Source organism: Pseudomonas hefeiensis (assembly GCF_030687835.1).
GTDB classification, from domain to species: Bacteria; Pseudomonadota; Gammaproteobacteria; order Pseudomonadales; family Pseudomonadaceae; genus Aquipseudomonas; species Aquipseudomonas hefeiensis.
In genome coordinates, this window is record NZ_CP117449.1 from 6,040,735 (window position 1) to 6,153,227 (window position 112,493).

108 protein-coding genes, 1 other RNA gene and 3 pseudogenes (2 of these 112 only partly in view) are annotated in these 112,493 nt (G+C 61.2%); 57 read left to right on the forward strand and 55 right to left on the reverse strand.

Features of this window, described 5'->3' with window-relative positions; all coding sequences use genetic code 11:
• On the forward strand, positions 1–477 hold the 3' portion of the coding sequence (locus PSH57_RS27300; RefSeq protein ID WP_305390488.1) for a DUF2868 domain-containing protein. 891 nt of this gene lie to the left of the window's left edge; the window shows 477 of its 1,368 coding nt (coding positions 892–1,368); its start codon lies off the left edge, out of view; the stop codon is at positions 475–477.
• The gene (locus PSH57_RS27305; protein WP_305386656.1) at positions 470–1,843 is read left to right on the forward strand and encodes a GTPase/DUF3482 domain-containing protein; all 1,374 of its coding nucleotides are present in this window, start codon (positions 470–472) and stop codon (positions 1,841–1,843) included. The genes PSH57_RS27300 and PSH57_RS27305 overlap by 8 nt, the downstream gene beginning before the upstream one ends.
• A 150-nt stretch (positions 1,844–1,993) precedes the next feature.
• Here PSH57_RS27305 and PSH57_RS27310 read toward each other — a convergent pair whose 3' ends face one another.
• Both PSH57_RS27310 and PSH57_RS27315 read right to left on the reverse strand, forming a co-directional pair.
• Complete coding sequence (locus PSH57_RS27310) at positions 1,994–2,485, reverse strand: 2-thiouracil desulfurase family protein (RefSeq protein WP_305386658.1); 492 nt, start codon at positions 2,483–2,485, stop codon at positions 1,994–1,996.
• A 2-nt stretch (positions 2,486–2,487) separates the two neighbouring features.
• Complete coding sequence (locus PSH57_RS27315) at positions 2,488–3,120, reverse strand: 2OG-Fe(II) oxygenase (protein ID WP_305386660.1); 633 nt, start codon at positions 3,118–3,120, stop codon at positions 2,488–2,490.
• Positions 3,121–3,260: 140 nt separating this feature from the next.
• On the opposite strand from PSH57_RS27315, the gene PSH57_RS27320 reads away from it, so the two are divergent.
• Positions 3,261–4,010, forward strand: coding sequence for a DUF2059 domain-containing protein (locus tag PSH57_RS27320; protein ID WP_305386662.1), 750 nt, complete (start codon positions 3,261–3,263; stop codon positions 4,008–4,010).
• A 129-nt stretch (positions 4,011–4,139) separates the two neighbouring features.
• Here the strand turns inward: PSH57_RS27320 and bipL are convergent, their stop codons facing one another.
• A complete protein-coding gene (gene bipL / locus PSH57_RS27325; RefSeq protein ID WP_305386663.1) occupies positions 4,140–5,087 on the reverse strand; it encodes a phospholipase BipL in 948 nt (315 codons plus the stop codon).
• Positions 5,088–5,194: 107 nt separating this feature from the next.
• Here bipL and PSH57_RS27330 point away from each other — a divergent pair, with 107 nt between their 5' ends.
• From PSH57_RS27330 to PSH57_RS27395, 14 genes are all read left to right on the forward strand, one after another.
• Positions 5,195–5,770, forward strand: coding sequence for a DUF6436 domain-containing protein (locus tag PSH57_RS27330; RefSeq protein ID WP_305386664.1), 576 nt, complete (start codon positions 5,195–5,197; stop codon positions 5,768–5,770).
• A gap of 405 nt (positions 5,771–6,175) precedes the next feature.
• The gene (locus PSH57_RS27335; RefSeq protein WP_305386665.1) at positions 6,176–7,099 is read left to right on the forward strand and encodes a sigma 54-interacting transcriptional regulator; all 924 of its coding nucleotides are present in this window, start codon (positions 6,176–6,178) and stop codon (positions 7,097–7,099) included.
• Between the two features lie 93 nt (positions 7,100–7,192).
• On the forward strand, positions 7,193–7,402 hold the full coding sequence (locus PSH57_RS27340; protein ID WP_256229940.1) for a type III secretion system major pilin HrpA: 210 nt from the start codon (positions 7,193–7,195) through the stop codon (positions 7,400–7,402).
• A gap of 59 nt (positions 7,403–7,461) precedes the next feature.
• A complete protein-coding gene (locus PSH57_RS27345; protein ID WP_305386667.1) occupies positions 7,462–8,391 on the forward strand; it encodes a type III secretion protein in 930 nt (309 codons plus the stop codon).
• Positions 8,392–8,444: 53 nt separating this feature from the next.
• Positions 8,445–8,819: a type III secretion system inner rod subunit SctI gene (gene sctI, locus PSH57_RS27350; protein ID WP_305386668.1), complete on the forward strand. Its 375-nt coding sequence runs from the start codon at positions 8,445–8,447 to the stop codon at positions 8,817–8,819.
• Between the two features lie 14 nt (positions 8,820–8,833).
• A complete protein-coding gene (sctJ, locus tag PSH57_RS27355) occupies positions 8,834–9,721 on the forward strand; it encodes a type III secretion system inner membrane ring lipoprotein SctJ (RefSeq protein ID WP_305386670.1) in 888 nt (295 codons plus the stop codon).
• The gene (locus tag PSH57_RS27360) at positions 9,718–10,308 is read left to right on the forward strand and encodes a hypothetical protein (RefSeq protein WP_305386671.1); all 591 of its coding nucleotides are present in this window, start codon (positions 9,718–9,720) and stop codon (positions 10,306–10,308) included. Before sctJ ends, PSH57_RS27360 begins: the two co-directional genes overlap by 4 nt.
• On the forward strand, positions 10,286–10,879 hold the full coding sequence (sctL, locus tag PSH57_RS27365) for a type III secretion system stator protein SctL (RefSeq protein WP_305386673.1): 594 nt from the start codon (positions 10,286–10,288) through the stop codon (positions 10,877–10,879). The genes PSH57_RS27360 and sctL overlap by 23 nt, the downstream gene beginning before the upstream one ends.
• 1,018 nt (positions 10,880–11,897) lie before the next feature.
• Positions 11,898–12,122 carry a type III secretion protein HrpF gene (locus PSH57_RS27370; protein WP_256229932.1) on the forward strand — a complete coding sequence of 75 codons (225 nt, stop codon included), beginning with the start codon at positions 11,898–11,900 and terminating at the stop codon, positions 12,120–12,122.
• A complete protein-coding gene (locus tag PSH57_RS27375; protein ID WP_305386675.1) occupies positions 12,109–12,546 on the forward strand; it encodes a type III secretion system chaperone in 438 nt (145 codons plus the stop codon). The genes PSH57_RS27370 and PSH57_RS27375 overlap by 14 nt, the downstream gene beginning before the upstream one ends.
• A complete protein-coding gene (gene sctC / locus PSH57_RS27380; protein WP_305386676.1) occupies positions 12,539–14,689 on the forward strand; it encodes a type III secretion system outer membrane ring subunit SctC in 2,151 nt (716 codons plus the stop codon). Before PSH57_RS27375 ends, sctC begins: the two co-directional genes overlap by 8 nt.
• Positions 14,686–14,895 carry an HrpT family type III secretion system protein gene (gene hrpT, locus PSH57_RS27385; RefSeq protein WP_305386677.1) on the forward strand — a complete coding sequence of 70 codons (210 nt, stop codon included), beginning with the start codon at positions 14,686–14,688 and terminating at the stop codon, positions 14,893–14,895. Before sctC ends, hrpT begins: the two co-directional genes overlap by 4 nt.
• Before the next feature lie 6 nt (positions 14,896–14,901).
• Entirely contained in the window at positions 14,902–15,279 is a 378-nt protein-coding gene (locus tag PSH57_RS27390; RefSeq protein WP_305386678.1) for a hypothetical protein, read from the forward strand.
• A gap of 101 nt (positions 15,280–15,380) precedes the next feature.
• A complete protein-coding gene (locus PSH57_RS27395; protein WP_305386680.1) occupies positions 15,381–15,830 on the forward strand; it encodes a type III secretion system chaperone in 450 nt (149 codons plus the stop codon).
• Between the two features lie 436 nt (positions 15,831–16,266).
• Here PSH57_RS27395 and PSH57_RS27400 read toward each other — a convergent pair whose 3' ends face one another.
• The 12 genes from PSH57_RS27400 to PSH57_RS27455 form a co-directional block, all read right to left on the reverse strand.
• Complete coding sequence (locus PSH57_RS27400; RefSeq protein ID WP_305386681.1) at positions 16,267–16,785, reverse strand: type III effector; 519 nt, start codon at positions 16,783–16,785, stop codon at positions 16,267–16,269.
• A gap of 117 nt (positions 16,786–16,902) precedes the next feature.
• Positions 16,903–18,003, reverse strand: a complete 1,101-nt coding sequence (gene sctU, locus PSH57_RS27405) for a type III secretion system export apparatus subunit SctU (protein WP_305386683.1) — start codon at positions 18,001–18,003, stop codon at positions 16,903–16,905.
• A gap of 15 nt (positions 18,004–18,018) precedes the next feature.
• Entirely contained in the window at positions 18,019–18,816 is a 798-nt protein-coding gene (gene sctT / locus PSH57_RS27410; protein ID WP_305386684.1) for a type III secretion system export apparatus subunit SctT, read from the reverse strand.
• Entirely contained in the window at positions 18,816–19,070 is a 255-nt protein-coding gene (sctS, locus tag PSH57_RS27415; protein WP_256229923.1) for a type III secretion system export apparatus subunit SctS, read from the reverse strand. Before sctS ends, sctT begins: the two co-directional genes overlap by 1 nt.
• A 9-nt stretch (positions 19,071–19,079) precedes the next feature.
• The gene (gene sctR / locus PSH57_RS27420) at positions 19,080–19,733 is read right to left on the reverse strand and encodes a type III secretion system export apparatus subunit SctR (protein ID WP_305386685.1); all 654 of its coding nucleotides are present in this window, start codon (positions 19,731–19,733) and stop codon (positions 19,080–19,082) included.
• Entirely contained in the window at positions 19,730–20,833 is a 1,104-nt protein-coding gene (gene sctQ / locus PSH57_RS27425; RefSeq protein WP_305386687.1) for a type III secretion system cytoplasmic ring protein SctQ, read from the reverse strand. Before sctQ ends, sctR begins: the two co-directional genes overlap by 4 nt.
• The gene (locus PSH57_RS27430; protein ID WP_305444796.1) at positions 20,830–21,318 is read right to left on the reverse strand and encodes a type III secretion protein; all 489 of its coding nucleotides are present in this window, start codon (positions 21,316–21,318) and stop codon (positions 20,830–20,832) included. The genes sctQ and PSH57_RS27430 overlap by 4 nt, the downstream gene beginning before the upstream one ends.
• Before the next feature lie 74 nt (positions 21,319–21,392).
• The gene (locus tag PSH57_RS27435) at positions 21,393–21,812 is read right to left on the reverse strand and encodes a hypothetical protein (RefSeq protein ID WP_305386691.1); all 420 of its coding nucleotides are present in this window, start codon (positions 21,810–21,812) and stop codon (positions 21,393–21,395) included.
• Complete coding sequence (locus tag PSH57_RS27440; protein WP_305390490.1) at positions 21,799–23,157, reverse strand: FliI/YscN family ATPase; 1,359 nt, start codon at positions 23,155–23,157, stop codon at positions 21,799–21,801. The genes PSH57_RS27435 and PSH57_RS27440 overlap by 14 nt, the downstream gene beginning before the upstream one ends.
• The gene (locus PSH57_RS27445; protein ID WP_305386693.1) at positions 23,157–24,050 is read right to left on the reverse strand and encodes an FHA domain-containing protein; all 894 of its coding nucleotides are present in this window, start codon (positions 24,048–24,050) and stop codon (positions 23,157–23,159) included. The genes PSH57_RS27440 and PSH57_RS27445 overlap by 1 nt, the downstream gene beginning before the upstream one ends.
• A 157-nt stretch (positions 24,051–24,207) precedes the next feature.
• The gene (gene sctV / locus PSH57_RS27450; protein WP_305386695.1) at positions 24,208–26,292 is read right to left on the reverse strand and encodes a type III secretion system export apparatus subunit SctV; all 2,085 of its coding nucleotides are present in this window, start codon (positions 26,290–26,292) and stop codon (positions 24,208–24,210) included.
• Entirely contained in the window at positions 26,289–27,425 is a 1,137-nt protein-coding gene (locus tag PSH57_RS27455; protein ID WP_305386697.1) for a TyeA family type III secretion system gatekeeper subunit, read from the reverse strand. Before PSH57_RS27455 ends, sctV begins: the two co-directional genes overlap by 4 nt.
• Positions 27,426–27,736: 311 nt before the next feature.
• Here PSH57_RS27455 and PSH57_RS27460 point away from each other — a divergent pair, with 311 nt between their 5' ends.
• Both PSH57_RS27460 and PSH57_RS27465 read left to right on the forward strand, forming a co-directional pair.
• Positions 27,737–28,288, forward strand: coding sequence for an RNA polymerase sigma factor (locus tag PSH57_RS27460; RefSeq protein WP_305386699.1), 552 nt, complete (start codon positions 27,737–27,739; stop codon positions 28,286–28,288).
• The gene (locus PSH57_RS27465) at positions 28,285–28,881 is read left to right on the forward strand and encodes a GNAT family N-acetyltransferase (RefSeq protein ID WP_305386700.1); all 597 of its coding nucleotides are present in this window, start codon (positions 28,285–28,287) and stop codon (positions 28,879–28,881) included. The genes PSH57_RS27460 and PSH57_RS27465 overlap by 4 nt, the downstream gene beginning before the upstream one ends.
• A gap of 317 nt (positions 28,882–29,198) precedes the next feature.
• Here PSH57_RS27465 and PSH57_RS27470 read toward each other — a convergent pair whose 3' ends face one another.
• Positions 29,199–30,413: a cytochrome P450 family protein gene (locus PSH57_RS27470; protein WP_305386702.1), complete on the reverse strand. Its 1,215-nt coding sequence runs from the start codon at positions 30,411–30,413 to the stop codon at positions 29,199–29,201.
• A 230-nt stretch (positions 30,414–30,643) separates the two neighbouring features.
• On the opposite strand from PSH57_RS27470, the gene PSH57_RS27475 reads away from it, so the two are divergent.
• Positions 30,644–31,801 carry a serine hydrolase domain-containing protein gene (locus tag PSH57_RS27475; RefSeq protein ID WP_305386704.1) on the forward strand — a complete coding sequence of 386 codons (1,158 nt, stop codon included), beginning with the start codon at positions 30,644–30,646 and terminating at the stop codon, positions 31,799–31,801.
• Positions 31,802–31,817: 16 nt separating this feature from the next.
• Here the strand turns inward: PSH57_RS27475 and PSH57_RS27480 are convergent, their stop codons facing one another.
• Positions 31,818–32,942: a transglycosylase SLT domain-containing protein gene (locus PSH57_RS27480; protein WP_305386705.1), complete on the reverse strand. Its 1,125-nt coding sequence runs from the start codon at positions 32,940–32,942 to the stop codon at positions 31,818–31,820.
• 180 nt (positions 32,943–33,122) lie between these two features.
• On the opposite strand from PSH57_RS27480, the gene PSH57_RS27485 reads away from it, so the two are divergent.
• The 4 genes from PSH57_RS27485 to PSH57_RS27500 all read left to right on the forward strand — a co-directional run bounded on the left by PSH57_RS27485 (position 33,123) and on the right by PSH57_RS27500 (position 38,964).
• Entirely contained in the window at positions 33,123–33,611 is a 489-nt protein-coding gene (locus PSH57_RS27485; protein ID WP_305386706.1) for a type III secretion system chaperone family protein, read from the forward strand.
• 11 nt (positions 33,612–33,622) lie between these two features.
• Complete coding sequence (locus tag PSH57_RS27490; RefSeq protein ID WP_305386707.1) at positions 33,623–35,746, forward strand: type III effector; 2,124 nt, start codon at positions 33,623–33,625, stop codon at positions 35,744–35,746.
• A 356-nt stretch (positions 35,747–36,102) separates the two neighbouring features.
• Complete coding sequence (locus PSH57_RS27495) at positions 36,103–38,511, forward strand: penicillin acylase family protein (RefSeq protein ID WP_305386708.1); 2,409 nt, start codon at positions 36,103–36,105, stop codon at positions 38,509–38,511.
• A 111-nt stretch (positions 38,512–38,622) separates the two neighbouring features.
• Positions 38,623–38,964, forward strand: a complete 342-nt coding sequence (locus tag PSH57_RS27500; RefSeq protein WP_305386710.1) for a carboxymuconolactone decarboxylase family protein — start codon at positions 38,623–38,625, stop codon at positions 38,962–38,964.
• Positions 38,965–39,178: 214 nt separating this feature from the next.
• Here the strand turns inward: PSH57_RS27500 and PSH57_RS27505 are convergent, their stop codons facing one another.
• The 8 genes and pseudogenes from PSH57_RS27505 to PSH57_RS27540 all read right to left on the reverse strand — a co-directional run bounded on the left by PSH57_RS27505 (position 39,179) and on the right by PSH57_RS27540 (position 48,381).
• Positions 39,179–40,063, reverse strand: coding sequence for an ABC transporter permease subunit (locus PSH57_RS27505; protein ID WP_256229901.1), 885 nt, complete (start codon positions 40,061–40,063; stop codon positions 39,179–39,181).
• Positions 40,060–40,980: an ABC transporter permease subunit gene (locus PSH57_RS27510; RefSeq protein ID WP_305386712.1), complete on the reverse strand. Its 921-nt coding sequence runs from the start codon at positions 40,978–40,980 to the stop codon at positions 40,060–40,062. The genes PSH57_RS27505 and PSH57_RS27510 overlap by 4 nt, the downstream gene beginning before the upstream one ends.
• A pseudogene (locus tag PSH57_RS27515) lies at positions 40,977–42,120 on the reverse strand (ABC transporter ATP-binding protein). The gene PSH57_RS27510 and the pseudogene PSH57_RS27515 overlap by 4 nt, the downstream one beginning before the upstream one ends.
• A gap of 71 nt (positions 42,121–42,191) precedes the next feature.
• A complete protein-coding gene (locus PSH57_RS27520; protein WP_256230018.1) occupies positions 42,192–43,259 on the reverse strand; it encodes a polyamine ABC transporter substrate-binding protein in 1,068 nt (355 codons plus the stop codon).
• Positions 43,260–43,474: 215 nt separating this feature from the next.
• On the reverse strand, positions 43,475–44,587 hold the full coding sequence (locus PSH57_RS27525; protein ID WP_305386715.1) for a polyamine ABC transporter substrate-binding protein: 1,113 nt from the start codon (positions 44,585–44,587) through the stop codon (positions 43,475–43,477).
• A gap of 181 nt (positions 44,588–44,768) precedes the next feature.
• Positions 44,769–46,133, reverse strand: coding sequence for an aspartate aminotransferase family protein (locus PSH57_RS27530; protein WP_305386717.1), 1,365 nt, complete (start codon positions 46,131–46,133; stop codon positions 44,769–44,771).
• Positions 46,134–46,193: 60 nt separating this feature from the next.
• On the reverse strand, positions 46,194–47,552 hold the full coding sequence (locus PSH57_RS27535) for a glutamine synthetase family protein (RefSeq protein WP_305386718.1): 1,359 nt from the start codon (positions 47,550–47,552) through the stop codon (positions 46,194–46,196).
• A 40-nt stretch (positions 47,553–47,592) separates the two neighbouring features.
• Entirely contained in the window at positions 47,593–48,381 is a 789-nt protein-coding gene (locus PSH57_RS27540; RefSeq protein ID WP_305386719.1) for a gamma-glutamyl-gamma-aminobutyrate hydrolase family protein, read from the reverse strand.
• 278 nt (positions 48,382–48,659) lie between these two features.
• Here PSH57_RS27540 and PSH57_RS27545 point away from each other — a divergent pair, with 278 nt between their 5' ends.
• Positions 48,660–50,036, forward strand: a complete 1,377-nt coding sequence (locus PSH57_RS27545; RefSeq protein ID WP_047226058.1) for a glutamine synthetase family protein — start codon at positions 48,660–48,662, stop codon at positions 50,034–50,036.
• A gap of 380 nt (positions 50,037–50,416) precedes the next feature.
• Complete coding sequence (locus tag PSH57_RS27550) at positions 50,417–51,052, forward strand: TetR/AcrR family transcriptional regulator (protein ID WP_305386721.1); 636 nt, start codon at positions 50,417–50,419, stop codon at positions 51,050–51,052.
• A 248-nt stretch (positions 51,053–51,300) separates the two neighbouring features.
• Here the strand turns inward: PSH57_RS27550 and PSH57_RS27555 are convergent, their stop codons facing one another.
• Positions 51,301–51,939, reverse strand: a complete 639-nt coding sequence (locus PSH57_RS27555; RefSeq protein WP_305386722.1) for a peroxiredoxin — start codon at positions 51,937–51,939, stop codon at positions 51,301–51,303.
• A gap of 333 nt (positions 51,940–52,272) precedes the next feature.
• Between PSH57_RS27555 and mntA the strand changes: the two genes are divergently transcribed.
• Both mntA and hepT read left to right on the forward strand, forming a co-directional pair.
• Entirely contained in the window at positions 52,273–52,668 is a 396-nt protein-coding gene (gene mntA, locus PSH57_RS27560; protein ID WP_305386724.1) for a type VII toxin-antitoxin system MntA family adenylyltransferase antitoxin, read from the forward strand.
• Positions 52,658–53,086 carry a type VII toxin-antitoxin system HepT family RNase toxin gene (hepT, locus tag PSH57_RS27565; RefSeq protein WP_305386726.1) on the forward strand — a complete coding sequence of 143 codons (429 nt, stop codon included), beginning with the start codon at positions 52,658–52,660 and terminating at the stop codon, positions 53,084–53,086. The genes mntA and hepT overlap by 11 nt, the downstream gene beginning before the upstream one ends.
• Before the next feature lie 97 nt (positions 53,087–53,183).
• Here the strand turns inward: hepT and PSH57_RS27570 are convergent, their stop codons facing one another.
• The 3 genes and pseudogenes from PSH57_RS27570 to argE all read right to left on the reverse strand — a co-directional run bounded on the left by PSH57_RS27570 (position 53,184) and on the right by argE (position 57,571).
• A complete protein-coding gene (locus tag PSH57_RS27570; RefSeq protein ID WP_305386727.1) occupies positions 53,184–54,494 on the reverse strand; it encodes an OprD family porin in 1,311 nt (436 codons plus the stop codon).
• Positions 54,495–54,980: 486 nt separating this feature from the next.
• A pseudogene (gene argA, locus PSH57_RS27575) lies at positions 54,981–56,280 on the reverse strand (amino-acid N-acetyltransferase).
• Between the two features lie 103 nt (positions 56,281–56,383).
• The gene (argE, locus tag PSH57_RS27580; protein ID WP_305444798.1) at positions 56,384–57,571 is read right to left on the reverse strand and encodes an acetylornithine deacetylase; all 1,188 of its coding nucleotides are present in this window, start codon (positions 57,569–57,571) and stop codon (positions 56,384–56,386) included.
• A 315-nt stretch (positions 57,572–57,886) separates the two neighbouring features.
• Between argE and PSH57_RS27585 the strand changes: the two genes are divergently transcribed.
• On the forward strand, positions 57,887–59,254 hold the full coding sequence (locus PSH57_RS27585; protein WP_305386731.1) for a CYTH domain-containing protein: 1,368 nt from the start codon (positions 57,887–57,889) through the stop codon (positions 59,252–59,254).
• Positions 59,255–59,403: 149 nt separating this feature from the next.
• Here PSH57_RS27585 and PSH57_RS27590 read toward each other — a convergent pair whose 3' ends face one another.
• Positions 59,404–59,874 carry an Lrp/AsnC family transcriptional regulator gene (locus PSH57_RS27590; RefSeq protein WP_047226070.1) on the reverse strand — a complete coding sequence of 157 codons (471 nt, stop codon included), beginning with the start codon at positions 59,872–59,874 and terminating at the stop codon, positions 59,404–59,406.
• 125 nt (positions 59,875–59,999) lie between these two features.
• Here PSH57_RS27590 and PSH57_RS27595 point away from each other — a divergent pair, with 125 nt between their 5' ends.
• From PSH57_RS27595 to PSH57_RS27615, 5 genes are all read left to right on the forward strand, one after another.
• A complete protein-coding gene (locus tag PSH57_RS27595) occupies positions 60,000–60,332 on the forward strand; it encodes a hypothetical protein (RefSeq protein ID WP_305386733.1) in 333 nt (110 codons plus the stop codon).
• A gap of 144 nt (positions 60,333–60,476) precedes the next feature.
• The gene (gene tfpB, locus PSH57_RS27600) at positions 60,477–62,261 is read left to right on the forward strand and encodes a type IV pilus assembly ATPase TfpB (protein WP_305386735.1); all 1,785 of its coding nucleotides are present in this window, start codon (positions 60,477–60,479) and stop codon (positions 62,259–62,261) included.
• 174 nt (positions 62,262–62,435) lie between these two features.
• Positions 62,436–63,356 (forward strand): SPFH domain-containing protein, encoded by a 921-nt coding sequence (locus PSH57_RS27605; RefSeq protein WP_014340768.1) that lies wholly within the window; start codon positions 62,436–62,438, stop codon positions 63,354–63,356.
• A 9-nt stretch (positions 63,357–63,365) separates the two neighbouring features.
• Positions 63,366–63,815 (forward strand): NfeD family protein, encoded by a 450-nt coding sequence (locus tag PSH57_RS27610; protein ID WP_305386736.1) that lies wholly within the window; start codon positions 63,366–63,368, stop codon positions 63,813–63,815.
• 65 nt (positions 63,816–63,880) lie between these two features.
• Positions 63,881–64,201: a DUF2388 domain-containing protein gene (locus tag PSH57_RS27615; RefSeq protein WP_171061308.1), complete on the forward strand. Its 321-nt coding sequence runs from the start codon at positions 63,881–63,883 to the stop codon at positions 64,199–64,201.
• A gap of 181 nt (positions 64,202–64,382) precedes the next feature.
• Here the strand turns inward: PSH57_RS27615 and gcvH are convergent, their stop codons facing one another.
• The 8 genes and pseudogenes from gcvH to PSH57_RS27655 all read right to left on the reverse strand — a co-directional run bounded on the left by gcvH (position 64,383) and on the right by PSH57_RS27655 (position 73,425).
• Entirely contained in the window at positions 64,383–64,766 is a 384-nt protein-coding gene (gcvH, locus tag PSH57_RS27620; protein WP_305386738.1) for a glycine cleavage system protein GcvH, read from the reverse strand.
• A gap of 51 nt (positions 64,767–64,817) precedes the next feature.
• On the reverse strand, positions 64,818–65,900 hold the full coding sequence (gcvT, locus tag PSH57_RS27625) for a glycine cleavage system aminomethyltransferase GcvT (protein ID WP_305386739.1): 1,083 nt from the start codon (positions 65,898–65,900) through the stop codon (positions 64,818–64,820).
• A gap of 150 nt (positions 65,901–66,050) precedes the next feature.
• Positions 66,051–67,666: pseudogene (locus PSH57_RS27630) on the reverse strand (ABC transporter permease).
• Positions 67,667–67,795: 129 nt separating this feature from the next.
• Complete coding sequence (locus tag PSH57_RS27635) at positions 67,796–68,800, reverse strand: extracellular solute-binding protein (RefSeq protein ID WP_305386742.1); 1,005 nt, start codon at positions 68,798–68,800, stop codon at positions 67,796–67,798.
• Positions 68,801–69,041: 241 nt separating this feature from the next.
• Positions 69,042–70,259 carry a 2-octaprenyl-3-methyl-6-methoxy-1,4-benzoquinol hydroxylase gene (locus PSH57_RS27640; RefSeq protein ID WP_305390491.1) on the reverse strand — a complete coding sequence of 406 codons (1,218 nt, stop codon included), beginning with the start codon at positions 70,257–70,259 and terminating at the stop codon, positions 69,042–69,044.
• A gap of 67 nt (positions 70,260–70,326) precedes the next feature.
• Entirely contained in the window at positions 70,327–71,514 is a 1,188-nt protein-coding gene (gene ubiH / locus PSH57_RS27645; protein WP_305386744.1) for a 2-octaprenyl-6-methoxyphenyl hydroxylase, read from the reverse strand.
• The gene (gene pepP / locus PSH57_RS27650) at positions 71,511–72,845 is read right to left on the reverse strand and encodes a Xaa-Pro aminopeptidase (RefSeq protein WP_305386746.1); all 1,335 of its coding nucleotides are present in this window, start codon (positions 72,843–72,845) and stop codon (positions 71,511–71,513) included. Before pepP ends, ubiH begins: the two co-directional genes overlap by 4 nt.
• Before the next feature lie 25 nt (positions 72,846–72,870).
• A complete protein-coding gene (locus tag PSH57_RS27655) occupies positions 72,871–73,425 on the reverse strand; it encodes a YecA/YgfB family protein (protein WP_305386747.1) in 555 nt (184 codons plus the stop codon).
• 128 nt (positions 73,426–73,553) lie between these two features.
• On the opposite strand from PSH57_RS27655, the gene PSH57_RS27660 reads away from it, so the two are divergent.
• From PSH57_RS27660 to PSH57_RS27675, 4 genes are all read left to right on the forward strand, one after another.
• A complete protein-coding gene (locus tag PSH57_RS27660) occupies positions 73,554–73,763 on the forward strand; it encodes a TIGR02449 family protein (RefSeq protein ID WP_003177365.1) in 210 nt (69 codons plus the stop codon).
• On the forward strand, positions 73,760–74,077 hold the full coding sequence (locus PSH57_RS27665) for a cell division protein ZapA (protein WP_256229870.1): 318 nt from the start codon (positions 73,760–73,762) through the stop codon (positions 74,075–74,077). Before PSH57_RS27660 ends, PSH57_RS27665 begins: the two co-directional genes overlap by 4 nt.
• Before the next feature lie 30 nt (positions 74,078–74,107).
• Positions 74,108–74,287: non-coding RNA, 6S RNA (ssrS, locus tag PSH57_RS27670), on the forward strand.
• A gap of 116 nt (positions 74,288–74,403) precedes the next feature.
• Positions 74,404–75,009 (forward strand): 5-formyltetrahydrofolate cyclo-ligase, encoded by a 606-nt coding sequence (locus tag PSH57_RS27675; protein WP_305386750.1) that lies wholly within the window; start codon positions 74,404–74,406, stop codon positions 75,007–75,009.
• 36 nt (positions 75,010–75,045) lie between these two features.
• Here PSH57_RS27675 and PSH57_RS27680 read toward each other — a convergent pair whose 3' ends face one another.
• Positions 75,046–75,192, reverse strand: coding sequence for a hypothetical protein (locus tag PSH57_RS27680; protein WP_305386751.1), 147 nt, complete (start codon positions 75,190–75,192; stop codon positions 75,046–75,048).
• A 195-nt stretch (positions 75,193–75,387) separates the two neighbouring features.
• Here PSH57_RS27680 and PSH57_RS27685 point away from each other — a divergent pair, with 195 nt between their 5' ends.
• The 4 genes from PSH57_RS27685 to PSH57_RS27700 all read left to right on the forward strand — a co-directional run bounded on the left by PSH57_RS27685 (position 75,388) and on the right by PSH57_RS27700 (position 80,722).
• Entirely contained in the window at positions 75,388–75,837 is a 450-nt protein-coding gene (locus PSH57_RS27685; RefSeq protein WP_305386752.1) for an EVE domain-containing protein, read from the forward strand.
• Between the two features lie 81 nt (positions 75,838–75,918).
• Positions 75,919–76,884 carry an HlyD family secretion protein gene (locus PSH57_RS27690; RefSeq protein ID WP_305386753.1) on the forward strand — a complete coding sequence of 322 codons (966 nt, stop codon included), beginning with the start codon at positions 75,919–75,921 and terminating at the stop codon, positions 76,882–76,884.
• Entirely contained in the window at positions 76,881–79,604 is a 2,724-nt protein-coding gene (gene rbbA / locus PSH57_RS27695) for a ribosome-associated ATPase/putative transporter RbbA (RefSeq protein ID WP_305386755.1), read from the forward strand. The genes PSH57_RS27690 and rbbA overlap by 4 nt, the downstream gene beginning before the upstream one ends.
• The gene (locus PSH57_RS27700; protein WP_305386756.1) at positions 79,604–80,722 is read left to right on the forward strand and encodes an ABC transporter permease; all 1,119 of its coding nucleotides are present in this window, start codon (positions 79,604–79,606) and stop codon (positions 80,720–80,722) included. Before rbbA ends, PSH57_RS27700 begins: the two co-directional genes overlap by 1 nt.
• Before the next feature lie 66 nt (positions 80,723–80,788).
• Here the strand turns inward: PSH57_RS27700 and PSH57_RS27705 are convergent, their stop codons facing one another.
• Positions 80,789–81,196, reverse strand: a complete 408-nt coding sequence (locus tag PSH57_RS27705; RefSeq protein ID WP_256229862.1) for a flagellar basal body-associated protein FliL — start codon at positions 81,194–81,196, stop codon at positions 80,789–80,791.
• A gap of 150 nt (positions 81,197–81,346) precedes the next feature.
• Here PSH57_RS27705 and PSH57_RS27710 point away from each other — a divergent pair, with 150 nt between their 5' ends.
• Together PSH57_RS27710 and glpT are read left to right on the forward strand one after the other, a co-directional pair.
• Entirely contained in the window at positions 81,347–82,324 is a 978-nt protein-coding gene (locus PSH57_RS27710; RefSeq protein WP_305386758.1) for an NADPH:quinone oxidoreductase family protein, read from the forward strand.
• Between the two features lie 268 nt (positions 82,325–82,592).
• Positions 82,593–83,942, forward strand: coding sequence for a glycerol-3-phosphate transporter (gene glpT, locus PSH57_RS27715; protein ID WP_256229860.1), 1,350 nt, complete (start codon positions 82,593–82,595; stop codon positions 83,940–83,942).
• Here the strand turns inward: glpT and PSH57_RS27720 are convergent.
• The 6 genes from PSH57_RS27720 to PSH57_RS27745 all read right to left on the reverse strand — a co-directional run bounded on the left by PSH57_RS27720 (position 83,918) and on the right by PSH57_RS27745 (position 90,137).
• Complete coding sequence (locus PSH57_RS27720) at positions 83,918–84,586, reverse strand: gamma-glutamylcyclotransferase (protein ID WP_305386759.1); 669 nt, start codon at positions 84,584–84,586, stop codon at positions 83,918–83,920. The two genes, glpT and PSH57_RS27720, sit on opposite strands and share 25 nt — an antisense overlap.
• Before the next feature lie 333 nt (positions 84,587–84,919).
• Positions 84,920–85,888, reverse strand: coding sequence for a CDP-6-deoxy-delta-3,4-glucoseen reductase (locus PSH57_RS27725; RefSeq protein WP_305444800.1), 969 nt, complete (start codon positions 85,886–85,888; stop codon positions 84,920–84,922).
• Entirely contained in the window at positions 85,888–87,354 is a 1,467-nt protein-coding gene (ubiD, locus tag PSH57_RS27730; RefSeq protein ID WP_305386761.1) for a 4-hydroxy-3-polyprenylbenzoate decarboxylase, read from the reverse strand. Before ubiD ends, PSH57_RS27725 begins: the two co-directional genes overlap by 1 nt.
• Positions 87,355–87,476: 122 nt before the next feature.
• Positions 87,477–88,736 carry a transcription termination factor Rho gene (gene rho / locus PSH57_RS27735; protein ID WP_025216061.1) on the reverse strand — a complete coding sequence of 420 codons (1,260 nt, stop codon included), beginning with the start codon at positions 88,734–88,736 and terminating at the stop codon, positions 87,477–87,479.
• 242 nt (positions 88,737–88,978) lie between these two features.
• The gene (trxA, locus tag PSH57_RS27740; protein ID WP_186654618.1) at positions 88,979–89,308 is read right to left on the reverse strand and encodes a thioredoxin TrxA; all 330 of its coding nucleotides are present in this window, start codon (positions 89,306–89,308) and stop codon (positions 88,979–88,981) included.
• Positions 89,309–89,429: 121 nt separating this feature from the next.
• Positions 89,430–90,137, reverse strand: coding sequence for a FadR/GntR family transcriptional regulator (locus tag PSH57_RS27745; RefSeq protein WP_305386766.1), 708 nt, complete (start codon positions 90,135–90,137; stop codon positions 89,430–89,432).
• A gap of 253 nt (positions 90,138–90,390) precedes the next feature.
• On the opposite strand from PSH57_RS27745, the gene PSH57_RS27750 reads away from it, so the two are divergent.
• The 5 genes from PSH57_RS27750 to ppx all read left to right on the forward strand — a co-directional run bounded on the left by PSH57_RS27750 (position 90,391) and on the right by ppx (position 94,918).
• Positions 90,391–91,176 carry a transporter substrate-binding domain-containing protein gene (locus tag PSH57_RS27750; protein WP_305416233.1) on the forward strand — a complete coding sequence of 262 codons (786 nt, stop codon included), beginning with the start codon at positions 90,391–90,393 and terminating at the stop codon, positions 91,174–91,176.
• A gap of 21 nt (positions 91,177–91,197) precedes the next feature.
• Complete coding sequence (locus tag PSH57_RS27755; RefSeq protein ID WP_305386767.1) at positions 91,198–91,866, forward strand: amino acid ABC transporter permease; 669 nt, start codon at positions 91,198–91,200, stop codon at positions 91,864–91,866.
• A complete protein-coding gene (locus PSH57_RS27760) occupies positions 91,863–92,513 on the forward strand; it encodes an amino acid ABC transporter permease (protein ID WP_256229846.1) in 651 nt (216 codons plus the stop codon). Before PSH57_RS27755 ends, PSH57_RS27760 begins: the two co-directional genes overlap by 4 nt.
• On the forward strand, positions 92,500–93,237 hold the full coding sequence (locus PSH57_RS27765; protein WP_305386770.1) for an amino acid ABC transporter ATP-binding protein: 738 nt from the start codon (positions 92,500–92,502) through the stop codon (positions 93,235–93,237). The genes PSH57_RS27760 and PSH57_RS27765 overlap by 14 nt, the downstream gene beginning before the upstream one ends.
• A 178-nt stretch (positions 93,238–93,415) precedes the next feature.
• Positions 93,416–94,918, forward strand: coding sequence for an exopolyphosphatase (gene ppx, locus PSH57_RS27770; RefSeq protein ID WP_305386771.1), 1,503 nt, complete (start codon positions 93,416–93,418; stop codon positions 94,916–94,918).
• A gap of 184 nt (positions 94,919–95,102) precedes the next feature.
• Here the strand turns inward: ppx and ppk1 are convergent, their stop codons facing one another.
• Together ppk1 and hemB are read right to left on the reverse strand one after the other, a co-directional pair.
• Positions 95,103–97,325, reverse strand: coding sequence for a polyphosphate kinase 1 (gene ppk1, locus PSH57_RS27775; protein WP_305386772.1), 2,223 nt, complete (start codon positions 97,323–97,325; stop codon positions 95,103–95,105).
• 17 nt (positions 97,326–97,342) lie between these two features.
• Positions 97,343–98,356 (reverse strand): porphobilinogen synthase, encoded by a 1,014-nt coding sequence (gene hemB, locus PSH57_RS27780; protein ID WP_305386773.1) that lies wholly within the window; start codon positions 98,354–98,356, stop codon positions 97,343–97,345.
• A gap of 205 nt (positions 98,357–98,561) precedes the next feature.
• Between hemB and PSH57_RS27785 the strand changes: the two genes are divergently transcribed.
• Positions 98,562–99,185: a DedA family protein gene (locus PSH57_RS27785; RefSeq protein WP_256229839.1), complete on the forward strand. Its 624-nt coding sequence runs from the start codon at positions 98,562–98,564 to the stop codon at positions 99,183–99,185.
• On the opposite strand, the gene PSH57_RS27790 is transcribed toward PSH57_RS27785, so the two are convergent.
• A complete protein-coding gene (locus tag PSH57_RS27790) occupies positions 99,166–100,401 on the reverse strand; it encodes a sterol desaturase family protein (protein ID WP_305386775.1) in 1,236 nt (411 codons plus the stop codon). The genes PSH57_RS27785 and PSH57_RS27790 overlap by 20 nt on opposite strands.
• 123 nt (positions 100,402–100,524) lie before the next feature.
• Between PSH57_RS27790 and elbB the strand changes: the two genes are divergently transcribed.
• On the forward strand, positions 100,525–101,193 hold the full coding sequence (gene elbB, locus PSH57_RS27795) for an isoprenoid biosynthesis glyoxalase ElbB (RefSeq protein ID WP_305386776.1): 669 nt from the start codon (positions 100,525–100,527) through the stop codon (positions 101,191–101,193).
• Positions 101,194–101,313: 120 nt separating this feature from the next.
• Here elbB and PSH57_RS27800 read toward each other — a convergent pair whose 3' ends face one another.
• On the reverse strand, positions 101,314–101,769 hold the full coding sequence (locus tag PSH57_RS27800; RefSeq protein WP_305386777.1) for a YaiI/YqxD family protein: 456 nt from the start codon (positions 101,767–101,769) through the stop codon (positions 101,314–101,316).
• Positions 101,770–101,896: 127 nt separating this feature from the next.
• Positions 101,897–103,795: an FTR1 family protein gene (locus PSH57_RS27805; protein ID WP_305386779.1), complete on the reverse strand. Its 1,899-nt coding sequence runs from the start codon at positions 103,793–103,795 to the stop codon at positions 101,897–101,899.
• A 312-nt stretch (positions 103,796–104,107) separates the two neighbouring features.
• Between PSH57_RS27805 and PSH57_RS27810 the strand changes: the two genes are divergently transcribed.
• From PSH57_RS27810 to PSH57_RS27825, 4 genes are all read left to right on the forward strand, one after another.
• The gene (locus tag PSH57_RS27810; RefSeq protein ID WP_305386780.1) at positions 104,108–105,505 is read left to right on the forward strand and encodes a COG3014 family protein; all 1,398 of its coding nucleotides are present in this window, start codon (positions 104,108–104,110) and stop codon (positions 105,503–105,505) included.
• Between the two features lie 18 nt (positions 105,506–105,523).
• On the forward strand, positions 105,524–105,895 hold the full coding sequence (locus PSH57_RS27815) for a YcfL family putative periplasmic lipoprotein (RefSeq protein ID WP_256229828.1): 372 nt from the start codon (positions 105,524–105,526) through the stop codon (positions 105,893–105,895).
• 158 nt (positions 105,896–106,053) lie between these two features.
• Positions 106,054–106,641, forward strand: a complete 588-nt coding sequence (lpoB, locus tag PSH57_RS27820; RefSeq protein WP_305386781.1) for a penicillin-binding protein activator LpoB — start codon at positions 106,054–106,056, stop codon at positions 106,639–106,641.
• Positions 106,642–106,644: 3 nt separating this feature from the next.
• The gene (locus PSH57_RS27825; RefSeq protein WP_305386782.1) at positions 106,645–107,388 is read left to right on the forward strand and encodes a penicillin-binding protein activator LpoB; all 744 of its coding nucleotides are present in this window, start codon (positions 106,645–106,647) and stop codon (positions 107,386–107,388) included.
• 58 nt (positions 107,389–107,446) lie between these two features.
• Here the strand turns inward: PSH57_RS27825 and rhtB are convergent, their stop codons facing one another.
• From rhtB to PSH57_RS27840, 3 genes are all read right to left on the reverse strand, one after another.
• On the reverse strand, positions 107,447–108,079 hold the full coding sequence (gene rhtB / locus PSH57_RS27830) for a homoserine/homoserine lactone efflux protein (RefSeq protein ID WP_214913910.1): 633 nt from the start codon (positions 108,077–108,079) through the stop codon (positions 107,447–107,449).
• An 87-nt stretch (positions 108,080–108,166) separates the two neighbouring features.
• Positions 108,167–108,748, reverse strand: coding sequence for a mechanosensitive ion channel family protein (locus PSH57_RS27835; RefSeq protein ID WP_305386785.1), 582 nt, complete (start codon positions 108,746–108,748; stop codon positions 108,167–108,169).
• Positions 108,748–110,658, reverse strand: a complete 1,911-nt coding sequence (locus tag PSH57_RS27840) for an ATP-binding cassette domain-containing protein (RefSeq protein WP_305386787.1) — start codon at positions 110,656–110,658, stop codon at positions 108,748–108,750. The genes PSH57_RS27835 and PSH57_RS27840 overlap by 1 nt, the downstream gene beginning before the upstream one ends.
• 50 nt (positions 110,659–110,708) lie before the next feature.
• Here PSH57_RS27840 and PSH57_RS27845 point away from each other — a divergent pair, with 50 nt between their 5' ends.
• On the forward strand, positions 110,709–111,173 hold the full coding sequence (locus PSH57_RS27845) for a TIGR02444 family protein (RefSeq protein WP_305386789.1): 465 nt from the start codon (positions 110,709–110,711) through the stop codon (positions 111,171–111,173).
• Here PSH57_RS27845 and PSH57_RS27850 read toward each other — a convergent pair.
• Positions 111,170–112,291, reverse strand: a complete 1,122-nt coding sequence (locus PSH57_RS27850; RefSeq protein WP_305386790.1) for an AlgP family protein — start codon at positions 112,289–112,291, stop codon at positions 111,170–111,172. The genes PSH57_RS27845 and PSH57_RS27850 overlap by 4 nt on opposite strands.
• Positions 112,292–112,484: 193 nt before the next feature.
• Between PSH57_RS27850 and PSH57_RS27855 the strand changes: the two genes are divergently transcribed.
• Positions 112,485–112,493, forward strand: the 5' portion of a protein-coding gene (locus PSH57_RS27855) for an FKBP-type peptidyl-prolyl cis-trans isomerase (RefSeq protein ID WP_305386792.1). Its footprint extends 657 nt past the window's final position; the window shows 9 of its 666 coding nt (coding positions 1–9); the start codon lies at positions 112,485–112,487; its stop codon lies beyond the right edge, outside the window.

The window sequence follows — 112,493 nt, forward strand, 5'->3', positions numbered from 1 at the left end:
CTGCGGGAACGGCTGATGCCCAGCAGCGAGCGCCTGGGCATCAACGATGCCGCTCCCGCGCAATTGCATCAAATTGAAAGTAACGTCGGCACGCTGGAAAGCGACGGTGCACTGCTAGTGGCGATCGAACTGGACGACCGGCCTTGGCCACCGAAACTGCCAGGCACGGTGAAAAACGCCGGCGTGCTCGACAGCCGTGAATCCCGCCACAAACTCCTCGAACAACTGTCGCGCTTTCCTCCCGCGCGACTGGCGATTGCCTGCGACCCGCGACGTTCACCGGATCGTGGCAGCCTGGCATTGATCGCCGAGCTGGCCCGCAGCGCCAGCGCGACCCGCATCTGGCTGCTGCAGGCCCCGCCCGGGCAAGCGCTGGACGCCGAACGCCTGGGCGACTGGCATAACGCGCTCCAACAGCTGCAATTGCCCTTCGCTGACTGCGCGCCTTTGAACTGGCTGGAGACCGGCCATGACTGAACCCAATAAGCCGCTGAAACTGGCCGTGGTCGGCCACACCAATGTGGGCAAAACCTCCTTGCTGCGCACACTGACCCGGGACGTCGGCTTCGGCGAAGTTTCCCACCGCCCGAGCACGACCCGACACGTCGAGGGCGCACGCCTGTCGGTGGATGGCGAAGCGCTGCTGGAGCTGTACGACACGCCGGGCCTGGAAGACGCCATCGCCCTGCTCGATTATCTCGAGCGCCTGGAGCGTCCTGGTGAACGCCTGGACGGGCCGGCACGCCTGGCGCGGTTCCTGGACGGTAGCGAGGCACGGCAACGTTTCGAACAGGAGGCCAAAGTGCTGCGGCAATTGCTCGCCAGCGATGCCGGGCTCTATGTGATCGATGCACGGGAGCCAGTGCTGGCCAAGTACCGTGATGAGCTTCAGGTGCTCGCCAGTTGCGGCAAACCGCTGCTGCCAGTGTTGAATTTCGTCAGCAGCGCCAGCCACCGCGAGCCCGACTGGCGCGAAGCCCTGGCACGATTGGGGCTGCACGCCCTGGTGCGCTTCGACAGCGTCGCCCCGCCCGAGGATGGCGAGCGGCGCCTGTATGAAAGCCTTGCGCTGTTGTTGGAAAGCGCCCGTGGACAATTGGAACGACTGGTCGCTGATCAACAGGCCCAACGCCTGGCTCGCCAGCACAGCGCGAAGCGCTTGATCGCCGAACTGCTGATCGATTGCGCCGCTTGCCGACGCAGCGTAGCCAGCGATGCCGAGCTGGAACGCCAGGCCATCAACGAGCTGCGCAACGCGGTACGTCAGCGGGAACAACGCTGCGTCGAAGCCTTGCTCAAGCTCTACGCCTTCCGCCCCCAGGACGCCGCCGCCAGCGATTTGCCTCTACTCGACGGCCGCTGGGGCGACGACCTGTTCAATCCCGACACCCTCAAACAGTTGGGCGTGCGTGTCGGTGGCGGGATCGCGGCGGGCGCGGCGGCCGGTGCCGGCGTGGACTTGCTGGTGGGCGGTCTGACCCTCGGCGCCGCCGCCCTGGCCGGAGCCATTGCCGGCGGCGCCCTGCAAACCGCCCGCAGCTACGGCAATCGGTTGATGGGCAAGCTCAAGGGCCAACGGGAGCTGACAGTGGACGACAGCGTGCTGCGCCTGGTAGCCCTGCGCCAACGGCAACTGCTACAAGCCCTCAACCAGCGCGGCCATGCGGCAATGGACAGCATCCACATCGCCACACCCCAGGACAAAACCTGGCGCGAGGGCAAATTGCCCGAGGCGCTAAACAAGGCCAGGGCGTATCCGCAATGGTCGTCGCTTAATCCGCAGGCGCGCTTGAGCCAATCGGAACGCCAGGAACAGATCGAGCAGTTGGCCGAGCAGCTCTAGATGCCCCCCCTGTGGCAAGGGAATGTGTGGGAGCAAGGCTTGCCCGCGATGAAGACACCGCGATCTCTGGGGAAATGAGGCGCCTGTATCGCGGGCAAGCCTTGCTCCCACAGAGAAAGCCCCTCGCCACAAGAGCGTCGCTACCGGTGGTTATTCGTCGGTCAATGCGCTGAGCGCCGCCGCGGCTTCAGGCAACTCCAGCTCACTGAACACCTTCACTCCATGCCGCTTGAGCAACGCCGCCGTCACGCCTTCGCCGCTGACCTTCACACCGCTGAACGTCCCGTCGTAGGTCAACAGATTGCCGCACGACGGGCTGTTGGCCTTGAGCACGGCGATACGGATAGCGTGTTCGCGCACCCGTTCCAGCGCTTGATACGCGCCGGACAGAAACTGTTCACTGACATCGTCACCCTCGGTGGTGATCACCGTCGACTGGCCGTCGAGTACCTGCGCGCCTTGCCCCCCGGGAATTTCCGCCGCCGCCCGAGGCGTGGGCAAGCCGCCGGCGACTTCCGGGCACAGCGGCACGACCCGACCTTCATCGAGCCAGTGTTGAAGCTGATCGAACGGACCGCTGGCTCCGCCGTCGTAGCGCACGCGATGTCCGAGCAGGCAGCGACTGACGAGGATCTTTTCCATGCTCAGAACAGCTCAGTGCCACGGCGCCGGAACCAGCCGGTCAAGGACAGGCGATCCCGCGCGGCCGGCAGGACTTCATGGGGTATGTCCCCCGACAGGAACACCACCAGACAACCGCCGGTGGGCACCACGTCGTGCTCCACGCCATCGTCCAGGTACATGCGTAACTGGCCGCCATGCGCCGGCAGCCAGGCGTCATTGAGGTAAAGCACCGCTGACACTATGCGTCGATCGTCATCGCGGAAACGGTCGACGTGCTTGAGGTAGAAGGCGCCGGGAGGGTACAGCGCGAAGTGGCTTTCAAAATCCTCCAGCCCCAGGAACAACCCGCGATTGATCGCCTCCCGCAGGCTGTCCATCAAGCCCAGGTAACGGTCGCACGCCTGTGCCTGGCCGGGCTCGATCCATTGGATACGATCACCCCGAATCCCTTCACGAACCTCCGAAAACGGCCCGCGCCCGACCGCGGCCGGGGCGAGTTCGCCTTCGGCGGCGCGCTGGCGACATTCGGCTGCCAGCGCACGGGTCAGCGCATCCGGCAGGAAAATATTCTGCTGCGACCAGCCGCGCTCGGCCAGGTCGTCGACGATACGCAACAGCAGTGGGTGATCAGAAGGTATTTGCATGGCGCGCATAGTATTCCTGTGCCTGCAAAACCGACAGCGCCGCGCAGCGGGTTTGTCACGCTTGATGGTGCAGGCGCAGGAACTTGATACGAATTCTCGACAAGTCCCCACACCCCACGGAGAATAGTCGGCTGCTGACAGGAGTCCCTATGCGCCGTTTGCTTTTCTCATTGTTGATGTTCTGTGCGTTGCCCGCCTGGGCAGACAGCTACGACCAGTTGTACAAGGTCGCCGGCTGGCCGGAACAACGGGCGCATTTCAATGATGCCTTGAGCGCCGCGCAGCAGCGTTACCAGAGCAGCCTGCCACCGGCAGTGTTCCAGGCACTGGTGAACAACAGCAATCAACGCTTCGCCCCCCAGGCCATGGACCAACGGGCCGAGGCGCAATTGCGCAAGAACCTCACCGACCCATCCCCGGCCCTGAGCTTTTTTCAGTCGCCCCTGGGCCGCAAAGTCGTGGCAGCCGAGTTGCTGGCGACCCGTCGCGATCAATTGGCGAAGAACGCCAAGGGCCTGCCGAAGATGCAAGTCAGCGACAACCGCCTGTTGATCATCGGCCACCTGGCCCAGTCCCTGCCCGCCCGCGAGGCCGGCGCCGAAGTCAGCCTGGCGATTGCCGGCGTGGCGGCGGACAGCCTGAGTTCGATGATCCCCGGCCTTCTGGGTGCCGGCCAGGCCCAGGGCATGCTGAACGGTCAGCGCCAGCGTCTGATGGAACAGATCGGCACAGACTTAAACAACACACTGCTGTACGTCTACCGCGACCTGACGGATACCGAACTGGAAGAGTTCGCCACCTTTGCCGAGTCGGCTGAGGGCCAGGCCTATTATCAAGCGGCCTTGGCAGCGATTCGCGCGGGGTTGGCGGTGGGGCAGAGTGCTTCGAGTCTTCAATGAATCTTTAGCGCCTGTGAGGCAGCCATCGCGAGCAGGCTCGCTCCCACATTGGATCTCGGACAATCACAATATCTGGATTTACCCGACACTCCTGTGGGAGCGAGCCTGCTCGCGATAGCAATAACCCGGTCAGCGCCGAACCCGGCTCATCCGTTTCGTCAGAAACCCAAACATCTCCTGACGCATCGCCAGTGCTTCATTCGCCAGGTGATGCCGGCCTTCGGGCAACATCAGCACCTGGGGTCGATCGAACTTGCTGCGCAACACTTGCAGGTTATGCGCCCAATCCACCGTCATGTCCGCCTGGCCCTGCACGATCAATGGCTGGCGCGGGCTGCTCGGGGCGGCTTCGATACGCTTGATCCATTGCCCCAACGCGCCCACCCACGCGGTGGGCAGGCGCAGCGGTTGCAGCGGGTCGGCTTGCAGGAATGGCAGGAACTGCGGGTCGGTGGAGTTCTCGCTGAAACGCCGGGCGATGCCGCTTACAAAGGGTTTAAGCAAGTAGTAACTCAGGCGTGACCAGCCCCAGGCCCGAGGCCGCACCAAGGGCGACAGCAGTATCACCTGACCTTGGGCCGGGCTGTGTTCGCCCTGATTGAGCACGTGATCAACCACGATCGCGCCACCTGTACTTTGTCCGCATAGATGCCAGGGTTTGGGCAGCTCCAGTGTCCCGGCCTCGGCCAGCAGGCCTTGCAACGTGGCCTGGTACTCGTCGAAATCACCGATGCTGGCGCGCTCGCCACTGGACAGGCCGTGACCCGGGAGGTCGCAGGCGATCACGGCAAATTTCTGCTCCAGCGCCCACTCGATCAAGTGCCGGTACAGCCCCATATGGTCGTAATAACCGTGGAACAGAAACAGCGTCGCCCCAGCTTTCTCCGGCCACCAGACCTGACCCACCAGCTCATATCCGTCTATCTCGAAACGCCCCAGCCCCTTGCGCAACGTGTGGTGGGGAAAATCCAGGCCGTAGAACCGCTGATAAGCCAGCGCCTGCGCAGACAGCGGCTGCCACTGAGCCAAAGGTTGCAGGCTGGCACGCAGGTGATCGGGGTCGAAACTGACGGGCATAGGATTTCCAGGCAAAAGCGCAAAGCGCGAAACAGACTTTGTAGGCCTGCGATATTCATCTGTCGCGCCAGGCATGGCAAGCTACGCGGCCCCAGAGGATCGACTCCATGCGCCCGTCCCACCGCACGACCTTGCTTGCCAGCCTGCTTGCCCTCGGGTGCGCCGCCGTGTTGTGGATCGCCTACGACTGGTTCCAGGGACGCTTTGTGCGAGCGTTCAGCGAACACACGGCGGTATTTTCCGGCGACCCTTTGCGCCTGCCCAACGACCTGGCCGGCCCTGGCCCGATCCGCCTAGTGCATTTCTGGGATCCAGCCTGCCCGTGCAACGTTGGCAATCAACAGCACCTTTCCGAGCTGGTGGAGAAATACGTACCGCAAGGCGTCGAGTTTTATGCAGTGCAAAAAACCGGCAGCCAGGGTCAATTGCCGACCACGCTGAGCAGCCTCAAGCCTCTTGCGGTGCTCCCCGGCTCAAGCCAGATTCCTGCCAGCCCGGCCGTGGCGATCTGGGATCGCAGCGGCAAACTGGCGTACTTCGGCCCCTACAGCGAAGGCCTGACCTGCAACTCGAGCAACAGCTTCATCGAGCCGATTCTCGAGGCTTTGAGTGTCGGCCGGGAAGTTAATGCGACTCACACGTTGGCGGTGGGCTGCTATTGCCCATGGTCGGTTTCAAACTGACCAAACAACTACAACACGTATTGCCAGCTTCCTCTTGGCTGGCGCCCCAAAGTTAAGCCTAATGCTTGGCTCTAGAGCTATTGCTCAAAGCAAGGGCCTGAGCTGAACCGTTTGTCGGATCCAATTTTCCAAAAGGACGTCATGACCGGTCCTTTTCGACCTGTGCCCCGCGCCAGGCGGGTTGTACAGGGCAATTGAGCCCGGCTACCCCCTTAGCTGAATCGATTAACAGCAGCCGGGCTAACGTGAACTTTTTATTAATCTCTTCTCTAAACCTCGTAACCAGCAAAATGTTGATTTCCAGTGCAGTCGCGCGGCGGCGCTAACGCGAGGAAGTTTCACACGCCTTTTTCATCTTTCAACTTGTCGACCCTCCTAACCAAACAAGAAATGGAATCGTCAGTGATGCAAAAGCTGCTATGCGCTGCACTTTCCAATCCCTATAAAGAGGATGCCCCCAACCTCGAGGCGTTTATCCAGTGTGTCGCCCCGCTCATGATCGACGTGCTGCTGCGCGGCGAGACGGGCACCGGTAAAGACACGCTGGCAGAAAAGATCCATCGCATGTCCGGTTGCTCTGGCAAGTTCGTTGCCATCAACTGCGCTGCCATTCCCGAAACCCTCGCGGAGAGCCAGCTTTTCGGGGCCAACACTGGCGCGTTTACCGGGGCCAGCCAAAATCGCGCGGGGTTCGTCGAAGCCGCACATAACGGCACGCTGTACCTGGACGAAATCGACAGCATGCCGTTGGGCCTGCAAGCCAAGCTGCTGCGAGTCCTGGAATCCAGGACGGTCCAACGGCTGGGCTCGACCCAGAACATCCCGGTGAACATGCGAGTGATCGCCTCCGCCCAGTGCCCGTTGGGAGAAATGGTCGAACGTGGCGAGTTTCGCAGGGACCTTTATTTTCGCCTGAACATCATCAGCCTCAAGCTGCCCCCACTGCGCAGCCGCAAGGAACGCATCGTGCCGCTGTTCCAGTCGCTGGTGCGTCGGGAGGCCCAGACACTTGACCAGCCCTACGTCGTACCGTCGCCAGCGCTGTTGCGCCAACTGCTCGGCTACGCCTGGCCTGGAAACATCCGCGAGCTGCAATCCGCCGCCAAGCGATACGTGCTCGGCTTACCGGCACTGCCCCGCGCCGAGCAACTGGAACACAGCAGTTCGACGCTCAAGTTGAAGGAACACCTGCAGCAGTTCGAAAAAATCCTCATCGAGGACTGCATGCGCCGCCACCATCACTGCATCGACAAGGTCATCGCCGAACTGGGTATCGCCCGGCGCACGCTGTATTACCGAATGAAATGCCTGCAAATATCGACGAGCTGAGTGGGATCCATGGAACCGTTTACGCACCGGTCACCACTTAACCGTCGAGACGCTCACGATCGTCTCGCCATTCCACAACCCGGAGATACGACTATGAGTTTTGGTGGACTTTCACTCGCGGCTTCCACGGCTGCCATGCAGCAGATGGACGCTACCTCAGCTGCGATGACAACCATGAAATCCCAATTTGACCAGAAGAAACTGGTTGCCGACACCATGAACGCAATCGCGGCAGGGTCGATGGACACCGCAACCAAAGCCATCACCGCCATGGGGGAGGCCTCGAAAAACATACGATTCTGACCCTCTCGCTTCAGCCCCGCTCCGGCGGGGTAACCTCAAGCGCGATGCGAGGAGGCCCTATGCACATCGACTTGCCAGACAGCCTTCATGCCCAGAGAGACCTGCCCCACGACGAGCCCACGCGGCGCCCCGCTCCAACTCCGCCTGGCCTGACGAACGTGGTCGCCGAGCACCTGGCGCGGCATGGGGCCGGCGACCGGTTGCGGGAGTCGCTCGTCCAGTGGGGCGACGAACAGCGTTCGGCGGGCGGACAGTCCCGGTTCGGCTGGCCGAACCCCCAGGGCAGATTGGCCGCAGAGACCGACGACCCTTTGCGCCTGGTACTGGAAGACATCCTGGAAGAGATCAACGGTGGTACCGGCTCCAATCTCGACGTCGACATCGATGATGCCTATTCCAATGAAGACCTGTTCAACGATTTGGCACAGATGCTCGCCCATCGCCGGCAGCCCATCGGTGACAACGATGTCGACAGCCAAAGTGATTTCGGGAGTGCCAACAACCCCTTCTGTGGCGCGCTGTTCGGCGCCTGGGAGATGGGGGGCGATCACGCCACCCGGCGCAGTCGTCATGACGCGAGCCTGTCGCTGCTGCTCAAGATCATCGCGGTCCTGGGCCGAAGGAAACTGATGACGCTGCTGGACATTGACGACGGTGACGGCCAGGCGCGGTATGAACCAGACGACCAGGACCTGTTGTTCGAGATTGCCGCCTTCATGGACCAGCACCCGGCGCGCTATCCCCCACCGGCGCTCCCCGACGCAGAACGGTGGACATGGACTGAACGCATTGCCCGCGGCACAGCGCTGGATGCTCACGAAGCTCGGTTGTTCCAGCTTGCCCTGGAAGAACTGGACTTCGCCCTCGCCCGCTTGGCCGGCCAGCAGCCCCCACCGCGCCAGCGCGCCCGGCGCGGCCGGGAAGAAATCGAGTTTCACTTGAGCGTCACCGGTAGCGCTCGCAACGTCTTGAGGCTGATGTACGCCTGAAGGCACTCGCCCTTTGAATGTTCAAACAGGCCTTTTGAAACAGGAGAAACTCCATGGATATACACGCCATCGACCCCAGCAACCTCGCCTCCACTTCCGCCAAGGCGAGCGCCAAGCCACAGGCGAGCGCCGAAACCAGCGATGTCAGTTGGTTCAACGCACAAATGCGCGAAAAAGCCCCGGCCCCGGACAGCGAGAACAATGTCGCGGCACGCATCATTGACTCGTTGTCGAACCGCTCCGGCGAACTCCAGCGCCTGGGTGATCGCGCCAACCGGGACATGCTCAAGGCCGTCCGCACCGCCGACCCACAGGATATGTTGCAGTCGAACCGGTCGCTGTCGTCCTTCCACCTGGAAAGCCTGATGACCGCAAAAATAGTCAGCAAAGGCTCTCAGGCGATCGAGAAGCTCACCAATCTTCAGTAAAGGGAAGGCCGGTCATGTCCATGCGCGCGTTCTCAACACTGTTGCTGTGCCTGCTGCTCATCGGTTGCGACGAACGGACGGCGCTGCACAGCCATCTTTCCGAGCAGGATGCCAACGAAGTGATTGCCGAGCTGGCGAACAAGAACGTGGAGGCGAGCAAGCAAGTCGACAAAGACGGGCTGAACGTGCTGGTCGAGCCTGCCGACATGAACAGCGCCGTGCGGGTACTCGAAGCCGCTGGCCTGCCGCGTCGCTCCCGTTCCAGCCTGGGGGAGATATTCCGCAAGGAAGGCGTCATTTCCACGCCGATGGAAGAGCGTGCCCGCTACATCTATGCACTGTCCCAAGAGCTCGAATCGACGCTTTCACAAATAGATGGCGTGGTGCTCGCCCGGGTCCATGTGGTTTTGCCGGAACGAGTGGCCCCGGGTGAGCCGGTCCAACCCGCATCGGCCTCGGTCTTCATCAAGCACACCCGTGCCCTGGACCCCGACAGCATTACCCCGCGCGTGCGCAACCTGGTCGCCAGCGGGATTCCCGGCATGGCCAACGCCGCTCAGAACCCGACCAAGCTATCGGTGGTATTCGTCCCCGCCGCGCCATATCAGGAACGGCGCAAGATGGCGTATTTCGGCCCCTTCCTTATGCAGGCCGATGACATCGGCTATTGGCGGGCGGTGACCGTGACGGCAAGCATCACGTTGCTCGCCCTCCTGACGGGCGCCTTGTATGGCCTCTATCGGCTATGGCGCAACGGCGTGTTGGTGCTGCCACGATTTCTCGATCACAAACTCACCAAGCCAGCCGGGACGCCCGTCGCCGCCCAAAGCAGCGCGACACCTGGGCTGTTTGCCGTGAAAAACCCGGGGACCAAGCCCGACAGTAACGGGACCGCCGCATGACGGTGGAGATTGAATGGGTTCGCTGGTGGAGCCAGGCATGGCGCGAAGCAGACCGGGACTGGTATTCATCGGCGCTTCGCCATCTGACCGCGCCGCAAATCGACGCCCTCGCCCGAGGGCACCATGCGGCGCTTGCGCGCAGCTTCGGTATGACGCCGTGTACGCCACCACAGCCCAGCCCGACGCTGCAATCGCTGTTCTGCGGCACGCCCCGGACCTTGCCCCTTGCCTGCGAACTGGTGGCGAGCACTTGCGCACCGTTAACGGCAACACAGGCACTTTCGGTGCAGGACCGGGCCTGGTGCGAGCGCACCGCCAAAGCCCTGCGCCCAGGACACTGGCTCGAACAAGGCCAGGATCCGCTCGCACTGCTGCGCGCCTGGCTGGATGAGCGGGCCTGGGAACGTGCGCGCCTGGTGTTCCCACGCGACAGAATCATCGCGATCGAATCGGTGCCCGCCCCTCAACCGGCCGCCGCCAAGCTGAACACGCTTTGGCAGTCCGCCTGCTGGAAGGCTGAGCAAAGCCTGGCACCCTCGGCCCCGATCCAAACGGAGAGACACGATGCTCGCTCAACGTTCGCTTGAACTGCGCCTCGATGGCCAGGGCTTGTCGCAGCCCTACATCGCACGCGAAACCCTGGTTGATTGTGCCCGCGCCCAGGTCGTCCTCGAACAGGCCCAGGTGCAGGCCGCGCAATTGCTTGCACGCGCCAGCGCAGAGGCGGACGCGACCGTGCTCCAGGCTCAAGCGCGATTCTGGGAAAAGGCCGAAACCTTGCTCACCGCCTGGGATGCCCAGCGCCAAGCCATGTGGGAGCGGATCGAGACCAGTGCTGCACATTTGGTCAACGAGGCCCTGGGGGCGCTTTTGGACGAAGTCCCGGAACAGGTACGTATCGATGCGCTCGTCCGCCAGTTGGCGTCTCGTCAGAACGATCCGGTCAGCGCCACCCTTCGCTGTCATCCTGAAGACCTGGCAAGTCTGACGCAGAGCCTGGGCACCGCTGGCAGGCGCCCCTGGACGCCGGTGGCGGATGCCGACATGGCACGACATCAACTGAAGCTGGAAACGCCAGGCGGCACATACCTGCTCGACTGGCCCACCGCCGTCGAGGCGCTACGCCTGCCCGAACCACAACACATCACCGCAAGCTGACCCACCGCTTTCGCGAGCAAGCCCGCTCCCACAAATGGATCGATGTACGACCGGGAGAGCCAGGTCGGCTGTCAGGCCGCCTCGCGAGCAAGCTTTGCTCCCACAGGTCCTGCTCACACAAGTCTGATGGGTATATGGCCGCAAGAGCCAGGCCGGCTATAAGGCCGCCTCGCGAGCAAGCTTTGCTCCCACAGGTCCTGCTCACACAAGTCTGATGAGTGTATGGCCGCAAGAGCCAGGTCGGCTGTCAGGCCGCTTCGCGAGCAAGCTTTGCTCCCACAGGTCCTGCTCACACAAGTCTGATGGGTGTATGGCCGCAAGAGCCAGGTCGGCTGTCAGGTCGCTTCGCGAGCAAGCTTTGCTCCCACAGGTCCTGCTCACACAAGTCTGATGGGTGTATGGCCGCAAGAGCCAGGTCGGCTGTCAGGCCGCCTCGCGAGCAAGCTTTGCTCCCACAGGTCCTGCTCACACAAGTCTGATGGGTGTATGGCCGCAAGAGCCAGGTCGGCTGTCAGGCCGCCTCGCGAGCAAGCTTTGCTCCCACAGGTCCTGCTCACACAAGTCTGATGGGTATATGGCCGCAAGAGCCAGGCCGGCTATAAGGCCGCCTCGCGGAGGACGTTGATCTCGGCGCCCCGTTAACCACGATGGCTGAACGCAGGTATTGCGCAGTGGGCAACCCGGCATGGATGCCGGGTTAGCCGCGCTGGGCCATGGATGGCCCTTCGCGGCGGCCCACGGAGCAATGCCTGCGTTCAGGCATGCCGAGCCTAGGCGAGGCACCGAGTGGTGGGGCAAAAGCGCTTTGCTTACTTTCGCGCTCTTCGAAAGTGAGTCGCCGTAAGGGCGAAACCATAAGTCGCCGTTACAGCAAGAATGGATATGTACTCGATCAAAAAAATCCTGGCCAGCTGTCAGACCACCATCACCCCGTCGTTTTTTTCCTCATTTACGCGGAACCGCCAATGGCATAACCACCACTCACATCGTGAATATGCCTAGCCCAGAGGAACCGCCCATGTCTTCCACCGATGCCGTCCAGCGTCGCCTCGACACCTACTTCCAACGCGCGACCGACAACGTCAACAACGCTGCGATGAACGCCGCAGAAACTCAGTCGCTCGACGACATGCACTCCTTCGTGACCAGCATGAATGGCATGTCCGTCGCGGTGAACGCAGCGACTCAACAGACCACGGCCCATCACAACCTCGCCAAGGCGATCATCGATGCAATGCCATGAGCTGCGAACACAGCTCACCCGCTGGAGCACCAGTGTCGATGGTCCAGAGCACTTCACCGTTGTCATCGACGATGGCGAAGCAACGTTCAGCAAGCTCGAAGAAGGCCTGCTGGCATCGGTCGAACTGACCGTCCCGGTGACCCGTGAGGTGGCTCTGGAAGACCTGCTTCGGCTGGCGCACCCAAGCCTCTCGCGATTTCCCGGCGCGCTGGCCCGTTCGCCCCAGGACAGTCGGTTATGGCTGGTGGCGCTACGGGCACTGGATGGGCACATCGACGACTTGATCGAGGTGCTCGAAGCACTGCTCAACCAGCGTGACACCTGGCAATCCATTCTCAATAAAGACCAACGTGCCGTTGCCGCGCCTGTGGCGCGACACCTCTCGCACTCTCACTTGCTCGGAACAGGAATCCGTCATGCCTAACAGGTGGCTCACACCGTACCGCTTGATGACCGCAGGCCAGGCACACCTTCGCCAGTTGATCGCACGCCGCTGGGCGAAACCTTCGCTGACCGCACTGGCATTGGCCAGCGCGCTTGGCGCGGGCATGCCGGCACAAGCGGCCATACCGACCGATTGGAAGAACACGCCTTACGCCTACGACGCCCAGAGCACACCGCTGGCCAAGGTACTCGGCGACTTTGCCAATACCTTCGCGGTGCAGCTGGTGATCGATGGCACGGTGAAAGGCACCGTCGACGGTCGGATGCGCGCCGAAAGCCCCCAGGCGTTCCTCGACAGGCTCGGCCTCGAAAATCGCTTCCAGTGGTTCATGTACGGCACCACGTTGTACGTCAGCCCCTTGCAGAACCAGGACTCTACGCGCCTGGAAGTGTCCGCCGATGCCGTACCGGATATGAAGCAAGCCTTGACCGACATCGGCCTGCTGGATCCGCGTTTCGGCTGGGGCGAGTTACCCGACGAAGGCGTGGTCCTGGTCTCCGGCCCGGAGCGCTACGTGCGCCTGGTGGCGCGGTTTGCCGAAGCGCGCAAGACCCCCGAGGAAAAGCAGGAAGTGATCAGTTTCCCGCTGCGCTATGCCACCGCCGCCGACCGCAACGTCAAGTACCGCGGCGAAACGCTGGTCATTCCCGGGGTCGCCAGCATCCTGAAAGGTTTGCTGGAAAGTCGCAGCGCCGTGTCGGGGGGCATGCAGAAGGCCTCGCCCCAAGCATCGTTCCAGAACATGCAGACCCAGCAATCCATGACCATGGGCAACATCGAACAGTTGGCACTCAACGGCATGGGTCGTCCAAACACCCACCGTGTAGCGTCCGGCGCGAGCGGTGGTGGAGGCGGCCGGGGCAGGATCCGCGTCGAAGCCGACGTGCGCAACAACGCGGTGCTCATCTACGACGCGCCCAAGCGACGGGAAATCTATACGCCACTGATTCGCGATGTGGACGTGCCGCGCAAGCTGGTGGAGATCGATGCGATCATCCTCGACATCGACCGCACGCAACTGGCCGAGCTGGCCTCGAACTGGAACGTCGAGAGCGGCGATCTGATCGGCGGAGCCTCAATGATTCGCCCAGGCGCCAGCTCAACGGTATTCATTCAGGACTACGGCGATTTTTCCGCGCAACTGCGGGCCCTGGAGGGCCGTGGCCTGGCCTCGGTGGTGGCGAACCCGTCGGTACTGACCCTGGAGAACCAGCCGGCGGTCATCGACTTCAGCCGGACTGAGTACATCTCGGCCATCGGCGAGCGTGTGGCCACCATCGAGCCCATCACGGCAGGCACCAGCTTGCAGGTCGTGCCCCATGCCATCGAGACCGGAGGCCGCAATCAGATCCAGATGTTCCTGGACATCGAGGACGGCCGCATCGAACCCTCAGAGGTCGGCCAGCAGACGCCCAGCGTGCGCCGGGGCGTGGTCAGCACGCAGGCTGTCGTGGGGGAAAGCCGGTCGTTGGTGGTCGGCGGTTTTCATACCGAAGAGACCGGCGATAACCTCGAACGGGTGCCGTGGCTGGGCCGCATCCCGCTGATCGGGCCGCTGCTGTTTTCCTCGACCACGCGCGAGACCAGCCGCCGCGAACGAGTCTTTATCCTGACGCCCCGCCTGATCGGTGACCAGGTCGACCCGTCCCGCTACATCTCCGCCCTTGACCGCGAACAGGTCGACAGCGCCATGGCCCGCCTGGAAGAGCGTCGCAACGGCACCCGTCCCATCGGTCGTATCGAGGTCAGCGATGTGCTCGCCCAGCTCGCCGACGGCAACATTCCTGCCACGTTCAAGCAAGCGGCGTCGATTCCGTATTCGCCCGACACATTGTGCGCGTTGCAACCCGGGTTATCGCTGGACGCTGCACGGGCCCAATGGTTCGCAGGCCCCGATTACGGCATCGCCGTGGGCGTGGTACGCAACGACGACCAGCAGCGCTTGCGTTTCGACGAGGCGAGCTGCGGCAGCCGCTGGGCCTTGGCCACCTCTGCCTGGCCAAAGGTGTGGCTTGAGCCCGGTGAGGAAACCGAAGTGTTCGTGGTCATGAAACAACCCACGCGCACGCCAGGCGGCGAGCGCCCTTCTCTTCTGCAAACCAGCGCGAGGACCCTGCCATGAGTCGCACGTCACTGCTGCTCGTTTTATTGCTGAGCCTGCCGGTGTTCGCCGGCTGCGCGAACCGCTCGGGCTGCCAGGGTGATGCCTGCAGCCGCGCCGAACCGGAAAACGGTCGGCTGGTGATCTGGTGGCCACCCGGTATGCGCGGCGGCCTTGGCTCCCCCGAACACCCACTGGACCATACGGTCGTCCCATTGGAGAACTGAAACGCTATGTCTTTTTCGGTACACAGCGTAAGCACTCGCCAGGCCTTTCAGAAGAACATCATCGCCGGCATCGCGACGTATTGGGAAATAGCGCCAGGCATTGAGTTCTGCCTGCGACGCGAGCCTCACAGCGTGGGGCTCGCCTTACAGGTACAAAGCCAGGCGCTGCGCGCAAACCAGATCCAGCATGCACTCGAACAGCGCTTCGCCCACCCGACCGAGTACGCGCAGCTGTTCGTATTTCTCGATCCGCAGCGAGCACTCGTGGTCTGGCAGGCGCTGCCCGACGCACCGCTATCCAGTGAACTGCTCGATGAAATCCAGTCCCGTCAGTTGTCGCTGCTGGGTCTGGAAGACCTCGATGATTACTCGGCCACGTATTGAGGGCAATGCTGTTCACCCAGGAACAACGCTGAACCTGTGGCGAGGGAGCTTGCTCCCTCGCCACAGTGATTCATCCAGAGACTTTATGAGGGAGGTTTTCCATGACCGTCGCACCGCTAGCCCAGCGCTTGATCTCGGCCCTCGCGGAACATCTGCATGCAGACTTGCAACTGGAAAGTGGCGTATGCGCGCTGTATGACACGAGCAATCGCGAAGCCGTGGTCATCGAGCTGCCCGATCACGGCGATGTCGTCATCCTTCATTGCTCGATCGATGTACCTGCCCACGCACCCGGCCTGCACAAGCGCTTGCTGGAACTCAACTTTCGATTGGATCTGCTCGGCGGCAGCTGGCTGGCTCTGGACAACAAGGGCAGCGTTCGCTTGTGTGCCCATTGTCCGCTGGCGATGCTCGATGAGGTGCAGTTCTGCCATTGGGTCGTAGGTTTCATCGCCCAGGTCGCCGACGTTCGGGCGCGCTTGGCAGTGCCTGCAACGCCGGGCGGTCCTCGTCCGGCCTCGCTCAACACAGGCCGCACCCGACTGGGCTAGACGGCCATGGAGCAAAAGTCGGTAAACCCATGGCTAGGGGTTGCTCCCGCAGGGCTGCGTAGCAGACCATTTTTTGTGAGTGCTTCGCACTCAAGCGGGAGCAAGCTCTCATGGAACAAATTACAACCTGCTGATTTTTAGAAATAAAATCTTCTGCCAAACACAGTTCGGCAATGTGATCTCAGTTAGGCGAGTGCGCCTCTTTGTGGCGAGGGGATTTATCCCCGTTGGGCTGCGCAGCAGCCCCCAAACCAGGCAACTCGGTGTGCCAGGAAGATTGAGTTAACTGCTTTAGGGCTGCTCCGCAGCCCAACGGGGATAAATCCCCTCGCCACAGGACCTGGTTCACTGCGCGACAGCGCAGCGTCGCAGACGCGGCGGCCACTCCCTCGCCACAGGTTCATCATTTTCCCCAAATGGTCAGCAATGGAGATGTTTATCGAAGCTTCATCGCCTCGCCACCCTCCTGCATGACTTTCCTTGCGCTGTCCATGAAGCCCTTGGTGACCTCCGTCACCGTATCGCTCATCAACTTGGTCATGTCGGCGGAGCTTTTGATCAGCATCATGGTGCTCTGGCGCTCTTCCATACCCATTTGCATATTGAACTGCTTTTCCATCAACTGCTTTTGACGGGTTTCCATCTCGCTCATGAAAGAGTCCGGCGTGCGAGAGGCCGAAGTGGGGCTGGACGTTTGCGCGTCATCCAGCGGTTGCGTGTCATTCGGCGCCGCCGCGTGGTTGGCGTCCCGCGTTCGGGAGCGGCCACGCTGATGCACCGCAGGTGGAGTCGAGGACGAACGTCCTCGGTCATGCAGGCTTTGGGTGCCTTGGTGTTGCTGCGCGTCGTGGGAGCGCTGGCTCAACGAGGGTGAGCGCGATGGCGATAAGCTGTCGGTGCCGTGCAGGGCACCTGTACCCCTTAAGGGGCTCGTCAGGGAACTGGGGGCGGGCATGGGAATCCTCCACGAGTAGATGTCGGTGTGGTGGGCACTGTCGGCAGGCCGGTATCCTCCGGACGAGCCTGGCTCACTTCCTGAGTGGCAACCGCGTGTGCATCGGTTCCATCGACCTCAACGCTGGTTCAATTCCGGAATCTCGATCACCTCACCCTTGGCCTCGTCATCCAGTTCGCGCAGCACCCGATAAATATGGGCAACCGCCTGGAGCGTCTCCCGGGGGATATAACCACCGACGTCTTCGCGGTAAATCGTACGCGCCAGCCAGATGCACTGAATAACCGGGACCCGCGCCGCCTTGGCCCGTTCGATCAGCGCCCGGGCCTCGGCATCGACACCTTTGACGATCAACTGCGGCAGTGCCGTTTCCTCGGGGCGATACAGCAACGCGACGGCAAAGTGGGTGGGGTTGACCACCAGCATGTCGGCGTCTTCCACCGGTTTGGTTTCTTTGCTGACGGGCTGGTCGACCAATTGCCGGGCCAGGCTGCGGCGGTGCATTTTTACGTGCGGGTCGCCTTCCATTTCCTTGAACTCCTTGCGCACCTCCTCCTCGCTCATGCGCAGGCGCTTGGCGAAGAAATACTTCTGCAGGCCGAAGTCGAGAATCGCCAGCACCAGCAATACGCCCAGGCAAATGTGCATGATGTGTCGAAACAGGCTGGCCAAGCCGCGCCAATAGCTGTGCAAGTCGCCGTTGACCAGATTGACCAACGAGCCGAGAGCCGGCAGGGTCACCAGATAAATCACAGTGCCGATAAACACGGCCTTGACCAGCCCCATGAACAGGTTGATCAACGCCTGGCCGGAGAACATCTGCTGGGCCTGGTTCACCGGGTTCAAGCGGTTCGGGTCCGGCTGCAGGGCTTCGGGTGCGAACAGGAAACCGACCTGTATCCAACCGGCCACCAGGCGCGTGACGATCGCCAACCCCACAGTCATCACGGTGAAATTGAGCAGCACACCACCGGCATGGGCCAAGGTTTCCTCGAAGGCACGCACGAACTCGACATCCAGCCGATGCAGCGGGAACGCCACCATGTTTTCCAAGGCCTGCATGCTGTCGTCGGCCTGGGTCAATGCCACTTCGGTGATCGCCGCAAGCACCATCAGGCTGCTCAGGTCCTGGCTTTGGCCGACCTGGCCCTTGTTGCGCGCGTCGCGAATTTTCTTCGGTGTCGCCCGCTTGGTCTTTTCGCCACTGTCTTCGCTCATACCCGATGCCCTCCTTCAGGGCGCCTGCAACAACAGGTGAAGCAGATGCCGGATTTCCCCATAGCGGTCAAGACGGCCAGTCATCGCGTCCCACAGCGTGGGCAAGTAGAACAGCAGGAAGCCCAGGCCGATCAGGCTCTTGGCCGGCATGGCGAGGACGAACACCTGCAATTGCGGGCTGTACAGGCTGAGCAGCGCCAGGCTGAACTCCACCAGCAACAGCAAACCGATAAAGGGCGCCGCGTAGAGCATCATGTGCATGAACATTTCGGCGAGCAGCTCGAGAAACACGCCGAAGCCATCCGCACCAGGTAATGGAAACCAAACGGTGGGCGACCACACCAGGTAGCTGTCCCAGATCACCTGGGTCAACGTGCCAATGCCCAGGGTGGCGACCAGCAGCAAAATTGTCATTTCCTTGAACAGCAGACCCAGCGGCGTGGTGTCGGCGCCGAGCGCCGGGTTCAACTGGCCACCGATGAGCGCCCCGCGCTGGTTGTCCAGCAAGGCGCCCACCGATTCGAACAACCAGAACGGCATCGCCAGCAGCACCCCGAGCAAAAAACCCAGCACCAGCTCCTTGAACATCAACCCGGCCAGCGACAGCCAATTGACCTGGGCGTCGATCAGCGCCTGGCGAATACCGGGCGCCGGCAGCATGCCCAGGGCAAACACCACAGCATGGCGCGGCAAGCCTCGCAGGTGCTGGAAGCAAAACACCGGGACCAGGTAAGCGACCGGATAAATGCGCGCCATGCCGAGCGCGATCGACAGCAGCAAGTCGAAATACGGGACAAAAGCCTGGGCCGTCATCAGGTGTTGGCCATCATTTCGAATGCCCGGCGCAGCAGTCCCAGCAACTCCACACCGATCCAGCGGCCCGTGACCAGCAAGGTTACACCGACCGCCACCAGCTTGATGCCGAAGGGCAAGGTCTGGTCCTGGATCTGCATCAATGCCTGCACCAGGGAGGTCAGCACACCGACGACCACCGCCACGATCAAGGGCGGCGCGGAGAGCAGGACCACTAGCAGCATGCCTTCCTTAAATAACGTCAGCGCGTCCATCGCACGTCCTCAAAGATAGGAATAGAAGAGGCTGTCGAGCAATTGCGTCCAGCCCTGCACGAGGACAAAAATCAGCAGTTTGAGCGGCAACGAAATGGTCATCGGCGCGACCATCTGCATGCCAAGCGCCAGCAGCAGGTTGGACACGATCAGGTCGATGACAATGAACGGGATATAAATCAGGAATCCCATCTGGAAGCCGGCCTCGAGCTCCGACAGCATGAAGGCCGGGATGAGCAGCATCAGGTCGTCACGGCTGGCCTGCTCGGCGCGCTCCTTGGGCCACATCCGCTGGGTGTTCTCCAGCAAGTGGGCGAGGATGTCCGGGTTGGTATTGCGCGACATGAAGGCCTGCAACGGTTTTACCGCGTTCAGAGCAGAACCTTGCAACGCCTCGGTACTGCTGAAATCCAGCGGCCGCTCCTTCAGCTCTTCGGCGATGTTGTGGCCCACCGGCGCCATGATGAACAGCGTCGCGGCCAGTGCAATGGCATACAGGGCCATATTGGGCGGCACCTGCTGCACGCCGATGGCGTTACGGGTGATCGTCAACACGATGGTTATCTTGAGAAAGGCGCTGCAGATGATCAGCAGCAGGGGGACCAACGAAATCCCACCGATGAACAGCGCCAGCAGAAAGGGGTCGATCCCCTGGAAGCTCATCCAGCCACATCCACGCGAGCGATTTGCAGGCCCAACCGGCCATCGACCTCAACCAGCTCGCCGTGGGCCAGGGCACGTTCGCCATAGAACAGTGCCGCTGTCCCCGGTGTCACGCCCTGCACTTGCAGCACCGCCCCGGGCACCAGATTGCGCAGCTCACCCAAGGTCAGGTGCAAATGACCGCAGCGTATCGTGAGCGCCAGCGGCAGATCGTCGAAACGTTCCGGGAGATCGCCAGCGCCCGGCTCCGCCATCGGCGCCTCCTCGGTTTCAGCGGCGGCATAGGCCGACACCGGGTGATCGGCCGTCTCGGCGGCTTGGGCGTCAGGTTCGTAGCCGGTGGTATCGTCCCAGTCCGGCGTCAGGATGTCGGTGTCGGCGGTGGTGCTCATAACGGTCTCCTCCAGAGCGAGCAAGGTCAGGCGCAACGGCGCGGCACGGCTTTGTACCCGTACCTGCAAACAATGCCGGCCCAGGCGAATCAGCCCTTGGCCGGATGAGTCGAACAGAGGGGTTTGCGGCACCAACACATCACCGGGGCGCAGTGTCGCCAACTGCCCGGCAGCCAGCGCCAGGTGTCCCAGTTCCAACGGAACACGCAGCGCAAAACCCGCGATCCCTGGCGCGGTTCGCCGCTGCCAAGGCGCAGCGCCTAGCAGCCCCAGCAGGGCCGCGCCGGTCATTTGCAGTTGGCTGGTGGCGCGGGCCGCGCCCACCCTCACGTCGAGCCGGCAGGCAATGCCCTGCACCGCGGGCCCGTCCGCTGGTTGGATAAAGCCGAATGCCTGGCGCAGGGGCTCGCTCAGGGCTTGCTGGAACAGCGACCAGAACCACGCGTCATCCGGTCCGGATTCGGCGGGCAAGACCACCGGGCACTCACCGAACAGACTCAGCACCGCGCCGGGTTCGTCCAAGGTAAAAACACCGTGGGCACACGCCAGCACATACGGTGTCCCCCCAGCCGCGCCACCCGGGGTCAGCTCCAGCAGGCCGGTCTCGCCTGCCACCTCGAAGGGCAAACTGACGCCGAACCCTAGTAACCGCCGGGCGGTGGCGTCCTCGATGCTCACAGGCGGCAGTGCCAATACGTGTACCGTCATGTCGTGCTTGCCTCCTCTTCCCGCGCCACGCGCACGCTCACCGGCTGACCCAGGCTCTGGGTCAGCGCGTCTTCTAGGCGGCCGGATCGACTCGCCAGCCGCGCCTGTATGTCTGCACTTTCGCCGCTCAAGCCGATGTCCCACCCGGACGTTTCGCCTAGCCGCCGGGCAGACACCTTGATGCGGCCCAGGTTGGGAAGATGCAGCAACAGGTCCAATTGCTGGTCGAGCGTGGCGCGCAGACGTGGCGTGAGTTGGTCGACAAAAGCCTCCACTTCGCCGCTCGAGAGATTCACCAGGCCCGACAACGAACCGGTGCCTGCAGTGTCATCCTGCGTGCCACCCCGTGGCGCATCGACCCACTGGCGAAACCAGTAGCCATCGTTGCGCTCCGCCGTCACGTCGGGATCGCGCCCGGTGGCAGGGGCGGACTCGCGTGCCGCCGGACGGCTTGCCCGGCTCACCTGGGCAGGCGGGTTGTTCATACGCCCGAGGCGGATGCCGCACGGGGGCAGCCGAGGGGTTGTTGTGCAGTGTCGGCCCACCGCGCACGGTGCGTTCATTCATCGCAGGGGGTCTCCACCAAGTGCTCCATCATCGCGCTGAGCTTTTCCGAATCTCGCCGACGCCCTTGTAACCGCTGCTGGGCAGCGGCCGTGTGCTGTGCCTGTTGCGCCTGTTCATCGTCCAGTGCCTGCAATGCCCGCGCTTGCTCGGCCAACTCGCCGATCAAGCGACGTTCCTGGGCACTCCAGGCATTCAGTTCGCACACGCTCAGCGCCCGGCCACGGTGCTCGCCGTACAACGCCTCGCGCTGCGCCGCCTGCTGCTCACGACTCGCCTGCATGCGCGCCCGCGCGGCAACAACCGCGGCTTCGCGCTCACGCAAAAGTTCACGCTGCTGGCGCCACGCCCGCTCGGCTTGCGCTTCGCGGTGGCGACGTATCGGCGCCAGGGCGTCCAGATCAACCCGGGACATAGGCGGTCAACTGCTGCAAGTGGGCGAGCGTGGACGCAAACGGCTCCGGCTCGCGCAGGTCCTGGCGCAAGAAGGCGTCCAGGGCGCCATGCGACTCCACCGCCAGATCGGTCAAGGGGTCGGCGCCGGCCTGGTATTCGCCCAAGCGCAACATCAGTTCGATTTGCTCATAGGCCGACAGCAATCGGCGCAGATTGATGCCTGACCTCAGGTGCTCCGCCTCGGCCACGTTGGCCAAGGTTCGCGACAGGCTGGCCAGCACGTCGATTGCCGGATAGTGGCCGCGCTCCGCGAGCTTGCGCGACAACACGATGTGACCGTCGAGCAGCGAACGCACTTCATCCGCCACCGGATCGTTCATGGAGTCCTGCTCGATGAGCACCGTATAAAACGCGGTGATGGCGCCCTCGTTGGTCAGCCCAGCCCGCTCGACCAGACGCGGCAGCAAGCTGTAGACCGACGGCGGCAGACCGCCGCGCCCCAACGGTTCGCCTGCGGCCAGGCCGATTTCACGCTGGGCCCGGGCGAAGCGGGTCAGCGAATCGATGAGCAGCAGGACACGCTGGCCTCGGGCACGAAACCCCTCAGCCAATGCCGTCGCGGTGAACGCCGCACGGGCGCGTTCCATGCTGGAACGGTCGGAGGTGGCACACACCAGCACCGCACGGGCACGCAGTTCTTCATCCAGCTCATGGTCGAGGAATTCGCGCAGTTCACGCCCGCGCTCGCCGATCAGGCCAAACACGATGACATCGCAGTCAACGTTGCGGGCAATTTCCGCCAACAGTGTGGTCTTGCCGCAACCGGCGCCGGCGAACAGCCCCACACGCTGGCCTTCGCCGAGCGTCAGCGGGCCGTCGATGGCCCGTACGCCGGTCATCAAGGGCCGTTGGATGCGCGGTCGTGCGGTGGGCGCCGGGGCCTCGCCAATCACCGGTGATGCGTGCTGCACGTGCGAACCGGCGAACGCTCCCGTGCCGCCGTCTAGCAGTGGCCGGCCGAATCCATCCAGCACCTGGCCAAGCAACTGCGGACCCACGCACACCCGATGCGGCATGCCCAGCGGCTCCACCGCCGCACCGACCCGAACGCCCTCCAGGCCGCCCAAAGCGCTGAGCAAGGCATCGTGCTGGTCGAAGCCGACAATTTCGGCGAGCAGTGGCTCGCGTGCGTCACGTTCGACCCGGCAAAGGTCGCCGATCTGCGCCCCCGGCAGTCGACACTGCAACAGGATGCCGCTGACCCGCTGCACCCGTCCGCGCACCATGACCGGCGCGAAGCGACGCAAATGCGCCAGTTGCCCGGCCTCCCAGGCTGCCAGTCGCGCAATCGCCGCCTGCGTCATCACCAGGTGACCTCGTAGCGTTGGTCGCCCTCGAAGGTGACTTTACCGCTGTCGATGGCGGTCAAGCGCAGGCCATCGATCTGGTCGCCCAGGAACAACCGACGTCCATCGGCGGTGACCACGTGGCCATGCTTGCCGCCCACGATCTGGGCGATCTGGAACGGCAACTGCGTCAGCCGCTCGTTCACGCTGGCCGTGATCCCGACTGGCGTCTCATAGCGATCATGGAAACGTTCGATCAGCCGCTCGACCACCGCCAGGCGTTGACGCGGCAACTCACCCACCAGGACCAGTTGGTCACCCTGGCTCTCGACCCGCACACCGGCACCCAAATCACGTTCCTGGAGCATGCGATCCAGCGCCAGGCGGACCGCCTCGACATTGTCCAATGCCACCTTGCTGTGTTTGAGCTGCTGGGCCGGGCTGCGCGCCACGGCCTGCGTCGGCTGGCTGGTAAAGGCCCAGGCGCTGGAGGCGACGGTGATCACCGCCGCGGCGATTGCCAGGCGCTTGGGCCACGATGGCCGCACAGCGGGCCTGGGGGTTTCCCGGTCCGCCGCCAGACCCGCGGCGTCATCCAGCGCCGCCTCTTCGGGCCAGGGTTGATCGGCCGGGGCCAGGCACAGCCAGACGCCTGCCACGGCAAACGGGGCATTACTCTGCAAGGGCTCGGCCGCTGCCCAGGGCTGGCCTTGAGCATCGCAAACCGCACCCTCCAGCAGCTCCAGCAGCCATTGGCCCTGCACCTGCCGCAGGCCCACGTGACGCCCACAGATACCTGGGTCGTAAAGCGCCAGGTCGGCATCCTCGGCCGCCCCGACCACCCATTGCTCGCCAACCAGCGGCAACGCCGCACCCCGGTGCAGACCACTCAATACGCGCAGTTCGAACATGGTCAGTTCCTCAAGGGGCGACAGATGCTCGCCCACGATCCGGTTGTACGACGGGGCACCGGCGGCCCCCGTCCTCTGTCACAGCCAGGCCATCGGATGCGCCTGGATTTGCATCGTTAAGTGGAGGCTCCGTTGTCGGCGCACCAAGCCCAGCCCGTCACGCCGCCTCCATCTGTAGTTTTTCCTGCTCAAGGTCAAAGCGCCCCAGCACGGTGACCTGGGCGCTGCTATGCAACTCACTGAAGGCGAGCACTGGCACGTGATTGAATTCGTCGCGCAACAAATCGCGCAGCGGAGCCCGCAGGTCTTGCGCCACCAACAGCACGGCCACGCGCTTGGCGCGCAACGGGAAACCTTCGCGCAACTGCATCACCAAGGCGCGGGTATGCAGGCTTTCCAAGGCAAAAAAGGTTTCCGTCTGGGTCTGGCGCAGCGCGTCGCGCAACAGGCCTTCAGTTTCCGGCGTCAACAGCCACACGTGCAGGCCGTCTTCGTCGCGGTACTGGTGATATATCTGCGACTTCAGGGCGATGCGCGCGTAGTCCGTCAGCGCACCGACGTCACGCTCATGCTGCCCATGCTCGATCAAGGACTCGGCGATCAGGCGCACCGCTCGCAGCGGAACACCTTCGCCGGCCAGGCGCTGGAGCACGGCGGCGAAACGGGCCAATGGCATGGTCCGCTGCAGCTCCTGCACCAGCTCTGGCTGGCCCGCTTCGAGCCAACTGAGAATCGACTTGCTCTCCTGAAGCCCCAAGAATTGCGGGCCCGTGGCAAACATGGCGCGGCTCATCCGCTCCACCAGCAACTCGGCGGCAGACACGGCCTCCACGCGCTCGTCCGCCAATAGCGGATCGTCAGGCGTCAGCCATAACCACTGATGCTCGTCACGCACCTCGCTGCCGACCTGCCCGTCGCGCGGTTCGAACGGCAACGGCCCGCGCGTCACGGCCACACGTTCTGTGAAGGTTGCCCGCAACATCGGCACCTCGTGCACGCAGAACCGGAATTCGTCGTCCTCCAGCAGCGCGCTGTATTCGATCTCAAAGGGCGGCAAGGTCAGGCCAAAGCCAGCCACCAGCGCATTACGTTTCTTACGGATCGCCTGGATGACCTCCTCGGCCGCAGCGTTGCCTTCCACCGCTTTGGAAAACTGCAAAAGATAGGCACGGGTCGGGTCGAAGCTGCGCAGGTCTTCAGCGCCGTTCTGTGCAGGGGCAACGACGTCGATCGGTTGCTCGCTCTGGCGCGCCTGCCGTGCGCGGGCGTACAGCTGAACGATGCCCGCGGTGCCGGTGATCAAGGCGATAACAACGAACACCAGCGTGGGCATGCCGGGCAGGGCCGCGAAGCCGAGCATTCCCACCGAAGCAATCACCCAGGCCTTGGGTTCGGCGGTCAACTGCTGGGCGATTTCCTTGCCGACGCTGCTACCCGCCGGTTGCCCTTCGGGCGACACCCGGGTGATGATCATGCCCGCAGTGAGCGAAATCAGCAGAGCCGGAATCTGCGCGATCAGACCGTCACCGATGGTCAACACGGCATACAAGTGCATCGATTCGGACGCGCCCATGTCGTGCTGCATCATCCCGATCGAAAAGCCGCCGATAAGGTTGATCACTACGATCACCAAGCCCGCGATGGCATCGCCCTTGACGAACTTCATCGCCCCGTCCATCGCACCGAACAGCTGGCTTTCCTTGTTCAGCTCCTCGCGGCGCCGCCGGGCTTCGCTGACATCGATCAGGTTCGCGCGCAGGTCGCTGTCGATGGACATTTGCTTGCCTGGCAGTGCGTCCAGTGTGAAACGTGCCGCCACTTCGGCGACCCGCTCCGAGCCCTTGGTGATCACCAGGAAGTTGACCACCGTCAGAATGAGGAAGATGACCAACCCGACCGCCAGGTTGCCCCCCACCACAAAATCGCCGAACGCCTGGACGATATGACCGGCGTCGCCCTGGAGCAGGATCAATCGGGTGGTCGCCACTGACAATGCCAACCGGAACAGCGTGGTCAGCAGCAGCACCGCGGGAAACGAGGAGAACGCCAGTGGCCGTGGCAGGTATAGCGACAGCACAATCAGCAGGCAGGAGATACAAATGTTGATCGCGATCAGCGCATCGACCACCGGGGTCGGCAAGGGCAGGATCAGCATGAACACGATGCCGAGCACCACGAACGCCCCGACCACTTCGACGCGCCGCAGCGCTTCGTTGGCGACTTTGTTCAACAGGGCGATCATGAGCGCGCTCCAATCACCGGGGCAGCGGTCTGGCAGCGGGGGTCGTCACGGGAGCGCTCATCGAGCAGCACCAACAGGTTCTTCAGCGCGGTCTGTCGGCTTTTGCCATCACGCCAGAGTGGCAGCGGCAAACGCTTGAGCAAGGGGTACAGGCCGTTCAGAGAAACCAGTTGGTCCCGCTCCTCTTCTCCACCCAATTCACGTCCTATACGCCGTACTTCCGCCGCCGACAGGCCACTGCTGACAAACCCCAGCATGCGCTGGAGCAACAGCACGGCCGTGAGCTGGCTGGCCGGACAACTGTAGGCCAGTTGCTCGAGCAAACGGCGGCAGCTGTGCAGGACACTGCCCAGTTGCGTCGAGGCGGCAAGGCCGATCAACAACGTGCGCAACAGGGCGGTTGGGCGTGAAGGCGTGTGCGCAGCGATGTCGTCAGCCAGTGCCCGGCGCATCATGTCCAGCCCCGGCACGAACGCCGCCTCGCCGAACAGGCCAAGCAATGCCTGCATCATGGTGGGCAACGACTGCTTGAGCACCACGGTGTCGTAGTAGAGCCGCCTTACCGCCTGGCGCAGCTCGGGATCGCCGCCCGAAGCGCGCAAAGCCTCGGCGATATTCATGCCCGCCTGGATCTGTGCGCCATAACGCTCGCGCAATAGCTGCAGGTAGTCGCGAGCGCGCTGGGCTTCAACGAGACGACCTTGCACTTGGGCATCGCGCAAGGCTTGCTGCAGGATCAGGTCGGTACGGGCCGGGTCACCACCGGTGGACTGCACCACCTCTTCAAGCACCGGCTCGCCACACAGCAACAGACCGGCCTGGGCCGCCATTGCCCCCAGGCTCTGCTTGCCTGGGTGGCCGAGTTGGTCGTACCACTGCTCCAACTGCTCGCGCGTCTCGACCCGCACCTGGCCCACCTCGCTGCGGGCATTGCGTATGCGCCGCTGGCTCAGCGCCTTGGTATTGCGCTCCACGTGATGGCTGAAGGTCATGCCGACCTCCTCCATCGAATTGGACTGCACGGACTGGGCCGATGCGACAGGCTTGCCCATGCCCACCATGGCCGAAGCGGCCTGGGCAAGGTTGACGGCAATATGCGCATTTGTCGGGGCTTCTACTTTCATGATGGCCATGAGCGTGGTTTCGGACGCTCAGTGGGTGGCGGCGATCCAGCATTCAGTTCCATCACCGGCCATGGCCTTGTCTGAACGATTCGGGTGAGTTGACGGCAGGTCTCTTCCCGAGCGTTTGCTCGGTGCAATTTCATGCAGTGAAGCTCGGGTCGGCTGTGCATGCCCTTGCACAAATAGAGTAGAAACACTAAATAAAAAGTCTTATTTATCAATCTGATAAATCATTAACCTGGCTTGGCACAGGTCCTGCTGATAGGGGAAACGTCGACATTTTTATCGACGCTATGGAACCTATTCAGAGGGATTTATTGATGAACAGCCTGAATCTCATGGCCCCCCCGCAAACCTCCCCGGCACCCGCAGGTGCGCCAGACATCTGCTTCGGCGAGGAACGCAAGCTGCGTCTGTTTGTGCAAAAACGTGTACTCAATCAAGACGACGCCGACGACATCATCCAGCTCACGTACCTGGAAGCCTGGCGCAACCAGCAGAAGTTCAAAGGGCTGGCAAAGCAGGACACTTGGTTGTGTGGCATCGCCCTCAACCTGATCCGCAACCACTTCCGCCGCTTCTACGCGCAGCCACCGCTGAGTACTTTCGACGAAAGCGAGTTCCACGAGTCCAGTGACGACATTGACCTGAGTGAACTGTGCGACAACCGTCGGCTGTTGGACCGTACGCTGTTAGCCATGGACGCGCTGTCCAAGGACATGCGCGATACCCTGTGGACCGCGGTGGACACCGAGAGCAGCTACCGCGATGCCGCCGAACGGCTGGGCGTCCCTATTGGCACCGTGCGCTCAAGGTTGTTTCGTGCGCGTGAGCAACTCAAACGAAGCGTCTATGGAGAAGCCCGGCCATGACCCATAATCGTTTGAACAGCCGGCCCAACCTGCCACGCGGCGTGCGCCGCTACACCCCCGACGACTTGCCGGTGATGACAGCTATCTTCAACGAAAGCGCTCTGGGGGGAACCAGTTCCCCCGTACTGAGAGCGTTTTCCCTGAAGGAAATGACGTTCTTCGTCGACTGTTTCGTCAAGGAGGGTGACCCGATCTACGTGCTCGAACGTGCCGGCGAAGTCGTCGCCTGGTTGATCGTCAACCGCTTCTGCTGGGGAGCCCAGGCCTGCCGATTGACCGGCGAAGTGTCGATCTACGTGCGCAACGACCACATCGGCAGCGGCGTAGGCATCCGCCTCGGCCAAGCCGCGGTGGTGCTGGCCAGGCAGTATGGTTTCGAGACGCTGGTGGCCTGGATCATCGAGCACAACGAGGCCAGCAAACGCGGCGTACAAGGGCTTGGCGCCACGCAATGGGGACGTTTTCCCGGCATTGCCCGGTTCGCAGAGAACCGTGCGGACGTCGTGCTCTATGGACTGCACCTGACGCCAGGCGACACGGCACCCACCACCCTTTCTGCGCCGGAGCAAAACGAGGAGGCCAGTCTGGCGTGAGTCTGCGGCTCGTTCGGCTGTAGGTCGGGCGAGCCACATTTTTTATCAAGCAGAGGCCTGTGCCACTTTCTGCACTGATCACAGGCAACGTCATTTTCCCAGGGTTTATTCGACACATTGTGGCGAGGGGATTTATCCCCGTTGGGCTACGAAGCAGCCCTGAAACCTGACATCACTGTCTGTCTGGTAGATGGAGTCGACAGTGTTGGGGCTGCTTCGCAGCCCAGCGGGGATAAATCCCCTCGCCACAAATTCATACGTCCTCTCAAGTAAACTGCATGCACCGTCACCCGGGCTCCTCCCGGCAAGCAACCGCCTCAATCCACCGACCAGCACACCGGCAACGCCTCGGGCCCTCTGAAGTTGGGCACATAGCGCCAGCGTACGGCGCCGGGATCGACCGCCAATTGCAGCCCAGGGCAGCGCCGAAGAAGTGTATTCAAGGCAATTTCCAATTCCTGCCGGGCCAGCGAGGCGCCCAGGCAGTAGTGCGTGCCTTTGCCGAAAGACATGTGCGGACAGGCCGGGCGAGTGATATCGAGTGTGTCAGGATTTTCACACAACCCTTGGTCACGATTGGCTGAGCCCACCACCGCAATCAGCAGTTGCCCGCGCAGCAAGCGTTGCCCGGCCAGTTCGGTGTCCCGGGTGACGAAGCGGACCATGGCCCGTTCCACCGAGGAGTCATAGCGCAGAAACTCTTCGACCGCACCAGGCATCAACGCCGGCTCGTCACGCAATCGCGCCAGCGCCTTGGGGTGCTGCACGAGCATGTGCACAGCATTGCCGATCATCGACGCCGACGTTTCGTGCCCGGCAATGATCAGCAGCGCGATCATGCTGCACAGTTCACTTTGGCTGAGCATGCTGCCCTCTTCCTCGACCTGCACCAGCGCCGAAACCAGATCGTCACCCGGCTGCGCTCGACGCTGGTCGATCAGCGCGAGCATGTAGCCGGCGAATTCGTTGTAGCAACGCTGCAACTCGCTCAGGTCATGCCCCACCTGCTGGACGATCATGTGGGACCAGCGGCGGAAATCGTCACGGTCTTGCGCGGGGACGCCAAGCAGTTCGGCGATGACGGTGATCGATAACGGGAATGCATATTGGCTCACCACATCCATTTGTCCGCCCGACTGCACTGGCTCCAGCAACGTCTCGGCGATCTGTTCGATACGAGGCCGCAGGGCGTTCACCGCCTTCAACGTGAAAGCCTTGTTGACCAGGCGACGCAAGCGGCGATGACTGTCACCGTCGCGGTTGAGCATGTGGTCATTAAGAAACGCGATGGATTGCTCGCCGCCAAGCATCGCGGCAAACTGCGCATCGATCCGCGACGGGTCACGGGCAAAGCGCTCGTTGTCCAGCAGCACCTCCTCGACTTCCCGCGCACCGGTGACGTACCACATCGGCAGCTGCCCTTCGGCCTGGCTGAAGAACACCGGAGACGCCTGGCGCAGCGCCGCATAATGCCGATAAGCCTCGCCGCGAAACGCGTCGCTATTCAAATCAAGGGTACGCTCGTAAGCCATGAACACTCTCCAGGGGCATGAATCGTTGCTCCTTGAGTGGCAGGGCTCGCCAAAAAAGATCCCTGTGGGAGCGAGCCTGCTCGCGATAGCGGTGTATCAGTCACCTCAATGTTGGCTGACTCACCGCTATCGCGAGCAGGCTCGCTCCCACATGGGGTCGTCCTGTCGATGAACCGTTTGCACGGCCAGCGTCACTCAAAGGGAAACACCAACCCTTGCGTGGAGCCGACATGACGCATGCACTTGCTATCCATGGCCAATGCGACACTCGCTTCGAACCGGTCAAAGAGGCTTTTATCCGGCTGATGCAGAGCCCATTCGAACGCGGCGCCGCCCTTTGCATTCAGATTGACGGCGAAACCGTTATCGATTTGTGGGCCGGCATTGCCGGGCCGCAACCGGACAGCCATTGGCAGCGCGACACCCTGCTCAATCTGTTTTCCTGCACCAAACCCTTCACGGCGGTGGCGATCATGCAACTGGTCGGCGAAGGACGCCTGGACCTGGACGCGCCGGTCTGCCGCTACTGGCCCGAATTCGCCAACGCCGGCAAAGCATCGATCACCGTGCGCCAGGTGCTTTGCCATCGGGCCGGGCTGCCGGCGCTGCGCACACCCCTGGCACCGGAAACCCTCTACGACTGGCACACCATGACCGACCTGATCGCCGAGGAGCATCCCTGGGCTGCGGCCGGAGAGCAGCAAACCTATTCGCCCCTGCTGTTCGGCTGGATCCTCGGCGAACTGCTACGCCGGGTGGATGGCCTGACGCCGGCGCAAAGCATTCACCAGCGGGTGGCGGCGCCGCTCGGGCTGGACTTCCATCTCGGCCTGGACGACGCGACCATCGCACGCTGCGCCTACATGGCACGCACCAAAGACGAGATCGACGATGAAGCTTTTGGCAGGGTGCTGAAGGACGTGCTCAACGAGCCGACCGCCATGAGCGCACTGGCCTTCGCCAACCCGCCCATGGTGCTGGGGCGCAGTAACGAAGCTGGCTGGAAGCGCATGACCCAACCGGCAGCCAACGGACATGGTAACGCCCGCAGCCTGGCAGCGTTCTACGCCGGCCTGCTCGACGGGCAGTTGCTGGAGTCGCCGTTGCTCAACGAAATGTTGCGCGAGCACAGCGCCGAATACGACCCGACCATCCAGACCCCAACACGTTTCGGCCTGGGCATCATGCTCAACCAGCCAGATGTGGCGAACGGCAGTTATGGCATGGGCAACGAGGCATTCGGCCACATGGGCGCCGGGGGCACCATCGGGTTCGCCGACCCTGAACGCGGGGTGGCGTTCGGCTTCGCCTGCAACACCATTGGCTCCTACGTCTTGATGGACCCACGCGCTCGCGGCTTGGCCAGTATCGCGATGGGCTGCCTGTAGACCCCGGATGAGCGACTCACACCCCTGGCGGCACGGCCACCTCCACCACCTGCGGCTCGGCCGTGCCAGTATCGGGTGAGGCAACCACCTGTTCTTCGCTGGCGACCACGCGAGGCAGCGCGGCCTTGGCGATCATGTCCGGCTGGGCCAGCAGCCTGCGCGACGCTTCCAAGGGCATCAACAAGCGTCCCCTGGCCCGGCCACGCGCGGCAGGGTTGAGCATGTGCAACTCTCGCTCATGCACACCGGACAACTGCGCCAGGTGTGCCAGGTCCACGGACTGCGCCAAGGCCACCATCTGGAAGTACGGCTGGTCGGCAATGGGCGCCAGGCTCACGCCATAGTCTGCTGGTGTATTCACCAGTTGCGACAGCGCCAGGAGTCGCGGCACATAGTTCTGGGTCTCACCGGGCAACGACAGGTTCCAATAGTGGGTCGCCAGGCCGCGGGCGCGATTGCGCTTGATGGCGTCGCGTACCCGCCCTTCCCCGGCGTTGTAGGCGGCCAGCGCCAGCAACCAGTCGCCGTCGAAGTAATCGTGCAGGTAGGACAAATAATCCAGGGCGGCTCGCGTCGATGAGGGAATGTCGCGGCGCTCGTCATAGTCGCCTCGCTGCTGCAATTGGTACCGGCGCCCCGTAGCGGGAATGAATTGCCAGAGGCCGAGGGCTTGGGCAGGCGATCGGGCGTTCGGATTGAACCCGCTCTCGATAGCCGGCAGCAGCGCCAGTTCCAGCGGCATGTTGCGCTTGTTCAGTTCGCCCACGATGAAGTGCAAGTATCGGCTGCCGGCGCGTCCGGTCTGGGTGAGGAACGCCGGACGTGCCATCAGCCAGCGGCGCTGCTCATCGATGCGCGCCACCCCCTGGGTCTTGGTCTGCAAGAAAAACCCCTGGCGCATGCGCGCCCACAGGCTGCCGCCACTTTGCGGGGCTGACTCGCCGATCTGGATGATCGTGTCCGTAGGCGCCGGCTCAAGCCAGCGCAGTTGCGAGCGGTAAGGCTCGTTGGCGAAAGGATCGCCGATGGTCAGTTGCGGTTCGAGGTGCTGGCAGCCATACAGCAAGGCCCCCACGGCCAGCATGGACAACCCTTTGGGGACGAATCGACGGGCCGGCAAAGGTGCAAGTGTTCGGGACATGGGCGGTCAACCTTGAATGAGGTGGCGCCATTGGGTGGCAGATCGCAGGGCAGCGGTTCCACGCGGCTCGCCCAGGCATCGGGCTGCAGCCGCGCTCGGTTGGAACCGAAATGCCGCAGGTGTCACTCACCATGGGCAGCAGGCGCTCGTCGGCGCCTGGATGACAATGCGAGGTCACTCATGGCGTCACCCATCTATTGCAAGCTGATCGATCAGCTCTGCGCACTCACGATGATTCCTACCCCGTCAGCGTTCTACGAACAGGCAAACCTGTCGGTCAAGGATGTGGACTTTTCCCTGAAGCACACCCCTGGTGTGGGTGAGGGAGACGTCTTTATCTACTGCGGCTTCGGGCCATTGCCTGTGGCAAATCGCGAAGCGGTCCTGCAACGGCTGCTGGAAACCAACCTGTACCTGCTGAGCGGGGCGTTCTGCCCTTCCCTGTCTTACAACCGCGACAGCGAACAGGTGATCCTGATCGGCCACGTCCCCCTGGAAACCCTCACGGCCGAGCGTCTGCTCGGGCTGATGGGCGGTGCCGCCGACATGGCGCTGATCTGGCGCGATGGCTACTTCTTCGACGGCGCCAGCCCAAACGACGCCGCCAAGACCACCCAGCCCAAACCCACCCCCCGTAGCACCGGGCTCAACAGCGCCCTGTCAATCTAGGAGAGCACGACATGCCAGATTTATCAGTAGGACGAAGCACCGGTTCGGCGGCGCTGCACCAGCAGGACGATCGAATCACGCCGGCGGGAACCAGCCTGTCCGGGCAGGTTCGTCCCTCCACGAATCCCCTGGTGCCTTATCACTTCGAAGGAAAACCAACCGACAACACCCAGCAAACACTCAAGACCAGACAGCAGCGCCTGACAGGGCTGGTCAACAGCCTCGGCAAGAAAAACCCTGATAGCGACCCCATCGGCTATGCACGTGAGCATATGAGCCTGGAAGGCAAAGTATTGGGCTACGCGCCAGGCACCAGCTACCAAGATGTACAGAAGCACCTCACCGAACTCGGCGGCACGCCGCACCCGATGCTGTCGGGCCACGAAGAGACCGAAGCATTCGTCAAGGACTTCAACGAATACCTGGGCAAGAACGAGGACGACAGGAAAGAGGACGGCGGTTTCAAAGCGGTCTGGGACAAACACTGCGAGCGCATGGGTAATACCCTTGGCGCCTATCATTCGTTGTGTCAGGAAGTCATCGATAAAACCCCGGAAGGGAACGATCGCCAACTGCTGCAAAATAGCCATGAAGCCTTCCGCGGTTATGCCAAAGGTGTCATGCAAGCCATGACGCAAGACATGCCCACGCGCTTGAATACCTTCATGGAGAGCCGAATCGAGCATGCGCAACAAGCGGCGAGCAACGAGAGCCTTCCCCCGACCGCACGCGACCAGGCGAAGGATCAACTGGGCCAGTTGCGCGAGGTCCAGGAGGAGCTTGGCCAGTTGCTGAAGACCGATGACGACAAGCCGAACACGCCAAGCGAACTGGCAACGGCGACGAAGAAAAACGAGGTACTGGACACCGCGCTGAAGAACGTCGCACGCCAGGACTATGTCGCCGACCTCAAGACCAAGAGCGGCTTTGTAACCGGCCTGGCGGTGTTTGCCGGCGCGGGGATCCCGCAGGGCGTGGCGTCTGCGGGCCACTTTGGCGCCATCACTGCGGCGATAGATGAAAAAATGGCGGACGCCTCCTATGGCAAACATGTAGCGGCCACCTCGACTGTGCTTGGCGCCGCCCACAAGGTGATCAGCGACGGCATCCGTCCATTCATCCAGGTCCTCGTCGACAAGACCATCGGCGCAGGCCTGGAAAAAGTCGATCCGATGTCGGTCTATCCCAAGGCCCTGCAAGTCGTCACGCAGGACGGACGTCGGGTCGACAACACTGGACGCGATGCCCTCAACCTCACACAGGAACAAAAGCGCAACGACTTCAAGCTCAAACAGAACGCCAACAACTTTGGCACCATGAGTGGTGACTTCACCGGCTACCTCGCCTTCGGTGCCGCCCATGCTGTGCGCGATACCATTGATCAATTCACCTCGACAAATGCCAGCGGCATCCTCGCCCGCTCGGCGGCATCCGCAGTGGGTGGCACCTTCATGGCGGGTGGCCAGGCAGCGGCGAAATATGCGCAAACCCACGGTGACGAGGAGATTCCCACCTACCGGGTGACAACGGAAAACCGCAACTGGGGCGAGCTGCTGCCCAAGGCTCTTTCCGAAGCGAGCGGAAAACTCAACCCAATCAGCATGGCCAACGTCAGCGACTACGCCAACCGGATCGTTGGCGTAGGCGAAGGGATAGCCATGCGTACAGCCGTGGGCGACGCATCCACGGTGGGTGAAGACCCGGAAGTGCGGGAACAAATGGAGCAGATTGTCAAAACTTTCTTCTCCTCCGGCCTGACGCTGCTTCCGTTCTTTGCCAACAGTGTGGCGGCACCACTCGAAAACAAGGCGCTGAGCGGCAAAGACGACCTGACCACACGAGCAAACGTACCGCTGCAGAACGTGACAAGTCCAAACCGAGACGGCCTGCCCCACACCCAGCCAGAAGGCTGGCGGCGCGACCTGGAAAATACCTACCACGTGACCCGCGGCCTTACCCAGGTCGTTCCGCAAACCGCTATCGCGGGGCTTAACCTGGGTACCGAATGGGCCCAGAGCCTGGCAACGAGGCCTAAAAAAGCCTCTGGCGATGACATTCAACTGGCAGAGCGAGGCGAAGCGCGGACCCAGGGCGGGCCGTCCAACGAACCAACTCCCACCACCCGGCCAAGCTGATGAACCCGTCGGGCCATCCTTCGCTGGCTTGACGCTCACCGGTTGAAACCGCCCTCCTAAGCCGGCCGCAGGAACCTCCTGTCGCCGGCCCTCGCGACACACGCCGACTCATATCCCTTTGCACTTCGACGACGGCCGACGTGATTACCGTGCCGATCGACGATAGCCTTGCGATTCGCGGCGCCGGCCTCCAAAGCCCGGCCGCTGCCCGAGACCTTCCACCGCCTATACTCCCGCCCGCAAGTCGACTTGGAGAAAATCCCTCCGACGGACGATGCGCCGGGAAGCAGCCGTATGCTAAACAGGGAATCAACAGCGAGACCATGGAGCCGCTGTCACCAGAATAAGGACTCACCATGAAACGCACCCTCATCGCTTTCCTGTCATTGGTCGTCACCGCGATCATCGTCGCGGGCGGCTACCTCTACAGCAAGCAGCCCACCCGCCAGGGCACGGTGCAGTTGCAAGGGCTGCATGGCTCGGTGACGGTGCGCTACGACGAACGCGGCGTGCCGCATATCCGCGCCGAAAACGAAACCGACCTATACCGTGCCTTGGGTTATGTCCATGCCCAGGACCGGCTGTTTCAAATGGAAATCATGCGCCGCCTCGCCCGTGGCGAGCTGGCCGAGGTACTGGGGCCGAAGCTGCTCGACACCGACAAACTGATGCGCAGCCTGCGCATTCGCGAACGCGCCGCGACCTACCTGACGGAGCAGGACCCACAGTCCCCGGCCTGGATCGCGATGCAGGCGTATCTGGATGGCATCAACCGCTACCAGGAAACCCACGCCAGGCCGGTGGAGTTCGATGTGTTGGGTATTGCCAAGCGTCCCTTCACCGCTGAGGACACCGTGAGCATTGCCGGTTACATGGCCTACAGCTTCGCGGCAGCGTTTCGCACCGAGCCGCTGTTGACTTACGTGCGCGACCAACTGGGCAGCGACTACCTGAACATTTTCGACCTCGACTGGCAGCCCAAGGGCGTGCTGACCGCAGGTCGCAAGAGCGGCCTGCCCCTGGCCGCCGCCGACTGGAAAGACCTCAACGCCCTGGCCCGCCTGAGTGAACAGGCCCTGGCCGAAAACGGCTTGCCGCAGTTTGAAGGCAGCAATGCCTGGGCGGTCTCCGGCAGCCGCACCCACAGTGGCAAGCCGCTGCTGGCAGGCGACCCGCACATCCGCTTTTCCGCGCCCTCGGTGTGGTACGAGGCGCACCTGTCAGCACCTGGCTTTGAACTCTATGGGCACTACCAGGCGCTGATGCCGTTCGCGTCGTTGGGCATGAACAAGGATTTCGGCTGGAGCATCACCATGCTCCAGAACGACGATCTGGACCTGATCGTCGAACGGGTCAACCCGGATAATCCCGAGCAGGTCTGGTATCGCGACCAATGGGTGGACATGACCCGCAGCGAACAACAGATCGCGGTCAAGGGCCAGGCGCCGGTGACGCTGCAACTGCGCCAGTCGCCCCATGGGCCGATCGTCAACGACGCCCTCGGCGCCCATGCCGGCAAGACGCCCATCGCCATGTGGTGGGGTTTCCTGGAAAGCCGCAATCCGATCCTCGAAGCCTTCTACCAGCTCAATCGCGCCGACACCCTGGCCAAGGCTCGCAGCGCCTCAGCCAAGATCCACGCGCCGGGGCTGAATGTGGTGTGGGCCAACGCCAAGGGCGATATCGGCTGGTGGGCCGCGGCGCAATTGCCCAAGCGGCCGGCCGGCGTGAAGCCCGGCTTCATGCTCGATGGCGGTAGCCCAGAAGCGCAAAAGGAAGGTTTTTACCCCTTCAGCAACAACCCCCAGGAAGAGAACCCGGCGCGAGGCTACATCGTGTCGGCCAACTTCCAGCCAGTGTCGGCCAACGGTATGGAAATCCCCGGTTATTACAACCTTGCCGACCGCGGCCAGAAACTCAACCTCCAACTGGGCGACAAGCAGGCCAAGTGGGACATCGATACCACCCGTGAACTGCAACTGGGCACCACCACCCCCTACGGCCGGCGCTTGCTCGCGCCTTTGCTACCGGTGCTGCGTAACGAGGTCAGCGACCCCCAGGAGCGCGAATGGGTGGAGCAACTGGCCCAATGGCAGGGCGACTATCCGCTGGACTCCATCAGCGCCACGCTGTTCAACCAGTTCCTGTTCAACCTGGCCGACGCCGCCCTGCACGATGAATTGGACGACGGGCTCTTTGAAACCGCGCTGTCGACCCGGGTGATCGACGCCGCCCTGCCGCGCCTGGCGGCATCAGAGGATTCGCCCTGGTGGGACGATCGCACAACTCCGGGTAAGGAGACCCGTGCCGACACGGTGATGAGCGCCTGGAGCAAGAGCCTGGCACACCTGAAGGCCACCTTGGGTGAGGATGCCAGCCAATGGCAATGGGGCAAGGCGCATACCCTGACCCATGGTCATCCGTTGGGCCTGCAAAAGCCGCTGGACCGGATCTTCAACGTCGGCCCCTTTGCTGCACCCGGCACCCATGAAGTGCCCAACAACCTCTCGGCCAAAATCGGCCCGGCGCCCTGGCCGGTGACCTATGGCCCTTCCACCCGGCGCATCATCGACTTCGCCGATCCGGCCCACAGCGTCACCATCAACCCCGTCGGCCAAAGCGGCGTGCCGTTCGACAAGCATTACGAGGACCAGGCCGAGGCTTACATCGAGGGGCTGTACTACCAGGCGCATCTGGCAGAAATAGAAGTGACGGCCAATACCCGCAGCACCTTGAAGCTGCTGCCGGTCGGGACCGAGCCCTGAGCCCTGAGCCCAATGACGGGCAGCGCTTTTCATCAATTAACAGGCTTGGGCGTTATTTATGGTCAAGACTGGAAAGGTTTAACCCCGATCTCTCTCTATGGAGTCTACCCAATGTTCATCAACTGGTCCGAGCTGCTGCCCACCATCAAAAGTGCCTTCGGCGCCCTGGGCAAAAGCAACCCGAAAATGGTCAAGGCCTACATGGCCCTGGATGAAGCCGCGGCCGAAAACAACGTGCTCGATGCCAAGACCCGGGAGCTGATCTCCATCGCCGTGGCGATCACGACCCGCTGTGACGGTTGCATCGGCGTGCACACCGATGCGGCCATCAAGGCCGGCGCCACCCGCGAAGAAATCGCCGCCACCCTGGCCACTGCGGTTTCGCTGAATGCCGGTGCGGCGTATATCTACTCCCTGCGGGCGCTGGAAGCGCATGATGCGTTGAGGAAGTGAGAGGCGATCACTGACATCTGCATTGACTGCTACGCCGCTATCGCGAGCAGGCTCGCTCCCACATTGGATTTGGGGTTTCCCCCGGATTTGTGGGCAACAAAAAGACCTGTGGGAGCGGGCTTGCTCGCGAAGGCGGACTGACATTCAACATCTTCGTCGACTGTCACACCGCTTTCGCGAGCAAGCCCGCTCCCACATTTGACCGACGCCGGGTTCAGACTGGCGCGGGTGCCCGGCGCGGGTCTGGCTGTTTCCAGGAGTCGGCGGCGCTTTCTTCGATGGCTTGCTGGATCGCCCGCTTGCGGTTCTCTTCGGCGCGGCGGCTGAAGTACCAGACCAGGAAAGTCACCAGCGACACGGCCAGCAGGATCAGGCTCGCCACGGCATTGATTTCCGGCTTGACCCCCAGACGTACCGCCGAGAACACTTCCATCGGCAAGGTGGTCGAGCCCGGGCCGGAGACGAAACTCGCCAGCACCAGGTCGTCCAGCGACAAGGCGAACGACATCATGCCCCCCGCCGCCAGCGATGGCGCGATCATCGGGATGGTGATCAGGAAGAACACCTTCCACGGCCGCGCCCCCAGGTCCATGGCCGCTTCTTCGATGGACAGGTCCAGTTCACGCAAGCGCGCCGAGACCACCACCGCCACATAGGCCGAGCAGAACGTGGTGTGGGCGATCCAGATCGTGACGATGCCACGCTCCTGGGGCCAACCGATCATCTGCGCCATCGCCACGAACAGCAGCAACAGCGACAGACCGGTGATCACTTCCGGCATCACCAGCGGTGCCGTGACCAGGCCGCCGAACAGCGTGCGGCCCTTGAAGTGGGTGATGCGCGTCAGCACGAAGGCCGCCAGTGTACCCAGGGCCACCGCAGCGATCGCCGTATAGCAGGCGATTTCCAGCGACCGCACAACCGAACCCATCAACTGGCTGTTGTCCAGCAGACCGACGTACCACTTGATCGACCAGCCGCCCCACACCGTCACCAGTTTCGAGGCGTTGAACGAGTAGATCACCAGGATCAGCATCGGCGCATAGATGAACAGCAGACCCAGCACCAGCATCAGGCTTGAAAAACTGAAGCGCTTCATTCCTTGCCCTCCATTTCTTTGGCCTGACTGCGGTTGAACAGGATGATGGGCACGATCAGGATCGCCAGCATCACCACTGCCAGGGCGGACGCCACTGGCCAGTCACGGTTGTTGAAGAATTCCTGCCACAGCACTTTGCCGATCATCAGGGTTTCCGGGCCGCCCAGCAGTTCCGGGATCACGAACTCGCCCACCACCGGGATGAACACCAGCATGCCGCCAGCGATGATGCCGTTCTTGGACAGCGGCACGGTGATTTTCCAGAAGCTGTTGAAGGTGCTCGACCCCAGGTCGGACGCCGCTTCCAGCAGGCTGGGATCGTGCTTCACCAGGTTGGCGTAGAGCGGCAGGATCATGAACGGCAGGTACGAGTAGACGATGCCGATGTACACCGCCAGGTTGGTGTTGAGGATCTGCAGCGGCTCGCTGATCCAGCCCATGGTCATCAAAAAGCCGTTGAGCAGACCGTTGTTGCTGAGGATGCCCATCCAGGCGTAGACGCGGATCAGGATCGCGGTCCAGGTCGGCATCATGATCAGCAGCAGAAGTACCGTTTGCAGGTCCGGGCGGGCCTTGGCGATGGCGTAGGCCATCGGGTAGCCGATCAGCAGGCACAAGACGGTGCTGATCAGCGCCATCTTCAGCGAGCCAAGGTAGGCGGCGATGTACAGATCATCTTCGCTGAGCAGCACATAGTTACTGAAATTGAGCAGCACCTGCAGCTTCTGGTCGATGTAGCTGTAGATCTCGGTGTACGGCGGAATGGCCACATCGGCTTCGGCAAAACTGATCTTCAGGACGATGAAGAACGGCAGCATGAAGAACAGGAACAGCCAGATGAAGGGCACCCCGATGACCAGTTGACGGCCACCGGGCGTTATTCGGTCGAGTCGGCGTTTGAATTTGCGCATGTTCATGAGCGAAGCACCACGCCGCTGTCGTCTTCCCACCACACGATATACCTGGTCGCCCCAGGTCGGACGCTGACCACGGCGTTCGGCGTTGGCGACGAAGGATTGCACCAGCTTGCCGCTCGGCAACTCGACGTAAAACACCGAATGGCCGCCCAGATAGGCGATGTCATGAACCTTGCCGCTGGACCAGTTGTGCTCGCAGTCCGGCTGCTCGGCGGTGACCAGCAGTTTTTCCGGGCGGATGGCGTAGGTGACCGACTTGTCCTGCACCGAGGTACTGATGCCGTGGCCCACGTAGATGTTGCGGTCCAGGTCCTTGCAGGTCAGCACCGCGTGGCCTTCAGCGTCTTCCACCACTTCGGTCTCGAAGATGTTGACGTTGCCGATGAACTCGCAGACCAGCCGGCTGGTGGGGGTTTCGTAGATATCGATCGGGCTGCCGATCTGGGCGATCCAGCCCAGGTGCATGATCGCGATGCGCTCGGCCATGGTCATGGCCTCTTCCTGATCGTGGGTTACCATGACGCAGGTTACGCCAACCCGCTCGATGATCTCGACCAGCTCAAGCTGCATCTGCGAGCGCAGCTTCTTGTCCAAGGCCCCCATCGGTTCATCGAGCAGCAACAGCTTGGGCCGCTTGGCCAGGGAACGGGCCAGGGCCACACGTTGACGCTGGCCGCCGGAGAGCTGATGCGGCTTGCGCTTGGCGTACTGGCTCATTTGCACCAGTTTGAGCATTTCGGCCACGCGGGCGTCGACCTCGGCTTTCGGGATCTTGTCCTGTTGCAGGCCGAAGGCAATGTTCTGCGCCACGGTCATGTGGGGAAACAAGGCGTAGGACTGGAACATCATGTTGATCGGCCGCTCATAGGGCGGCATGTCAGTGATGTCTACACCGTCGAGGAAAATGCGCCCCTCCGTGGGCCGTTCGAAACCCGCCAGCATGCGCAGCAAGGTGGATTTGCCCGATCCCGAACCGCCGAGCAAGGCGAAGATTTCGCCCTTCTTGATTTCCAGGGACACATCGTCCACGGCAATCGTCTCGTCGAACTTTTTCGTGACCCGGTCGATTTTGACCAACACCTGCTTGGGTGTCTGGTCGCCCTCGAGGGCTTTCTTATAGGCGCCGGAGGCAACTGCCATTTACGAAACTCCCACAAAATTTGCAGCTCGCCGTGCGCGGACGAGCCTTGGAATAGTTAAAGCGCTTGACGCTATTTGCCTGACTTGACCCTGGTCCAGCTGCGGGTCATGACGCGCTGGATCTTGGGCGGCAGCTCGGAGTTGACGTACAGCTTGTCAACGACCGCTTGCGGTGGGTAAACCGCTTCGTCGGTGCGCACTTGCTGGTCCATCAACTCGCCGGCCTTGGGATTGGGGTTCGCATAGCCGACGGAGTCACTGACTTGGGCGATCACCTCAGGCTTGAGTAAATAGTTGATGAAGGCATGAGCTTCTTTGACATTGGAGGAATCGCGCGGGATCGCCAGCATGTCGAACCAGAGGTTGGCGCCCTCCTTGGGAATCACATAAGCGATCTCGATGCCCTTTTTCGCTTCTTCAGCACGTTCGCGGGCCTGGAAGATGTCGCCGGAGAAACCGGCGGCCACGCAGATCTCGCCATTGGCCAGATCGGAAATGTATTTGGAGGAGTTGAAGTAGGTTACGTAAGGCCGGATCTTGAGAAGTTGCGCCTCGGCCTTTTTGTAGTCTTCAGGGTTCTGGCTGTTGGGGTCCAGGCCCAGGTAATTGAGCATTGCCGGGATCATCTCGTCGCCCGAATCGAGGAACGAAACGCCACAGCTGGAGAGTTTCTTGATGTTTTCCGGCTCGAACAGCATGGCCCACGAATCGATCTTGTCGACGCCCAGCGCAGCCTTGACCTTCTCGACGTTGTAGCCGATGCCGTTGGTGCCCCACAGATAAGGCACGGCGTACTGATTGCCCGGATCATTCTTTTCCAGGCGTTTGAGCAGCACCGGGTCCAGGTTGGCATAGTTGCTCAACTGCGACTTGTCGAGCTTCTGGAACGCCCCGGCCTTGATCTGCTTGCCCAGAAAATGGTTGGACGGCACGACCACGTCGTAGCCAGTACGACCGGCCAGCAATTTGCCTTCCAGGGTTTCGTTGGAGTCGAAGACGTCGTACACCGGCTTGATCCCTGTGGCCTTTTCAAAGTCCGCCAGGGTGGTCTCGCCGATGTAGTCCGACCAGTTATAAATATGCACGGTGGAGGCAGCCTGGACGCTGACGGCAAGCGTCAGTCCGGCACCGATCAACATGGCATTGCGTAGCAAAGAAAAAACAGGCACGTGGAGGTCCTCTTAAATAGTTGGGCCCAAGTTGCCCCCCGTTACCTGGCAGCGATGTGCCCTGCAACAAAACCGGCGCGCAACTTACCCTCGATAAACCGATCCAGCAAAACTTTTAGTCATTTAATTGTTCCTGTTGCCGCCGCCGCGATGCCGGCGACAACAGGAAGATGCTTCAGACCGGTTTATTTACCGGACTTGATCTTGGTCCAGCTGCGGGTGATCAGACGCAATGTGGCGGCATCCAGATCGCTGATTGCGTACAGCTGCTTCTTCACTTCGTCAGACGGGTAGATGCTCGGATCGCTGGTGATGTCTTTGTCCACCAGTGGCGTGGCCGCCTTGTTACCGTTCGGGAAACGTACGGCGTTGGTGATTTCAGCCATGATTTGCGGCTGCATCAGGAAGTTCATGAACTTGTAGGCGGACTCGACGTTCTCGGCGTCCTTGGGAATGGCGACCATGTCATAGAACGTGCCGGCGCCTTCTTTTGGAATGACGTAGCTGAGCTTGACCTTGTCTCCGGCTTCCTTGGCGCGCTCCTTGGACTGCTCCAGGTCACCGGAGTAGCCCACAGCCACGCAGATGTTGCCGTTGGCCAGGTCCGAGATGTATTTGGAGGAGTGGAAATAGGCAACCGAAGGACGAATCTTCAGGAACAGGTCTTCAGCGGCCTTCAGGTCGGCCTTGTCCTTGCTGTCGGTCGGCTTGCCCAGGTAATGCAGCGCTGCCGGAATCATCTCGGTCGGCGCATCAAGGAAACTCACGCCGCAGCTCTTGAGCTTGGCCATGTTTTCCGGTTTGAACACCACGTCCCACGAATCGATCTTGTCGATACCCAGTGCGGCCTTGACCTTCTCCGGGTTGTAGCCAATACCGATGGAGCCCCACATGTACGGGAAGGCATATTTGTTGCCCTTGTCGCTGGCGTCACCCACGGCTTTGAGCAAGTCCGTATCCAGGTTCTTCCAGTCCGGCAGCTTGGACTTGTCCAGCTCCTGATAAACGCCGGCCTTGATCTGCTTGGCCAGGAAGTTGTTCGACGGCACCACGATGTCATAACCGGACTTGCCCGCCAGCAACTTGGCTTCCAGGGTCTCGTTGCTGTCGAACACGTCGTAGACGACCTTGATCCCCGTCTCTTTCTCGAACTTGGCGACCGTGTCCGGGGCAATGTAATCGGACCAGTTATAGACGTGCAGCACTTTGTCGTCCGCCTGAACAGCACTCGCCATCATGCCCGTCAGGGACAGGGCGAGGAGGGTCTTGCCAGCCATCTTCATACCTAATGTCTTCATGCCTAATGCCTTCATGAAAAATGCTCCAGTTATTCTTCTTAGCCGTCGTTCAGTCGCCGGCTCGCGGGCAACTTGAACAGCCGGTAGTCTGGCAAGTTACGGGCCAGGCTTTCAACAAAAGCCCAGCCTTTTATTCACGCTGGGCGAGACCCGTACGGGCGCCTCGCTCAGAGCCTAGCACTTAGCCATGCAACGCACTGAGCGTCAGGTCCAGGCAGTGCCGCGCCTTGGTCACCAGTTCATCGATCTCGGCCTTGCTGATCACCAGCGGCGGCGCAATGATCATGGTGTCACCCACGGCGCGCATGATCAGCCCGTTATCAAAACAGAACTGCCGGCAGATCATGCCCACACCCTTGCCCTCGTAGCGTTTGCGCGTGGCCTTGTCCTGGACCAGTTCGATCGCCCCCAGCAAACCGACACCGCGCACCTCACCCACCAGCGGATGATCGTTCAGTTCCCGCAGACGCTGTTGCAAATAGGGTGCCGTTTCGCCGTGAACGCGCTCGACGATCTTTTCGTCGCGCAGAATGCGGATGTTTTCCAGGGCTACCGCAGCAGCCACCGGGTGACCGGAATAGGTAAACCCGTGGTTGAAGTCGCCGCCTTCGTTGAGCACCGCCACCACATCGTCGCGCACAATCAGGCCGCCCATGGGGATGTAACCGGAAGTCAGGCCCTTGGCGATGGTCATCATGTGGGGTTTCAACCCGTAATGATCGGTACCGAACCACTCACCGGTGCGACCGAAACCACAGATCACCTCATCGGCCACGAACAGGATGTCGTACTTGGCAAGGATTTCCTTCATGCGCGGCCAGTAGCTGTCCGGCGGCACGATCACCCCGCCCGCACCCTGGATCGGCTCGGCGATGAAGGCACCGACGTTGTCCACGCCGATCTCCAGGATCTTTTCTTCCAGCTGGTTGGCCGCCCATACGCCGAACTCTTCCGGGCTCATGTCGCCGCCCTCGCCGAACCAGTATGGTTGGGCGATGTGGACAATGCCGGGGATCGGCAGGTCGCCCTGCTCGTGCATGTACGTCATGCCGCCCAGACTCGCGCCGGCCACGGTCGAGCCGTGATAACCGTTCTTGCGGCTGATGATGACTTTTTTGTTCGGCTGGCCCTTGATCGCCCAGTAGTGGCGGACCATGCGCAGCATGGTGTCGTTGCCTTCAGAGCCGGAGCCGGTGAAGAACACGTGGTTCATGCCTTCAGGGGCGATGTCGGCGATGGCTTTGGACAACTCCAGTACCGGCGGGTGGGCGGTCTGGAAGAACAGGTTGTAGTACGGCAGCTCGCGCATCTGCTGGCTGGCAGCATCGGCCAGTTCGTCGCGGCCGTAGCCGACGGCCACGCACCAGAGGCCGGCCATGCCATCGAGAATCTTGTTGCCTTCACTGTCCCACAGGTAAACGCCCTTGGCGTGGGTGATGATGCGCGGGCCTTTCTCTTTGAGCTGCTTGAAGTCGCTGAATGGCGCCAGGTGGTGATCGTTGCTCAGGGCCTGCCATTTACGGGTTTGCGGATTGTTGCCGGTCATGCGAATTCTCCTTGTAGATCGGTGGGGACGGAACTGCCTGAAGCAGTCCCGCCCGGCGCTTCAGACGGCAAAGAGCAGGAATTCCCGCTCCCACGAACTGATGACGCGCTTGAAGTTTTCATGCTCGGCCCGCTTGACCGCGACGTAGCCTGTGATGAATTTCTTACCCAGGTATTTTTCGATGGTGGAGCTGTTTTCCATGCGCTCGAGGGCATCTTCGATGGTCAGTGGCAGACGCAGGTTGCGACGCTCATACCCTCGTCCCACCACCGGCGCGCTCGGGTTGATGCCTTCGACCATGCCGATGTAGCCGCACAACAGGCTGGCGGCGATCGCCAGGTACGGGTTGGCGTCGGCGCCCGGCAGACGGTTTTCCACCCGACGATTCTGCGGCCCGGCTTCCGGTACGCGCAGGCCCACAGTGCGGTTTTCTTCACCCCACTCCACGTTCACCGGCGCCGACGTGTCCGGCAGGAAACGGCGGAACGAGTTGACGTTAGGGGCGAACAGCGGCAGCAGCTCGGGGATGAACTTCTGCAGGCCCCCGATGTGATTCAGGAACAGCGTGCTCATGGTCCCGTCTTCATTGGAAAAGACGTTCTTGCCGGTGTCTTTGTCGATGATGCTCTGGTGCAGGTGCATCGCACTGCCGGGCTCGCCGGTCATGGGCTTGGCCATGAAGGTGGCGGCTACGTTGTGCTTGAGCGCCGCCTCGCGCATGGTGCGCTTGAACACCAGGATCTGGTCGGCCAGGGACAAGGCGTCGCCATGACGGAAATTGATTTCCATCTGCGCCGTGCCGTCCTCATGGATCAGCGTATCGAGGTCCAGCTCCTGCAGTTCGCACCAGTCGTAAACGTCTTCGAACAGCGGATCGAATTCGTTGGCCGCTTCAATCGAGAACGACTGCCGGCCGGTTTCCGGGCGACCGGAGCGGCCAATGGGCGGCTGCAACGGGAAGTCCGGGTCGTCGCTGCGCTTGGTCAGGTAGAACTCCATTTCCGGCGCGACGATCGGTTGCCAGCCCTTGTCGGCATAGAGTTTGAGCACTTTCTTGAGCACGTTGCGCGGCGACAGTTCGATAGGGTTGCCATGCTTGTCGTACGAGTCGTGGATAACCTGGGCGGTGGGCTCGATGGCCCATGGCACAAGGAACACTGCGTTTTCGTCCGGGCGGCACATCATGTCGATGTCGGCAGGGTCGAGCAGTTCGTAATAGATGTCGTCTTCGACATAGTCGCCCGTAACGGTCTGGAGCAGAACGCTCTCGGGCAGGCGCATGCCTTTTTCGGCAATGAACTTGTTGGTCGGCGAGATCTTGCCCCGGGTGATGCCGGTGAGGTCGCCAATCATGCATTCGACTTCTGTGATCTTATGGTCTTTCAACCAATCGGTGAGCTGGTCGAGGTTGTTACTCATAAATGCCTCTAGGCGTGAGTTTCCTGGCTGCTATTAGTAGTCAGGCGTTGTTTGACGCATCGGCGTCGCGTTGTGTTGCCCTTGCCCTTGCCCTTGCCCGGCAGGCATCGCCAAATGCCTGGAAAATCGCAAGGTAGTACGGGTTGGAGCTTACCTCCCATTCAGGGTGCCATTGCACACCTAAAGCAAAAGCCTTGCCTTGTGCCATCGAGACGGCCTCAATCAAACCGTCAGCCGCCAACGCTTCGGCCCGCAGGCCTGGCGCCAGCCGCTCGATGCCCTGGCTGTGGATCGAATTGACCTCAATCACCTGCGGCAGCCCCAGACCTGCCAGGATGCCCCCGGGCTGGATGTGCATGGCGTGGGCCGGGCCGTACTGGACATCCACCGATTGAGTGTCGTCTTCACGATGATCGATGAAGGTTCCCACTTCATGAACGTTCTGATGCAGGCTGCCGCCAAAGGCTACGTTCATTTCCTGGAAACCACGACAGATACCCAGCACCGGGACACCCGCATCGACAGCGGCGCGGATCAACGGCAGGGTGGTGGCATCGCGTGCAGGGTCATGATCGGTGCCCGGCGCGCTGGCGGGGCCTTGATAATGAACAGGTTCTATATTGGAAGGAGAGCCGGTAAAGAGAATACCGTCCAGGGCGTCCAGAATATCGGACGGGGAGAACAGGTCCGCCAGCGACGGGATCAGCATGGGCAAGCCCTTGGCGGCTGTCGCGACAGCCCGGGAATATTTGTCGCCGCTGATGTGATACGCATGCAGGCCAATCTGCCTGGAGCAGGTGGTGACGCCGATTAACGGCAGGCGAGACATGAAGCACCCCGGTATTATTGCTGTTATGGGTTTGAATCGAGCTTAGCCTTGTTCATTTTTTTACACAACACCCCCGTAAAAAATACAACACGGCCCGCTCAAGCCTGCGGGCGTCACCGTCCCCAAAGGGAAAAAAACGCCCCAAATTGCCTCAAAAAAGCCCCGCAGGTGCTTTTTTAGAGCAAAAAAGGCCCTGCTTGACTTCGGCATGCCGTTCGGGTTGACTGGCTTTAGAAGAGATCAATGATTGATATTTTTAACAACAAAGGTGTTGCATCATGTCGGTACCCCCGCGTGCCGTTCAGCTTAACGAAGCGAACGCGTTCCTTAAGGAACATCCTGAGGTTCTGTACGTTGACCTTCTGATTGCGGATATGAATGGTGTGGTGCGCGGCAAGCGCATCGAACGCACCAGCCTCCACAAGGTTTACGAGAAAGGCATCAACCTGCCGGCCTCTTTATTTGCCCTGGATATCAATGGCTCCACGGTGGAAAGCACCGGCCTGGGCCTGGACATCGGCGACGCTGACCGGATCTGTTATCCAATCCCTGACACCCTGTGCAACGAGCCCTGGCAGAAGCGCCCTACCGCGCAACTGTTAATGACCATGCACGAACTTGAAGGTGACCCTTTCTTCGCCGACCCTCGCGAAGTCCTGCGCCAGGTCGTGACCAAGTTCGATGAACTGGGCCTGACCATCTGCGCGGCATTCGAGCTGGAGTTCTACCTGATTGACCAGGAGAACGTGAATGGACGCCCGCAACCGCCCCGCTCGCCGATCTCCGGCAAACGCCCGCACTCGACACAGGTCTACCTGATCGACGACCTCGACGAATACGTCGATTGCCTCCAGGACATTCTGGAAGGAGCCAAGGAGCAAGGCATTCCTGCCGATGCCATCGTCAAGGAAAGTGCCCCGGCGCAGTTCGAAGTGAACCTGCACCATGTCGCCGACCCGATCAAGGCCTGCGACTACGCGGTACTGCTCAAGCGCCTGATCAAGAACATCGCCTACGACCATGAAATGGACACCACCTTCATGGCCAAGCCGTATCCAGGCCAGGCGGGCAATGGTCTGCACGTTCACATTTCGATCCTGGATAAAGATGGCAAGAATATTTTTGCCAGCGAGGATCCCGAGCAGAACGCCGCACTGCGTCACGCGATCGGCGGTGTGCTCGAGACCCTGCCGGCGCAGATGGCTTTCCTCTGCCCGAACGTGAACTCCTACCGTCGTTTCGGCGCACAGTTCTACGTGCCGAACTCGCCGACCTGGGGCCTGGATAACCGCACTGTGGCCCTGCGCGTACCCACCGGCTCCGCCGATGCGGTGCGTCTGGAACATCGCGTGGCCGGCGCCGACGCCAACCCGTATCTGCTGATGGCCGCCGTACTGGCGGGCGTGCACCATGGCCTGGTCAACAAGATCGAGCCCGGGGCTCCGGTGGAAGGCAACAGCTACGAGCAGAACGAGCAAAGCCTGCCGAACAACCTGCGTGATGCGCTGCGCGAGCTGGACGACAGCGAAGTCATGGCCAAGTACATCGATCCGAAATACATCGATATCTTCGTGGCCTGCAAGGAAAGCGAGCTGGAGGAGTTCGAACACTCCATCTCCGACCTTGAGTACAACTGGTACCTGCATACCGTGTAAGTGGTTGCTGTAAAGAAAAACGCCGCGGCCCTTGTGGGGTGCGGCGTTTTTTTATGGATGCTGGTTGGATGGCCGCCTTCGGCGGATCGCGAGCAAGCTCAGCTCCCACATTGGATCAGTGGTAACCATTTGAGCCAAGTTCATCACAGTTCCTGTGAGAGCTCTAGTGAATCACCTGAGCCAGGTTCATCACAGCTCCTGTGGGAGTTCTGGTGAATCACCTGAGCCAGGTTCATCACAGTTCCCTGTGGGAGTTCTGGTGAATCACCTGAGCCAGGTTCATCACAGTTCCCGGGAGCAAGGCTTGCCCGCGATGACGGCTTGGCAGACAACACAGAACCCTGCTCGTACAATGCCCGGCAGCCCCGCAGGAGACACCCATGACGCGCACCGCCACCCCTCGCAAGCCTCGCGCCCGCAGCCAGGCCCGGATCGACTCGATTCTCGAGGCCGCCCGCACGCTGCTTGCTGCCGAAGGCGTGGCCAGCCTGTCGATCTACGGTGTCGCCGAGCGCGCCAGCATCCCGCCCTCCTCGGTGTATCACTTCTTCGCCAGCGTCCCGGCCCTGCTTCAAGGGCTGACCGCCGACGTCCACGCCGCCTTTCGCGCCTGCCTGCAAGTGCCGATCGATCATCACCGACTGAACCACTGGCACGACCTGTCGCGACTGGTGGAGCAACGCATGCTCGCCATCTACAGCCAGGACGCCGCCGCCCGCCAACTGATCCTGGCCCAGCATGGCCTGACCGAAGTCATCCAGGCCGACCGTCAGCACGATCTCGAACTCGGCGAATTGTTGCACAAACTCTTCGCTCGCCATTTCGAGCTGCCGACATTGCCCAATGATGTTGATGTATTCGCCCTGGCCATGGAACTGGGCGACCGCGTCTACGCCCGCTCGGTGCAACAGCACGGCCAGATCACCCCGCGCATGGCCGAAGAAGGCATGCGGGTGTTCGATGCTTACCTGGGGTTGTATTTGCCGCCGTATTTGCCCAAACGTGAGAGCGTCTGACGCGACCTCAACGCTTCATGCGATAGGCGCCCATAGGGGCGGCGACAAGGCTCATATCCTTTTGATGTGGGTCGCGCAAACCCGCTCGCCCCACCTTGAAAAACCGTCAAACCGACCAGAATCCTTGACGCACAGAGCCCTCCTGTGGGAGCGAGCCTGCTCGCGATGGCGTCGGATCTGCCAGTGACGATGTCGACTGATAGACCGCCATCGCGAGCAGGCTCGCTTCTACAGGTTTTGCGTTTGCCTTAGCGGTTGGGCTGCGGGGTGAGGCGCAGGTATGGCTTCACGGCGCGATAGCCTTTCGGGAAACGCTGTTTGATTTCGTCCTCATCCTTGAGCGACGGCACGATCACTACTTCATCGCCGTCCTGCCAATTGGCCGGGGTGGCCACCTTGTAGTTGTCGGTCAGTTGCAGGGAATCGATGACCCGCAGGATCTCGTTGAAATTGCGCCCGGTACTGGCCGGATAGGTGATGGTCAGGCGAATCTTCTTGTTCGGATCGATCACGAACAGAGAACGCACGGTCAGGGTGTCGCTGGCGTTGGGGTGGATCAGGTCATACAGGTCCGAGACTTTGCGGTCGGCGTCGGCCAGGATCGGGAAATTGACCACCGCATTCTGGGTTTCGTTGATGTCCTCGATCCATTTGTGATGCGAGTCCACCGGGTCTACCGATAGCGCGATGGCCTTGACGCCGCGCTTGGCGAACTCGTCCTTGAGCTTGGCGGTCAGGCCCAGCTCAGTGGTGCAGACCGGGGTGAAGTCCGCCGGGTGGGAAAATAACACTCCCCAGCTATCGCCGAGCCATTGGTGGAAGCGGATCTTGCCGGCGCTGGAATCCTGTTCGAAGTCGGGGGCGATGTCGCCCAGTCTGAGGCTCATGGTGCGGCTCCTGGTTGGTTGTTGTGGGGTCAACTGTGCACCGGTTTTCATTGCTTTAAAAAGAATGAATACCGATTTGTTTAGATCATTAAAAAATATAAAAAACTGTTCACTGGCACCATGACGCATAGCGGCCCAAGATCATTTCCGAGGTTTCGAGAAGGCCTCGAGTTGTTGAAAGAGGAGAAGATTCGGGGAAGGCTACAGGGGTGGGCCAGACCCGAAACGCAAAAGCCCCGCCCGGCGTACTGCCGGGCGGGGCTTTTTTTGTTTTGTACCCACACTGCGGAAATTATTGACGCGATTTCAGGACGAGCGGCTAGGATAGGCAACATGAACACTCAAGCCTTGTTGACTCATCTGCAAAACCAACTCCCTGGTCTACTGGCGGTTTACCTGTTTGGTAGCCATGCACAGGGAACCGCCGGGCCCGACAGTGATGTCGATTTGGCCGTGCTTTTGTCCGGCGAGGTCGACCCTGTGTCGTTATGGCAGCTTTCAGGTGATTTGGCGGATATCGCGGGCAGTCCGGTGGATCTGATTGACCTGCGTGCGGCAACCACCGTCATGCAATACCAGATCGTGACCCGAGGCCAGAGACTCTGGACCAGAGACGTACAGGCGGGGTTGTTCGAGTGTTTTATTCTCAGCGAAAAGACCGCTCTCGACGAGGCTCGGGCAGACCTGCTCAAGGATATTCAGAAAGAAGGCATCGTGTATGGCCGATGACGTACTGATCAACAAAGCTGCGAGCATCGAGCGTTGCGTCTCGAGGGTACGGGAGGAATACGAGAAGGATCCCGCTACATTTGCCACCGATTTCACTCGCCAGGATTCGGCAGTCCTGAATATCCAGCGTGCGTGTGAAGCGGCACTGGACATGGGGCAGCATCTGATTCGACGTGAGCGATTGGGTGTCCCGCAAAGCTCCCGGGATGTGTTCGAGTTGCTTTTCCAAAGTGGCTGGGTGGAAGAAGGTTTGGTGAAAAATCTGAAGAACATGGTGGGCTTCAGGAACATCGCCGTGCATGACTATCAAGCTCTGCAACTGCCGATCATGGTTGCGATCATTACCCAGCACCTGGGTGATTTCCTGGCGTTCAGCGCGTTCATCCTGCGTAAAGACGTGGCGGAGTCCGCGCGATAACGGCGGGAGCACGGGTCGGATCCTGCTACGAGCCCCAAAAACGCAAAAGCCCCGCCCGGCGTACTGCCGGGCGGGGCTTTTTTTACTTCGCTACGTCTTACATGAAGTTGTAAGTGTAGTTGAAGATCAGGCGGGTCTGATCCTGGTCAGCGATACCGGTGCTGCTGCCACGGTAGGTGCCGTGACGCAGGGTAGTGCCGAACCCTTTCAGAGGGCCTTGTTGGACGACGTAGTCCAGGCGCAAGTCGCGTTCCCATTCGGAGGAGTCGCTGCCGCCCGTGGCGGATTTGATGTCGTCACCATGGAGGTAAGAAATCGAGGCTTTCAGACCCGGAGCACCCAGCGAAGCGAAGTCGTAGGAGTACTGACCGAAGGTCGTGTTCTCACCTGCGCGAACGAACTGGTGGATCATGCTGTCGGTGAACAGGTAGAAGCTCGCACCACCGGCCCCTTCATTAGCCAGACTGCCTTGGTTCATGTAGACAAAGCCACCGTCATCACCGATTTGCTGATGGCCCAACAGGAAGGCACTGCCACCCAGGGTGTAAGTGAACATTGCGCTCCAGGTCTTGTTATCGACCTCACCGGGGTTCTTGGCATAACCCCCGTTGTTGCTGAACCGATAGCCGGCATCACCGTTACGGCCATCCGAACTGCTGTCGAAGTATCGCAGGTCAGTCTTGAACGATTGATTTTCGCTGATCGGGAAAACGTGTACCGCGCCCAGGAAGTGCTGCTTGTAATAGTCTTGCAGGTTTGCGTAGTAGTACTGCAAGGTCAGGTCTTTTGTGACCTTCCAGTCGGCACCAGCATAACGGAACTGGTTGCTTTCCTCGGTACCGCCAGCCACTGCCAGACCGGTGCTGTTGCTCGACGCACGGCCCGTGGCGTGCTCCAACTGACCGGCGTTGAAAGTTACGCCGTCAATTTCCTTGGAGGTGATGGTGCCACCTTCAAAGGTCTGTGGCAGCAGACGAGCATCGTTGGCAATCAGGATAGGCAGGTTAGGTGCCAGTGCACCACCTACGTGAGCCTCAGTCTTCGAGAACAAAGCCTTTACGTTGCCCGACAGACGACTCCAGTTATGCACAGCCGAACCATCGGTGTCGCTTGGAACAAAAGAGTTGTTATCCGGGTGATGACCTCTGCCACCATCAAGGTGAATACCAACCAACGCCTGGGCATCGATACCAAAACCCACGACCCCTTGGGTGAATCCGGACTTGTAGTCGAACTTCAGGCCGGTGGCCGTTTCGCGTTGATCGGCACCGCCTTCGCGGTTGTCGGCATCGTAATACATCGTGCGGGAACTGACAGACGCCTTGCTGTCCTCGATAAAACCCGCGGCGCCTGCCTGCTGCGCCAAAACCCCAACAGCCACGGCCAGGGCCAAGGTGGACTTGTTCATGCTTCGCTCCTCTCGTTTTCTAATTCTTGTGTGTCTTTGGTTCCGGGTCGAACGCCCGGAATCCGCGGATGCTTGATTAGCGCCAGACCGTGACTGGCAAGTCAATCGTAACCATTTGTGACTACGACTATGGTCTAACCCCGCGACACCGGCCCGCAGAATAATGGTTTGGTTATAAATCCAGAAAGAATTGTTTCATAAGTTTTCAGCACATTTGGAAATATAACCGCCATCAAAGCGTCATCCAACCGTGACAGGGCATATCGGCCAGTCTGCGGATTACTGAATATTTTTATTGATAGAGGTTTTGCACTGTAGCGATCCTGGGAAACGTAGCTGGCTCCCAAGCCCTGAAATGCAGCACTCATGGTCAAAACAGCGTAGCTACGATCTTGATAGATTCCAGCCTGATGGGTCATTGTCTGGAATCAAGAAGATCGTCGCTACGTGGTTCACTCCGATGTACGGCTCACCCAGGCATGGCGGCTACAGGGCTTTTTCGAAGATTTTCGAATTACGCTGATAGTTGTACAGCGAAGCCCGCGCCGCTGGCAGGCGCTCGACACTGCTGGGTTCAAAGCCCCGCTCGCGGAACCAGTGGGCCGTACGGGTGGTGAGTACGAACAGCGTCTTGAGCCCTTTGGTCCGAGCCCGGTTTTCGATCCGCTCCAGCAGTTCATCGCCACGCCCGCCATGGCGGTATTCCGGGTTGACCGCCAGGCACGCCAGTTCCCCGGCATCCGAGTCGGCGATCTGGTACAGCGCCGCGCAGGCGATGATCATGCCTTCGCGCTCGACCACGCTGAACTGTTCAATCTCGCGCTCCAGCACTTCGCGGGAGCGACGCACCAGAACCCCCTGTTCTTCCAGCGGACTGATCAGGTCGAGCAAACCGCCGACATCCTCGATGGCCGCTTCGCGCACCACCTCGAATTGCTCCTGGGCCACCAGCGTGCCGCTGCCATCGCGGGTGAACAGTTCGGCCAGCAACGCACCGTCTTCGACGTAGCTGACGATATGACTGCGAGCCACACCGCCGCGACAGGCCTGAGCCGCCGCATCCAGCAGCTCGGCCTGATAGTCGCTGCCCAGCCGTTGCATGTGAGCCGGAACCTGTTGCGGGCGCAACTCGCGCACCAACCGACCGTCTTCGCCGATCAGCCCCTGCTCGGCACCAAACAGCAGCAGCTTGTCGGCTGCCAGGTCGATGGCTGCCCGGGTGGCGACATCCTCGCAGGCGAGGTTGAAAATCTCCCCGGTTGGCGAATAGCCCAACGGTGACAACAGCACTATGGAGCGTTCGTCCAGCAGGCGATTGATGCCCTTGCGATCGACCCGACGGACTTCACCGGTGTGGTGATAGTCCACGCCTTCCAGCACGCCGATAGGCCGCGCCGTCACCAGGTTGCCGCTGGCGACCCGCAGGCGCGAGCCTTGCATCGGCGAGGACGCCATGTCCATCGACAGGCGCGCTTCAATGGCGATGCGCAACTGGCCGACAGCGTCGATCACGCACTCCAGGGTTGCAGCGTCGGTGATGCGCATCCCGTGGTGGTAATGGGGTGTCAGGCCCCGCGCGGCGAGACGGGTTTCGATCTGTGGGCGTGAACCATGAACCAGCACCAGGCGCACGCCAAGGCTGTGCAGCAACACCAGGTCATGGACGATGTTGCCGAAATTAGGGTGTTCGACCCCATCGCCGGGCAGCATGACGATGAAGGGTGCAATCGCGGTGGGCGTTGATGTAGGGCGAAGCGTGACGAAGCCAATTGACGTATTCGGGCATGAACCTGGGCCTGTAATAAATAGCAGCCGAAAAAAGACGGAACGGAACGCACAGCGGGCTGATGGTTATCGTCGGAACAGGCTTGGCGACACGCGCGCTCTCCTCATGAATACGGGCCCGGGTGGGGGCAATTTAGCCGGGCCGTGGCCGGTGTCAGGCAGTAATGTTCGATCAGTTGCCGCAATAGCTGCACGGTAGGTTGCAAACGTGACATTTCAAGGTACTCGCCCGGTTGGTGGGCACAGGCGATATCGCCGGGACCGAGCACCAGGGTTTCGCAGCCAAGACGCTGAAGATAAGGCGCTTCGGTGCCGAACGCCACTGCTTCGGCACGATGGCCGGTGAGTCGCTCGGCCACTCGCACCAGTTCGCAGTCTTCGGCCTGCTCGAAGGGGGGCACTTCGGGGAACAGCGGTGCGTAGTCGATCTTGACTTTATGGCGCTCGGCGATGGGATTGAGCTTCTGTTGGATGGCCGCTCGCAACACGTTCGGGTCCATGCCAGGCAAAGGCCGCAGGTCGAACTCCATGGAGCACTGGCCGCAAATCCGATTAGGGTTGTCGCCGCCGTGGATGCAGCCGAAATTCAGGGTTGGCTGTGGCACGGTGAACTGCGGGTTACGATATTCGCGCTGCCATTGCAGGCGCAGGCCACGCAACTCGCCCATGGCGTCGTGCATGGCTTCGAGGGCGCTGTGGCCCAGGCTCGGATCGGAGGAATGACCGCTGCGCCCGAGGATGTCGATGCGCTCCATCATGATGCCTTTGTGCATCCGAATCGGCTTGAGGCCGGTCGGCTCGCCGATCACCGCCGCGCGCCCCAGCGGCCGCCCGGCATCGGCCAACGCCCGGGCGCCGGCCATGGAGCTTTCTTCGTCGCAAGTGGCGAGGATCAGCAATGGCTGCTTGAACGGCTGCTCCAGCAAGGGCTTGACCGCTTCGATGGCCAGGGCGAAAAAACCCTTCATGTCGCAACTGCCCAAGCCAACCCAACGACCATCGACCTCGGTGAGCTTCAGCGGGTCGGTCTGCCACAACTCGCCGTCGAACGGCACCGTATCGCTGTGCCCGGCCAGTACCAGGCCTCCGGGACCGCTGCCGAAACTGGCCAGCAGGTTGAATTTTCCCGGGCTGACCTGCTGGATATCGCAGGAAAACCCCAGGTCACCGAGCCAGCCCGCCAGCAGTTCGATCACAGCACTGTTGGACTGGTCCAGCCCGGGCTGGGTACAGCTGACCGAAGGTGCGGCGATCAGGGCAGCGAACTGATCTTTCAGGGTGGGCAAAGGCATCGCTGACTCCGGACTTACAAATTGATGTCCATCATAGAACCATCTTGCGCGAGTGTCCTGTCTCACCAATAAGCTCCTTTTTGACGAGTGGCTGTTGTCGTCAGGCAAGGCGCCGCGACGAGTCATAGCCCGCTATGGCGAGGAGCGGCAACGCAGCATGACGACAACAGACGCCGTCAAAAAGGAACAGTATTGGTGAGACAGGACACTCCCATAAACCGCCGCGGCGCGTAGGACGGATGAGTCCTGTACACTGCACGACCTTGGCAGCCACACCTTCCCCCGGCTGCGCACCGATCCCTGGATTTTCCGGCCATGCAGAAAGAAACCGAAATCAAACTCCGCGTCAGCCGCGAGACCCTGGCAGCCCTGCGCGAGCATCCATTGCTCAAGAAACGCAACAAAAGCGGCTGGGAACGCCACGAACTGATGAACCAGTACTTCGACACGCCAGAGCGTGACCTGGCCCGGGCCAAGGTCGCCCTGCGCCTGCGTCGCGACGGCGAAGAGGTGATCCAGACCCTCAAGACTCGCGGCCAGAGCATCGCCGGTCTGTCCGAGCGCAACGAGTACGACTGGCACCTGCCCAAAGCCAAGCTCGACCTGAAGAAACTCGACGGCGAATGCTGGCCAGAGGCGTTGGCCGAACTGGACAAGAAAACCCTCAAGGCCATCTTCACCACCGATTTCGTGCGTGAACGCGCGGAAATCGCCTGGGGCCGCGGCAAAAGCAAAGTGGTCATCGAAGCCGCGCTGGACCTGGGCCACGTCGTGGTCGGCAAGCAGAAGGAAGAAATCTGCGAGCTGGAGCTGGAGTTACGCGAAGGCGAACCCGCCGCCCTGCTGGAACTGGCCGCCGAGCTGGCCGCGACCCTGCCCTTGATGCCATGTGATATCAGCAAGGCCGAGCGTGGCTATCGCCTGCATGATGCGAGCAGCTATGCCCTGAGCCTGCCGACCCCGCAATTGAGCGCCGAGACGCCACTCGATGATGCCTTTGCCGCACTGAGCTGGCATTTGCTGGGCAGCAGCCAGCGTCTGGCCGAACAGTATCGTTTTAACGGCCACTGGCGCCTGTTGCAGGATTGGGTGGAAAACCTGGCCGAACTGCGCGCCCTGCTCAGCAGCCTCGGCCAGGCCGCACCACGCCAATCGACGCATGACTTGCGCGTCGCCCTGGACGCATTGCTGGAAGACTGGCGCCCGCTGCTCCAGGCCGGCCTGGATGACGAAGACGTGCGCAAGGCCGCGCCAGAGCAGTTCCTTGAAGAGCTGCAAGATCCGCGCTGGGGCCTGTTCTCCCTCAACACTTCACGCTGGTTGCTGGCCCGCAGCTGGGCTGCCGAGCGCAACACCCGTGGCAATCGCCAGGGCGCGGCCCAACTGGGTAGCTGGCTGCCGCGCCTGCTGGGTGAGGAGTCGTCGTCGCTGCAACTGCAACGCTATCAGCAACAGCCGGAAGACCTGGCCGAACAGCTGCCGCGCATCGAACGCATCCAGGCCTGGCTGCACCACGCTCGCCATGTACTGGAAATCCCGGAAATGGACCGCCTCTACGGTGAGCTGAACAAACTGGCGCAACTGGCCAACGAACCGATTACCGACGAAGCCCTGGAGGCGCGCAAGCAGCAGGCGATCGCGGTTTATCAGAATCGGGCCTGGAAGACTTTGCTGCGCCTGTAACCGAGATATCGTCGGCGTCTGGAATATCGCCTTCGCGAGCAAGCCCGCTCCCACACTGGATCTTTAGCGAACACAAGATGTGTGTACGACAGAGACCCCATGTGGGAGCGGGCTTGCTCGCGAAGGGGCCAGCAAATTCACCACAAAAATCAGCGCACCACCGGCAAACTCGTCGTCGACTTGATCTCCGACAGCGCCACGATCGAGTTCACTTCCTGGATCCCCGGCACCATCGACAGCTTTTCGAAGAAGAAGCGTTCATAAGCCTCGATGTCCGCCGTGACGATGCGCAGCAGGAAATCCACCGATCCCATCAGCACGTAGCATTCCAGCACCTCGGGGAAGCCACGAATGGCTTCGGTGAACTCGGTGAAGTTCGAACGTCCGTGGGCGTTGAGTTTGATTTCGGCGAATATCTGCGTGTTGAGACCGATTTTCTTGCGATCAAGCAAGGTCACCTGACCGCGAATAATCCCCTCCTCCTTCATCCGTTGAATCCGCCGCCAGCAGGGTGATTGGGACAAGCCCACCTGTTCGGCGATCTGCGCGCTGGACAGCGAAGCATCCTCTTGCAGCAGCGCCAGGATCCTGCGGTCGTAGCCGTCCAATTCCCCGTGCATAAATAAACCTCTTACAGGTTGAATCAAGAATTATATGATTCATCAGATCCGGATAATCATCCATATTAGATAAGAAATGCCCCTTCGCGCATGTAAACATTTCTCCATATCCACGGAGACTGTCCATGCCCCCTCTCGAAGCTGTCACACCCACCCGCGCCGATGTCTGGCACGCCCATAACGGCCATTGTCGCGCGCACTACCACCTGCTGGCCGAAGCTGAACCGGATCTGCTGTGCCGGGCGCTGAATCTGTTTGCCTTGCAGGGCCTGACACCCCGGCAGGTCCACGTCGAACGCCACGATGATTGGCTGTCGATGGAGATCCTCATGGACGGCTTGAGCTGGCACCGTGCCCAAGTGCTCGCTGAAAAATTACGTAACCTGATCAGCGTGTGTTCCGTGGACCTGCAAGACGCTGACAGTGCGCGCCTTGAGCCGGCCCAGGCGGCAGGCTGAAGGTTTGACGGCAAGAATTCGAAACGCATTGGTCGGGTAGTGGCCCAACGGTCCATAGGGTCAGGACTATTCTTTTGCAGACCGAGCGAGGACGCCGAAGCGTCTGTATCGCGGCTTTGCTGCAATTGTCCAATAGGAACCCGCATGTCCACCAAACACGCCACTCAGGACCGCTGGCTGGACCTCAATGATCTGCTGCGCCAATTGGTCGCCCAAGGCTTCATCAGCCAGGACTGCGCCGAAAGCGCACTCAATGCGCGCCGGCGCCATAGCGCCAGCGCCCAGTTGCACCCACTGGAGTTCATCGCCAACCAGCACCTGGACGATCTCAGCCGCCCCGGCAAGCGCCTGGACCTGGAAAGCCTGACCCTCTGGCTGTCGCAGCAGGCCGGCCAGCCCTACCTGCGCATCGACCCACTGAAAATCAACGTGGCGGCGGTCACGCCGCTGATGTCCTACGCCTTTGCCCAGCGCCACAAGATTCTCGCGGTGGCTGTGGACCGTGACGCGGTCACCGTGGCCAGCGCCCAGCCTTACGTCAGCAGTTGGGAGGCAGACCTGACCCATGTGCTCAAGCTGCCAATCCAGCGGGTTGTTGCCAACCCGGTGGATATCCAGCGCCTGAGCGTGGAGTTCTATCGCCTGGCCAAATCGGTCAGCGGCGCCACGACGGTCGACCAGCAACCGAGCAACCTGAGCAACTTCGAACAACTGCTCAACCTGGGCGCCAGCGATCAGGAGCCGGACGCCAACGACGCTCATATCGTCAATATTGTCGACTGGCTGTTCCAGTACGCCTTCCAGCAACGCGCCAGCGATATCCACATCGAACCGCGCCGCGAGCAGGGTACGGTGCGCTTTCGCATCGACGGGGTGCTGCACACCGTCTATCAGTTCCCGCCGCAGGTGACGATGGCGATCATCAGTCGCCTCAAAAGCCTGGGGCGGATGAACGTCGCGGAAAAGCGCAAGCCACAGGACGGTCGGGTCAAGACCAAAACCCCGGACGGTGGCGAAGTGGAATTGCGCCTGTCGACGCTGCCCACGGCGTTTGGCGAGAAGATGGTCATGCGCATCTTCGATCCGGAAGTACTGCTCAAGGACTTCGACCAGCTCGGTTTCTCCGCCGATGACCTGCGCCGCTGGCAAGACATGACCCGTCAGCCCAACGGCATCATCCTGGTGACCGGCCCCACCGGTTCGGGCAAGACCACCACCCTCTACACCACCCTCAAGAAACTGGCGACGCCGGAGGTAAACCTTTGCACCATCGAGGACCCGATTGAAATGGTCGAGGCGTCCTTCAACCAGATGCAGGTGCAACACAACATCGACCTGACCTTCGCCGCCGGCGTGCGTGCGCTGATGCGACAAGACCCGGACATCATCATGATCGGCGAGATCCGCGATCTGGAAACCGCCGAAATGGCGATCCAGGCGGCGCTCACCGGGCACCTCGTCCTCTCGACCCTGCACACCAACGATGCGCCGAGCGCCATCAGTCGCCTGCTGGAGCTAGGCGTGCCCCATTACCTGATCAAAGCCACGGTGCTCGGCGTCATGGCCCAGCGTCTGGTGCGCACACTGTGTCCGCACTGCAAGGCCCCCCTGACCCTGGATGAAGACGATTGGCAAACCCTGACACGCCCCTGGCAGGCCCCGTTGCCGGGCAATGCCCAACAGGCCGTCGGCTGCCTGGAGTGCCGAGACACCGGCTATCGCGGCCGCGCCGGGGTCTACGAAATCATGCAATTGACCGACAGCGTCAAAGGCTTGATTCACCCCGACACCGACCTGCTGGCGGTGCGTCGTCAGGCGTTCAAGGAAGGCATGCGCAGCTTGCGGTTATCGGGGGCACAAAAGGTGGCGGCGGGCTTGACCACTGTCGAGGAAGTGCTGCGGGTGACGCCACAGAGCGAGCAGAAGTAGCTGTGGCGAGAGGCTGTGGGAGCAAGGCTTGCCCGCGATGAAAATGACGCGGTCTCCCGGGGAAGCGAGGCGCCTGCATCGCGAGCAAGCTTTGTTCCCACAGAGTGAGGATAATGGCCGCTTGCCCTACACTCAGGGCTCGCAAGTCATTTTCAATCAGAACAGGGAACAGTCATGCAGATCGGTAGCGTACTTTTACTTTTTATCGGCCTCGTGGTCGCCATTCTATTCATGGGTTTCAAGGTCGTGCCCCAGGGCTACCAATGGACTGTCGAGCGGTTCGGCCGCTACACCAACACGCTCAAGCCCGGCTTGAACATCATCATCCCAGTGATGGATCGCATCGGGCGCAAGATCAATGTCATGGAAAGCGTACTGGACATCCCGCCTCAGGAAGTCATTACCGCCGACAACGCCACGGTACAGATCGACGCAGTGTGCTTCTTCCAGGTAGTCAATACCGCCCAGGCTGCCTACGAGGTCAACAACCTCGAGCACGCGATCCGCAATCTGCTGCAAACCAATATCCGCACCGTGCTGGGGTCCATGGAGCTGGACGCGATGCTGAGCCAGCGCGACGGCATCAATGAAAAATTGCTGCGCACTGTCGATGAAGCCACAGCACCGTGGGGTATCAAGATTACCCGGATCGAGATCAAGGACATCAGCCCACCGGCCGACCTGATGGCGGCCATGTCGGGGCAGATGAAAGCCGAACGCATCAAGCGCGCCCAAATCCTGGAAGCCGAGGGCTTGCGAGCGTCGGCGATTCTCACCGCCGAAGGCAAGAAGCAGGCGCAAATCCTCGAGGCCGAGGGCAGCCGCCAGGCCGCGTTCCTGGAGTCCGAGGCCCGCGAGCGCCAAGCGCAAGCCGAAGCGCTGGCCACCCAGGTGGTATCGCAGGCAATCGCAGACGGCAATGTCCAGGCCGTGAACTACTTCGTCGCGCAAAAATACATTGATGCGCTGGGCAAACTGGCGTCGGCCAACAACAGCAAGGTGATCCTGATGCCGCTGGAAGCCAGTCAGGTCATCGGAGCAGTCGGCGGCATCGGTGAGATCGTCAGGGCCACCTTCGACAGCAAGAAAGCCTGAGGCGCAAATATGTGGGTGTTCCTGCAACAACTGTCGTACTGGGACTGGCTGGCGCTGGGCGTCATCCTGCTGATCCTCGAAGTGTTTGGCGCTGGCGGCTACCTGCTATGGATCGGCATAGCCGCCGCGGCGGTCGGCGTGCTCACGTTCATCCTGCCGCAGATGCCGTGGGAAATGCAGTTCCTGTTGTTCGGCCTTTTCGCCATCGCGACCGCACTGTACTGGTGGCGACGCCAGCGCAGCGCAGTGCGCCAAAGCGATCAACCGCTCCTGAACCTGCGCGGACAGGAACTGATCGGCAAGGTCTTTCAGATTCATGAAGCGATTATCGATGGACGCGGCAAGATCAAGGTGGCGGACGGTGTCTGGCTGGCCAAGGGGCCCGAGTCGCCCGTTGGCACGCGGGTCAGGGTGGTGGCACAGGAAGGCGCGGTGCTGCTGGTAGAACGGGCAGACTGAGACGTCATGGAACTGAATCGACGGGCTGGCTATCCAAAGTCATAGTTAACCCAGTGGAGTCACCTATCATGCGTCTCAAACTTGCTGTCGCCACCTTGGCCTTGCTTGCTCTTCCTGTCGGCTCGGCAATGGCCGACACGTTTTGGCGTAACGTCATCTCGTCCGGTGCAACCACCGGTTCCACCTATCTGACTTTCAAGGATAACAAGCTGATCGTCGCCGCCCAGGACGACGCCGGCAGTTTCGTTGCCAGCGACGGCGGTATCCGTGGTCCATACCTGGAAGCGGCGATGCAGAAAGTCCGTGCCGACAACCCGGGCCTGCAGGCCACCGACATGGAACTGGCCAATGCGATCCTGGCGAAAAACGCCGTCGCCCAGGACTGATTTTGGCCCATGAAAAATGCCGCTCGATGGGAGCGGCATTTTTTTGCCCGAAAATATTATCAGGCTGTACGCAGTATCCCGTGTGGGAGCGGGCTTGCTCGCGAAAGCGGTGTATCAGTCAACACTACTGAAGCTGACACACCGCTTTCGCGAGCAAGCCCGCTCCCACATTGGATCCGGGTTATTCGCCGATAGCAGTCTTGTAGCCTGGCGCATCAAGCAGCTTGTCCAGCTCGGCCTTGTCGCTTGGGTTGAGCTTGAAAATCCATGCGCCGTAAGGATCGGAGTTCAGCAGTTCCGGTGAACCGCCCAGGTCTTCGTTGACCGCGATCACTTCGCCACTGATCGGCGAGTAGATGTCGGAAGCGGCTTTTACCGACTCCACGACACCGGCCTGGTCACCCGCGGAAAAAACCTTACCGACCTCGGTCAGTTCGACAAACACCACATCACCCAGAGCTTCCTGCGCATGATCGCTAATGCCCACGGTGACCGTACCGTCAGCTTCCAGACGCGCCCACTCGTGGCTATCGGCAAAACGCAGTTCGGCAGGGATATTGCTCATATTCAGTGTCCTCAAGAGAAGTGTCAGCGGCCAGCGGCCCGCCGCAAAAGGTTAGATCAGGGTTTTGCCATGGCGGACGAAGGTCGGCTTGACCACTCGTACCGGGTACCACTTACCACGAATTTCCACCTCGGCACGATCGGCGGTGGCCATCGGAACGCGTGCCAAGGCAATTGACTTGCTAAGCGTAGGAGAAAAACTACCACTGGTGATCTCCCCTTCGCCAACATCGGCGATGCGGACCACCTGATGAGCGCGCAGAACACCGCGTTCTTCCAGCACCAGGCCCACCAGTTTTTGCTGCACACCGCCAGCCAGCTCGGTTTCCAGTGCGCCGCGCCCGATGAACTGACGGCTCGCCGGTTCCCAGGCGATGCTCCAGGCCATGTTCGAGGCCAGCGGAGAAACGTCCTGATGGATGTCCTGACCATAGAGGTTCATGCCGGCCTCCAGGCGCAAGGTATCGCGAGCGCCAAGGCCGATGGGAGAAATGCCGGCGCCCACCAGATCGTTGAAAAAACTCGGGGCCTCATGGGCAGGCAGAACGATCTCCAGGCCATCTTCGCCAGTGTAGCCGGTACGGGCGATGAACCAGTCACCGTCGGCACGGCCTTCGAAAGGCTTGAGTTGCTGGATCAGTTGGCCGCGCGATTGCGAGACCAGTTCGGCAATCTTGTGCCGGGCCTGGGGCCCTTGGATCGCCAGCATTGCCAGTTCGGGACGCTCAACCAGTTGCACGTCGTACTCACCGAGCTGTGCCTGCATCCAGGCCAAGTCCTGATCGCGGGTCGAGGCGTTGAAGACCAGCCGATAGCCATCCTCAACACGGTAAATGATCATGTCGTCGACGATGCCGCCGCGCTCGTTCAGCATGGTGCTGTACAAGGCACGTCCTGTGTCCTGCAAGCGATCGACATCATTGGCCAGCAGGCGCTGCAACCAGGCCTTGGCCTGGGGACCGGCGACATCGATAACGGTCATGTGGGATACATCGAACACACCGCAGTCGCGACGCACCTGATGGTGCTCCTCAACCTGCGAGCCGTAATGCAAAGGCATATCCCAACCGCCAAAATCGACCATCTTCGCGCCGAGGGCGAGATGAAGGTCATACAGAGGCGTACGCTGTCCCATGGGTGTCTCCTTCCGGGCTTGGCGAAGGTGCGGACGAGCACTGCACAGCGTGAACGCCAAAAACGTTTTCAGACGCTATCAGTTGCCCGGTCCGACAGACGGACCGCACCGAATGCCGCGCATTGTAGCCGCATGATGTAGGACTGACACCTAGCTGTTTCGATGGGCCGAGCGTCGAATCAATCCAATGACCGGCAACAAGCCCACCAGCACCAGGGTCAGCGCCGGCAACGCGGCCCTGGCCCACTCCCCTTCACTGGTCATTTCGAAGATTCGCACCGCCAGTGTGTCCCAGCCGAACGGGCGCATCAGCAGGGTTGCGGGCATTTCCTTGAGTACATCGACGAAGACCAGCAACGCCGCACTCAAGGTGCCCGGTAACAACAACGGCAGATACACTTTGAAAACAGTCGCGGCCCACTGACCCCAAGACTACGTGCCGCTTCAGGCAAAGAAGGGCGGATTCGCGCCAGGCTGCTTTCCAATGGACCGTAGGCCACAGCCAAGAAGCGCACCAGATAGGCCAACAGCAGAGCCGACAGGCTGCCCAACAGCAACGGTTTTCCAGCACCGCCGAGCAAGGTTGACAGGGGGATGACCAGTTCGCGGTCCAGATAGCTGAAGGCAAGCATGATCGAGACCGCCAGCACCGAACCGGGCAAGGCGTAGCCCAGGTTCGCCAGGCCGACGCCGGCGCGAATGGGACGGGTCGGCGCCAGACGTCGGGCGAAAGCCAACAGCAAGGCGACGCATACGGTGACCAGTGCCGCCAGCCCACCCAGATAGAGGGTATGGACGATCAGACCGGCATAACGCTCGTCCAGGTCGAACCGGCCGCGTTGCCAGAACCACACCACCAGTTGCAGTATCGGAATCACGAATGCACAGGCGAACACCAAGGCGCACCAACCGCTGGCCGCCACAGCCTTAAGGCCGCGCAAATGATAAAGCGCCTTGACTCGGGGTCGCTCGTTGCTGGCACGCTGGGCGCCTCGGGCGCGGCGTTCGCCGTAAAGCACCAGCATCACCGCCAGCAACAACAGGCTGGCCAGTTGCGCCGCGCTGGAGAGGCTGAAGAAGCCGTACCAGGTCTTGTAGATGGCCGTGGTGAAGGTGTCAAAGTTGAACACCGACACCGCGCCGAAATCCGCCAGGGTCTCCATCAATGCCAGCGCCACGCCGGCACCGATGGCCGGTCGGGCCACTGGCAGCGCCACTCGCCAGAACGCCTGCCACGGCGACTGCCCCAGCACCCGGGCCGCTTCCATCAATCCCTTGCCTTGGGCCAGGAACGCACTTCGCGCCAGCAAATAAACGTAAGGGTAAAAGACCAGGACCAACACCAGGATCACCCCGCCGGTGGAGCGTACCCGGGGCAGGCGCAGGTCGCTGCCGAACCATTCGCGCATCAATGTTTGCACTGGGCCGGCAAAGTCCAGCAAGCCCACGAAGACAAACGCCAACACGTAGGCTGGAATCGCAAACGGCAACATCAATGCCCAGTCGAGCCAACGCCGGCCGGGAAACTCACACAGGCTGGTGAGCCAGGCGAGGCTGACACCCAACAACGTTACACCGACACCCACGCCAACAATCAGCGTCAGGGTGTTGCCCAACAAGCGTGGCATCTGGGTATCCCAGAGGTGGGACCAGATTTGCTGGTCGATGCTCTGCCAGGACAGCAGCAGGACGCTCAAGGGCAACAGCACCAGCGCGGCGATAGCAAAAACCAGAGGGTACCAGCGGCGTTGGACGGGGTGGGTCAAGGGGGAGTCTCGGGGCAGTCATCAAGCGCGTATTAAACCGCAAAAAAAAGATCGCAGCCTGCACCAGCACCTACATTGGAACGCGATCCCCTGTAGAAGCTGCCGCAGACTGCGATCTTTAGTGCTTTTTTAGTTCCAGCCAGCGCGATCCATCAGGCGGATGGCTTCGGCCTGGCGTTTACCCGCCACTTCAACCGGCAGGGTATCGGCCTTGAACTTGCCCCAGGCGGCGACTTCCTTGGAGGGCTCCACGTTCGGGTTGGCCGGGAACTCCTGATTCACGTCGGCGAAGATGTTCTGGGCTTCAGGCGTGGTCATCCATTCCACCAGCTTCTTCGCCGCTTCCGGGTGCGGTGCGTATTTGGTCAGGCCGATGCCCGAGAGGTTGATGTGCACGCCACGGTCGGCCTGGTTCGGCCAGAACAGTTTGACCTTCAGGTCCGGCTTCTGCTGGTGCAGGCGACCGAAGTAGTAAGTGTTGACGATGCCGACGTCACACTGACCGGCATTGATGGCCTCAAGCAATGCCGTGTCATCGGAGAACACATCGGTGGACAGGTTCTTGACCCAGCCCTTGATGATTTCTTCGGTTTTTTCCGAGCCGTGGGTTTCAATCAGGGTGGCGGTCAGGGACTGGTTGTAGACCTTCTTCGAGGTGCGCAGGCACAGGCGGCCTTCCCACTCTTTACCTGCCAGGGCTTCGTAGGTAGTCAGTTCACCCGGTTTGACCCGGTCGGTGGAATAGGCAATGGTCCGCGCCCGCAGGCTCAGGCCGGTCCAGGCGTGGGAAGACGCACGGTACTGGGCCGGAATGTTGGCGTCGATCACTTGGGAGGTGAAGGGCTGGAGAATCCCCATCTGCTCCGCCTGCCAGAGGTTACCGGCGTCGACGGTGAGCAGCAGGTCGGCGGTGGCGTTTTCACCCTCGGCCTTGATCCGCTGCATCAATGGCGCTTCCTTGTCAGTGATGAACTTCACCGAGACGCCAGTCTTCTTGGTGTACGCATCGAAAACCGGCTTGATCAGTTCATCGATACGCGAGGAGTAGACCACCACCTCATCGGCAGCCTGGGCGGCGGTAGAGCCGATCAGGGTCAAGGCGAGGACGGACAGCAGACGCTTGGATGCCAACATGGGAGCGGTCTCTCGATTGGAAAGGAGCGCAAATGATAAGGACTCACATTTACCTTCTCAATCGAACAGTGACCAGACACGTTTCCAAATGTTGCAACTATGAGATGTGCTGTGTTTTTGCATCCGCCATCGCGGCAAGCCTTGCTCCCACAAAAGCTCGTTCCACATTGCCCCCTGTGGGAGCAAGAGCTTGTGGGAGCAAGGCTTGCCCGCGATAGGGCCATAAGCCCCACCCCATCTCTCAGACCTTGGCCAAGTCCGGTAAATCCCCGGTCAGCCCCAGCGCTTCCCGCACGAACAGCGCCTTGGCCTCGGGCAGACTGTCCACCAGTTTCAGCCCGGTATTGCGCAACCAGCGCACCGGCAATGGATCGGCCTGGAACAACCGTTCAAACCCTTCCATCGCAGCCATTAACGCCAGGTTATGGGGCATGCGTCGGCGCTCGTAGCGGCTCAACACCTTCACATCCGCCAGCCGCTCACCGCGCCCGGCGGCCTGCAGCAGCACTTCGGCCAGCACGGCGGCATCCAGGAAACCCAGGTTCACCCCCTGCCCGGCCAGCGGATGGATGGTGTGGGCCGCATCGCCGATCAGCGCCAGCCCTTCGGCCACGTAGCGCTTGGCATGGCGCTGGCGCAGCGGTACGCACAGGCGCGTATCGGCGCTGAGCACCGTCCCCAACTGACCTTCGAAGGCCCGCTCCAGCTCGTCGCAAAAATCCGCCTCATCAAGCGCCATCAACCGCTGCGCCTCGCCAGGGGTGGTGGACCAGACGATTGAGCACCAGTCCTGCTGGCCGTCTCGCTCCAAGGGCAGAAACGCCAAAGGCCCGTTGTCCGTGAAGCGTTGCCATGCCGTCATTCGATGAGGCCGGGCGCTGCGCACACTGGTCACGATGGCGTGATGCAGGTAATCCCATTCCCGGGTGACGACACCCGTCAAGCGACGCACGGCGGAGTTCGCACCGTCGGCAGCGATCACCAGCGGTGCCCGCAGGGTGCGGCCATCGGCCAGGGTCAGCAACCAGTCATCGCCGGAGCGGCGCATCTGCTCAAGCCGCGCGTTGGCCAGCAGGCCCAGGTCGCAGTCATGCAGACGGTCCAGCAGAGCATCCTGTACGACACGGTTTTCGACGATGTGCCCCAGGACCTCGGCATGCAGGCTGGCCGCCGAGAAATGGATTTGCCCGGTGCCGCTGCCGTCCCAGACGTGCATGTCGGCATAAGGACTGGCGCGCCGGGCGGTGATGCCGTCCCAGACACCCAAGCGATCAAGGATCCGTTGGCTCGCCGTCGACAAGGCACTGACCCTGGGCTCGAATACCGCCTGGGGATCGAAGGGTTTGACGCTCATCGGGCTGCCGTCGAGCAACAGCACTTGCAAGCCACTGCCCTGCAACGCCAGCGCCAGGGCGCTGCCGACCATACCGGCGCCGACAATCAGCAGATCTGCACGCAATTCCATGCTTTAAGCCTGTTGTGCTGGCGACATGAGTCGCCCATAAAAGAAAAGGCCACCCCATGGCTCACGCATCGGGACGTGTCCCCAGTCCCATGGCCTGGCGAGCAAACCAGCGCTTGGCCGGAGGTAGCAGGTCGAGCCCCAGCAAGCCCAGGTTGCGGCCCAGGGACACCAGCGGCAGGTTGCTGCTGAACAGCCGCGTAACCTGGTCGGAAAACCCGACGGTCAGGGTCTGATCCATCCGCTGACGCTCGCGATAGGCTTGCAACACGGCGAAATCTCCCGGCGCGCTGTCGCTGTCGAGCAAGGCTTCGGCCAGGGCCTGGGCATCGCGCAGGGACAGGTTGAACCCCTGGCCGGCAATCGGATGCAGACTGTGGGCCGCGTTGCCCAGAATCGCCAGATGCGGGCGGACCTGTTCTTCGGCTTCCACCAGCGCCAACGGATAAAGATGTCGAGCGCCAACCTGTTTCAAGGTACCCAGGCGATAGCCGAACACGCTCTGCAACTCACTGAGGAAGCTGCGCTCATCCAGAGCCGCCAGCCGTTGCGCGTCCATGCCTTGACGGGTCCAGACCAGCGCGCAACGGTTCTCCGGCAGCGGTAACAAGGCCATCGGACCGTCGTCGGTGAAGCGCTCGAAGGCCATGCCGTTGTGGGCTTCGCCGGGGGTGATGTTGGCAATCAGCGCGCTCTGACCGTAAGGGCGATTGCGCACGCCAACACCCAGCTGTTCGCGCAGCTTGGAACGACCACCGTCAGCCAGCACGGCAAGATCGCATTCCAGGGTGGTCTCGTCATCGAGCGTCAGACGATAACCGCCGACCATTGGCTCCATCCGGATGACTTGCGCCGGACAGCGCCAACTCACCACCTCAGTGTCCAGTCCTTGCCACAGGCACTGGCCGAGCCAGGCGTTTTCCACCACGTAGCCCAGCGCGGGTACCCCTTCTTCCATGGCCGATAACCGCGCCGTGGAAAACCGTCCGCGATCGGACACATGAATCTGCTTGATCGGCTCGGCGCGACGGGAAACTTCCTGCCAGATACCCAAGCGTTGATAAATCTGCCGGGACCCGAAGGACAATGCCGAGGAACGGGCATCGTAGCTCGGCTGCCAGGCATCACCAGGAGCGAAGGGTTCGATCAGGATGATCTTCCAGCCCCGGGCCTTGGCGCCGGCCTGCAGGGCCAGGGCCAGGCTCGCGCCTACCAGGCCACCGCCGACGATCGCCAGATTGACCCGGCTCATGCCGCATCAGCCCGGGCGGCGGCCATCAGGGCCTCGATTTCGACGACCGTCTTGGGTACGCCGTGACTCAGGATTTCACAACCGGTCTTGGTCACTACCACGTCATCCTCGATGCGCACGCCAATGCCGCGCCATTTTTTCGCTACGTTGCGGTTGTTCGGGGCGATGTAGATGCCCGGTTCCACGGTCAATGTCATGCCGACTTCCAGTACCCGCCATTCGCCGCCGACCCGGTATTCGCCAACGTCATGTACGTCCATACCCAACCAGTGGCCGGCGCGGTGCATGTAGAAGGCCCTGTGGGCTTCGCTGGCGATCAGCTCGTCCACCTCGCCCTCCAGCAAGCCCAGGCGCACCAGCCCCTCGGTAATGACCCGCACTGTTGCTTCGTGGGCCTGGTTCCAGTGTTTGTCCGGCGCGATTTGAGCGAACGCCGCTTCCTGGGCGGCCAGCACCACTTCGTAGATCGCCTTCTGTTCGGGCGAAAACCTGCCGCTGACCGGCCAGGTACGGGTGATATCACTGGCGTAGCAATCGATTTCACAACCGGCGTCGATCAACACCAGGTCGCCGTCCTTGAGCAGTGCGTCGTTCTGCTGGTAATGCAGGATGCAGCTGTTGCGACCCGCCGCGACGATCGAGCCATAGGCCGGCATTTTCGCCCCGCCCTTGCGAAACTCATAATCCAGCTCGGCCTCCAGGCTGTACTCGTACAGCCCCGCGCGGGCGGCCTGCATGGCCCGGATGTGCGCCTGGGCGGAAATCCGCGCCGCTTCGCGCATCACCTTCAGCTCTGCTGCCGATTTATACAGGCGCATGTCGTGCAACAGGTGATCCAGGGCAACGAATTCGTTCGGCGGCTGGGCGCCGAGGTGGGCCTTGGAACGAATCACGTTGATCCACTCCATCAGGTGCCGGTCGAATTCCGGGTTGCTGCCCATGGCCGAGTACACCCGGTCACGGCCTTCGATCAGGCCCGGCAGGATGTCGTCGATGTCAGTGATGGGAAATGCATCGTCGGCGCCATAGTCACGCATCGCCCCTTCCTGGCCGGCTCGCAGACCATCCCACAACTCACGCTCGGCGTTGCGTTCGCGACAAAAGAGGATGTATTCGCCATGGGCGCGGCCAGGCATCAGCACAATCACCGCTTGCGGCTCGGGGAAGCCGCTCAGGTACTGGAAGTCGCTGTCCTGGCGGTAGACGTGCTCGACGTCGCGGTTGCGGATGGCAACGGCGGCGGCGGGCAGGATTGCGATGCTGTTGGGTTCCATCTGCGCCATCAGGGCCTTGCGGCGACGGCTGTATTCCGATTTCGGGATATGAATCATGGGCAGACGGGGTTCCCTCTAAAAATTAATGCAAGGATGGCTTGGCGGCCGCTGCATCGGTTTTCTTGGTCTCGGTGAACAGCAGCAATGGCGCGACCCGCAGGTACTCCATCACTTCCATGTAGTCGCTTTCGCCGTCATCGGACTCTTCCAGGGCATCCTGGACCTGAGAGATCGCCGCCAGGTCTTGCAACACTTCCTTGGCCTCGTCACTCAACGCATATTCGCGACGGGTCAGGCCGAAGCCGGCGAGGAAGCCCTGGCACCACTGACCCAGCGCAGCGGCGCGTTCGGCCAACGGAGCGTCATCGGTGGGCAGTAGCAGGACGACGGTCATGTCATCGCTGGTCAACTCACCCTTGACCATTTCCTGCAGGCCGATAAGGGCATTGCGCACGTTGTCCGCCGGCTCGCCTTCCAGCAACTCGGCGGCGTCGGCCAGCCAGCCGTCGGCATCGAAGCCGGCGCCGGCGCAACTGCGCCCAAGCAACAGGCCATGCAGTTCAGCAGGCGAGACAGGATGACCGCTGGTGCTCAGCAGGGTGGCAAACGCTTGATACGGGGAATTCTGAATGGGCATGGGCAGCTAGGCGCCAGACGGCGCTATGTCTAGAATGGAGGCCTTGTATCCTACATCGACAGACTCGCCAAGACTATCAGAGGCTGTGCGACCCTTATCCCCATCAGACACAATCTTCAGTGGACACAATGGAAGACACCGACTTGCAAGCGCTGATGGCCAGACTCGAATTGCTAATTGACCGGGTCGAGCAACTTAAGAGCCAAAACGGACTCCTATTAGCTCAGGAAAAGACCTGGCGCGAGGAACGCGCGCACCTCATTGAAAAAAACGAAATCGCCCGGCGTAAGGTCGAATCGATGATTTCGCGCCTCAAGGCCCTGGAGCAAGACTCATGAGTTCAAGCAATAGCGTTACCGTGCAGATCCTCGATAAAGAATATTCGATCATCTGCCCCCAGGAAGAGCGCAGCAACCTGGTGAGCGCCGCCCGTTACCTGGACGGCAAGATGCGCGAGATCCGCAGCAGCGGCAAAGTCATCGGCGCCGACCGCATTGCTGTAATGGCTGCCTTGAACATCACCCACGAACTGCTGCATCGCCAGGATACGCCGGACGTGCAAGTCAGCGGTTCGACGCGTGAACAGGTGCGCGACCTGCTTGATCGGGTGGATCTGGTACTGGCCACCGACCCGGACGTCAGCAAGAGCTGATTCGTGAGGCTGCCTGGGGTATACTTGCGTCACTCCCTGGGGTGCTTGCCAGTTGGTGATGTCCCTGAGCCGATACGCACAACCACGGGAGTTGCACGTTGGGGCCGGTGTGCATGTCCGCTTGACGGAAAGCCTTAACGCCCCCTGCAACTTCCACCTTGAACTTTCGGGTTCAAGGGCTAAGCCGACAGCGGTTCATCCGGGGAGCCTGATTCTCACAATGCCAGTCATCAAGACTGGCATTGTTGTGTCTGGTGCAGGCATTTCTGAGCGCCGTGCTTTGCGGTTACGCTGTGCTGTCGCCACCGATTGCGTGAAATATCGATATGACCGAACCCGCGCTGCTGCCCCGCCCGCAACTCCGTCGCCTGCTACGCCAGGCTCGTCGCGCCCTGACACCTGCCCAACAGCGCGAAGCTGCTCGCGGGCTCTACAGGCAACTGGCCCAGCACCCGCTGTTTCGCCGGGCAAAACACATCGCCCTGTACCTGCCCAACGACGGCGAGATCGACCCGCGCCTGCTGCTGCGCGCCGCCCAGCGCCGGGGCAAGGCCACTTATCTGCCGGTACTCAGCCCGTGGCCGCAGACCAAGATGGCCTTTCAACGCATCCGCCCCGGCGAAAAGCTGCGACCCAATCGTTTTCGTATTCTGGAGCCGCAAATGAACATCGCCCGGCAACGCAAGGTCTGGACGCTGGACCTGGTGTTATTGCCGCTGGTGGGGTTTGACGATGTGGGAGGTCGGCTGGGCATGGGCGGTGGTTTTTATGACCGCAGCCTGGCGTATCTGGCGCGCCGCAAGCAATGGCGCAAGCCGACACTGCTGGGACTGGCCCATGAATGTCAGAAAGTCGAACGGTTGGCGCAGGCGAGCTGGGACGTGCCACTGCAGGGAACGGTCAGCGACAGGCATTGGTATATCGCGGGGTAGACGCCGCAGGGAAACAGCGGCGTCCGGACGGCCGGCTTAGCGTTTGAGCGAAGGCGCGGGCTGGGTCATTTCCATTGGTGTATCGGTCTTGCTGGCCCACAAACTCTGGGCATATCCCGTGGTAACGACACCCAGGCCGAACAGAATGACCAAGATCCACAACAAATCCGGTTTGCGTTTCATCGATTGCCCCCCTCAAGGCATATCACACACGATGACAGCAGCGGTTTTCTTATTGGCCGTGCAGCAGCGTAAAGCTTGGAAGGCCGGCATTTTGCGGCAACCTGCATCAACACGCAAACTCTGACGTCAACCGACTGTCGGTTTGTCATAAGATCGCTGAACTTTTTTTATCATTACCGCCCAGGAGTAGAAATCATGGCCCATTGGCTGATGAAATCCGAGCCCGACGAATTGTCCATCCAGGGGCTGGAAAAGCTCGGCCAGGCGCGATGGGACGGGGTTCGCAACTACCAGGCACGCAACTTCTTGCGGGCCATGACAGTGGGTGACTCGTTCTTCTTCTATCACTCCAGCTGCCCGGAGCCGGGTATAGCCGGTATTGGACGAATCATCCGGGCTGCCTACCCTGACCCGACGGCACTGGAACCCGACAGCCACTATTTCGACCCCAAGGCCAGCCCGGATAAAAATCCCTGGACTGCAATCGACGTGGTCCATGTCGAAACGTTTCCCCGCGTGCTAAAGCTCGACTACCTTAAGCAGCAAACCGCCCTGGCTGACATGCCGCTGGTGCAAAAAGGCTCGCGACTGTCGGTGATGCCGGTGACGGCTGAGCAGTGGGCGACTGTCATTGCCCTACGCTGATCCTCTATGAGTTGATGGATATCAAGCTGGGCCGGTAGCGGATCCAGCAGACTGGAATGCTACAGTCGCAGGATGCAGGACATGTCGACGAACCCTCGTACCTCTCGTTTTTTTGCCTTCGCCTTGATGGCTGTGTTACTGGCTGCCGGCGGATTTGGCTATTGGAAGTCGCGTCAGGATCGCCTGCCGGAAGGCCTGAGCATGGGTAATGGGCGCCTGGAGGCCACCGAAGTCCAGATCGCCAGCAAGACACCCGGGCGCCTGGCCGACGTTCATGTTGACGAAGGCGACGTCGTCATCAAAGGCCAGCTCCTGGCGCGCATGGACACCCGAACCCTGGAGGCCCAGCGCAACCAGGCCGAAGCCGAAGTAACCCGCGCCCGGGAAAACCTGTCCGCGGCGCAAGCCAATGCGCAACTGCGCCAGAGCGAACAATTGCTCGCCCACCAAGAGCTCAAACGAACCCAGGAACTGTTCAAGCGCGGGTACGCCAGTAGCCAGGTCATCGACCAACAACAAGCCCGTTTCGACACGGCTAACGCCGCAGTCAACGCTGCCCGAGCCCAGGTATCGGCAGCGGCCGCCGGCATCGGTGCGACCCAGGCGCAAGTCGCCCAACTGACCAGCGAAATCGAGGACAGCAGCCTGCGCGCGCCCATTGACGGGGTGATTCAGCTACGCCTGGCCGAGCCAGGCGAAGTGCTGGGCGCCGGTGGCCGGGTGCTGCTGATGATCGATCCGAACGACCAATACATGAACCTGTATTTGCCGGCGTCCGTGACCGGGAAACTGGCGGTGGGCGATCAGGCGCGCCTGCTGCTCGATGCCCTGCCCGATCGACCATTGCCGGCAACGGTCAGCTTCGTCGCGGCCAAATCCCAGTTCACCCCCAAAGAAGTCGAAACCCGTGATGAGCGCCAGAAACTGGTGTTCCGCGTCAAGATACGCCTGACTCGGCCCGGCGAAGTTCCCCAGGCAAAACCGGGCATGCCCGGCGCCGGTTACGTGCGCACAGCTCCCATTGACTGGCCGGCCAACTTGCAATGAGCGCCACCGTTGGCGAACCGGCATTGCACGTCAGGGGCCTTGAGCACCATTACGGCCAGCTTGCAGCCTTGAGCGATATCGAGTTCAGCCTGCCCATCGGCACTCGCTGCGGCCTGATCGGCCCGGACGGGGCAGGAAAATCCAGCCTGCTGGGGCTGATTGCCGGGGTCAAGAAACTCCAGACGGGCGAGCTACAAGTACTGGGAGCGTCAATCGAGGATCGGCGCCATCGCAGTACGCTTTATCGACGCATCGCCTTCATGCCCCAAGGGCTGGGGGGCAATCTTTATCCTGATTTGTCGATAAGCGAGAACATCCGGTTTTTCGCCACGCTGTTCGGGCTTTCACGGGCAGAATGCGAACAACGCATGGGCAAGCTACTGCTGGCGACCGACCTGCAGCGTTTTGCCGAACGTCCGGCGGGCAAACTGTCGGGGGGAATGAAACAAAAGCTCGGCCTGTGTTGCGCGCTGATCCACGAGCCGGACCTGCTGATCCTCGACGAACCCACCACCGGCGTGGACCCGCTGTCGCGCCGGCGCTTTTGGGAGCTGATAGAAGACGTGCGCCAGCAACGGCCGCAACTGACCCTGCTGGTCGCCACGGCTTATATGGAGGAAGCCGAACAGTTCGAGCATTGCCTGATGCTCGATAACGGACGTTTGATCGCCAAGGGCTTGAGCGCCGAACTGGCAGGCATCACACCCGACGGCAAGCTCGACTCGGCCTTTACCTATTTCCAGGGTGACAGCGGCCACAACACCGAGCCGCTGACGATCCCTCCCAGAACTGACAACGCCGACATCGCTATCCAGGCCCACGACCTCACCTTGCGCTTCGGTGATTTCACCGCAGTCGACAACGTCAGCTTTGCGATCGGTCGTGGTGAGATATTTGGCTTCCTGGGCTCCAACGGTTGCGGCAAGACCACCACCATGAAGGTGTTGACCGGGCTGATGCCCGCCAGTGAAGGCAGCGCCCGACTGCTGGGTAACCCAGTCAACGCCAAGGACCTGGCCACCCGCAAACGGGTGGGCTTCATGTCTCAGAGCTTTTCACTGTACGGCGAACTGAGCGTGCGCCAGAACCTGGCCTTGCATGCGAAGCTGTTCGATCTGCCCAAGGCCGACAGCGACGTGCGCATCGACGAGCTGATCCAGCGCTTCAATCTCCAGAGCCTCGCCGACCAACCTTGCGGTGCGCTCCCCTTGGGCCTGCGTCAGCGCTTGTCCCTCGCGGTGGCGGTGCTGCACCGTCCAGAGGTGCTGATCCTCGATGAACCGACCTCAGGCGTTGACCCGGCCGCACGGGATGACTTTTGGCGGCTACTGATTGAGTTGTCCCGCGAACAGGGCGTGACGATATTTCTTTCCACGCATTTCATGAACGAAGCCCAACGCTGCGACCGCATTTCGCTGATGCACGCCGGCAAAGTCCTGGCCTGCGATACCCCCGCAGCCCTACAGGCGCAGTTCAACGGCCAGACGCTTGAGGCCGCGTTCGTCACCTGCCTGGAACAAGCTCAAGGTGAGGCGCAGCAAGACACCACGCCCGTGTCCCTCGACAACACGGCCACTGCGCAGGATCGCTACGGCTTCAGCTTCGGCCGCCTGTTGGCCGTCGCCAGCCGGGAAGGCAAGGAACTGCTGCGAGACAAAGTGCGGATGGCGTTCGCCTTGCTCGGAGCCCTGTTCATGATGGTGATCTTCGGCTACGGCATCTCACTGGACGTGGAGAAGCTCGCCTTCGCCGTGTTCGATCAGGATCAGAGCCCGCAAAGTCGCGCTTATCTGGAGGCTTTTCGCAGCTCCCGCTATTTCGAGGAGCAGCCGGTTATCCAGGACGCGAACGCACTGCATCGGCGCTTGCAACGTTCGGAAATCAAACTGGCCCTGCAAATCCCACCCGGCTTCGGCCGTGACCTGTATGCCGGTCGGCAACCCACCGTCGGCGCCTGGCTGGACGGCGGCATGCCGTTTCGCGCCGAAACCAGTCGCAATTATGTCCAGGCCGTGCACCAGGCCAATCTCGAACAACTGGTTGAACAGAGCAGCCCGGCGCGAAACCGGCAAACCGCAGCCAGTCTGGAGACCCGGTTTCGCTACAACCAGGACGTGGTCAGCGTGAACGCTATCGGTCCGGGCGTGATGGCGCTGATCCTCGCGTTCATTCCGGCCATGTTGACGGCCCTGGGGATCGTGCGGGAAAAGGAGCTGGGCTCGATCACCAATTTCTACGCCACGCCGCTGACCCGCCTGGAGTTCCTGCTGGGCAAACAAGCGCCCTATCTGGCGGTCAGCCTGATCAATCTGGTCCTACTGACCGCGATGAATCGCTGGCTGTTCGGCGTGCCATTCAAAGGCAGCGGCCTGACGCTGGCGTTGGGCGGGCTGCTCTACGTGCTGGCAACCACCAGCATGGGGTTGTTGATCTCGGCGTTTACCCGCACCCAGATCGCCGCGATCCTCGGCACCATGATCATCACCAGCCTTCCGACCATCCAGTTCTCGGGGCTGATCGTGCCGCGCTCATCCCTGGACGGGGCCGCCTCGGTGATGGGCCAATTGTTCCCCGCCGGTTATTTCCTGGACATCGCCGTCGGCACTTTCACCAAGGCTCTGGACCTGCGCCAGTTATGGCCGCAATGCCTGGCGCTACTGGGATTTTTCCTGGTGTTCACCGGGCTCAGCCTGGTCATGCTGAAAAAGCAGGAGGCCTGATGCACAAGCTTTCACATATCTGGCGTCTTGGCCTCAAGGAACTGACCAGCCTGCGGTATGACTCGGTGCTGCTGCTGTTTTTGGGCTACGCGTTCACCGTGGCGATCTACATGCCGGCCGCAGGCTCGGTGATTGGCGTCCACAACGCCAGCGTGGCGGTGGTGGATGAAGACCAAAGCCATCTCTCGCGTCAATTGACCCAGGCTCTGCAACCACCGGAATTCCAGAGTCCGGTGGCGCTGCCCTATGCCGAGCTGGACAAGGTCATGGACAGTGGCCGCTACACCTTTGTCATTGACGTGCCCGCCAACTTCCAGGCCGACCTGCTCGCCGGACGCGAGCCTGCGCTGCAACTGAACGTCGATGCCACAGCCATGAGCCAGGCGTTCATGGGCGCCGGCTACATCGGGCGAATTTTTCAACAGGAACTGCTGACCTACAGCGGGCAGGCGCAAGCGACCGAACAGACACCCGTGAGGCTCACCACCCGATCGTTGTTCAACCCCAACCTTGAAGGCGGGTGGTTCCTGGCCGTGATCCAGATCGTCAACAACATCACGATCCTGGCCATCATCCTGACGGGCACCGCGCTGCTACGCGAGCGCGAGCACGGCACCCTCGATCACCTGCTGGTGCTACCGCTGACAGCACTGGAAATCATGCTGGCGAAAATCTGGAGCAACATGCTGGTGGTGGTGCTATGCACCTGGGCCTCGCTGGAAATAGTCGTCAAGATCGCCTTGGGCGTGCCACTTGCCGGCTCCATGGTGCTATTTCTGCTGGTGACCGCGCTCTACCTGTTCGCCAGCACCGCCCTGGGCATTTTTCTCGCCACCCTTGCCCGTTCGACGCCGCAGTTCGGCTTATTGTCGATCCCGGTCATCATTCCCATGCTGCTGTTGTCGGGTGGCAGCACGCCGCTGGACAGCATGCCGCAATGGCTGCAATGGGTGATGCAAGGGTCGCCTTCGACCCATTTCGTCAGTCTCAGCGCGGCGATCCTGTTCCGTGACGCAGGCATTGGCGTGGTATGGCCGGACTTGCTGACGCTGGCGGTAATCGGGCTTGTGTTCTTTGCCATCGCCCTGGGACGGTTTCGCAAAAGCCTGGCGTCCTGATAAAAGAGCAGCCTTCGTCAGCGCCTACCGATTCGAGGCGCTGCCGGGGGCTACGGTCCAGCCGATTTATTGAATGATCAGGTTATTGAACAACAGGTCATCCACCATCGGTTTGCCCGTCTCGTCGTTCATCACCTGCTGAGTCTGCTTCAAGGCTTCCTGACGCAGTTTTTCCTTGGCTTCGATATTGTTCATGGCCTCGGTGGTTTGCTGGGCGAACAGCGCCACCAATTTATTACGGATCAGCGGCTCGTTGGCCTTCACCGCCGCAACGGCGGCATCCCCTGTGACGCGCAGGGCGACATCAGCTTTGTACACCCTCAGCTTCGCCGAGCCGTCCAGGCCATAATTGCCTACGAACGGCGGGCTGAGGGTGATGTAATTGACCTTCGGTGCCTCGCCCTCTTTGGCTTCCTCGGCCATCGCCGTCACAGGCAACGACAGGGCCAGCATCAACATGATCCACGCTTTCACATTCGACTCCTCATACGGTTTGCGGCCCAGCATACCGACCCGCCGTTCAAGCACAAGCTTATGGCCGGCTATCAGGGCGGGGCATGCTCGTTGACCCGTTGACTCTCACACCTACACTTATCGGCCATCACTCCCAAAGGAATAGCCCTGATGAAAGCCGTGCTGTGCAAAGAATTCGGTCCTGCCCAATCGCTGGTGCTGGAAGACGTCGCCAGCCCCGTCGCGAAGAAGAACGAAGTGCTGCTGGACGTGCATGCCGCCGGCGTGAACTTCCCTGACACGCTGATCATCGAGGGCAAATATCAATTCAAACCACCCTTCCCGTTTTCCCCCGGTGGCGAAGCGGCGGGCGTCATCAGCGCCGTGGGTGAAAAGGTCAGCCACCTGAAGGTCGGTGACCGGGTCATGGCGCTGACCGGCTGGGGCAGTTTTGCCGAACAGGTGGCCGTGCCAGGCTACAACGTGCTGCCCATCCCCTCTTCCATGGACTTCAAGACCGCCGCCGCCTTCAGCATGACCTACGGCACCTCGATGCATGCCCTCAAGCAACGGGCCAACCTGCAACCCGGTGAAACCCTGCTGGTGCTCGGTGCATCCGGTGGCGTCGGCCTGGCGGCAGTGGAGATCGGCAAGGCCATGGGCGCCCGGGTGATCGCCGCAGCCAGCAGCGCGGAGAAACTGGCCGTGGCCAAGGCTGCCGGTGCCGACGAACTGATCAACTACAGCGAAACCAGCCTCAAGGATGAAATCAAACGCCTCACCGACGGCCACGGCGCCGACGTGATTTACGACCCGGTGGGCGGCGACCTGTTTGACCAGGCCGTTCGCGCCATCGCTTGGAACGGCCGGCTATTGGTGGTCGGCTTTGCCAGCGGACGCATCCCCGAGCTGCCCGTAAACCTGGCCCTGCTCAAGGGCGCCGCCGTGGTCGGCGTGTTCTGGGGCTCCTTCGCCCAACGCCAACCCCAGGACAACGCCGCCAACTTCCAGCAACTGTTCGGCTGGTTCGCCGAAGGCAAGCTCAAGCCGCTGGTCTCGCAGGTCTATCCATTGAGCAACGCCGCCCAGGCGATCAATGACCTGGGCCAGCGCAAAGCCGTGGGGAAGGTGGTGGTGCAGGTGCGCTGAAGTCACTCAAGCGGTCCGGGGGCCGGAAGCTGAGGACCGCATGATTATTGAACCTGGCGATCAGGGCAACACGCTCGGCGCCCGGTATCTGCGGCCTTAATAAGGCAATTCCTACAGCGGCATCAGCGTATGCCTGAGCGACATGTTCATTTAAGAACATTCATCAAGGGAAATTTCCACTGTTTATGCGATGAGAAGCGATGCTATTTTCGGTAACGAAACTGTAACATTCGCATCCGCAGTCATAACAAGAATCTGGAGCCCTTGAATGTTTGCTTTCTTTCGTCCTGCCGCACATCAGGCGTCCCTGCCTGAAGAAAAAATAGACAGCACCTACCGACGCCTTCGCTGGCAGATTTTCGCCGGCATCTTCATCGGCTACGCCGGTTATTACCTGCTGCGCAAAAACTTCTCCCTGGCCATGCCATACCTGATCGACGAGGGCTACACCCGGGGTCAGTTGGGCCTGGCCATGTCGGCCATCGCCATCGCCTACGGGCTTTCGAAGTTCCTCATGGGCCTGGTGTCCGACCGTTCCAACCCGCGCTATTTCCTGCCATTCGGTTTGCTGGTCTCGGCGGGGGTGATGTTCGTTTTCGGTTTCGCGCCTTGGGCAACCTCCAGCGTCACCATGATGTTCATCCTGCTGTTCATCAATGGCTGGGCCCAGGGCATGGGTTGGCCACCCAGCGGCCGGACCATGGTGCACTGGTGGTCGCAGAAAGAACGCGGCGGCGTGGTGTCGGTCTGGAACGTGGCGCATAACGTCGGCGGTGGCTTGATTGGGCCGTTGTTCCTGCTGGGGATGGGCTGGTTCAATGACTGGCATGCGGCGTTTTATGTCCCAGCAGCCGTGGCGCTACTGGTGGCGCTGTTTGCCTTCGCGACCATGCGCGACACCCCGCAATCGGTAGGTCTGCCGCCCATCGAAAAATACAAGAACGACTACCCGGAAGGCTACGACGCCACTCACGAGAACGAGTTCAGCGCCAAGGAAATCTTCGTCAAGTACGTGCTGCGTAACAAAATGCTCTGGTACATCGCCATGGCAAACGTGTTTGTTTACCTGCTGCGCTACGGCGTGCTGGACTGGGCGCCCACCTACCTCAAGGAAGCCAAAGGCTTCACGGTGGATAAAACCTCCTGGGCGTACTTTTTGTATGAGTGGGCAGGCATCCCCGGCACGCTGCTGTGCGGCTGGATGTCGGACAAAATCTTCCGCGGCAACCGTGGCCTGACGGGCATGGTGTTCATGGCGATGGTGACCGTGGCGACGCTGGTGTACTGGCTGAACCCGGCCGGTAATCCGACCGTGGACATGATCGCCCTGGTTTCCATCGGCTTTCTGATCTACGGCCCGGTGATGTTGATCGGTTTGCAGGCCCTGGAACTGGCGCCAAAGAAAGCCGCCGGCACCGCCGCAGGTTTCACCGGGCTGTTTGGCTACCTGGGCGGCTCGGTCGCAGCCAGTGCCGCCATGGGCTACACGGTGGACCATTTCGGCTGGGACGGTGGTTTTGTATTGCTGGTGGGTGCTTGCCTGCTGGCGATGGCGTTCCTCGCGCCAACCTTGTGGCACAAGCAAATCGCCAGTCAGAGCCGCGAAGCGGTGGCCTGATCCAGGGCTGATTTGCAGCGCTTGAGCCGCGCCTCCAGATTCCGGTCTGGCATGGCGTGGCTGCGCAGGGCGTGAATGGTCTGCTCGACATAATCGCGCGTGGTGCCATAGCGCCCACAGGCGCTTTCGAACACCTGACTCAGCACATGGTCCGGCAAGTTGCCGGCATAGCTGGGCAGGTGCCGCTCCAGGACAAAGCCCAAGGCCTGCACCCGACTGCCATTCTCCAGACGGCAACTGAGCCAGTGCGGGCGATAGGACGGAACCGGCATCTCGCGCTGCCAGAGGGCGAACAGCGAGTCTTCGAGATTCTCCTGCGGCAATCGGTAGGCGAAACCGCTGCACGAACCGCCGCGATCCAAACCGAACACCAACCCCGGCAACTCCGGTGTACCGCGATGTTCGTGAGACCACAGATACAAACCGCGATGATAACCATGAACCCGGCCGCGCATCCGCTCCACCGCCATGCACTCCGGCCGCCAGATCAACGAGCCGTAAGCGAACAACCAGACCGGGCCGCCCTGGTGAAGACTCATGGTCAATTGCATCGAGGCGAGCAATTGCTCACGGGTCAGCTGCGGCCCCAGGTCGAGGTTTGGCGGGTATGGGAGGCTGGTAATGGCGGATTCGATAGAGGTCATGGCCGGTAGCGGTTGGCTCCTCGCGAGTCGGAAGTTGGGTAGCGCCGTCATGACACTGACGCTGATCAGAATCAAGGCAAGTTGGATGCCATGAATGCCTGGAACTCAGGCATATACCTTAACGACATCTAGCGCGCGTGCTAAATATCGAATCGATATATCGCCAGGTATATAACCCTGTGGGAGCAAGGATTGCCCGCGAAGAGAGCGATGCGCTCTTTCAGAGACCGAGGTGCCTGTTCCGCGAACAAGCTTTGCTCCCACAAAGCTGAAATTCCCTCGCTACAAAAAACAGACCTCAATCAAGTTTCAAGAGCGGCTCAAGAGCGCGGCTCAAGAGCGCGGCGCATAGGCAAACACGTCGGCGCGCATTTGGTGGGCGTCCATTCCGGCTTCTACCAAGGCATCGAGCGTGGCATAGATCATGGCCGGCGAACCGCTGGCGTAGACATATACATCCTTGAGATTGCTGATGTCTTCGCACACAGCTTCGTGAAGCATCCCGCAACGACCTTCCCAGCCGCACAGATCGCTGACGACTTTGTGCAGATACAGATTCGGCAGTTTTTTCCACTCATCCCAATGCTCGATTTCATAGAAATCTTCCGGACGCCGCACGCCCCAATACAAATGCACCGGGTGCTTGAAGCCCGCTGCGCGACAATGTTCGATCAGGCTGTGCATCTGCGCCATGCCGGTACCGGCGGCAATCAACACCAGTGGGCCCTCCGGCAACTCGGACAAGTGGGTGTCGCCAAAGGGCATTTCGATGCGCACGTTGGGGTTGCGCTGAAGTTGCTCCAACAGCGTCTGCGCACTGTTTTCGCGCACCAATACGTGCAATTGCAGCTCGCGCCCTGAATGCGGCGCCGAGGCCAGGGAAAACGCGGATTTCTCGCCATTCTCCCGCTCGATCATCAGGTACTGCCCCGCATGATAGCGCGGCGGTTTGCCCGCCGGCGCGCGCAGGCGTACCCGCCAGACATCGCCGCCCACCTCTGCGCACTCGGTGACCTGACACGCCAGGCTGCGCACCGGCAACTCACCCGGCGACAGCACGCCATCCCACAGCACCACGCAGTCCTCCAGGGGCTCGGCGATGCAGGTGAAAATCTCACCGTGATCGCGCACTTCGCCAGCCTGCTCAACGCGGCCTTCCACCAACAACGCACCACAGACATGGCAGTTGCCATTACGGCAGCTTTGCGGGCATTCATAGCCCAGGCGTCGCGCGCCATCGAGAATCCGCTCGGCGGGCCGGATGTCCAGCACCGCCCCGGAAGGCTGCAAGGTTACACGCATCAATCTATTCCTAACTGATTCCAGATGGCATCGATCCGTTGGGTAACGGCTTCATCCTTGACGATAACCCGGCCCCATTCACGGGTGGTTTCACCGGGCCATTTATGCGTGGCATCGAGCCCCATCTTCGAGCCCAGGCCGGACACTGGCGAGGCGAAGTCGAGGTAATCGATCGGCGTATTCTCGATCATCACCGTGTCACGCTTGGGGTCCATGCGCGTGGTGATGGCCCAGATCACGTCGTTCCAGTCCCGTGCGTTGATATCGTCGTCAGTGACGATAACGAACTTGGTGTACATGAACTGTCGCAAAAACGACCAGACCCCAAGCATGACCCGCTTGGCATGCCCTGGGTACGACTTCTTCATGGTCACTATGGCCATGCGGTACGAGCAGCCTTCCGGCGGCAGGTAGAAGTCGGTGATTTCGGGAAATTGCTTCTGCAGGATCGGCACGAACACTTCGTTCAGTGCCACCCCAAGAATGGCCGGCTCATCAGGCGGACGGCCGGTGTAGGTGCTGTGGTAAATCGGCTTGATCCGATGGGTAATGCGCTCGACGGTGAACACCGGGAAGCTGTCGACTTCGTTGTAGTAGCCGGTGTGGTCGCCGTACGGACCTTCATCGGCCATTTCGCCGGGATGGATCACGCCCTCAAGAATAATCTCGGCCGTGGCCGGGACTTGCAGATCGTTGCCGCGGCATTTCACCAGTTCGGTACGGTTGCCACGCAACAGCCCGGCGAAAGCATATTCGGAGAGGCTGTCAGGCACTGGCGTGACGGCGCCGAGGATAGTCGCCGGGTCCGCGCCCAGGGCCACGGACACCGGAAACGGTTGACCAGGATGTTTTTCACACCACTCCCGGTAATCCAGCGCACCGCCACGGTGGCTCAGCCAACGCATGATGACCTTGTTCCGGCCAATGACCTGCTGACGGTAGATACCGAGGTTCTGGCGATCCTTGTTCGGACCTTTGGTGACGGTCAGGCCCCAGGTAATCAGCGGCCCCACATCGCCCGGCCAGCAGGTCTGCACCGGCAGCATCGCCAGGTCGACATCGTCGCCCTCAATCACCACTTCCTGGCAGACAGCGTCCTTGACGACTTTCGGTGCCATGGAAATGATCTTGCGGAAAATCGGCAGCTTGGACCAGGCATCCTTTAGGCCTTTAGGCGGCTCGGGCTCTTTGAGGAACGCCAGCAGCTTGCCGATCTCCCGCAGTTCGCTGACGGCCTCGGCGCCCATGCCCAGGGCCACGCGCTCCGGCGTGCCGAACAGGTTGCCCAGCACCGGGATGTCATAACCGGTCGGGTTTTCAAACAACAGCGCCGGGCCTTTGGCTCGCAGCGTACGGTCGCAGACCTCGGTCATTTCCAGGACGGGGGACACCGGCACCTGGATGCGCTTGAGTTCGCCGCGCTGTTCCAGACCGCTGATAAAGTCGCGCAAGTCGCGATACTGCATGCAAAAGCCTCATGGTAGCCGTGGCGTTCGGGGGCCCGAGTTTAACGCCGCCCGTTCAGAATAGTGAATGCACGGATAGCAAAAAGCCGGGTTTCCCCGGCTTTGCTGCCCCGCCTGATCGATTACTTGCGTTTCATCGACAGGAAGAACTCATCGTTGGTCTTGGTCTGCTTCAACTTGTCGACCAAGAACTCGATGGCAGCGACTTCATCCATCGGATGCAGCAGCTTGCGCAGAATCCACATACGCTGCAGCTCATCGTCGGCGGTCAGCAACTCTTCACGGCGGGTGCCGGAACGGTTGATGTTAATGGCCGGGAAGACGCGCTTTTCGGCGATCTTGCGATCCAGAGGCAGTTCCATGTTGCCGGTGCCTTTGAATTCCTCGTAGATCACTTCGTCCATTTTCGAGCCGGTTTCAACCAACGCGGTGGCGATGATGGTCAGCGAGCCGCCTTCTTCGATATTGCGCGCGGCACCGAAGAAACGTTTCGGTTTCTCCAGGGCGTGGGCATCGACACCACCGGTCAGCACCTTGCCAGAGCTCGGGATCACGGTGTTGTAGGCACGGGCCAGACGGGTGATGGAGTCCAGCAGGATCACCACGTCTTTCTTGTGTTCGACCAGGCGCTTGGCTTTCTCGATCACCATCTCGGCAACCTGCACGTGGCGGGTCGGCGGCTCGTCGAACGTCGAGGCAACCACTTCGCCGCGCACGGTGCGCTGCATCTCGGTCACTTCTTCCGGACGCTCGTCGATCAGCAGCACGATCAGATGAACTTCAGGGTTGTTACGAGCGATATTGGCCGCGATGTTCTGCAGCATGATCGTCTTGCCCGCTTTCGGCGGCGCCACGATCAGACCGCGCTGGCCCTTGCCGATAGGTGCGCACAGGTCGATGACCCGGCCAGTGAGGTCTTCGGTGGAACCGTTACCGGCTTCCATCTTCATGCGCACGGTCGGGAACAGCGGAGTCAGGTTCTCGAAGAGAATCTTGTTCTTCGCGTTTTCCGGGCGGTCGAAGTTGATCGTGTCGACCTTGAGCAATGCGAAGTAACGCTCGCCTTCCTTCGGAGGGCGGATCTTGCCAACGATGGTGTCACCGGTGCGCAAGTTGAAACGACGGATCTGGCTCGGCGAGACGTAGATATCGTCTGGGCCGGCAAGATAGGAAGCGTCTGCGGAGCGGAGAAAGCCGAAGCCGTCCTGGAGAATCTCCAGCACGCCATCACCGGAGATTTCCTCGCCGCTTTTCGCGTGCTTTTTGAGCAGGGAGAAAATCACGTCCTGCTTGCGCGAACGGGCCATATTTTCTATGCCCATCTGTTCGGCCAATTCGAGCAGTTCGGTAATCGGCTTTTGCTTGAGTTCAGTCAGATTCATATAGGAATGACGTAATCATTTATGGAGGGGGGAAATTAAGCTTTTGGCTTAATGAGGCCGCGCCGCGGAGAAGGCGACAGGATCGCGTACTTATTCGAAAGGAGTGCGTCGGCGACGGCTTGCAGGGGGCAAAGGAGAAACCAGTGCGGGGCCGAATGTAACACCTGGGTTTGCGAGCGTCTAGCCCCGAGTAACGAAAAAAGCCCCGCGATTAGCGGGGCTTTTTCAGCAGCATTCGGCGCTTAGATGTTGGCGTCGAGGAAAGCGGCCAGTTGCGACTTCGACAGTGCACCCACCTTGGTGGCTTCGACGTTGCCGTTCTTGAACAACATCAGCGTCGGGATACCACGCACGCCATGCTTGGCCGGAGTTTCCTGGTTCTCGTCGATGTTCAGCTTGGCGACGGTCAACTTACCTTTGTAAGTCTCGGCGATTTCGTCCAGGACCGGGGCGATCATTTTGCACGGACCGCACCACTCTGCCCAATAGTCGACCAGTACCGCGCCTTCGGACTTAAGTACTTCTTCGTCGAAGCTAGCGTCGGTAACGTGTTTGATCAGATCGCTGCTCATTGAAATCTCCGGGATTGTCAGCAAAAAAACGTGGCCCATCATAGCCGCCCTTCCCAGCTTCAGGAAGCTTGAGTTGATTGAGTCTCGCTATGGCGTCAGATGTATTTGGGTATAGCTCAAGTCAAGAGTTCACGGGCGCGACAAAGGAAATCCCAGTACGCAGCGCAGCATTACGTACATGTTCTTGCATGGCTTTTTGCGCAGCACCCGAGGCGCGACGGGCCAGCGCCCGAAGGATTTTGCGATGTTCTTGCCAGGTTTCCATCGCCCGTTCCGCTCGGATGAACGGTAGTTTCTGGCTTTCCAGGAAGATGTCGGCGCTGGCGGTAAGAATGCTCAGCATCGCCTGGTTGCCGCTGGCCTGCAGGATGCGCCGATGGAACTCGAAATCCAGCCGCGCCGCTGCGTCGAAATCCCCGGACTTGAGCTCCCGGCGCATGGCCTCGACGTTGTCCTCCAGTGTGTCGAGTTCATCGGCACTCAACGTCACCGCCGCCAACCCGGCCGCGAAACCTTCCAGGGCATAACGCAACTGGAAGATATCCACTGGCGAAGCCTGGGCCGCGAATGGCCAGCCCGGGGCCAGCGCGCTGCGCGAAACCTCCACCGCCGACTGCACGAACACACCCTTGCCCGGCTGTACGCTGATGACTCCCAATGCACTCAACGATGAAAGCGCTTCACGCAGCGAGGCTCGACTCACCCCCAATTGCAACGCCAGGTCCCGTTGCGACGGCAGCGCATCCCCAGGAGCGAAGCCTTCATCGACGATCAGTTTACGGATGGCTTGCAGCGCCACTTCGGGTACCGCGCGCGAGATGGAATTCATGGTTTTTCAGACGAACCGGGCCAGTGAGCGACCAGTTGTAAAGCTAAACGCCGCGCCCGGCAAGTCGTGCTCCAGTTGGGTTCGGCGGCAAATACCGACGCCCGATAAAGGTGCGAAACGCGACGCAACTGTTCAGACCAGTAAGACCTCATCCGACCAGTAAAACCGTGGCTTCGGCAGATTAAAACCCAGCTTGGCATGGCCTGTGCTCTGTCCGAACGCAGAAATCACATCACCGATGCGGAGATTCGCCATGATTAAGCGTTACAGCGCCCTGCTTACCGCCCTGTTCGCCAGCCTGATGCTCGCTCATCTGCCCGCTCAAGCGGACGGCCTGGAAGACGTGGTCAAGCGTGGCACCCTCAAGGTCGCAGTGCCCCAGGACTTCCCGCCGTTCGGCTCGGTAGGCCCGGACATGAAGCCGCGCGGCCTGGACATCGACACCGCGAAACTGCTGGCCGATCAGCTCAAGGTCAAGCTTGAACTGACGCCCGTCAACAGCACCAACCGCATTCCGTTCCTGACCACCGGCAAGGTCGACCTGGTGATCTCCAGCCTGGGGAAAAACCCCGAGCGTGAAAAAGTCATCGACTTCTCCAATGCCTACGCGCCGTTCTATCTCGCCGTATTCGGTCCGCCCGATGCCGCCATCAGCGGTCTGGACGACCTCAAGGGCAAGACCATCAGCGTCACCCGTGGCTCCATCGAAGACATCGAGCTGACCAAGGTCGCTCCCCAAGGCGCCACGATCAAACGCTTTGAGGACAACAACTCGACCATTGCCGCCTACCTGGCCGGCCAGGTGGACCTGATCGCCAGCGGCAACGTGGTCATGGTCGCGATCAGCGAACGCAACCCCAAGCGCGTCCCGGCGCTGAAAGTAAAACTCAAGGATTCGCCTGTGTACGTGGGCGTGAACAAGAACGAGCCGGCGTTGCTGGACAAGGTCAACCAGATCCTGGCCACCGCCAAAACCGATGGCAGCCTGGAGAAAAACTCCCAGACCTGGCTCAAGCAGCCGCTGCCGGCCGATCTCTGACCGTCGCCTGAGAGGTTGAGCATGGCTTATCAGTTCGATTTTATGCCGGTGGTGCAGAACACCGATCTGCTGTTGCGCGGCGCCTTGTTCACCTTGGAGTTGACGGCCATCGGCGCGCTGCTCGGGGTTGGCCTGGGTATCGTCGGTGCGGTGGTGCGGGCGTGGAATATTCGTCCGTTCGCGGCGATCTTCGGCGTGTACGTGGAACTGATCCGCAACACACCATTTCTGGTGCAACTGTTTTTCATTTTCTTCGGCCTGCCGTCCCTGGGGTTGCAGATCTCCGAATGGCAGGCAGCGGTACTGGCAATGGTGATCAACCTCGGTGCGTATTCCACCGAGATCATCCGCGCCGGCATCCAGGCCATCCCGCGTGGGCAACTGGAAGCCGCCGCGGCCCTGGCGATGAGCCGCTTCGAAGCTTTCCGTCATGTGGTGCTGCTGCCGGCGCTGGGCAAGGTCTGGCCGGCCCTGAGCAGCCAGATCATCATCGTGATGCTCGGCTCGGCGGTCTGCTCGCAGATCGCCACCGAAGAGCTGAGCTTTGCCGCCAACTTCATTCAGTCGCGTAATTTCCGCGCCTTCGAGACCTATGCGCTGACCACGCTGATCTACTTGTGCATGGCGCTGTTGATCCGCCAATTGCTGAATTGGGTGGGTCGCCGCTACATTGCCAGGAGCAGCCAATGAGCGATTTCACTTTCTGGGACGTGGTGCGCAACCTGCTCACGGGCCTGCAATGGACCCTGGCATTGTCGCTGGTGGCGTTTATCGGGGGCGGCGTGATCGGCCTGCTGGTGATGGTGCTGCGCATCTCCAAAAGCGCCCTGCCCCGCAACATTGCTCGCACCTACATCGAGCTGTTCCAGGGCACGCCGCTGTTGATGCAGCTGTTTCTGGTGTTCTTCGGCGTGGCCCTGGCCGGGGTGGAAATCTCCCCATGGATGGCAGCGGCAATCGCCTTGACGCTGTTTACCAGTGCCTATCTGGCGGAGATCTGGCGCGGTTGCGTCGAAGCGATCCCCAACGGCCAGTGGGAGGCCTCCTCGAGCCTGGCCCTCAACCCATTGGAGCAGTTGCGCTACGTAATCCTGCCCCAGGCCTTGCGCATCGCCGTGGCGCCGACCGTGGGGTTTTCGGTGCAAGTGGTCAAGGGCACGGCGGTGACCTCGATCATTGGCTTTACCGAACTGACCAAGACCGGCGGCATGCTTGCCAACGCCACGTTCGAGCCATTCATGGTGTATGGCCTGGTTGCCCTCGGTTACTTCCTGCTCTGCTACCCCTTGTCCCTCAGTGCGCGCTACCTGGAAAGGAGACTGCATGCCTCTGCTTAGAATTTCCGCCCTGCATAAATACTACGGCGATCACCATGTGCTCAAAGGCATCGACCTGAGCGTCGAGGAAGGCCAGGTCGTGGCGATCATCGGTCGCAGCGGCTCGGGCAAATCCACCCTGTTGCGCACCCTCAATGGTTTGGAGTCGATCAACGACGGCGTGATTGAAGTCGACGGTGAATACCTCGATGCCGCCCGCGCCGATCTGCGCAGCCTGCGGCAGAAAGTCGGGATGGTGTTCCAGCAATTCAACCTGTTCCCGCACCTGACCGTCGGTGAAAATGTGATGCTCGCGCCGCAAGTTGTACAAAAAGTACCCAAGGCCAAAGCGGCTGAACTGGCGCGACAGATGCTGGAACGGGTCGGGCTTGGCGAGAAATTCGATGCCTTCCCGGACCGCTTGTCCGGTGGTCAGCAGCAACGAGTCGCGATTGCCCGCGCGCTGGCCATGTCACCCAAAGTGCTGCTGTGCGACGAAATCACCTCGGCCCTGGACCCGGAACTGGTCAATGAAGTGCTCGGCGTGGTGCGACAGTTGGCCAAGGATGGCATGACGCTGATCATGGTCACCCACGAAATGCGTTTCGCCCGGGAAGTGGGCGACAAGCTGGTGTTCATGCACCAGGGCAAGGTGCATGAGACGGGGGACCCCAAGGTGTTGTTTGCCGATCCGCAGACAGCCGAACTGGCGAATTTTATCGGGACGGTCGAGTCGGCCACCTGAGGTTCTGCGGCGCCGCTTCTGGCCTCATCGCGAGCAGGCTCGCTCCCACTTCGATCGCGACCTGGTCACTTGTGGGAGCGAGCCTGCTCGCGATTGACCGCGAAGCGGTCGCCTTTGCGTTGGCGTAAGCGGTTGATCGTGGCAGGATGGCGAGGTTATCGACCGAGACTTTTTGACCATGCCGCCATCCCAAGCCAAGAATCTGTCCCTGATCGCAGCCATAGACCTGGGCTCCAATAGCTTCCACATGGTCGTCGCCAAGGCCCAGAACGGGGAAATCCGAATTCTTGAGCGGCTCGGCGAAAAGGTCCAACTGGCCGCCGGTATCGACGAAGAGCGCCAGCTGAGCGAGGAATCCATCCAGCGCGGGCTCGATTGCCTCAAGCGGTTCGCCCAACTGATCAACGGCATGCCCATGGGGGCGGTGCGGATCGTGGGCACCAACGCATTGCGCGAGGCGCGCAACCGTGGCGAATTCATCCGCCGCGCCGAAGAGATCCTCGGCCATCCTGTGGAAGTCATTTCCGGGCGTGAAGAAGCCCGCCTGATTTACCTTGGTGTCTCCCATACGCTGGCCGATACTCCGGGCAAACGCCTGGTGGCGGACATCGGTGGCGGCAGTACCGAATTCATCATCGGCCAGCGCTTCGAACCGCTGCTGCGCGAAAGCCTGCAAATGGGTTGCGTCAGCTACACCCAGCGTTATTTCCGCGACGGCAAGATCACCCCGGCGCGCTACGCCCAGGCCTATACGGCCGCGCGCCTGGAAATCATGAGCATCGAACATGCCCTGCATCGCCTGACCTGGGATGAAGCTATCGGCTCCTCGGGCACGATTCGCGCCATTGGCCTGGCCCTCAAGGCCGGTGGCCACGGCACTGGCGAGGTCAACGCCGAAGGCCTGGCCTGGCTCAAGCGCAAGATGTTCAAGCTGGGCGACTCGGACAAGATCGATTTTGAAGGGATCAAGCCCGACCGCCGGGCGATTTTCCCGGCAGGACTGGCGATCCTCGAGGCGATTTTCGACGCCCTCGAACTGCAACGCATGGACCACTGCGAGGGCGCCCTGCGCGAAGGCGTGCTCTATGACCTACTCGGGCGTCACCACCATGAAGACGTCCGTGAGCGCACCCTGGGCTCGCTCATGGAGCGTTACCATGTCGATCAGGAACAGGCCGCCCGGGTCGAGCGCAAGGCGCTACACGCCTTCGACCAGGTGGCCGACGACTGGGACCTGAACGACGGGGTCTGGCGCGAACTGCTGGGCTGGGCCGCCAAGGTGCATGAGGTGGGTCTGGACATCGCCCACTATCACTACCACAAGCATGGCGCCTATCTGATCGAGCATTCGGACCTGGCGGGTTTCTCCCGCGAAGACCAGCAGATGCTCGCGCTATTGGTGCGTGGCCACCGGCGCAATATTCCCAGGGATAAATTCGCCGAGTTCGGCAATGACGGCATCAAGCTGATTCGCCTGTGCGTGCTGCTGCGCTTCGCGATTCTGTTCCACCACATCCGCGGCACCCAGCAGATGCCCCAGGTGGTGCTGCATGCCAACGGTGCCCAACTGGATGTGCTGTTTCCCGAAGGCTGGCTGGAAGAGAACCAGCTGACCCAGGCCGACTTCGCCCAGGAAGCCGAATGGCTTACCCGGGTCGGGATTGTGCTGAACATCCACTGAATCCAGCTACAACACAGATCTTTTGTGGCGAGGGGATTTATCCCCGCTGGGCCGCGAAGCGGCCCCAAAGAGTTGAATGCAATCAACCCGACAAAACTGGTAGGCAGGTTTTAGGGCTGCTACGCAGCCCAGCGGGGATAAATCCCCTCGCCACAAAAGCGAAGCCTGCCTCCCCCACCGTTTTTTAACGAACCGTCAGCAACGGGCTGCCCAAGCGCTCCAGCAATGTCGCCTGGGCGCTGCGTGCGTTCTGATTGCCGGTCGGCGTGTTGCGGATGTAGCGACCGTCCGATTGCAGGCTCCAGCTGTGGGTGTTGTCGGTGAGGTAGCTTTCCAGCTCTTTTTTGACCCGCAGGATCAGCTTCTTGCCTTCCACCGGGAAGCAGGTCTCGACGCGCTTGTCGAGGTTGCGCTCCATCCAGTCGGCGCTGGACAGGAACATCTGCTCCTCCCCACCGTTGAGGAAGTAGAACACCCGCGTATGTTCCAGGAAGCGGCCGATGATCGAGCGTACATGGATGTTGTGGGAAACCCCCGGGATACCCGGCCGCAGGCAGCACATGCCGCGCACCACCAAGTCAATGCGCACGCCCGACTGGCTGGCCTTGTACAACGCGCGGATGATCTTCGGATCGGTCAGCGAGTTGAATTTGGCGATGATGTGCGCCGGTTTGCCGTCCAGGGCGAACTGCGTCTCCCGGGCGATCATGTCGAGCATGCCCTTTTTCAAGGTGAACGGCGCGTGCAGCAGTTTTTTCATGCGCAGAGTCTTGCCCATGCCGATTAACTGGCTGAACAGTTTGCCGACGTCTTCGCACAAGGCATCGTCGGAGGTCAGCAGGCTGTAGTCGGTGTACAGGCGAGCGTTGGCGGCGTGATAGTTGCCGGTGCCCAGGTGGGCGTAACGCACGATTTCGCCAGCCTCACGGCGCAGGATCAGCATCATCTTGGCGTGGGTCTTGAAGCCGACGACACCGTAAATCACTACCGCACCGGCCGCTTGCAGACGACTGGCCAGTTGCAGGTTGGACTCTTCATCGAAGCGCGCCCGCAACTCGATCACCGCCGTGACCTCTTTGCCGTTACGCGCCGCGTCCACCAGGGCGTCGACGATTTCCGAGTTGGCGCCGCTGCGATACAGAGTCTGGCGCACGGCCAATACATGCGGATCCTTGGCCGCCTGGCGCAGCAGGTCGACCACAGGCGTGAACGACTCGAACGGGTGCAGCAGCAGGATGTCCTGCTTGCTGATCACGCTGAAGATGTTCTCGCTGTTTTGCAGCAATTTCGGGATCTGCGGCGTGAACGGCAAATATTGCAGTTCCGGATGGCTGTCCAGACCGGTGATGCTGAACAGTCGTGTCAGGTTCACCGGACCGTTGACCTGATACAACTCGGTCTCATGCAGGTTGAACTGCTTGAGCAGGTAGTCGGACAGGTGTTTGGGGCAGGTGTCGGCCACTTCCAGGCGCACCGCGTCACCGTAGCGACGCGAGAACAGCTCGCCGCGCAAAGCGCGGGCCAGGTCTTCGACGTCTTCGGTGTCTACCGACAGGTCGGCGTTACGGGTCAGGCGGAACTGGTAGCAACCCTTCACCTTCATACCCTGGAACAGGTCATCGGCATGGGCGTGGATCATCGACGACAGGAACACATAGTTGTCACCGGGACCACCGACGTCTTCCGGCACACGAATGATGCGCGGCAGCAGGCGCGGCGCGGGGATGATCGCCAGGCCGGAGTCGCGACCAAAGGCGTCGATACCTTCGAGCTCGACAATGAAGTTCAGGCTCTTGTTGACCAACAGCGGAAACGGGTGCGTCGGGTCGAGACCGATCGGGGTAATGATCGGTGCAATTTCATCGCGGAAATAGCGGCGAACCCAGGTCTTGAGCTTGGTGTTCCAGTTGCGCCGACGAATGAAGCGAACCTGATGTTTTTCCAGCTCGGGCAACAGAATGTCATTGAGAATCGCGTACTGGCGGTCCACGTGACCGTGGACCAGCTCACTGATCCGCGCCAGGGCCTGATGGGGTTGCAGGCCGTCAGCGCCGGCCTGCTCTCGGGCAAAGGTGATCTGCTTCTTCAGGCCGGCGACGCGAATCTCGAAGAACTCGTCCAGGTTGCTGGAAAAGATCAGCAGGAACTTGAGCCGCTCCAGCAGCGGGTAGGACTCGTCCAGCGCCTGCTCCAGTACGCGGATGTTGAACTGCAGTTGCGACAGCTCGCGATGGATGTACAGGCTGCTGTCATCCAGGCTGGGAATGACAATCGCAGGGGCCACGGGGGCCTCGGCCACCACCGGCGGCGTAGGCACAGCCTCATGCTCCGGCGGTGTCTCGGCGACCTGCTCGACCACGGGCTGAGCATCTTTTACGGCAACTTCAGAGAGTCCTTCGGTATTCATCGCAAGTTCCTGGGAGGCTATTTCTGCTCTCGTAACAATTGGGCGGCGCGCACGGCAAAGTAAGTCAGGATGCCATCAGCTCCTGCACGTTTGAAAGCGGTCAAGGACTCGAGGATCACCCCTTCGCTCAACCAGCCGTTCTGGATTGCTGCCATGTGCATGGCGTATTCACCGCTGACCTGATAAACAAAGGTCGGTACTTTGAATTCGTCTTTGACCCGGCAAAGAATGTCCAGGTAAGGCATGCCCGGCTTGACCATGACCATATCAGCCCCTTCTGACAAGTCCGCCGCCACTTCGTGCAAGGCTTCATGGCTGTTGGCCGGGTCCATCTGATAAGAGGCCTTGTTGGCCTTGCCCAGGTTCAGCGCCGAGCCGACCGCATCACGGAACGGGCCGTAATAGGCGCTGGCGTACTTGGCCGAGTAAGCCATGATCCGCACGTTGACGTGACCGGCCACCTCTAGCGCTTCGCGGATCGCCTGGATGCGGCCGTCCATCATGTCCGACGGCGCCACCACCTGAGCACCGGCCTCGGCATGAGACAACGCCTGCCTGACCAATGCATCGACGGTCACGTCGTTCTGCACATAGCCTTCTTCATCGAGAATGCCGTCCTGGCCATGCGTGGTGAACGGATCCAGCGCCACATCGGTGATCACGCCCAGCTCAGGGAAACGGGCACGCAGGGCGCGGGTTGCACGCTGGGCGATGCCGTCGGGGTTCCAGGCTTCGGCGGCGTCCAGGGACTTGAGCTCGGCAGGCGTGACCGGGAACAGCGCCAGCGCCGGAATGCCCAGTTCGACCCACTTGGCGGCTTCTTCGAGCAACAAGTCGATGGTCAGGCGCTCAACTCCGGGCATCGATGCCACCGCTTCGCGACGGTTTTCACCGTCGAGCACGAACACCGGCAGGATCAGGTCATCTGTGGTCAGCACGTTTTCACGCACCAGCCGACGAGAAAACTCATCACGGCGATTGCGACGCAGGCGGGTAGCGGGGAACAGACGATTGGCGGGGGTAAAGCTCACGGCAGACTCCTGAGCCCGCGCTGACGGGCGAGCGTGACAGTTATAGACGGCCATTATGACGAACAGATGACAGATATGTGCACCTGCGTCCCGTCGTCGCAGTCATTGTCGTTGCAGGAAATGTTCACGTCGAGACACATCTCGATACTTTCCTGAATGTGCCCGAAGGGTTAGGCTGCGCGTTCATTTCGCCAGCACCCAGACAATGCTCCAGCAATTTCTCCATGACTTCGGCTACCTGGCCTTGTTTATTGGCACGTTCTTCGAAGGCGAAACCATCCTCGTGCTCGCAGGTTTCCTGGCGTTCCGAGGCTACATGGACATCAATCTGGTGGTGGTGGTGGCGTTCTGCGGCAGCTACGCGGGCGATCAACTGTGGTACTTCATGGGTCGCAAGCACGGCCGCAAGCTGCTGGCGCGAAAACCCCGCTGGCAATTGATGGGTGATCGCGCGTTGGCGCACATTCGCCGGCATCCGGACATCTGGGTGCTGAGCTTTCGCTTCGTCTACGGCCTGCGCACGGTAATGCCGGTGGCCATCGGGCTGTCAGGCTACCCGCCGGGCCGCTATCTGTTGCTCAACGGTATCGGCGCGGCGATCTGGGCCACTGCCCTGGCCGCCGCCGCGTACCACTTCGGCGCGGTGCTCGAGGGCATGCTGGGCAGCATCAAGAAATATGAATTGTGGGTACTGGGTGCCCTGCTGGTGCTGGGGCTGTGCCTGTGGCTGCGTCGACGTATCAAGAATGCACGCCTGGCCAGGAAAGTCCTCGAAGCCGAACGGCTGGAGCAAGCCAGGACCAGCGAGCCTACGACGCCAACCGAGTAACCCGGCTGCGGCAGCAATATAGCCCGATACCACTGAGCAGGCTGTAGCTGAGCAACCCGACCCAGGCCACGGAGCTGCCCGGCCACAGTTCCGCCAGCGGCGCCAGCCACACCAGCGGCAGGTTAGAAGCCAGGCGCAACAGCTCCAGCCTCAGGCTCCAGGGGCGATTCTCCAGGGCGACGCCCAACACAAACAGACCCAACGCCACAGCGCCCCAGCCCAACACCAGGGCCGTAACCGGCAGGCTGTTCTCCAGGTTCATCAAGTAACTGCCCAGCGCAATATAGACGCAGAACTGCAGCGCCACGTACCACTGCTGGCGCCCGTCCAGCGGCACCTCGAATTTGCGGAACTGGCTCAGGTCCGGTTTGTTCAGCGGGTACCGGGCCGCGACATCCGCCGGCCGCCAACCGGTGGGCATAAACCAGATCCGCAGTTTGTCCCGCCAGTGCGCGGCCCGTCGGGCATCGGCCCATAGTTGTGCATAGAACTGCAGGTTGGCCCACAACGGGTTCCAGCTCGCCAGCGGCGTGGTCACGCCAAAAATCACCGGTTCGTTTTCGTCTTCTTCCTGAAAGGTGCGAAACAGACGGTCCCAAATAATGAACACCCCGCCGTAATTGCGATCCATGTAAAGAGGGTTCTGTGCATGGTGGGCACGATGATTGGACGGCGTGACGAAACACCACTCCAGCCAACCGAGCTTGGGGATGTGCTGGGTGTGGACCCAGAACTGATACAGCAGATTCAACGCCGCCACGCTGACGAACACCACCAGCGGCACGCCGAGCATGGCCAGCGGCAAGTAGAAAATCCAGCTCAACAAGAACCCGGTGCTGGTCTGGCGCAACGCAGTGGAAAGGTTGTACTCCTCGCTCTGGTGATGCACCGAATGAGCCGCCCAGAGGATGTTGCGCTCGTGGCCCAAGCGGTGCAGCCAGTAATAACAGAAGTCGTAGAACACGAAGGCCAATACCCAGACCCAGGCCTGGTCGGCAGACAAATGGATAACGGCCAGATGTTCCAAGGCAAACGCGTAGGTCACCAACCCCACGCCCTTGGTCAGCAAACCGCTCGTGGTGGAGAGCACGCCGGTGCTCAGGCTGTTGATGGCGTCTGCCACGCGGTAGTGGCTCACACCCCGCCAGCGATCAGCCAGCAACTCGACGGCAATCAGCACAAAGAAAAACGGCACGGCATACAGAATGAAATTCATGACGCGACCCGAGCAGACAAAGCAGGGAGATAGTCGGCAGATTAGGTGTAGCAGCCCGATAACCCTATGGCAACGAGTGACAAATTAGTGGACATTTAACGCCATGAATCTGGAGAAAACCCCATGAGCAAAAAAGTTGCAGTGATCCTTTCCGGCTGTGGCGTGTATGACGGTGCAGAGATCCAAGAAAGCGTGATCACCTTGCTGCGCCTCGACCAGCGCGGCGCACAGGTGCAGTGCTTCGCCCCCGACATCGTGCAGTTGCAGGTGATCAATCACCTGACCGGCGAGCAAATGTCCGAGAGCCGCAACGTATTGGTGGAGTCCGCCCGGATCGCCCGGGGCAACGTAAAGGATTTGCGCGAAGCCAGCGTCGAGGACTTCGACGCGCTGATCGTGCCTGGCGGTTTCGGCGCGGCGAAGAACCTGTCCAACTTTGCCGTCGAAGGCGCGGGCTGCACCGTCCAGCCGGAGCTTCTGGCGCTGACCGAAGCCTTTGCCGAGGCCGGAAAACCGGTGGGGCTGATCTGCATTTCCCCGGCCCTGGCGGCAAAAATCTATGGTCCGGGGGTGACCTGCACCATTGGCACAGATGTCGACACCGCCGCCGCCGTAACCAAAATGGGCGGCATCCACGAAGACTGCGCTGTCACCGACATCGTCGAAGACACTGCGCGCAAGCTGGTCAGTACTCCGGCCTACATGCTGGCGCAGAACATCAGCGAAGCGGCTTCGGGGATCAACAAACTGGTGGACCGGGTATTGGAGTTGACTCACGAAAACGATGAGTAACACCATCATTCAATGTGGGAGCGAGCCTGCTCGCGATGGCGTCAGTTCAGTTGATGCATCTGTTTACTGACACACCGCCATCGCGAGCAGGCTTGCTCCCACAAAGGCTCCAAGCAAGATTCAGGAAACCCGGACCAACCGCGTCAGTATCCGATCCAGCGCATTGGCAAACCCCTGCTTGTCCCGCTCGCTGTACGCTGGCGGCCCGCCGCCCACGTGGCCCTGCTCACGCAAGTCGGTGAACAGGTTGCGCACCGCCAGCCGATCGCCCATGTTCTGTGCATCGAATTCCTTGCCCCGCGGATCCAGTGCCGCAACCCCCTTCTTCACCAGCCGGTCAGCCAATGGTACGTCGCTGCAGATCACCAGCTCACCCGGTACGGCATGCTCCACCAGGTAATCGTCCGCCGCGTCCGGCCCGCTGGGCACCACGATCAGCTTCACGCAGGCCAGGGCCGGCTTGATCTGCGGTTGGCCGGCCACCAGCACCACCTCGAACCGGCGCTTCAAGGCGAACTTGACCACCAGTTCCTTCGCGGCCTTGGGGCAGGCGTCGGCGTCGATCCATACACGCATTGAGTGGTTTCCTCTAGAGTTAAAAGCATCGCGGGCAAGCCTTGCTCCCACACAAGCCTTGCTCCCCAGGCGAGTGCTGACTGAGGGAGCAAGGCTTGCCCGCGATTATGAGCGCAGTGAATGCTATTCAGGAAACCTGCAACCGACGCTTCTCTGCCACCCAACTGCGCCCGTACAGCACCACAATCGCCACGATCGCCACCACTTGGGCAGCCAAGGAATAAGCATCGGCATGAATGCCCAGCCAGTCAAAATCGAAGAACGCCACCGGACGGGTTCCAAAAATCCCGGCTTCTTGCAGCGCCTTCACGCCATGACCGGCGAAAACCACCGACAGCGCGCAGAGCAATCCGGCATTGATGCTGAAAAACAACGCCAGCGGCAGTTTCGCCGAGCCACGCAGAATCACCCAGGCCAAACCGACCAACAGCACCAGCGCCGTGGCGCCACCAGCCAACACGGCATCATGCCCGGCGGGGCCGGCTTGCAGCCACAGGGTTTCGTAGAACAGGATCACTTCGAACAGCTCGCGATAGACCGAGAAAAACGCCAGGATCGCGAAACCGAAACGTCCGCCGCCGCCCACCAGGCTGCTCTTGATGTAATCCTGCCAGGCCGCCGCATGACGCCGGTCGTGCATCCACACACCCAGCCACAGCACCATCACACTGGCAAACAATGCCGTTGCGCCTTCGAGCAATTCGCGCTGCGCGCCGCTGACGTCAATCACATAGGCGGCCAGCCCCCAGGTCGCCAGGCCAGCCAGCAGCGCCAGACCCCAACCGACGTTGACGCTGCGAACCGCTGACTGCTGGCCGGTATTGCGCAGGAACGCCAGGATCGCCGCCAGCACCAGAATCGCTTCCAGCCCTTCGCGCAGCAAAATCAACAAGCCCGAGATGTAACTCAGCGACCAGCTCAGACCGTCGCCACCCAGCAGATCCGCCGACTCCGTCAGCTTGGCCTTGGCCGCGTCCAGTCGCTGCTCGGCCTGCTCGACCGGCAAGCCATCCTGCAAGGACTGACGATAGGCCATCAGGGCTTTTTCGGTGTTCTTGCGCACATTGGCATCGACGTTATCCAGCGAACTTTCCACCAGCTCGAAGCCTTCCAGATAAGCCGCTACCGACAGGTCATAGGCCTGGTCGTGGTCACCGGCGCGATACGCCGCGATGCTTTTATCCAGGGTGGCGGCTGTGTAGTCGAGCAACTGCGCCGGGCCACGCTGCACCTGAGGCGGCTGGGCACGCTGGGCGCGAAAGGTGGCTGCCGCTTCAGGGCCCTGCGCCGCGAGGATTTCGGCCGGAGTCTGGCGAGCGAGGTCAGCGAGGTTGAAAGTCTGCCCGCTTTTAGCGGCCGCCGGATCGGCGCTGAAGCTGGCGATGTACGTCGCCAGATCCCAGCGCTGACGGTCATCGAGCTGATCGGCGAAGGCCGGCATGTCAGTGCCTTCGACCCCCATACCAAGCGTGTTGTAGATCGCGTAGAGACTCAGATGATCCAGGCGTGCCCCATCGCGCAGGTTGGCGGGCGCAGGCTCCAGGCCGACACCGGCGGGACCGTCGCCGGCCCCACTGTCACCGTGGCACACCGAGCAATTCTGCGCATACAGCGGCGCTCCGCGGGCCGGGTCCGGGGTGATGACCGGTGCCTGACTGACCTCATACGCCACCGCCAGCCAGGCCCCCAGTTGCCGTGCCAGGCGGGCAACCTTATCGCCGTCCTGATGCTCGGTGATGGCGCTACGCAAGGCGCCGACGCCTTGTGTCAGCTCTGCTTTCTCAGGCTTGGCTGGTAGCGCAACGATCAGCCCTTCCAGGAGCTGGGTAAATTCCAGTTGTTCGCGGTATTCAGACTCGTCGACCACCTTGCCCGCCTGCACCGTCGCCGGATAATCCGCCCCGATGTAATCCAGTAAATGCAGCGCCTTGGGGGCGCCCTCAAGGGTGTCGGCCAATAGATTGGCACTGCACAGCGCCAACAACGGCAGCGCAAGCCAGGCCAGAAAACGGTACGGGGCAGTCATGAATGACTCTCAGTTGGAAATAAGAAGTAACACATTGTTCACTTCCAATGACCTTCGCTCAAGGGCTGATGTGTTTCAGGAGCACATTTCATCGGATCTTCATGCTTTGGAAGTGATGTCACAAAAAATGCATTCCGAGATTAAAAAGCCATTACATAGCTAACGGCCATGTTTATAATCCCGCCGCCTTCTTATTGTCCGATGGCATAAAAGCTCCTCCGGTTATGAGGAACCGACAGCGCCCGGCGCTCGTCCGTGGATCGTCCCAGCCCGACCCGCACCCCCGGCTGATACCTCAGGGAAGAAGTATTCATGGCATCCCGTGCCGCTCTTTCGATCGCCCTCGGCGCGATCACCTTGTTGTCTGGCTGCTCTGCGTTTCGCAACTACGACAGTGAATTGGCCCAGACCAATCAGCAACTGGCTTCCGGTAATGTCGACGCAGCGTTGACCCTGCTGGAGAAGAACAACACCAGCCAAGACAAAGACCTGCTGTATTTCTTCGAAAAAGGCGAACTGCTTCGCGCCAAGGGCGACCTGCCCGGCAGCCAGGCTGCCTGGTCCAGCGCCGATCAGCAGGTGGGCCAGTGGGAAGATGCGGTCAAGCTCGATACGGGCAAATATCTGGCACAGTTCGGCAGTTTTCTGGTCAACGACAAAGTCCGACGCTATGAAGGCTACGACTACGAAAAGGTCATGCTGACCACGCAGATGGCTCTGAACCTGCTGGCCGTGAACGACTTCGACGGCGCACGGATGCAGATCAAGAAGACTCACGAGCGCGAAGCGGTGATTGCCGACTTGCGGGACAAGGAATACCTCAAGCGCGAGGAAGACGCCGAGAAGCAAGGGGTCAAGACCGAGTACAAGGACCTGCAGGGCTACCCGGTGGCCAGCCTCGATGCGCCGGAAGTGATCAGTCTGAAAAACAGCTACCAAAGCGCGTTCAGCCATTATCTGGCCGGGTTCGTCTACGAAGCCTTGGGCGAAAAAGACCTGGCCGCGCCGGGTTATCGCAAAGCCGCCGAACTGCGTCCGAATACGCCGCTGCTGGAGCAGGCACTGATCAACCTCGACAAGCCTGCCGGCAAGAAGGATGAAAGCGACATTCTGATTGTGGTGCAGAGCGGTCTGGCGCCGTCCCGGGACTCGATCCGCATTCCCCTGCCCTTGCCCATCAGCGGCAATGTGGTGATCACGCCACTTTCCTTCCCACTGATAAAACCTGATACCTCCACCGCCGCGTTCAGCCAAATCGGTGTCGACGGTCGTCAATTGGACCTGACCCAGCTCAACAGCACCACAGCCATGTCCCGCCGCGCCCTGCGTGACGACATGCCCGGCATCATCTTGCGCACAACCGTGCGCGCGATCACCCGTGGCGTGGCGCAAAAACAGATCAACGAAACCAATCCCCTGGCCGGCCTCGCGGTGGGCCTTACTTCGGCCGTGCTCGAAGGCGCGGACACCCGGACCTGGCGCACCCTGCCGGACTACACCCAGGTGGTGCGTCTGCGTCTGAAAAAAGGTGAACACCAGGTCACCTTGCCAAGCGCGGTAGGCGGTTCGGTAGTCAAGGTTACCGTCGATCAGCGTTACCAGGTCATCAGCCTGCGGGCAGTAGGCAATCAGGTCTTCGCCGGTGGCCTGGCCGCCCAAGTGATCCCGAGCACCAACCCGACCGCCGTCGCCAGCATCAAGCAACCTTAAGAACGGAGTCTTGTTCAAATGCGTTTAAAACTGATCACCATCGGTGTCCTGGCCTTGCTGGCCGGTTGCGCCACCCCCGCGCCGCCGGAGCCGGGCAGCGCCGCCAGCAAAGTCGTGGCCATGGGCAAGCAGAAAAACATCGTGGTCGGCGCCATGCGCGTGGCCAGGGAAAACGGTTACCTGACCGTCAATGTGCAGTTGAGCAACACCAGCTTCAACAACAAGACGATGTACTACCGATTTGCCTGGTTGGGACCGGAAGGCTTTCCGGTTGCCGAGGAAGAAACCTGGAAAAGCCTGACGCTGTACGGCGAACAAACCAGTTTCCTGCCGGCCATCGCACCGACACCCAAGGCTGTGGATTTCCGATTGGAAATCAATACGCCTTAAGACAGGCGCACATTCCCGTGGCGAGGGGATTTAGCGAAACGTCGCACCGCACCGCCGGGCTGCGAAGCAGCCCCAACATGTCTACGAGCGCTGCGCACTCGAACGGGGATAAATTCCCTCGCCATAAAACCTTTTATATAGCTATTGAGAGCACCTAAATGTTCGTACGCATCTCTTCCCTCGCCCTCGCCGCCCTGCTGGTCAGCGGCTGCGCCAACAACTCTCCGGTCCTGGGCAACAAGAACATCAGCTACGGCGACACCGAGGCCGTGGAAACCGTGACCAACGAATTTGGTTCCACCGACCTGCAAATGATCGCCGAGTCCATGACCCGCTCCCTGGCCCAGTCCGGTATTTTGCAAGGCCGCCCGGTGGTTCAGGTCTATGACGTGAAGAACAAGACCAGCGAGTACATCGACACCCGCGAGATCACCACCAGCATCAAGACCCAATTGATGAAGACCGGTGCGGCACGTTTCGCCAGCGACAACAACGCCATGGACAGCCAGGTTGACCAGCTCAAGCTGCAAAACCAGAGCGGCCTGTACAAGAAAAGCACCGTGGCCAAGACCGGCAACATGATCGCGGCCAAATACCGCCTCGAGGGCTCCATCAGCTCGATCGTCAAGCGCAGCAGCGATTACAAGGACGTCTTCTACAAATTCAGCCTGCAATTGATCGACGTCGAAAGCGGTCTGGCCGAGTGGATGGACGAGAAAGAAATCCGCAAGACCACGGAGCGCTAAGCCATGCGCACATGGATCGGCATCATGGCCCTGGCCTGCGCGTTCGGCGCGCAGGCGGCCCCGAAAGTCGCGGTCACTGACCTGGCGTACCAGCAACGGGTGGAGGAATACATCCACACCGTTTCGGCCCAGAGCAACTTCCAGGCGAACCCTTACAGCGCCAGCGCTTCGTCGAGCTACGAAGAGATGGAAGCCACCACCAGCTACATCGAGCAGGGCGAACTGCGCAAGTTCACCGGCGACATCAAGGGCGAAATCCTGCGCAGCGGCATGTTCCAGCTCGTGCAAGGCACGCCCCACACCGCTTCATCCACGGGCGATGTCTATGACGTGATCAAGCGAATCAAGGCCGGGCACTTCAAAGGCGCCGATTACGTGCTGTTCGGCACCGTATCGGACATCGACTTCACCCGCGACATCAATGAACTGGCCAATACCAGCAGCTACTCGGCAGTGCTCGCCTTGACCCTGGTGGCGGACTTCAGCCTGATCAACACCAAGACCTACGAAATCACCTCGGCCTTCACCGCCATGGGTGAAGGCCAGGACACCAAGCTGCTGAACCACCGGGACGTACGTATCAACCTCAACCGCCCGCGAGTCGTGCGCGAGGTGTCCAAGGCCCTGGGTGAGGACGTGGCGCGGCAACTGAGCGAACAACTCGGCGGGCCGAACTACGAACAGGCCGGCGAACCTGTTCCGCGCAACAACCTGCCGCGGGATACCGCGCCGGTAATTTTGCGCTAAGCGGTTCAGCGATCACTTTGTGGCGAGGAGATTTATCCCCGCCACATTGGAACCGGCGTTAGACCGAGGCTTTGCGAATCGTCGCCAGCAACCCCGCCGCACCAATGAACAGCCCGGCAAAGGTCCGGTTCATTCGCCGCTGCTGTTTCGGCGTGCGCAGCAGGCGCAAGACTTTGGATGCCAGCCCGGTGTACCCGGCCATGACGATGAGGTCGACGCAAACCATGGTCACACCCAGGATCAGGTACTGCTTGATCAGCGGGGCATGGGGGTCGATGAATTGTGGCAACACCGCAAGCATGAACACCAATGCCTTGGGGTTGCTGATGTTGACCAGAAAGCCGCGAAACACCAGCGCCAGGGGCTTGCCGATAGGCCGCACGGCCGCGTCATCACTGATATCGCCCGGGATGGCTCGCCACTGCTTGACGCCCAGATAAACCAGATAGGCCACACCAAACCATTTGATCGCATAAAACGCGGTCGCCGATGCGGTGAGAATCGCGCCGACACCGGCGGCGACAATCACGATTTGCAACGCCAGGCCCAATTGCAGACCCAGGGCATTCCAGTAGCCGCGCCAGAAACCGTATTGCAGACCGCTGGACATCGATGCGATGGCACCGGCGCCCGGCGAAAGACTGATCACCCAGCAAGCGGCGAAAAACGCCAGCCATGTTTCCAGCACCATTGCACACCTCGGCTCAGATTCGTTGAAGTCACTAAGCTAATGCGCCGCCGGACGGTTGACCACAGATATTTAACGATCGAGCCCCGCTTACTCGACGAACCCGCCGACCGGAAATGCCTCGTTGCCGCGCCAGCGCCGAACTGAACGCTGGAAGAACAGGCTGTTGGGCACTTGCACCATGGAACTGCCCGTGCCGAGTTCCTCGGGTTCGATCAGGGTGGTGTAAAGCAGGTTGATCGCCACCACTCGCCCCTTGATGCCGGGCTTGTCGGTGGACTCCACCAGCTCAACCACATCGCCCAGACGAAACGGCCCGACGGTGTAGATCAGGATGGCGCACAACAGATTCGAGAGCACGCTCCAGATGGCAAAAAACGCCACCGCGGCCACCGCGACGAAACCCGACAGCGCCGTCCACAGCACCGTGGCTGAGACGCCCAGACGCTCAAGCACTACCAGCACCGCGCTGCCCATGATCAGCCAGCGCAGCACGCCCCGCAGGATGATCACCAACTGGGACGGCAACGGGTAGCGCTCAGCAAGGCCTGTGAGAGCTCGCGCCACGAAACGCTGTGCAATATAACCGGCCAACAGGATCAGCAATATTTGCACACCGAGCCAGATCGGCTCGACCCACATGACGGGTATAGGCAGAGCCAAGGCTTCCATCAGGACAACGCCTCCAGCTCCGCTTGCAGGTTTTCCAGCAGTTCCAGCGCTTGCATCCACGCCTCCTCAAGCTCTGCTTCCCGAACCTTCAGCCTGGCCTGTTCGGCCAGCTGATCGCGCAACTCATCCTTGCGCGCCGCTTCGTAGAGACCGCTGTCACCGAGGCTGGTTTCGATTTTTTGCAGTTTTTCATGCAGCTTGCCCAGTTCGACTTCGAGCTTGTCGGCCTCGCGCTTGTGAGGCGCCAACTGCTGACGCAATGCGGCGGCGGCCTGGCGCTGGGCTTTCTTGTCGGTCTTGTCCGGGTTCACCGGCGTGGTGCTGACCGGGGCGTTGCGCTGACGGTACTCCACCAGCCAGCGTGCGTAATCTTCCAGGTCACCGTCGAACTCCTCGACCTTGCCGTCGGCCACCAGGAAGAAATTATCCGTGGTGCTCTTGAGCAAATGCCGGTCGTGGGAGACCACCAGCACCGCACCGCTGAATTCCTGCAAGGCCATGGTGAGGGCCAGGCGCATTTCCAGATCGAGGTGGTTGGTCGGTTCGTCGAGCAACAACAGGTTCGGCCGCCCCCAGGCGATCAGGGCGAGCGCCAGACGGGCCTTTTCGCCGCCGGAAAAATTCAGCACCGGCTCATCGATGCGCGCACCGCGAAAGTCGAAACCACCGAGGAAATCGCGCAGGGTCTGCTCGCGCTCATTCGGCGCCAGACGCTGCAAATGCAACAGCGGGCTGGCCTTGGCATCGAGGGAATCGAGCTGATGCTGGGCGAAGTAACCAACCACGGTGTTCTCGCCCCGGGTCAGACGCCCGGCCAGGGGCTCGAGCTCGCCGGAGAGGTTCTTGATCAGGGTCGACTTACCGGCACCGTTCGGGCCCAGCAGGCCGATCCGCGCGCCAGGGGTCAGTTGCAGCTTGACCTTCTCCAGCACGGTCTTGTCGCCATAGCCCAGACGTGCGTCGGACAGGTCGATCAGCGGGCTGGAAATCTTGGTCGATTCGCGGAAAATAAAATCAAACGGCGAATCGACGTGAGCCGCCGACAACTCTTCCATCCGCTCCAGCGCCTTGATCCGGCTCTGGGCCTGACGGGCCTTGGTGGCCTGGGCCTTGAACCGGGCGATGTAGCTTTCCATGTGCGCACGCTGCGCCTGCTGCTTCTCATAGGCCTGCTGTTGCTGGGCCAGGCGTTCGGCACGGGCCCGCTCAAAGGCGCTGTAGCCGCCGCGGTACAGGGTCAGTTTGCGCTGGTCGACATGGGCGACGTGATCCACCACCGCGTCGAGAAAGTCACGGTCGTGGGAAATCAGCAGCAGCGTGCCTGGGTAGCTCTTGAGCCAGTCCTCGAGCCAGATGATGGCGTCGAGGTCCAGGTGGTTGGTGGGCTCATCGAGCAGCAGCAGGTCCGAGGGGCACATCAGGGCCTGGGCCAGGTTCAAGCGCATCCGCCAGCCACCGGAGAAGTCCCCGACCTGACGGTCCATCTGCTCATTGCCAAATCCAAGGCCTGCCAGCAGTTTGCGTGCCCGGGCATCGGCGGTGTAGCCATCCGCGCTGTCGAGCTCCGCGTGCAGACGGGCCTGTGCGGCGCCGTCGTGAGCCGCCTCGGCCGCCGCCAGGTCGCGTTGGACCTGACGAAGACGCAGATCGCCGTCAAGCACGTAGTCCACCGCCAGCCGCTCGAGGGTGTCGACCTCCTGGCGCATATGGGCGATACGCCAATCGGCGGGCAGCAGGCAATCACCCGAGTCCGGGTGCAGTTCACCTCGAAGCAGGGCGAACAGGCTCGATTTGCCGGCGCCGTTGGCACCGATGAGGCCAGCTTTGTGGCCGGCGTGCAGAGTTAGCTCGGCGTCTTCTAGCAGACGCTGCGGGCCACGCTGTAAAGTCAGGTTCTGAAGTCGAATCATAATGGCGGCGGAGTCTACCAGCTTCGCTCGCAACTGGCGCGAGTAGCACGATGTCCTCTGATCTATGGAGCTTTTCCCTCGACCTCTATGCCAAGCCTGGCGTGGAGCAAGCCTGCCTGACGCTACAGAACGCGGGCGCCAATGTCTGCCTGCTGCTTTGCGGGCTGTGGCTGGAGCAGCGCGGGGTAGCCTGCACTGAACAAAGACTGCAACGGCTTCGGCAATTGGTCGACCCCTGGGACACGGACGTCGTGCGGCCATTGCGCACGCTTCGTACCCAATGGAAAGCCCGCGCCCTTCAAGACACGGCACTTGATAGCCTGCGCGAGCAGGTCAAGCGACTGGAGCTGGAAGCCGAGCGACGATTGCTGGAGCGACTGGAGACTGCGACCGAGGACTGGCCTGGGGAGCAGCACAAAGATTCAGCGCAGTGGCTGCAAGGGTTAGTGGCGAGCGAGGACCAAGGGAACCGCGACGCGCTGCATCAGCTGCGCGTCGCGGCGTCCGACACTTAGGAAGCGCGGGTTGGAGCGTTGGTGCTCGGCGCCGGGGCGGCGCTCGGGTTCAGCGCAGGGGCCGGAGTGCTGGCGGTTGGCGCAGGGGTTGCTGCAGGAGCCGGAGTCGCAGGCTTGGCCGCCGGAGCAGTCGAGGGTTTTGCGGCAGCAGGCTTTTTCACGGCTGGTTTCGCAGCGGGCTTGGCGGCAGGCTTGGCAGCCGCAGGCTTCGCGACAGCGGGCTTGGCAGCAGCCGGTTTAGCCGCAGCTTTGACGGGTGCTTTGACAGCGGCTGGCTTGGCAGCCGGTTTAGCTGCGACTTTGGCGGGCGCTTTGGCAGCGGCAGGCTTGGCAGCCGGTTTGGCCACGGGCTTGGCGGCAGCCGTTTTTGTAGCAGCTGGCTTGGCAGCCGGTTTAGCCGCGGCGGTTTTTGTCGCTGCGGGCTTGGCGGCGGCTGTTTTAGCGACCGGTTTGGCGACGCTCTTGGCAACAGGTTTAGCGGCGGGCTTGGCAGCAACTTTGGTCGCCGGCTTGGCGACAGCTTTGACTGCAGTTTTTTTCGCAGCGGGTTTTGCAGCGCTGGCGGCAACCGGTTTTTTCGCGGCCGGTTTGACGGCCGGTTTGCTCGCTGCTTTGGCCGGCGCTTTTGCGGCCGGTTTGGCGGCTACTTTGGCCGGTGTTTTTGTCGCGACAGGTTTAGCGGCCGGCTTTCTGGCCGATACAGCGGCAGGCTTGGCAGCACGAAGGCTCAATACCTTGCCCACGGCTTCTTGCACACGACCAACGCCTTGGGCCAGCTTCAGGCTTTCCTGGGCATCACGCTTGAGTTGCAGAATATAGGCGCGGGTTTCGGACTGACGATCCTTCAAGGCATCGAGCAGGTCTTCGAGTTCTTTCACAGCGTCTTTGGCCTTGGCTTGTGCCTTGGCCTTGCCCGCGGTGGCCGCGTCTTGCAGTTTGGTGCGCGACTTGTGCAGTTTTTCCTGCGCCTTGCCGCGTTGCTTTTCCAGTTTGGCGAGCAGTTTTTCAGCATCAGCCAGGGCTTGGGAGCAGGCGTTTTCCAGATGCTCGAGCAGACTGCCCGAAAGTTGTTGGAGCAAGTGCAACGGAGTGTTTACTGGCTTCTTGGTGGCCGACATGGTTTACCTCCTGACTGACGTGAGTGCGGCTCATACTAGACCTCTGCTGCAACCGCCGCTAGGGCATGTTGACAGTACACATGCCGTTGCGTTGCAAGGCACGAAAAAACTTCTACGCCACTGCCAGGGCAATCCACCTTTGCGGATATCGGCACTGGCATAATCCCCTCGATTCGAGGCCGGAGAACACTACATGTCGCGT

Coding starts and splice junctions, on each gene's coding strand:
- PSH57_RS27305 (WP_305386656.1), top strand. CDS start 470: ATGACTGAACCCAATAAGCCGCTGAAACTGGCCGTGGTCGGCCACACC.
- PSH57_RS27310 (WP_305386658.1), bottom strand. CDS start 2,485: ATGGAAAAGATCCTCGTCAGTCGCTGCCTGCTCGGACATCGCGTGCGC.
- PSH57_RS27315 (WP_305386660.1), bottom strand. CDS start 3,120: ATGCGCGCCATGCAAATACCTTCTGATCACCCACTGCTGTTGCGTATC.
- PSH57_RS27320 (WP_305386662.1), top strand. CDS start 3,261: ATGCGCCGTTTGCTTTTCTCATTGTTGATGTTCTGTGCGTTGCCCGCC.
- bipL (WP_305386663.1), bottom strand. CDS start 5,087: ATGCCCGTCAGTTTCGACCCCGATCACCTGCGTGCCAGCCTGCAACCT.
- PSH57_RS27330 (WP_305386664.1), top strand. CDS start 5,195: ATGCGCCCGTCCCACCGCACGACCTTGCTTGCCAGCCTGCTTGCCCTC.
- PSH57_RS27335 (WP_305386665.1), top strand. CDS start 6,176: ATGCAAAAGCTGCTATGCGCTGCACTTTCCAATCCCTATAAAGAGGAT.
- PSH57_RS27340 (WP_256229940.1), top strand. CDS start 7,193: ATGAGTTTTGGTGGACTTTCACTCGCGGCTTCCACGGCTGCCATGCAG.
- PSH57_RS27345 (WP_305386667.1), top strand. CDS start 7,462: ATGCACATCGACTTGCCAGACAGCCTTCATGCCCAGAGAGACCTGCCC.
- sctI (WP_305386668.1), top strand. CDS start 8,445: ATGGATATACACGCCATCGACCCCAGCAACCTCGCCTCCACTTCCGCC.
- sctJ (WP_305386670.1), top strand. CDS start 8,834: ATGTCCATGCGCGCGTTCTCAACACTGTTGCTGTGCCTGCTGCTCATC.
- PSH57_RS27360 (WP_305386671.1), top strand. CDS start 9,718: ATGACGGTGGAGATTGAATGGGTTCGCTGGTGGAGCCAGGCATGGCGC.
- sctL (WP_305386673.1), top strand. CDS start 10,286: ATGCTCGCTCAACGTTCGCTTGAACTGCGCCTCGATGGCCAGGGCTTG.
- PSH57_RS27370 (WP_256229932.1), top strand. CDS start 11,898: ATGTCTTCCACCGATGCCGTCCAGCGTCGCCTCGACACCTACTTCCAA.
- PSH57_RS27375 (WP_305386675.1), top strand. CDS start 12,109: ATGCAATGCCATGAGCTGCGAACACAGCTCACCCGCTGGAGCACCAGT.
- sctC (WP_305386676.1), top strand. CDS start 12,539: ATGCCTAACAGGTGGCTCACACCGTACCGCTTGATGACCGCAGGCCAG.
- hrpT (WP_305386677.1), top strand. CDS start 14,686: ATGAGTCGCACGTCACTGCTGCTCGTTTTATTGCTGAGCCTGCCGGTG.
- PSH57_RS27390 (WP_305386678.1), top strand. CDS start 14,902: ATGTCTTTTTCGGTACACAGCGTAAGCACTCGCCAGGCCTTTCAGAAG.
- PSH57_RS27395 (WP_305386680.1), top strand. CDS start 15,381: ATGACCGTCGCACCGCTAGCCCAGCGCTTGATCTCGGCCCTCGCGGAA.
- PSH57_RS27400 (WP_305386681.1), bottom strand. CDS start 16,785: ATGCCCGCCCCCAGTTCCCTGACGAGCCCCTTAAGGGGTACAGGTGCC.
- sctU (WP_305386683.1), bottom strand. CDS start 18,003: ATGAGCGAAGACAGTGGCGAAAAGACCAAGCGGGCGACACCGAAGAAA.
- sctT (WP_305386684.1), bottom strand. CDS start 18,816: ATGACGGCCCAGGCTTTTGTCCCGTATTTCGACTTGCTGCTGTCGATC.
- sctS (WP_256229923.1), bottom strand. CDS start 19,070: ATGGACGCGCTGACGTTATTTAAGGAAGGCATGCTGCTAGTGGTCCTG.
- sctR (WP_305386685.1), bottom strand. CDS start 19,733: ATGAGCTTCCAGGGGATCGACCCCTTTCTGCTGGCGCTGTTCATCGGT.
- sctQ (WP_305386687.1), bottom strand. CDS start 20,833: ATGACGGTACACGTATTGGCACTGCCGCCTGTGAGCATCGAGGACGCC.
- PSH57_RS27430 (WP_305444796.1), bottom strand. CDS start 21,318: ATGAACAACCCGCCTGCCCAGGTGAGCCGGGCAAGCCGTCCGGCGGCA.
- PSH57_RS27435 (WP_305386691.1), bottom strand. CDS start 21,812: ATGTCCCGGGTTGATCTGGACGCCCTGGCGCCGATACGTCGCCACCGC.
- PSH57_RS27440 (WP_305390490.1), bottom strand. CDS start 23,157: ATGACGCAGGCGGCGATTGCGCGACTGGCAGCCTGGGAGGCCGGGCAA.
- PSH57_RS27445 (WP_305386693.1), bottom strand. CDS start 24,050: ATGTTCGAACTGCGCGTATTGAGTGGTCTGCACCGGGGTGCGGCGTTG.
- sctV (WP_305386695.1), bottom strand. CDS start 26,292: ATGATCGCCCTGTTGAACAAAGTCGCCAACGAAGCGCTGCGGCGCGTC.
- PSH57_RS27455 (WP_305386697.1), bottom strand. CDS start 27,425: ATGGCCATCATGAAAGTAGAAGCCCCGACAAATGCGCATATTGCCGTC.
- PSH57_RS27460 (WP_305386699.1), top strand. CDS start 27,737: ATGAACAGCCTGAATCTCATGGCCCCCCCGCAAACCTCCCCGGCACCC.
- PSH57_RS27465 (WP_305386700.1), top strand. CDS start 28,285: ATGACCCATAATCGTTTGAACAGCCGGCCCAACCTGCCACGCGGCGTG.
- PSH57_RS27470 (WP_305386702.1), bottom strand. CDS start 30,413: ATGGCTTACGAGCGTACCCTTGATTTGAATAGCGACGCGTTTCGCGGC.
- PSH57_RS27475 (WP_305386704.1), top strand. CDS start 30,644: ATGACGCATGCACTTGCTATCCATGGCCAATGCGACACTCGCTTCGAA.
- PSH57_RS27480 (WP_305386705.1), bottom strand. CDS start 32,942: ATGTCCCGAACACTTGCACCTTTGCCGGCCCGTCGATTCGTCCCCAAA.
- PSH57_RS27485 (WP_305386706.1), top strand. CDS start 33,123: ATGGCGTCACCCATCTATTGCAAGCTGATCGATCAGCTCTGCGCACTC.
- PSH57_RS27490 (WP_305386707.1), top strand. CDS start 33,623: ATGCCAGATTTATCAGTAGGACGAAGCACCGGTTCGGCGGCGCTGCAC.
- PSH57_RS27495 (WP_305386708.1), top strand. CDS start 36,103: ATGAAACGCACCCTCATCGCTTTCCTGTCATTGGTCGTCACCGCGATC.
- PSH57_RS27500 (WP_305386710.1), top strand. CDS start 38,623: ATGTTCATCAACTGGTCCGAGCTGCTGCCCACCATCAAAAGTGCCTTC.
- PSH57_RS27505 (WP_256229901.1), bottom strand. CDS start 40,063: ATGAAGCGCTTCAGTTTTTCAAGCCTGATGCTGGTGCTGGGTCTGCTG.
- PSH57_RS27510 (WP_305386712.1), bottom strand. CDS start 40,980: ATGAACATGCGCAAATTCAAACGCCGACTCGACCGAATAACGCCCGGT.
- PSH57_RS27520 (WP_256230018.1), bottom strand. CDS start 43,259: ATGTTGATCGGTGCCGGACTGACGCTTGCCGTCAGCGTCCAGGCTGCC.
- PSH57_RS27525 (WP_305386715.1), bottom strand. CDS start 44,587: ATGAAGACATTAGGTATGAAGATGGCTGGCAAGACCCTCCTCGCCCTG.
- PSH57_RS27530 (WP_305386717.1), bottom strand. CDS start 46,133: ATGACCGGCAACAATCCGCAAACCCGTAAATGGCAGGCCCTGAGCAAC.
- PSH57_RS27535 (WP_305386718.1), bottom strand. CDS start 47,552: ATGAGTAACAACCTCGACCAGCTCACCGATTGGTTGAAAGACCATAAG.
- PSH57_RS27540 (WP_305386719.1), bottom strand. CDS start 48,381: ATGTCTCGCCTGCCGTTAATCGGCGTCACCACCTGCTCCAGGCAGATT.
- PSH57_RS27545 (WP_047226058.1), top strand. CDS start 48,660: ATGTCGGTACCCCCGCGTGCCGTTCAGCTTAACGAAGCGAACGCGTTC.
- PSH57_RS27550 (WP_305386721.1), top strand. CDS start 50,417: ATGACGCGCACCGCCACCCCTCGCAAGCCTCGCGCCCGCAGCCAGGCC.
- PSH57_RS27555 (WP_305386722.1), bottom strand. CDS start 51,939: ATGAGCCTCAGACTGGGCGACATCGCCCCCGACTTCGAACAGGATTCC.
- mntA (WP_305386724.1), top strand. CDS start 52,273: ATGAACACTCAAGCCTTGTTGACTCATCTGCAAAACCAACTCCCTGGT.
- hepT (WP_305386726.1), top strand. CDS start 52,658: ATGGCCGATGACGTACTGATCAACAAAGCTGCGAGCATCGAGCGTTGC.
- PSH57_RS27570 (WP_305386727.1), bottom strand. CDS start 54,494: ATGAACAAGTCCACCTTGGCCCTGGCCGTGGCTGTTGGGGTTTTGGCG.
- argE (WP_305444798.1), bottom strand. CDS start 57,571: ATGCCTTTGCCCACCCTGAAAGATCAGTTCGCTGCCCTGATCGCCGCA.
- PSH57_RS27585 (WP_305386731.1), top strand. CDS start 57,887: ATGCAGAAAGAAACCGAAATCAAACTCCGCGTCAGCCGCGAGACCCTG.
- PSH57_RS27590 (WP_047226070.1), bottom strand. CDS start 59,874: ATGCACGGGGAATTGGACGGCTACGACCGCAGGATCCTGGCGCTGCTG.
- PSH57_RS27595 (WP_305386733.1), top strand. CDS start 60,000: ATGCCCCCTCTCGAAGCTGTCACACCCACCCGCGCCGATGTCTGGCAC.
- tfpB (WP_305386735.1), top strand. CDS start 60,477: ATGTCCACCAAACACGCCACTCAGGACCGCTGGCTGGACCTCAATGAT.
- PSH57_RS27605 (WP_014340768.1), top strand. CDS start 62,436: ATGCAGATCGGTAGCGTACTTTTACTTTTTATCGGCCTCGTGGTCGCC.
- PSH57_RS27610 (WP_305386736.1), top strand. CDS start 63,366: ATGTGGGTGTTCCTGCAACAACTGTCGTACTGGGACTGGCTGGCGCTG.
- gcvH (WP_305386738.1), bottom strand. CDS start 64,766: ATGAGCAATATCCCTGCCGAACTGCGTTTTGCCGATAGCCACGAGTGG.
- gcvT (WP_305386739.1), bottom strand. CDS start 65,900: ATGGGACAGCGTACGCCTCTGTATGACCTTCATCTCGCCCTCGGCGCG.
- PSH57_RS27635 (WP_305386742.1), bottom strand. CDS start 68,800: ATGTTGGCATCCAAGCGTCTGCTGTCCGTCCTCGCCTTGACCCTGATC.
- ubiH (WP_305386744.1), bottom strand. CDS start 71,514: ATGAGCCGGGTCAATCTGGCGATCGTCGGCGGTGGCCTGGTAGGCGCG.
- pepP (WP_305386746.1), bottom strand. CDS start 72,845: ATGATTCATATCCCGAAATCGGAATACAGCCGTCGCCGCAAGGCCCTG.
- PSH57_RS27655 (WP_305386747.1), bottom strand. CDS start 73,425: ATGCCCATTCAGAATTCCCCGTATCAAGCGTTTGCCACCCTGCTGAGC.
- PSH57_RS27660 (WP_003177365.1), top strand. CDS start 73,554: ATGGAAGACACCGACTTGCAAGCGCTGATGGCCAGACTCGAATTGCTA.
- PSH57_RS27665 (WP_256229870.1), top strand. CDS start 73,760: ATGAGTTCAAGCAATAGCGTTACCGTGCAGATCCTCGATAAAGAATAT.
- PSH57_RS27675 (WP_305386750.1), top strand. CDS start 74,404: ATGACCGAACCCGCGCTGCTGCCCCGCCCGCAACTCCGTCGCCTGCTA.
- PSH57_RS27680 (WP_305386751.1), bottom strand. CDS start 75,192: ATGAAACGCAAACCGGATTTGTTGTGGATCTTGGTCATTCTGTTCGGC.
- PSH57_RS27685 (WP_305386752.1), top strand. CDS start 75,388: ATGGCCCATTGGCTGATGAAATCCGAGCCCGACGAATTGTCCATCCAG.
- PSH57_RS27690 (WP_305386753.1), top strand. CDS start 75,919: ATGTCGACGAACCCTCGTACCTCTCGTTTTTTTGCCTTCGCCTTGATG.
- rbbA (WP_305386755.1), top strand. CDS start 76,881: ATGAGCGCCACCGTTGGCGAACCGGCATTGCACGTCAGGGGCCTTGAG.
- PSH57_RS27700 (WP_305386756.1), top strand. CDS start 79,604: ATGCACAAGCTTTCACATATCTGGCGTCTTGGCCTCAAGGAACTGACC.
- PSH57_RS27710 (WP_305386758.1), top strand. CDS start 81,347: ATGAAAGCCGTGCTGTGCAAAGAATTCGGTCCTGCCCAATCGCTGGTG.
- glpT (WP_256229860.1), top strand. CDS start 82,593: ATGTTTGCTTTCTTTCGTCCTGCCGCACATCAGGCGTCCCTGCCTGAA.
- PSH57_RS27720 (WP_305386759.1), bottom strand. CDS start 84,586: ATGACCTCTATCGAATCCGCCATTACCAGCCTCCCATACCCGCCAAAC.
- PSH57_RS27725 (WP_305444800.1), bottom strand. CDS start 85,888: ATGCGTGTAACCTTGCAGCCTTCCGGGGCGGTGCTGGACATCCGGCCC.
- ubiD (WP_305386761.1), bottom strand. CDS start 87,354: ATGCAGTATCGCGACTTGCGCGACTTTATCAGCGGTCTGGAACAGCGC.
- rho (WP_025216061.1), bottom strand. CDS start 88,736: ATGAATCTGACTGAACTCAAGCAAAAGCCGATTACCGAACTGCTCGAA.
- trxA (WP_186654618.1), bottom strand. CDS start 89,308: ATGAGCAGCGATCTGATCAAACACGTTACCGACGCTAGCTTCGACGAA.
- PSH57_RS27745 (WP_305386766.1), bottom strand. CDS start 90,137: ATGAATTCCATCTCGCGCGCGGTACCCGAAGTGGCGCTGCAAGCCATC.
- PSH57_RS27750 (WP_305416233.1), top strand. CDS start 90,391: ATGATTAAGCGTTACAGCGCCCTGCTTACCGCCCTGTTCGCCAGCCTG.
- PSH57_RS27755 (WP_305386767.1), top strand. CDS start 91,198: ATGGCTTATCAGTTCGATTTTATGCCGGTGGTGCAGAACACCGATCTG.
- PSH57_RS27760 (WP_256229846.1), top strand. CDS start 91,863: ATGAGCGATTTCACTTTCTGGGACGTGGTGCGCAACCTGCTCACGGGC.
- PSH57_RS27765 (WP_305386770.1), top strand. CDS start 92,500: ATGCCTCTGCTTAGAATTTCCGCCCTGCATAAATACTACGGCGATCAC.
- ppx (WP_305386771.1), top strand. CDS start 93,416: ATGCCGCCATCCCAAGCCAAGAATCTGTCCCTGATCGCAGCCATAGAC.
- ppk1 (WP_305386772.1), bottom strand. CDS start 97,325: ATGAATACCGAAGGACTCTCTGAAGTTGCCGTAAAAGATGCTCAGCCC.
- PSH57_RS27785 (WP_256229839.1), top strand. CDS start 98,562: ATGCTCCAGCAATTTCTCCATGACTTCGGCTACCTGGCCTTGTTTATT.
- PSH57_RS27790 (WP_305386775.1), bottom strand. CDS start 100,401: ATGAATTTCATTCTGTATGCCGTGCCGTTTTTCTTTGTGCTGATTGCC.
- elbB (WP_305386776.1), top strand. CDS start 100,525: ATGAGCAAAAAAGTTGCAGTGATCCTTTCCGGCTGTGGCGTGTATGAC.
- PSH57_RS27800 (WP_305386777.1), bottom strand. CDS start 101,769: ATGCGTGTATGGATCGACGCCGACGCCTGCCCCAAGGCCGCGAAGGAA.
- PSH57_RS27805 (WP_305386779.1), bottom strand. CDS start 103,795: ATGACTGCCCCGTACCGTTTTCTGGCCTGGCTTGCGCTGCCGTTGTTG.
- PSH57_RS27810 (WP_305386780.1), top strand. CDS start 104,108: ATGGCATCCCGTGCCGCTCTTTCGATCGCCCTCGGCGCGATCACCTTG.
- PSH57_RS27815 (WP_256229828.1), top strand. CDS start 105,524: ATGCGTTTAAAACTGATCACCATCGGTGTCCTGGCCTTGCTGGCCGGT.
- lpoB (WP_305386781.1), top strand. CDS start 106,054: ATGTTCGTACGCATCTCTTCCCTCGCCCTCGCCGCCCTGCTGGTCAGC.
- PSH57_RS27825 (WP_305386782.1), top strand. CDS start 106,645: ATGCGCACATGGATCGGCATCATGGCCCTGGCCTGCGCGTTCGGCGCG.
- rhtB (WP_214913910.1), bottom strand. CDS start 108,079: ATGGTGCTGGAAACATGGCTGGCGTTTTTCGCCGCTTGCTGGGTGATC.
- PSH57_RS27835 (WP_305386785.1), bottom strand. CDS start 108,748: ATGGAAGCCTTGGCTCTGCCTATACCCGTCATGTGGGTCGAGCCGATC.
- PSH57_RS27840 (WP_305386787.1), bottom strand. CDS start 110,658: ATGATTCGACTTCAGAACCTGACTTTACAGCGTGGCCCGCAGCGTCTG.
- PSH57_RS27845 (WP_305386789.1), top strand. CDS start 110,709: ATGTCCTCTGATCTATGGAGCTTTTCCCTCGACCTCTATGCCAAGCCT.
- PSH57_RS27850 (WP_305386790.1), bottom strand. CDS start 112,291: ATGTCGGCCACCAAGAAGCCAGTAAACACTCCGTTGCACTTGCTCCAA.